The sequence below is a fragment of the Micromonospora sp. CNZ322 genome, from assembly GCF_007827755.1.
In genome coordinates, this window is sequence record NZ_VITD01000014.1 from 56085 (window position 1) to 171427 (window position 115343).

At 71.2% G+C, this 115343-nt stretch carries 97 protein-coding genes (2 of these 97 cut by a window edge); 49 read left to right on the top strand and 48 right to left on the bottom strand.

Annotated features, from left to right (window positions below; genetic code table 11):
* Positions 1 to 206: the 3' portion of a YciI family protein gene (locus FB453_RS26875; RefSeq protein WP_091403763.1), read on the top strand. The gene continues 130 nt to the left of window position 1, outside the view; 206 of the gene's 336 nt are visible here — the last part of the coding sequence; its start codon lies beyond the left edge, outside the window; it ends in the stop codon at positions 204 to 206.
* Between the two features lie 5 nt (positions 207 to 211).
* Positions 212 to 1471: an RNA polymerase sigma factor gene (locus tag FB453_RS26880; RefSeq protein WP_486480483.1), complete on the top strand. Its 1260-nt coding sequence runs from the start codon at positions 212 to 214 to the stop codon at positions 1469 to 1471.
* 11 nt (positions 1472 to 1482) lie between these two features.
* Here the strand turns inward: FB453_RS26880 and FB453_RS26885 are convergent, their stop codons facing one another.
* On the bottom strand, positions 1483 to 1671 hold the full coding sequence (locus FB453_RS26885; RefSeq protein ID WP_145794744.1) for a DUF397 domain-containing protein: 189 nt from the start codon (positions 1669 to 1671) through the stop codon (positions 1483 to 1485).
* Positions 1662 to 2429, bottom strand: a complete 768-nt coding sequence (locus FB453_RS26890; protein WP_145794746.1) for a Scr1 family TA system antitoxin-like transcriptional regulator — start codon at positions 2427 to 2429, stop codon at positions 1662 to 1664. The genes FB453_RS26885 and FB453_RS26890 overlap by 10 nt, the downstream gene beginning before the upstream one ends.
* A 114-nt stretch (positions 2430 to 2543) precedes the next feature.
* Here FB453_RS26890 and FB453_RS35120 point away from each other — a divergent pair, with 114 nt between their 5' ends.
* The gene (locus tag FB453_RS35120) at positions 2544 to 2987 is read left to right on the top strand and encodes a hypothetical protein (RefSeq protein WP_486480484.1); all 444 of its coding nucleotides are present in this window, start codon (positions 2544 to 2546) and stop codon (positions 2985 to 2987) included.
* Positions 2988 to 3056: 69 nt separating this feature from the next.
* Here the strand turns inward: FB453_RS35120 and FB453_RS26900 are convergent, their stop codons facing one another.
* From FB453_RS26900 to FB453_RS26910, 3 genes are all read right to left on the bottom strand, one after another.
* The gene (locus tag FB453_RS26900; protein ID WP_145794748.1) at positions 3057 to 3431 is read right to left on the bottom strand and encodes a type II toxin-antitoxin system VapC family toxin; all 375 of its coding nucleotides are present in this window, start codon (positions 3429 to 3431) and stop codon (positions 3057 to 3059) included.
* Positions 3428 to 3682 carry a type II toxin-antitoxin system prevent-host-death family antitoxin gene (locus FB453_RS26905; protein WP_145794750.1) on the bottom strand — a complete coding sequence of 85 codons (255 nt, stop codon included), beginning with the start codon at positions 3680 to 3682 and terminating at the stop codon, positions 3428 to 3430. The genes FB453_RS26900 and FB453_RS26905 overlap by 4 nt, the downstream gene beginning before the upstream one ends.
* Positions 3683 to 3801: 119 nt before the next feature.
* Positions 3802 to 6654 (bottom strand): aconitate hydratase, encoded by a 2853-nt coding sequence (locus FB453_RS26910; RefSeq protein ID WP_145794752.1) that lies wholly within the window; start codon positions 6652 to 6654, stop codon positions 3802 to 3804.
* A 213-nt stretch (positions 6655 to 6867) separates the two neighbouring features.
* Between FB453_RS26910 and FB453_RS26915 the strand changes: the two genes are divergently transcribed.
* Positions 6868 to 7629, top strand: coding sequence for a DedA family protein (locus tag FB453_RS26915; RefSeq protein WP_486480485.1), 762 nt, complete (start codon positions 6868 to 6870; stop codon positions 7627 to 7629).
* A gap of 70 nt (positions 7630 to 7699) precedes the next feature.
* Here FB453_RS26915 and FB453_RS26920 read toward each other — a convergent pair whose 3' ends face one another.
* Positions 7700 to 8362 (bottom strand): C39 family peptidase, encoded by a 663-nt coding sequence (locus FB453_RS26920; RefSeq protein WP_145794754.1) that lies wholly within the window; start codon positions 8360 to 8362, stop codon positions 7700 to 7702.
* 689 nt (positions 8363 to 9051) lie between these two features.
* On the opposite strand from FB453_RS26920, the gene FB453_RS26925 reads away from it, so the two are divergent.
* Genes FB453_RS26925 through FB453_RS26935 form a run of 3 tightly spaced genes read left to right on the top strand, consistent with a single transcriptional unit; the run spans position 9052 to position 11708 of the window.
* Entirely contained in the window at positions 9052 to 10272 is a 1221-nt protein-coding gene (locus tag FB453_RS26925) for a macrolide family glycosyltransferase (RefSeq protein WP_145794756.1), read from the top strand.
* Positions 10273 to 10275: 3 nt separating this feature from the next.
* Positions 10276 to 10767: a hypothetical protein gene (locus FB453_RS26930; RefSeq protein WP_145794758.1), complete on the top strand. Its 492-nt coding sequence runs from the start codon at positions 10276 to 10278 to the stop codon at positions 10765 to 10767.
* Positions 10764 to 11708, top strand: coding sequence for a hypothetical protein (locus FB453_RS26935; protein WP_145794760.1), 945 nt, complete (start codon positions 10764 to 10766; stop codon positions 11706 to 11708). Before FB453_RS26930 ends, FB453_RS26935 begins: the two co-directional genes overlap by 4 nt.
* 4 nt (positions 11709 to 11712) lie before the next feature.
* On the opposite strand, the gene FB453_RS26940 is transcribed toward FB453_RS26935, so the two are convergent.
* The 3 genes from FB453_RS26940 to FB453_RS26950 form a co-directional block, all read right to left on the bottom strand.
* The gene (locus FB453_RS26940; RefSeq protein ID WP_112582942.1) at positions 11713 to 12828 is read right to left on the bottom strand and encodes an FUSC family protein; all 1116 of its coding nucleotides are present in this window, start codon (positions 12826 to 12828) and stop codon (positions 11713 to 11715) included.
* Positions 12829 to 12969: 141 nt separating this feature from the next.
* Complete coding sequence (locus FB453_RS26945; protein WP_145794762.1) at positions 12970 to 13692, bottom strand: alpha/beta hydrolase family protein; 723 nt, start codon at positions 13690 to 13692, stop codon at positions 12970 to 12972.
* Positions 13693 to 13757: 65 nt separating this feature from the next.
* Positions 13758 to 13946, bottom strand: a complete 189-nt coding sequence (locus FB453_RS26950; protein ID WP_145794764.1) for a hypothetical protein — start codon at positions 13944 to 13946, stop codon at positions 13758 to 13760.
* A gap of 19 nt (positions 13947 to 13965) precedes the next feature.
* Between FB453_RS26950 and FB453_RS34430 the strand changes: the two genes are divergently transcribed.
* The 5 genes from FB453_RS34430 to pulA all read left to right on the top strand — a co-directional run bounded on the left by FB453_RS34430 (position 13966) and on the right by pulA (position 22416).
* Complete coding sequence (locus FB453_RS34430) at positions 13966 to 14781, top strand: C40 family peptidase (protein WP_186718580.1); 816 nt, start codon at positions 13966 to 13968, stop codon at positions 14779 to 14781.
* Positions 14782 to 14818: 37 nt separating this feature from the next.
* The gene (locus FB453_RS26965; RefSeq protein WP_112675108.1) at positions 14819 to 15208 is read left to right on the top strand and encodes a hypothetical protein; all 390 of its coding nucleotides are present in this window, start codon (positions 14819 to 14821) and stop codon (positions 15206 to 15208) included.
* A 97-nt stretch (positions 15209 to 15305) separates the two neighbouring features.
* Positions 15306 to 15980, top strand: a complete 675-nt coding sequence (locus FB453_RS26970; RefSeq protein ID WP_145794766.1) for a hypothetical protein — start codon at positions 15306 to 15308, stop codon at positions 15978 to 15980.
* Positions 15981 to 16122: 142 nt separating this feature from the next.
* A complete protein-coding gene (locus tag FB453_RS26975; protein ID WP_486480486.1) occupies positions 16123 to 16809 on the top strand; it encodes a cellulose binding domain-containing protein in 687 nt (228 codons plus the stop codon).
* A gap of 111 nt (positions 16810 to 16920) precedes the next feature.
* Positions 16921 to 22416 carry a pullulanase-type alpha-1,6-glucosidase gene (pulA, locus tag FB453_RS26980; RefSeq protein ID WP_145794768.1) on the top strand — a complete coding sequence of 1832 codons (5496 nt, stop codon included), beginning with the start codon at positions 16921 to 16923 and terminating at the stop codon, positions 22414 to 22416.
* An 85-nt stretch (positions 22417 to 22501) separates the two neighbouring features.
* On the opposite strand, the gene FB453_RS26985 is transcribed toward pulA, so the two are convergent.
* From FB453_RS26985 to FB453_RS26995, 3 genes are all read right to left on the bottom strand, one after another.
* Entirely contained in the window at positions 22502 to 24172 is a 1671-nt protein-coding gene (locus FB453_RS26985) for a hypothetical protein (RefSeq protein ID WP_186718582.1), read from the bottom strand.
* A gap of 291 nt (positions 24173 to 24463) precedes the next feature.
* Complete coding sequence (locus FB453_RS26990) at positions 24464 to 26266, bottom strand: right-handed parallel beta-helix repeat-containing protein (RefSeq protein WP_486480487.1); 1803 nt, start codon at positions 26264 to 26266, stop codon at positions 24464 to 24466.
* Between the two features lie 497 nt (positions 26267 to 26763).
* A complete protein-coding gene (locus FB453_RS26995; protein WP_145794774.1) occupies positions 26764 to 28245 on the bottom strand; it encodes an aminopeptidase P family protein in 1482 nt (493 codons plus the stop codon).
* A 132-nt stretch (positions 28246 to 28377) separates the two neighbouring features.
* On the opposite strand from FB453_RS26995, the gene asnB reads away from it, so the two are divergent.
* Positions 28378 to 30339, top strand: coding sequence for an asparagine synthase (glutamine-hydrolyzing) (gene asnB, locus FB453_RS27000; RefSeq protein ID WP_091405235.1), 1962 nt, complete (start codon positions 28378 to 28380; stop codon positions 30337 to 30339).
* An 86-nt stretch (positions 30340 to 30425) separates the two neighbouring features.
* On the opposite strand, the gene FB453_RS27005 is transcribed toward asnB, so the two are convergent.
* Positions 30426 to 31487, bottom strand: a complete 1062-nt coding sequence (locus FB453_RS27005) for a lytic polysaccharide monooxygenase (protein WP_145794893.1) — start codon at positions 31485 to 31487, stop codon at positions 30426 to 30428.
* A 311-nt stretch (positions 31488 to 31798) separates the two neighbouring features.
* Here FB453_RS27005 and FB453_RS27010 point away from each other — a divergent pair, with 311 nt between their 5' ends.
* The 3 genes from FB453_RS27010 (at position 31799) to FB453_RS27020 (ending at position 36130) form a co-directional block, all read left to right on the top strand.
* On the top strand, positions 31799 to 33052 hold the full coding sequence (locus FB453_RS27010; RefSeq protein WP_222431420.1) for an XdhC/CoxI family protein: 1254 nt from the start codon (positions 31799 to 31801) through the stop codon (positions 33050 to 33052).
* 114 nt (positions 33053 to 33166) lie between these two features.
* Complete coding sequence (locus FB453_RS27015; RefSeq protein ID WP_145794776.1) at positions 33167 to 34102, top strand: carbohydrate kinase family protein; 936 nt, start codon at positions 33167 to 33169, stop codon at positions 34100 to 34102.
* Positions 34103 to 34303: 201 nt separating this feature from the next.
* On the top strand, positions 34304 to 36130 hold the full coding sequence (locus FB453_RS27020; RefSeq protein WP_145794778.1) for an alpha-galactosidase: 1827 nt from the start codon (positions 34304 to 34306) through the stop codon (positions 36128 to 36130).
* A gap of 14 nt (positions 36131 to 36144) precedes the next feature.
* On the opposite strand, the gene FB453_RS27025 is transcribed toward FB453_RS27020, so the two are convergent.
* Entirely contained in the window at positions 36145 to 36975 is an 831-nt protein-coding gene (locus FB453_RS27025) for an MBL fold metallo-hydrolase (protein ID WP_145794780.1), read from the bottom strand.
* Positions 36972 to 37376 (bottom strand): thioesterase family protein, encoded by a 405-nt coding sequence (locus tag FB453_RS27030; RefSeq protein WP_091403819.1) that lies wholly within the window; start codon positions 37374 to 37376, stop codon positions 36972 to 36974. Before FB453_RS27030 ends, FB453_RS27025 begins: the two co-directional genes overlap by 4 nt.
* 127 nt (positions 37377 to 37503) lie before the next feature.
* Between FB453_RS27030 and FB453_RS27035 the strand changes: the two genes are divergently transcribed.
* Positions 37504 to 38589 (top strand): phosphatase PAP2 family protein, encoded by a 1086-nt coding sequence (locus tag FB453_RS27035; RefSeq protein WP_145794782.1) that lies wholly within the window; start codon positions 37504 to 37506, stop codon positions 38587 to 38589.
* A 28-nt stretch (positions 38590 to 38617) separates the two neighbouring features.
* On the opposite strand, the gene FB453_RS27040 is transcribed toward FB453_RS27035, so the two are convergent.
* The 5 genes from FB453_RS27040 to FB453_RS27060 all read right to left on the bottom strand — a co-directional run bounded on the left by FB453_RS27040 (position 38618) and on the right by FB453_RS27060 (position 42555).
* Positions 38618 to 39595, bottom strand: a complete 978-nt coding sequence (locus tag FB453_RS27040) for a hypothetical protein (RefSeq protein ID WP_145794784.1) — start codon at positions 39593 to 39595, stop codon at positions 38618 to 38620.
* Positions 39592 to 39939 (bottom strand): PadR family transcriptional regulator, encoded by a 348-nt coding sequence (locus tag FB453_RS27045; RefSeq protein WP_145794786.1) that lies wholly within the window; start codon positions 39937 to 39939, stop codon positions 39592 to 39594. The genes FB453_RS27040 and FB453_RS27045 overlap by 4 nt, the downstream gene beginning before the upstream one ends.
* Before the next feature lie 54 nt (positions 39940 to 39993).
* Complete coding sequence (locus FB453_RS27050) at positions 39994 to 41505, bottom strand: PH domain-containing protein (RefSeq protein WP_145794788.1); 1512 nt, start codon at positions 41503 to 41505, stop codon at positions 39994 to 39996.
* 43 nt (positions 41506 to 41548) lie between these two features.
* Positions 41549 to 42082 carry a PH domain-containing protein gene (locus FB453_RS27055; protein ID WP_186718592.1) on the bottom strand — a complete coding sequence of 178 codons (534 nt, stop codon included), beginning with the start codon at positions 42080 to 42082 and terminating at the stop codon, positions 41549 to 41551.
* A gap of 242 nt (positions 42083 to 42324) precedes the next feature.
* Positions 42325 to 42555, bottom strand: a complete 231-nt coding sequence (locus FB453_RS27060) for a hypothetical protein (protein ID WP_145794790.1) — start codon at positions 42553 to 42555, stop codon at positions 42325 to 42327.
* A 241-nt stretch (positions 42556 to 42796) separates the two neighbouring features.
* On the opposite strand from FB453_RS27060, the gene FB453_RS27065 reads away from it, so the two are divergent.
* The 3 genes from FB453_RS27065 to FB453_RS27075 are packed head-to-tail and all read left to right on the top strand — an operon-like array spanning position 42797 to position 45821.
* Positions 42797 to 43894 (top strand): AAA family ATPase, encoded by a 1098-nt coding sequence (locus FB453_RS27065; RefSeq protein WP_112582960.1) that lies wholly within the window; start codon positions 42797 to 42799, stop codon positions 43892 to 43894.
* Positions 43873 to 44874 carry a DUF58 domain-containing protein gene (locus FB453_RS27070; RefSeq protein ID WP_186718594.1) on the top strand — a complete coding sequence of 334 codons (1002 nt, stop codon included), beginning with the start codon at positions 43873 to 43875 and terminating at the stop codon, positions 44872 to 44874. Before FB453_RS27065 ends, FB453_RS27070 begins: the two co-directional genes overlap by 22 nt.
* The gene (locus tag FB453_RS27075) at positions 44871 to 45821 is read left to right on the top strand and encodes a VWA domain-containing protein (protein ID WP_091403838.1); all 951 of its coding nucleotides are present in this window, start codon (positions 44871 to 44873) and stop codon (positions 45819 to 45821) included. Before FB453_RS27070 ends, FB453_RS27075 begins: the two co-directional genes overlap by 4 nt.
* Before the next feature lie 356 nt (positions 45822 to 46177).
* On the opposite strand, the gene FB453_RS27085 is transcribed toward FB453_RS27075, so the two are convergent.
* The 4 genes from FB453_RS27085 to FB453_RS27100 form a co-directional block, all read right to left on the bottom strand.
* Positions 46178 to 47443, bottom strand: a complete 1266-nt coding sequence (locus FB453_RS27085) for an acyltransferase family protein (protein WP_145794794.1) — start codon at positions 47441 to 47443, stop codon at positions 46178 to 46180.
* Positions 47440 to 48345, bottom strand: a complete 906-nt coding sequence (locus FB453_RS27090; protein ID WP_145794796.1) for an alpha/beta hydrolase — start codon at positions 48343 to 48345, stop codon at positions 47440 to 47442. The genes FB453_RS27085 and FB453_RS27090 overlap by 4 nt, the downstream gene beginning before the upstream one ends.
* A gap of 100 nt (positions 48346 to 48445) precedes the next feature.
* Positions 48446 to 49108: a response regulator gene (locus tag FB453_RS27095; protein ID WP_091403852.1), complete on the bottom strand. Its 663-nt coding sequence runs from the start codon at positions 49106 to 49108 to the stop codon at positions 48446 to 48448.
* Positions 49105 to 50334, bottom strand: coding sequence for a histidine kinase (locus tag FB453_RS27100; RefSeq protein WP_145794798.1), 1230 nt, complete (start codon positions 50332 to 50334; stop codon positions 49105 to 49107). The genes FB453_RS27095 and FB453_RS27100 overlap by 4 nt, the downstream gene beginning before the upstream one ends.
* A 155-nt stretch (positions 50335 to 50489) precedes the next feature.
* On the opposite strand from FB453_RS27100, the gene fabG reads away from it, so the two are divergent.
* The 4 genes from fabG to FB453_RS27120 all read left to right on the top strand — a co-directional run bounded on the left by fabG (position 50490) and on the right by FB453_RS27120 (position 53913).
* Positions 50490 to 51194, top strand: a complete 705-nt coding sequence (gene fabG, locus FB453_RS27105) for a 3-oxoacyl-ACP reductase FabG (protein WP_091403857.1) — start codon at positions 50490 to 50492, stop codon at positions 51192 to 51194.
* Between the two features lie 27 nt (positions 51195 to 51221).
* Positions 51222 to 51989 (top strand): enoyl-ACP reductase FabI, encoded by a 768-nt coding sequence (fabI, locus tag FB453_RS27110; RefSeq protein WP_091403861.1) that lies wholly within the window; start codon positions 51222 to 51224, stop codon positions 51987 to 51989.
* A gap of 100 nt (positions 51990 to 52089) precedes the next feature.
* Positions 52090 to 53118: a ferrochelatase gene (locus FB453_RS27115; RefSeq protein WP_145794800.1), complete on the top strand. Its 1029-nt coding sequence runs from the start codon at positions 52090 to 52092 to the stop codon at positions 53116 to 53118.
* A 15-nt stretch (positions 53119 to 53133) separates the two neighbouring features.
* Complete coding sequence (locus FB453_RS27120) at positions 53134 to 53913, top strand: HAD-IIA family hydrolase (RefSeq protein WP_112582967.1); 780 nt, start codon at positions 53134 to 53136, stop codon at positions 53911 to 53913.
* 48 nt (positions 53914 to 53961) lie between these two features.
* Here the strand turns inward: FB453_RS27120 and FB453_RS27125 are convergent, their stop codons facing one another.
* Together FB453_RS27125 and FB453_RS27130 are read right to left on the bottom strand one after the other, a co-directional pair.
* Positions 53962 to 54756, bottom strand: a complete 795-nt coding sequence (locus tag FB453_RS27125; protein WP_112582968.1) for a hypothetical protein — start codon at positions 54754 to 54756, stop codon at positions 53962 to 53964.
* Positions 54757 to 54920: 164 nt separating this feature from the next.
* Positions 54921 to 55496: a TetR/AcrR family transcriptional regulator gene (locus FB453_RS27130; RefSeq protein ID WP_363697203.1), complete on the bottom strand. Its 576-nt coding sequence runs from the start codon at positions 55494 to 55496 to the stop codon at positions 54921 to 54923.
* Positions 55497 to 55801: 305 nt separating this feature from the next.
* On the opposite strand from FB453_RS27130, the gene FB453_RS27135 reads away from it, so the two are divergent.
* On the top strand, positions 55802 to 56614 hold the full coding sequence (locus FB453_RS27135) for a DUF3097 domain-containing protein (protein WP_145794802.1): 813 nt from the start codon (positions 55802 to 55804) through the stop codon (positions 56612 to 56614).
* A gap of 21 nt (positions 56615 to 56635) precedes the next feature.
* Here the strand turns inward: FB453_RS27135 and FB453_RS27140 are convergent, their stop codons facing one another.
* Positions 56636 to 57937 (bottom strand): serine hydrolase domain-containing protein, encoded by a 1302-nt coding sequence (locus tag FB453_RS27140; protein ID WP_145794804.1) that lies wholly within the window; start codon positions 57935 to 57937, stop codon positions 56636 to 56638.
* A gap of 120 nt (positions 57938 to 58057) precedes the next feature.
* Between FB453_RS27140 and FB453_RS27145 the strand changes: the two genes are divergently transcribed.
* From FB453_RS27145 to FB453_RS27160, 4 genes are all read left to right on the top strand, one after another.
* Positions 58058 to 58531 carry an NfeD family protein gene (locus FB453_RS27145; RefSeq protein ID WP_091403880.1) on the top strand — a complete coding sequence of 158 codons (474 nt, stop codon included), beginning with the start codon at positions 58058 to 58060 and terminating at the stop codon, positions 58529 to 58531.
* Positions 58532 to 58536: 5 nt separating this feature from the next.
* A complete protein-coding gene (locus FB453_RS27150) occupies positions 58537 to 59643 on the top strand; it encodes an SPFH domain-containing protein (RefSeq protein WP_112603416.1) in 1107 nt (368 codons plus the stop codon).
* A 152-nt stretch (positions 59644 to 59795) separates the two neighbouring features.
* A complete protein-coding gene (locus FB453_RS27155; protein ID WP_145794806.1) occupies positions 59796 to 60563 on the top strand; it encodes a hypothetical protein in 768 nt (255 codons plus the stop codon).
* 261 nt (positions 60564 to 60824) lie between these two features.
* The gene (locus FB453_RS27160; protein ID WP_486480488.1) at positions 60825 to 63026 is read left to right on the top strand and encodes a transglycosylase domain-containing protein; all 2202 of its coding nucleotides are present in this window, start codon (positions 60825 to 60827) and stop codon (positions 63024 to 63026) included.
* A gap of 38 nt (positions 63027 to 63064) precedes the next feature.
* On the opposite strand, the gene FB453_RS27165 is transcribed toward FB453_RS27160, so the two are convergent.
* Positions 63065 to 64954, bottom strand: a complete 1890-nt coding sequence (locus FB453_RS27165; RefSeq protein WP_486480489.1) for a thiamine pyrophosphate-requiring protein — start codon at positions 64952 to 64954, stop codon at positions 63065 to 63067.
* 50 nt (positions 64955 to 65004) lie between these two features.
* Here FB453_RS27165 and FB453_RS27170 point away from each other — a divergent pair, with 50 nt between their 5' ends.
* From FB453_RS27170 to FB453_RS27180, 3 genes are read left to right on the top strand one after another with little or no spacing between them, the layout of a single operon-like run.
* Positions 65005 to 65853 carry a TrmH family RNA methyltransferase gene (locus FB453_RS27170; RefSeq protein ID WP_486480493.1) on the top strand — a complete coding sequence of 283 codons (849 nt, stop codon included), beginning with the start codon at positions 65005 to 65007 and terminating at the stop codon, positions 65851 to 65853.
* A 47-nt stretch (positions 65854 to 65900) separates the two neighbouring features.
* On the top strand, positions 65901 to 67352 hold the full coding sequence (gene argG / locus FB453_RS27175; RefSeq protein WP_145794814.1) for an argininosuccinate synthase: 1452 nt from the start codon (positions 65901 to 65903) through the stop codon (positions 67350 to 67352).
* Between the two features lie 56 nt (positions 67353 to 67408).
* Positions 67409 to 69280, top strand: a complete 1872-nt coding sequence (locus tag FB453_RS27180; RefSeq protein ID WP_486480490.1) for a PucR family transcriptional regulator — start codon at positions 67409 to 67411, stop codon at positions 69278 to 69280.
* 133 nt (positions 69281 to 69413) lie between these two features.
* On the opposite strand, the gene FB453_RS27185 is transcribed toward FB453_RS27180, so the two are convergent.
* The gene (locus FB453_RS27185) at positions 69414 to 70763 is read right to left on the bottom strand and encodes a MurL-like N-terminal domain-containing (RefSeq protein ID WP_145794818.1); all 1350 of its coding nucleotides are present in this window, start codon (positions 70761 to 70763) and stop codon (positions 69414 to 69416) included.
* Positions 70764 to 70845: 82 nt separating this feature from the next.
* Between FB453_RS27185 and murD the strand changes: the two genes are divergently transcribed.
* Positions 70846 to 72192, top strand: a complete 1347-nt coding sequence (gene murD / locus FB453_RS27190) for a UDP-N-acetylmuramoyl-L-alanine--D-glutamate ligase (RefSeq protein WP_145794820.1) — start codon at positions 70846 to 70848, stop codon at positions 72190 to 72192.
* Positions 72193 to 72240: 48 nt separating this feature from the next.
* Here murD and FB453_RS27195 read toward each other — a convergent pair whose 3' ends face one another.
* On the bottom strand, positions 72241 to 73209 hold the full coding sequence (locus tag FB453_RS27195) for a hypothetical protein (protein WP_145794822.1): 969 nt from the start codon (positions 73207 to 73209) through the stop codon (positions 72241 to 72243).
* An 85-nt stretch (positions 73210 to 73294) separates the two neighbouring features.
* Here FB453_RS27195 and FB453_RS27200 point away from each other — a divergent pair, with 85 nt between their 5' ends.
* The 4 genes from FB453_RS27200 to FB453_RS27215 all read left to right on the top strand — a co-directional run bounded on the left by FB453_RS27200 (position 73295) and on the right by FB453_RS27215 (position 77948).
* Positions 73295 to 74167, top strand: coding sequence for a hypothetical protein (locus FB453_RS27200; protein WP_145794824.1), 873 nt, complete (start codon positions 73295 to 73297; stop codon positions 74165 to 74167).
* A gap of 32 nt (positions 74168 to 74199) precedes the next feature.
* Entirely contained in the window at positions 74200 to 75018 is an 819-nt protein-coding gene (locus tag FB453_RS27205; RefSeq protein ID WP_145794826.1) for a hypothetical protein, read from the top strand.
* Between the two features lie 147 nt (positions 75019 to 75165).
* A complete protein-coding gene (locus FB453_RS27210) occupies positions 75166 to 76464 on the top strand; it encodes an aspartate aminotransferase family protein (RefSeq protein WP_145794828.1) in 1299 nt (432 codons plus the stop codon).
* A complete protein-coding gene (locus FB453_RS27215; RefSeq protein WP_145794830.1) occupies positions 76461 to 77948 on the top strand; it encodes a CoA-acylating methylmalonate-semialdehyde dehydrogenase in 1488 nt (495 codons plus the stop codon). The genes FB453_RS27210 and FB453_RS27215 overlap by 4 nt, the downstream gene beginning before the upstream one ends.
* On the opposite strand, the gene FB453_RS27220 is transcribed toward FB453_RS27215, so the two are convergent.
* The gene (locus tag FB453_RS27220; protein WP_145794832.1) at positions 77920 to 79320 is read right to left on the bottom strand and encodes an acyltransferase family protein; all 1401 of its coding nucleotides are present in this window, start codon (positions 79318 to 79320) and stop codon (positions 77920 to 77922) included. The two genes, FB453_RS27215 and FB453_RS27220, sit on opposite strands and share 29 nt — an antisense overlap.
* A 200-nt stretch (positions 79321 to 79520) precedes the next feature.
* Here FB453_RS27220 and ngcE (FB453_RS27225) point away from each other — a divergent pair, with 200 nt between their 5' ends.
* The 3 genes from ngcE (FB453_RS27225) (at position 79521) to FB453_RS27235 (ending at position 82808) form a co-directional block, all read left to right on the top strand.
* A complete protein-coding gene (gene ngcE, locus FB453_RS27225) occupies positions 79521 to 80936 on the top strand; it encodes an N-acetylglucosamine/diacetylchitobiose ABC transporter substrate-binding protein (RefSeq protein ID WP_145794834.1) in 1416 nt (471 codons plus the stop codon).
* A gap of 61 nt (positions 80937 to 80997) precedes the next feature.
* Positions 80998 to 81906, top strand: coding sequence for a carbohydrate ABC transporter permease (locus FB453_RS27230; protein WP_145794836.1), 909 nt, complete (start codon positions 80998 to 81000; stop codon positions 81904 to 81906).
* The gene (locus FB453_RS27235) at positions 81903 to 82808 is read left to right on the top strand and encodes a carbohydrate ABC transporter permease (protein ID WP_145794838.1); all 906 of its coding nucleotides are present in this window, start codon (positions 81903 to 81905) and stop codon (positions 82806 to 82808) included. The genes FB453_RS27230 and FB453_RS27235 overlap by 4 nt, the downstream gene beginning before the upstream one ends.
* Before the next feature lie 1009 nt (positions 82809 to 83817).
* Here the strand turns inward: FB453_RS27235 and FB453_RS27240 are convergent.
* Positions 83818 to 84804, bottom strand: coding sequence for a BadF/BadG/BcrA/BcrD ATPase family protein (locus tag FB453_RS27240; protein WP_145794840.1), 987 nt, complete (start codon positions 84802 to 84804; stop codon positions 83818 to 83820).
* Positions 84805 to 85010: 206 nt separating this feature from the next.
* On the opposite strand from FB453_RS27240, the gene FB453_RS27245 reads away from it, so the two are divergent.
* From FB453_RS27245 to FB453_RS27265, 5 genes are read left to right on the top strand one after another with little or no spacing between them, the layout of a single operon-like run.
* Positions 85011 to 85964: a MurR/RpiR family transcriptional regulator gene (locus FB453_RS27245; protein ID WP_145794842.1), complete on the top strand. Its 954-nt coding sequence runs from the start codon at positions 85011 to 85013 to the stop codon at positions 85962 to 85964.
* Complete coding sequence (locus tag FB453_RS27250; protein WP_091403970.1) at positions 85961 to 86710, top strand: sugar isomerase domain-containing protein; 750 nt, start codon at positions 85961 to 85963, stop codon at positions 86708 to 86710. The genes FB453_RS27245 and FB453_RS27250 overlap by 4 nt, the downstream gene beginning before the upstream one ends.
* Positions 86711 to 86736: 26 nt before the next feature.
* Positions 86737 to 88173: an N-acetylglucosamine/diacetylchitobiose ABC transporter substrate-binding protein gene (gene ngcE / locus FB453_RS27255; protein WP_112736643.1), complete on the top strand. Its 1437-nt coding sequence runs from the start codon at positions 86737 to 86739 to the stop codon at positions 88171 to 88173.
* A gap of 18 nt (positions 88174 to 88191) precedes the next feature.
* Positions 88192 to 89100, top strand: coding sequence for a carbohydrate ABC transporter permease (locus FB453_RS27260; protein ID WP_091403976.1), 909 nt, complete (start codon positions 88192 to 88194; stop codon positions 89098 to 89100).
* Positions 89100 to 90029, top strand: a complete 930-nt coding sequence (locus FB453_RS27265) for a carbohydrate ABC transporter permease (RefSeq protein WP_112582990.1) — start codon at positions 89100 to 89102, stop codon at positions 90027 to 90029. Before FB453_RS27260 ends, FB453_RS27265 begins: the two co-directional genes overlap by 1 nt.
* Positions 90030 to 90035: 6 nt before the next feature.
* Here the strand turns inward: FB453_RS27265 and FB453_RS27270 are convergent, their stop codons facing one another.
* Both FB453_RS27270 and FB453_RS27275 read right to left on the bottom strand, forming a co-directional pair.
* A complete protein-coding gene (locus FB453_RS27270) occupies positions 90036 to 91727 on the bottom strand; it encodes an ABC transporter ATP-binding protein (protein WP_486480494.1) in 1692 nt (563 codons plus the stop codon).
* A 50-nt stretch (positions 91728 to 91777) separates the two neighbouring features.
* Positions 91778 to 93484, bottom strand: coding sequence for an ABC transporter ATP-binding protein (locus FB453_RS27275; protein WP_486480495.1), 1707 nt, complete (start codon positions 93482 to 93484; stop codon positions 91778 to 91780).
* A gap of 120 nt (positions 93485 to 93604) precedes the next feature.
* Between FB453_RS27275 and FB453_RS27280 the strand changes: the two genes are divergently transcribed.
* The 3 genes from FB453_RS27280 (at position 93605) to FB453_RS27290 (ending at position 96683) form a co-directional block, all read left to right on the top strand.
* Positions 93605 to 95314, top strand: a complete 1710-nt coding sequence (locus tag FB453_RS27280) for a bifunctional 3'-5' exonuclease/DNA polymerase (protein ID WP_145794848.1) — start codon at positions 93605 to 93607, stop codon at positions 95312 to 95314.
* Positions 95315 to 95406: 92 nt separating this feature from the next.
* A complete protein-coding gene (locus tag FB453_RS27285) occupies positions 95407 to 95898 on the top strand; it encodes a hypothetical protein (protein WP_145794850.1) in 492 nt (163 codons plus the stop codon).
* A 191-nt stretch (positions 95899 to 96089) separates the two neighbouring features.
* A complete protein-coding gene (locus tag FB453_RS27290) occupies positions 96090 to 96683 on the top strand; it encodes a nucleotidyltransferase family protein (RefSeq protein WP_112583306.1) in 594 nt (197 codons plus the stop codon).
* Between the two features lie 204 nt (positions 96684 to 96887).
* Here the strand turns inward: FB453_RS27290 and FB453_RS27295 are convergent, their stop codons facing one another.
* Entirely contained in the window at positions 96888 to 97943 is a 1056-nt protein-coding gene (locus FB453_RS27295; protein ID WP_145794852.1) for a LacI family DNA-binding transcriptional regulator, read from the bottom strand.
* A 31-nt stretch (positions 97944 to 97974) separates the two neighbouring features.
* On the opposite strand from FB453_RS27295, the gene FB453_RS27300 reads away from it, so the two are divergent.
* Positions 97975 to 99144, top strand: a complete 1170-nt coding sequence (locus FB453_RS27300; protein ID WP_170158812.1) for an MFS transporter — start codon at positions 97975 to 97977, stop codon at positions 99142 to 99144.
* A 117-nt stretch (positions 99145 to 99261) separates the two neighbouring features.
* On the opposite strand, the gene FB453_RS27305 is transcribed toward FB453_RS27300, so the two are convergent.
* From FB453_RS27305 to FB453_RS27365, 13 genes are all read right to left on the bottom strand, one after another.
* The gene (locus FB453_RS27305) at positions 99262 to 100671 is read right to left on the bottom strand and encodes a GH1 family beta-glucosidase (protein WP_145794854.1); all 1410 of its coding nucleotides are present in this window, start codon (positions 100669 to 100671) and stop codon (positions 99262 to 99264) included.
* Entirely contained in the window at positions 100668 to 102899 is a 2232-nt protein-coding gene (gene yicI, locus FB453_RS27310) for an alpha-xylosidase (protein ID WP_145794856.1), read from the bottom strand. The genes FB453_RS27305 and yicI overlap by 4 nt, the downstream gene beginning before the upstream one ends.
* On the bottom strand, positions 102896 to 103783 hold the full coding sequence (locus tag FB453_RS27315) for a carbohydrate ABC transporter permease (protein ID WP_145794858.1): 888 nt from the start codon (positions 103781 to 103783) through the stop codon (positions 102896 to 102898). Before FB453_RS27315 ends, yicI begins: the two co-directional genes overlap by 4 nt.
* 1 nt (position 103784) lies before the next feature.
* On the bottom strand, positions 103785 to 104753 hold the full coding sequence (locus FB453_RS27320) for a carbohydrate ABC transporter permease (protein WP_145794860.1): 969 nt from the start codon (positions 104751 to 104753) through the stop codon (positions 103785 to 103787).
* A gap of 67 nt (positions 104754 to 104820) precedes the next feature.
* Positions 104821 to 106125, bottom strand: coding sequence for an ABC transporter substrate-binding protein (locus FB453_RS27325; protein ID WP_112583001.1), 1305 nt, complete (start codon positions 106123 to 106125; stop codon positions 104821 to 104823).
* A gap of 76 nt (positions 106126 to 106201) precedes the next feature.
* Positions 106202 to 107233, bottom strand: coding sequence for a LacI family DNA-binding transcriptional regulator (locus FB453_RS27330; protein WP_486480496.1), 1032 nt, complete (start codon positions 107231 to 107233; stop codon positions 106202 to 106204).
* Positions 107234 to 107507: 274 nt separating this feature from the next.
* The gene (locus FB453_RS27335) at positions 107508 to 108416 is read right to left on the bottom strand and encodes an amidohydrolase family protein (RefSeq protein ID WP_145794864.1); all 909 of its coding nucleotides are present in this window, start codon (positions 108414 to 108416) and stop codon (positions 107508 to 107510) included.
* Complete coding sequence (locus FB453_RS27340; RefSeq protein ID WP_091404025.1) at positions 108413 to 109222, bottom strand: metal-dependent hydrolase; 810 nt, start codon at positions 109220 to 109222, stop codon at positions 108413 to 108415. Before FB453_RS27340 ends, FB453_RS27335 begins: the two co-directional genes overlap by 4 nt.
* A 103-nt stretch (positions 109223 to 109325) precedes the next feature.
* Positions 109326 to 110957, bottom strand: a complete 1632-nt coding sequence (locus FB453_RS27345; RefSeq protein WP_486480491.1) for a serine/threonine-protein kinase — start codon at positions 110955 to 110957, stop codon at positions 109326 to 109328.
* A gap of 119 nt (positions 110958 to 111076) precedes the next feature.
* Complete coding sequence (locus tag FB453_RS27350) at positions 111077 to 111409, bottom strand: hypothetical protein (protein WP_145794866.1); 333 nt, start codon at positions 111407 to 111409, stop codon at positions 111077 to 111079.
* Positions 111410 to 111426: 17 nt separating this feature from the next.
* Entirely contained in the window at positions 111427 to 112758 is a 1332-nt protein-coding gene (locus tag FB453_RS27355) for a serine/threonine-protein kinase (RefSeq protein WP_486480492.1), read from the bottom strand.
* A gap of 83 nt (positions 112759 to 112841) precedes the next feature.
* Positions 112842 to 114179, bottom strand: a complete 1338-nt coding sequence (locus tag FB453_RS27360; RefSeq protein ID WP_186718584.1) for a glycosyltransferase family 4 protein — start codon at positions 114177 to 114179, stop codon at positions 112842 to 112844.
* 136 nt (positions 114180 to 114315) lie between these two features.
* Positions 114316 to 115343: the 3' portion of a glycogen debranching enzyme family protein gene (locus FB453_RS27365; RefSeq protein ID WP_145794868.1), read on the bottom strand. The gene runs 916 nt beyond the window's last position; the window shows 1028 of its 1944 coding nt (coding positions 917-1944); its start codon lies off the right edge, out of view; its stop codon occupies positions 114316 to 114318.

The following is a 115343-nucleotide window of genomic DNA, read 5'->3' on the forward strand; positions in this document are numbered from 1 at the left end:
CGCCCAGCGCGGCCACCACCGTCCGTGTTCGCGACGGTGAGCTGCTCGTCTCCGAGGGGCCGTTCGCGGAGACCGCCGAGGTGATCGTGGGCTTCGACCTGCTCGACTGCGCCGACCTGGACGAGGCGATCGAGGTGGCCCGCACCCACCCGATGGCCCGCAACGGGCGACTGGAACTGCGTCCGTTCGCGGACCTGTCCGACTGACGAGGTTGTCCACCTCGCAGCGCCGGCCGGTGCGCACCCCGGCACCGGCCGGCGCGGCGGCGGCGGAGGCCGCCGCGGCCGCCAGCGTCGAGGCGTACCCCCGGATCGTCGCGACCCTGATCCGGGTGACCGGGGACTGGGCGTTGGCCGAGGACTGCGCCCAGGAGTCGTTGACCGTCGCGCTGGAGCGTTGGCCCACCGACGGTGTGCCGGCCAACCCGGGTGGCTGGCTCATGACTGTGGCGCGCAACCGGGCGATCGACGTGTTGCGCCGGGCCACAGTGGAGCGGCGAAAGCTGCACGACCTGGCGTTGCTCACGCCAGACGAGGCGCCGCCCGAGCCCGAGGTGGGGCAGGACGTGGTGGACGACCGGCTGCGTCTCATCTTCACCTGCTGCCATCCGGCGCTCGCGATGGAGGCCCGGGTGGCGTTGACGCTGCGAACGGTCTGCGGCGTGCCGACCGCTGACATCGCGCGCCTGCTGCTGGTCAGCGAGTCGACGATGACCCGCCGGTTGACCCGGGCGCGCACCCGCATCGCCCAGGCGGGCATCCCGTACCGGGTGCCGAGCGGGCCGGCGCTGACCGAGCGGCTGCCCGGCGTCCTCGCCGTGCTGTACCTGCTGTTCACCCGGGGCTACGTCGCCGACGGCGAGCCGGCCTTCGCCGACGAGGCGGTCCGGCTGGCCCGGCTGCTCGACCGGCTGATGCCCGACCAGTCCGAGGTCGCCGCGCTGCTGGCGCTGTGCCTGTTCCAACACTCCCGTCGGGACGCCCGCCGCGACGCCGACGGCAACCTGCTCACCCTGGAGCGGCAGGACCGCGACCGGTGGGACCGCGCCGCCATCACCGAGGGCCTGGCCGCCCTCGATCGGGTACGCCACGACGGGCCGTACGCGTGGCAGGCCCGGATCGCCGCCTGCCACGCCACCGCCGCCTCGGCCGACGAGACCGACTGGCCGACGATCGCGCGGGCCTACGACGCGCTCGCCGACCTCCGCCCGTCACCGGTGATCGCGCTCAACCGTGCGGTCGCGCACGGCTACGCGTACGGGTCGGCCGCCGGGTTGGACCTGCTCGACGCGGCGCGCGCCGACGGCGGGCTGGACGGCTATCCGCTCGCCGTGGCGGTGCAGGCCGATCTGGTGGCCCGGCAGGGCGACCTGAGACGCGCGGCAGGGCTGTTCCGGGAGGCGGCGGCAGCGGTGGGCTCAACCGCCGAGCGCCGTGCGCTGCTCGACCGGGCCGACGAACTCGCCCGGTAGAGCAGTCGGGGTCAGCCGCGCTTGGCCAACGCCAGGAACCGGATCCAGGCCGCCGGGTCGAAGGCGAGCGCCGGACCGGCCGGGTCCTTCGAGTCACGTACGCCGATGACGCCCGCGAGGTTGTCGGCCACCTCGACGCAGTTTCCGCCGTTGTTGCCACTCTTGCTGCTCTTGCGCCACCGAGCGCCGGTCAGGTCCATGATGCCGCCGCTTCCCTGATGAGATTGAGGGACTGTGCCCGCGACAGGGCGCCGTCGCGAATGCGTTCCCACCGTCGATCGAGCGTAGCAACGTCGGCAACCTTGTCGATGAGCTGCGCTTGCGCCTGGCTGTCGACGTGCGCGACCCGCGCCCCGTCCGGCATCTCGGCCACTGTGAACGGCCCACCGAGACCCGGATACATGCCGACGTCGGCGGGCACGACGAACAGCGACACGTTCGGCAGCGCGGCCTGCTCGGCCAGCCGCTCGCACTGCTCCCGCATCATGGCCCGGTCGCCGTCGAGGGTGCGCCGGAGGACTCCCTCGTCGAGGACCGCGACGAGCAGCGGTGGGCGTTCCCGGCGCAGGATGGCCTGCCGGCTCAGCCGCGCCTCGGCGAGGTCGTCGGCCTCGGCCGGCGTCAGCGCCTCGCCGACCAGTGTCGCCAGTGCGTACGCCTTCGTCTGAAAGAGGCCCGGTATCCACGTGAGCTCGAACCACCGCAGCGACAGTGCCTCGCGCTCGATCTCGGCCCACTGTCGGAACCAGGCCGGCGTCCGGCGCTTCAGCGCGTCCGGCCACAGCTCGTCGACGTTCCGGCCGAGCAACTCGGCGACCCGAGCGCGGTGACGCGTCTGCGGAATTCGTCCCGTGCTCGCCCACTTGGCGGCCGTCTTCGGATCGACACCAATCTGAGCAGCGAGACTGTCCGCCGTGTGGCCCCTCTCGGCCATCGCCGCCTGTACGGCTCGATTCATCTCCAGACCCTCCAGAACGTTCCAGACGTCGGAAGGAAATACTTCTACGCGGTGTGATCGCTTGGCAACCCTCGGCAGGGTGCTGTGTAGACAGCATCGAAGAGGGAGCACCGGATGCCCGACGACAGGTCCTGCAACCGCCCACATCGGCCGGGGAATCGACCGGGCCAACCGGCCTCGCCCCGTGCGAACGTCGCCGGCCCGACCGGGCCACGGCACCCGCCGTACCGAGGTCCCGGTCGCGCGGGGAACGACGTACCCAAATCACGCTGGCGGTCCCGGTGCGGCCCGCCGGTCGCGCACACCGCCGACGGCCCGCTGTGGACGTGCGACGCCTGCGGTAGGGACTGGCCCTGCCCGGCGCTGCGAGCGACCCCGACGGACGCGGCCCGTCGCGCGACCCTGATCCCCGAGTTCTCCCGGATCACCCGCCGGGCGATCCGCGACCTGCGCGGCCAGCCCGGCGGACCCGACCCGGTCGCCATCGTCCGCCGTTTCCTCTGGTTTCTGCCGCTCACCGACGAGGAGGCCCGCGCGGTCGCGCTGCGACTGCGCTGAGCGCTCACCCCGACGGGTGCCGGGCCCTGATCGACCGGGTCGACGACCTCATCCGCGAGCGGACGAGAGTCATGCCACCAGGATCGGTACGTCGTACTTCTGGATGCGGTCGTCCCGGGTGACCAGGGTCAGCCCTTCGTGCAGGGCCTGCGCGACCAGCATCCGGTCGAAGGGATCCCGGTGGATCACCGGCAGCCGACCAGCCGCGATGGCGTGATCGTGGCGGATCGGGAGTTCGCGCAGTTCGGCGTCACGGATCCGTTCGGCGAGGTCGGCCGGGCCGGCCAACTTGCCCAGCGACTGTTTGATCGCGACCTCCCACAGCGTGACCGGGCTCAGGTACACGTCGGGTTCGGTGTCGATGCGGTCCTTGATGTCCGTGGCGAGGAGCGGGTCGTCGGTCAGCCACCAGAGCACCACGTGCGTGTCGAGCAAGAGCCTCATCCGGGCAGCCCGAAGTCGCGAGCAATCTCGTCGTTGACCTCGTCGGAATCCCAGTTACCGGTGAGGTCCAGCGCACCGCGCAGAGACCCCCGACCGGTGCGTGTCGTACGACGAAGAGGGATGACCTTGGCGACCGGGTTACCAGCCCGGCTGATCACGATCTCCTCGCCATGCTCGACCCGTTCGATGATGCGTGACAGGTTCGTCTTCGCATCATGGATGTTGAACTGCGCCGCAGCTTCACCGGCCACCGTGGCACCTCCTTAGCTAAGAGGTTAGCCCGTGGCACGGGCCGGTACGAGGAGCGACCCGGGAACGACGCAGGCTCCCTCCCGCCGAGGGCGGGAAGGAGCCTGGCGACGTCGGTACGTCAGTTGGCGATCATGCGGCGCAGCACGTACTGCAGGATGCCGCCGTGCCGGTAGTAGTCCGCCTCACCGGGGGTGTCGATCCGCACCACGGCGTCGAACTCGACGCCGGTGTCGGTGCTGACCAGCACGGTGCGCGGGGTCTCACCGTCGTTCAGGGCGGTCACCCCGGTGATGGTGAACGTCTCGGTGCCGGTCAGGCCGAGCGACTCGGCGGTGACGTCCACCGGGAACTGGAGCGGCAGCACGCCCATCCCGATCAGGTTCGAGCGGTGGATTCGCTCGTACGACTCGGCGATGACCGCCCGGACGCCCAGCAGCATCGTGCCCTTGGCCGCCCAGTCCCGCGACGAGCCCGAGCCGTACTCCTTGCCGGCCAGCACGACCAGCGGGATGCCGGCCTCCTGGTAGGCCACCGAGGCGTCGTAGATCGAGGTCTTCTCGCCGGTGAGGTGGTTGACGGTGAAGCCGCCCTCCACCCCCGGCACCAGCTGGTTGCGCAGCCGGATGTTGGCGAAGGTGCCCCGGATCATCACCTCGTGGTTACCCCGGCGGGAACCGTACGAGTTGAACTCGTGGCGCGGCACGCCGTGCTCGGCCAGGTACGAGCCGGCCGGCGAGTCCGCCTTGATCGCGCCAGCCGGCGAGATGTGGTCGGTGGTTACCGAGTCACCCAGCTTGGCCAGCACCCGGGCCGCGGAGATGTCGACGACCGGGCTCGGCTCCTGCTGCATGCCCTCGAAGTACGGGGGCTTACGCACGTAGGTGGAGTCGTTCTCCCAGGCGAAGGTGTCGCCGGTCGGGGTCGGCAGCGACTGCCACCGCTCGTCGCCGGCGAAGACATCGGCGTACGCGGCGCTGAAACCGGTGGCGCCGATCGCCTGGGCGATGACGTCCTGGATCTCGGCGCTGTTCGGCCAGATCTCGCGCAGGTAGACCGGGTTGCCCTCGGAGTCCTCACCGATCGGCTCGTTGGCCAGGTCGATGTCCATGGTGCCGGCCAGGGCGTAGGCGACCACCAGCGGCGGCGACGCCAGGTAGTTCATCTTGACGTCCGGGTTGATCCGGCCCTCGAAGTTCCGGTTGCCCGAGAGCACCGAGACCACCGACAGGTCGTGCTCGTTGACCGCGGCCGACACCTCCTCGGGCAGCGGGCCCGAGTTGCCGATGCAGGTGGTGCAGCCGTAACCCACCAGGTTGAAGCCGAGCTTGTTCAGGTACGGGGTGAGGGCGGCCCGCTCGTAGTAGTCCATGACGACCTTCGACCCGGGCGCCAGGGTGGTCTTCACCCACGGCTTGCGGGTCAGGCCCTTCTCCACGGCGTTGCGGGCCAGCAGCGCGGCACCGATCATCACCTGCGGGTTGGACGTGTTGGTGCAGGAGGTGATCGCGGCGATCACCACGGCACCGTGGTCCAGCTCGTACTCGACGCCGTCGGCGCCGGTGACACGGACCGGGTTGCTGGCCCGGCCGCCCGCGCCCACCGCAGCGGTCTCCAGGTCACGAGGCTCGTCGGCCGGGTCGCTGAACTCGTTGGCCGGCGGGTCGCTGGCCGGGAAGGACTCGGCGCTGGCCTCGTCGGCCGGGCCGTTGGCGCCACGCGGCAGCTCCTCGCGGGGGACACCCGGCTTGAGGTCGCGCTCACCGACGGAGTCGTCGGCCACGTAGTCGGTCAACGCGGAGCGGAACAGCGTCTTCGCGGCACCCAGCGGCACCCGGTCCTGCGGGCGCTTCGGGCCGGCGAGCGACGGCTCGATGGAGCCGAGGTCCAGCTCCAGGCGCTCGGAGTAGTCCGGCTCGGCGTCCGGGTCGTGCCAGAGGCCCTGCTCCTTGGCGTACGCCTCGACCAGCGCGACCTGCGCCGCGTCGCGGCCGGTCAGCTCCAGGTAGCGGATCGTCTCCGCGTCGATCGGGAAGATCGCCACGGTGGAGCCGTACTCCGGGGACATGTTGCCGATGGTGGCCCGGTTGGCCAGCGGCACGGCGCCCACGCCGGGGCCGTAGAACTCGACGAACTTGCCGACCACACCGTGCTTGCGCAGCATCTCGGTGATGGTCAGCACCAGGTCGGTGGCGGTGGTGCCGGCCGGCATCTCACCGGAGAGCTTGAAGCCCACCACCCGGGGGATCAGCATGCTGACCGGCTGGCCGAGCATCGCGGCCTCGGCCTCGATGCCACCGACGCCCCAGCCCAGCACGCCCAGGCCGTTGACCATGGTGGTGTGCGAGTCGGTGCCGACCACCGTGTCCGGGTACGCCTGACCGCCCCGCTCCATGATGGTGCGGGCCAGGTACTCGATGTTGACCTGGTGCACGATGCCGGTGCCCGGCGGGACGACCTTGAACTCGTTGAACGCGGTCTGACCCCAGCGCAGGAACTGGTAGCGCTCCTTGTTGCGCTCGTACTCCAGCTCGACGTTGCGGGCGAACGCGTCCTCGCGGCCGAACAGGTCGGCGATGACCGAGTGGTCGATGACCAGCTCGGCCGGGGCGAGGGGGTTGACCTTGCTGGCGTCGCCGCCCAGGTCACGTACGGCCTCGCGCATGGTGGCCAGGTCGACCACGCAGGGCACGCCGGTGAAGTCCTGCATCAGGACCCGCGCCGGGGTGAACTGGATCTCCACACTCGGGGCGGCGGTGGAGTCCCACCCGCCGAGCTGGCGGATGTGGTCGGCGGTGATGTTCGCGCCGTCCTCGGTCCGCAGCAGGTTCTCCAGCAGGATCTTCAGGCTGTACGGCAACCGCGCGTGGCCGTCCACCTTGTCGATCTTGAAAATCTCGTAGCTCGCGTCTCCGACGCGTAGCCGGGTCTTCGCACCGAAGGTGTCGAGGCTCGCCACGTCGTACTCCTTCACACCAGCGACCGTGAGTAGTCCTGAGCAGTCTGTCGCACCGGTCGGGGTGCCGCCGAGGTTAGGTGACACTTACCGCCCGATTCCGCTTCTAACAAAACCGTACGTCCGTCTTGCTATCTGCGCAACCTGACGTCACGGGTTGGGTGACCCACGACCGCGCCGCCCTGTCGGCTCGGCGGGGTAGGGTCGGGGCCGATTCGGAAGGGGTGCCGAGTGATCGACGTTCAGCACTGGCTCTCGGCGCTGCCTCCGGGCGTGGTCTACCTGCTCGTCGCCGGAGTGATCGGCGTGGAGAGCATGGGTGTTCCGCTGCCCGGCGAGATCGTCCTGGTCAGCTCCGCCCTGCTCGCCGCCACCGGAGTGGTCGAGCCGGAGTGGGTGGCCAGCGCGGCGGCGTTCGGCGCCATCGTCGGCGACTCCGTCGGGTACGCCGTCGGCCGACGCGGCGGTCGTCCGCTGCTCGCCCGGCTGGGCAGACGGTTCCCCAAGCACCTGGGCCCGGCGCAGCTCGCCCGTGCCGAACAGAGCTTCGCGCGGCACGGCGTCTGGGCCGTCTTCTTCGGTCGGTTCGTGGCACTGCTGCGGATCCTGGCCGGGCCGCTCGCCGGGGCGCTGCACGTGCCGTACCGCCGCTTCCTGGTGGCGAACGCGGCCGGCGGGTTGGTCTGGGCCTTCGGCACGACGTACCTGCTCTACTCCGTTGGTCGGGCGGCCGAACACTGGCTGAAGGACATCTCCTGGGCCGGGTTGGTCCTCGCGGTGCTCGCCGGGCTCGGCAGCACCTGGTGGCTGCGCCGCCGCGCGCACCGCGTCGCGTCGGCCGACGGCGCTACCGACATGACGGCGGCCGAGGTGCCTTCCGGCGGTCAGTCTGTCGGGGCGGCTTCGGGCGGTCACTCTGTTGCGGCGGGCTCTGGCGGTCAGGCGGCTGTGGTGGCCCCCGGCTTTGAGCCGACCCGCGCGGGCGAGCACTGACCTAGGCATGCCGAAGGGCCGGACCCCGTGGTGGGGTCCGGCCCTTCGGTGTGTGCTGGTGGTGTGTGGGTCAGCTGGTGGCGTAGCCGCGGGTGGCGATCCAGTCGGCGAGGTGCTCGACGCTGATCTGGTAGGCGGCCTGGTTGGGGTCGGCGGAGTCGGCGATGGTGACGGTGTTGCCGTTGTCGTGGTAGCCGACGACGCTGATGTAGTGCCCGCCCTCGTAGGAGTGGGTGTTGCCGTCGGTGTCGGTGCTGGTGCCGGCGATGTTGGCGACTACGGCCCGGCCGTCGTCGACGGTGTGGACGATGTCGGCGCGCAGGGTGTCGGTCTGCTTGGTGTCGGCGTCGGGGGTGCTGATTTCCACGGACCGGTAGGCGTCGTTCTTACCGGTTTCCTTGTTCAGCACGGGGGTGATGTCGTTGATGGAGTTGGTGCCGGCCTCGGTGGTGCCCATTTCCTTGGCCATGTCGTCGACGTTGATGTTCTTGCCCTGTACGGACAGGGCGTTACGGGTGGCGGCGGGCCCGCAGTAGTAGAAGTTCGGCTGGGCCTCGTAACGCACACCCAGTTCCCGCTCGCTGTGGCCCTTGCGGTCGGTCTGGGTCTGGGTGGTGGGCTTGCCGGTGGTGGGTGCGGCGAAGGCGGTGGTGACGGGGCCGGCGATGGCGCCGCCGGTGAAGGCGAGGCCGGCGGCGGTCAGGGCGGTCTTACGGATCAGATCGGTACGCATGATGGCGTGCTCCTCTGGCGTCGGGGGTGCCCACCTCAGGGGATGGGTGGTGCGGGGGAAGTTCGAGGGGTTCTGCCCGGTGACCCGCAACGAGGGGGTCGGCGTCGGGACAGGGTGTAACCGTTCGCGGTGGCGGGTCATTCCGCCTACCCGCGGGGGTCGGCCTGTTGTGGTGCTCGGCCGTTCGGGGGATGTAACCGGGGCGGCCTGGCGGGTGTTCCCGGCGGGGCCGGCCCGCCATGACCCGGGCTGTTGCGGTGGTCTGCCAGGTATAACGACCCGGCCCGGCCGCCGATTCCGCCGCCAGGGTGGCCCCGACCACCCGACACCCGACACCAAACCCGATAAACCCCCACCCCGCTGGCCCGGCGAACCCGACACGGCGGTCACGGCGGCGTGATCCACTCGGGTTCCTGAAAGTCGCGGTGTCCGGGCGGCGGGGATGCCCCGACATCATGAAAGCCGAGTGGATCACTTCGGTACGTCCAGCCCGACTGGCCGGACATTCAACGCTAACGGCATGCCAAGGCTGACCAGGCGCCGAAACGACGTGAACCGTCGCTTATGAATCGAGTACCTGGTCTGCGGCGCGCTGCCACCAGGCAACATCTAGGCTCTGACCGAGAAGGGTGGATCATGGACGCTGCAATGTGCCGGGCTCTGGCTCCTTCCCCGCCCGGGGTCGGCCGATGAGCGCAGTGGCATTCCTGAACATCGCCATGCACGGGCACATCAACCCGACACTGCCCGTCGTGGCCGAGCTTGTTCGTCGTGGTCACTCCGTCACCTATCACACGACGCCGGCCTACGCCGAGCAGATCGCGGCCACCGGGGCAGGGGTGTTCCTCTACCCCGGGGACGACCTACCGCTCTCCGGCCCGCCGACGCCCGTCACGGTGATGGAGCAGCTTGCGCGTACCGCCGTACGCGTGCTGCCCGCCGTCCTCACCGATCTGCGGGGCACCCGACCCGATCTGATCGTGCACGACTCCCTCTGCCCGTGGGGGCCGGTGGCCGCCCGCGAACTCGGCGTGCCGCCGGCATCGTCGTTCACCACGTTCGCCTTCAACCGGCACGTGCCCAGCCCGACCCGCGGCTCCTGGGAGTTGCTCGGCGCCGCGGCGGCCCTTCCCCGTCCGACCGTGGGCTATCTGAGGTCCCGCTGGGAGCTGCGCCGCCGGTACGACACCCGCCGGCTGCCCCTGATCGACCTGGCCAACATCCGTCAGCCGCTCAACCTGGTCTACACGTCGCGGGCGTTCCACCCCGAGGCGGACAGTTTCGACCAGTCCTACCAGTTCGTCGGGCCCAGCATCGGTGCCCGCCCCGCAGACTCGTCGTTCCCGGCCGATCGACTGCGGGACCCGGTGGTGTACGCCTCGATGGGCACGGTGTTCGACGCCCCGCAGCTGCTACGCACCTTCGCCGATGCGCTCGCCCCGCTGGGTGGCACCGTGATCATGTCCACCGGACACACCGATCCCGCCGCGCTTGGCCCGCTACCGGACAACGTGCTCGCCTACCGTTCCGTACCGCAGCTGGAGGTGCTGGCCCGCGCGGCGCTGTTCATCACCCACGGCGGGGTGAACAGCGTCAACGAAGCCCTGTACGCCGGCACCCCGATGCTGGTGGTCCCGCAGGGCGCCGACCAACTGCTGGTGGCTTCCCGCATCGTCGAGCTCGACGCCGGCCTGTCGATCCGTACCGAGGACGTCACGGTGGAGGTCGTGCGGGCCCTCGCTCAGCGCCTGCTCGACGAGCCTCGATTCCGCGCCGCCGCGAGCACCCTGCAGGCCGCCCAGCGTCAGGCGGGCGGCTACGTGCGTGCCGCCGACGTACTCGAGCACTTCGTGCAGCAGACCGGCTCGGTCACTCGGCCGGGTGCCGTCGAACTGCCACCACAGGGCTGACCGATGTCTCCCGCCGTCGCCATCCTGCTGCTGGTCGCCGGGCTGTCCGAGGCCGCCGGGCGTCTCCTGCCGGTGGTGGCACGCCTGTCCGGCGTGTCGCACGTGCGGGTGGTCAGCCTGTTGCTGGCGGGCGCGATCGTCGACGGCGCGGTGTTCGCGCTCTGGCCGCTGTCCGCGTGGGCCGTTGCCGGTCTGGTGCTGCCGACCTCGGCGTCCGACGAGGCCGCGCTGGTCTGGACACCCGGCCTGGCTGCGCCGCTGGTGCTTGCCGGCGTCCTCGCGTTCCCGCTTCTCGGGCCACTGCTGCACCTGTTGCTCATGGTCGGGGTGGGGGCCGGCCTCGCCGGTGCACTCGCCACGGTGGCCGGGGTTGGCTGGTGGGAGGCCGCCGGCTGCGTAACGATCGCGGGAATCGGGCTCGGCGTCTCCGTCGAGGCCGTCCGCCGCCTCGTCGTGAAGCTCAACACCAGACGAGCACCGGAGCCTGTCGCGTGATCGGACTGGCGCTCCTGCTGCTGCTCGGCGGGCTGGGACTGGTGCTGATCGCCGAGGCCCTGCTCGCCCGCTACGAGGTGCTGGTCTACGCCGCAGGATGGCGCACACCCACCATCGCCCGCCCCGAGGGCATGTCCTACGCCCGCGGGGCCGATCCGGACCGCCCTCCGGATGCCTACCTGGTCTATCTGGACGGCATCGGGAAACGCCGTTTCCACGACACCCGCGATGGTGGCCGACTGGTCAAGAGCCTGATCAACCGAGCGCCGGAGCTCAGGGTGCTGGGCCAGGTGCAGCCCTACTCCCCGCTGGCCGTGCCGCTCGCCGACCGGCCGGTCTGGACCTGGGTGCGCCGCCACATCGGGCTGCTGCTGTTCCTGCACAACGTTATGCAAATCTTCGTCGCCGCCGACCGCCGCTACCGCCCCCTGTACAACCGTGCCGTCGGTGCACAGATCGCCACCGAGCTCCAGGTCGCCGGTTACCAGCCGGACAGCGGCATACCCGTGGTTTTGCTCAGCTACAGCGGTGGCGCCCAGGTCGCCAGCGGCGCGGTGAACGAACTGTGGTCCCAATTACGCACTCCGCTCTGGCTGATCACTCTCGGTGGGTTCCACAACGGTGCCAACGACATCACCCACGCCCAGCACCTCTACCGGCTCACCAGCGCCGGCGACTGGATCGAGCGAGTCAGCACCTGGATCTTTCCGCAGCGGTGGCGGCTGTTCCGCTGGAGCGGATGGAACCGGGCCGACCGCGAAGGCAAGATCACCGTGCATCGGCTCGACCCCGCCACGCACATTGGTCCCCGCAGCTACATCGCCCCGGAGGCTCGCCTACCCGACGGGCGCAGCCACCTCGACCGGACCACCGACACCGTGCTCGCGCTGATCCGGGATCGGCTCAGCCTGACAGCGGAGTCCGACGGCCCGCTGCCCTGAACGCTCACACGTCGGCATTCAAACCGGCCTGCTGATTCGCCTCCGTCTGGGGGAGCCCGGAGATCTGGAGCAGTTGACTGACGACAACCCGCAGTTGCGCGACGACGACAGCCCCGGAGGACCCGACACCCTCGGCACACGCCTCGTCGATGTCACTGATCACCTGAAGCGCTCGCTCCCGCGCGCGGTCCGGCTCTCGTCCGGCCAGGAAGTCACGATGCAGAAGCCTGAACGCCTGGCCGAAGTGCTCGATCGCCGTGGAGAGACCGGCCGGCAGCGTCTCCCGGGCGTGTAGTGCCGACACCGCCCACTGCACCATCTCGCGGCTGCTGGTGTAGGCGAGTTCCAGGTGTTCGGCCGCCCGCGCGTACCGACGCAGGATGCCCAGCCGTCTCCTCCGCCACGGTGAGAGAATCGCGACTTCGCATGCTGCGGCGACCACATCGCCGGTGTTCCGTCGTTGCGCCTCTGCCGCACGCAGTCGCTGTAATGCATCCTCGGCCTGCCGCGCGTCGCGCTGAGCCAGAGCGTTGGCGATGGCTGTCATCTCCCGGGCGATGGCATCGACTGTCGGCCCAGCGGCGCGGTGCACGATCCGCACCGGATTGAGCGGCAGGATCAGCAAGGCCACCACGATGGCCACCACCACACCGACCAGCGCATTCGCCGTCCGGGGCACGGCCAGGTCCGGCCGGTCCGGAGACACTGTGCCGAGCAGGACCGCGGTGCTTCCCGCCTGCACCATGACGGCGCCGTTGCCGCGAAAGACGGCTGCCGCCGAGATGGCCAGTGCCACGACCACACCGGTCTGTATTGGTCCCGCCCCGATGAACCGTACGATCCCGTTTCCGACCAGCACCCCCAGGAACACCCCGGCGAGAAGTTCCAGAGTGCGACGAGCCCGATTGCCGACGGCCGCCGCGATGGTGCCGACCGCGGCGGCGGGTGCGAACAGCGGCTGCGGATTGTGCAGCACGTCGCTGGCAACAAACCAGGCCAAGCCGGCGGCCAGCCCCGCCTGCACCGCGAGGATGAGGTAGGTGCGAAGCCGTTCATAGGCTTCCCGGCCTTCGCGCAGCGCACTCTCCGCCGGTCGGGCACCCCGACGTCTGCCGCGCACCTCTCACCCCCCACCACCGATCGGCTCTCCCACGATCGTCGTACGGCGGCGAACGTCGGGTGCGAGAGATCCCCAATCTGATGCAGCAGCGACGGAAGCCTCCGCATCCGCACACGAGGGGTATTTGGCCCGAGGGGTGGGTCAGCCGGCGCCGAGTAGTTCCAGGACGGCGTCGCGGGCGGCCAGGACGGCTGCCTCGGATTGCGGGCCGTGGTTGAGGATTTCGAAGGAGTGCTGGCCGTCCGGCACCTCGATCACCTGCATCGGCCAGCCCTGGGCGGTCGCTGCGGGGAGGAACGCGTCGATGCCGGCCAGGACCGGCGGGATGTCCTGGCCGGCGCGGGTCAGCACCAGTGGCACGCCGGTGCCGGAGCTGAGTGCCTCGACCGGCAGGAACCGGGCGTCGACCTCCCAGCCGGGGAACGGGATGAGCAGCGGGTACGTCAGTGCGATCCCGCGTAGCCATGGCGGCGGGACGCGCAGCCAGTCGGCCGCGAAGAGGCCGCCACCGGAGAAGAACCACAGCACCACCCGCTCGGGGTCGACCCGCGGATGGGCGCGGACCTGCTCAACCATGGCGGCGATGTCGTCGGCGGCGGCGGGCAGCGCCGACAGGTCGGACACCTGGTAGCTGACCAGCGCGGTGACCACGCCGCTCGCGGCGAGCAGCGCTCCGTAGCCGCGGTAGAGCAACCAGTCGCGGGGGTCGGGCGCGTCGGGTGGCAGCGGAGCGCCGTGCACCACCACGACGGCGGGCGCGCGGCCGGCGTCGGTGGGCAGGTGCAGGTCGACGTTGCCGTGTCGTTCGACCGGCGCGGTCGGAATGGACAGGACGAAGGGCCGCTGTGCGACGGGCGTCGTCATGGCCTCATCGTATCGATCATCAACCTGCCTGGCTGCCCCAACGATGATCTACAGAGGACGGTGGGTCAGGCCGGGCCGCCGGGTTTCGCGGCGTCGCCAGCCTGGGCGTGCCGTTCCAGCAGCCGCTGCCGGATCTCCTCGGGGGTGTACGCGCGCCGACGCCGTTCGGCCCGCGCGATGACCACACCGGAGGCCGCGACGCCGGCGAGCCCGGCCAGCCCGAGAACCTTCCACCACCGCATTCGTTGCCGCATCGGCCTAGGCTAGACCCTCATGAGCATCAGCCTGGATGAGGCCGTCGAGTTGACCCGCACCGGTGACGTGTGGGTGTTCCGGGGTCGCAGCGTGCCGGACCGGGCGATCCAGTTCACCACCAACAGCCCGGTGAACCACGTCGGGATGGCGGTGGTGCTGGACGACATGCCGCCGCTGATGTGGCACGCGGAGTTGGGCAGGTCATTGCCGGACCTGTGGTCGGGCAGCCACCAACGCGGCGTCCAGCTGCACGACCTGCGGGACGCGGTCTGCGTCTGGGCCAACCGGTACGGCCAACGGGCCTGGCTGCGGCAGCTCGACCCGCCGGCCGACGCGGAGATGGAGCGGGCGGTGCTGCGGACGATCGCGCGGTTGGACGGTACGCCGTTCCCGTCAACCGCCCAGTTGGCGTGGCGCTGGGTGCGGGGTCGGGTGCCGGCGCTGCCGCGCCCCGGCCGGCTTCCCGCGCTGCCGCACCTCGGTCGGCTGTCGGCGCTGTCACGCCTCGGCCAGCCGGCACCTCGACCAACCTCGGCCGACCGCGCCAACCCTGCCGACCGCGCCAACCCTGCCGACCGCGCCAACCCGGCGGACCGCGCCAACCCCTCCGGCTCGGCCAGCCCGGCCCGGTCAGCAGGGGAGCGGGACCGGGCGCTGGAGACGGCGTACTGCGCCGAGGTGGTGGCGGTGACCTATGAGGCAATGGGGTTGCTGCCGGCGGGCCGGCGTCCGAACTGGTATGACCCGGGGCGGTTCTGGAGTGGGGACGATCTGGGTCTGGCCGCTGACGCCCGGTTGGGTTCCGAGATCGAGGTTCAGGTACCGCCGCGCTGAGGTTTGACCTGGGCGGTGACCGGCAATTGCTGTGACCGTGAACGCCTCCACGGATCTTGACACGTTGGCCGACTTCTTCGACCGGTACGGCGTGGCGTTGACCTCCGGCGACCTGCCGGCCATCGCCGGCTGTTACGCCCTGCCGGGGCTGGTGGTGGCCGACACCTACAGCTTCTCGTTCACGTCCGCTGCGGCGGTGGCGCTGTCCTTCGTGGGCGCCGCGCCCGACTACCAGGACCGGGAGTTGGTCGCGGCCCACGCCCGGATCGAGGACGTGCAGCCGGTGTCCGCGCTGTTGACGATGGTGGCGGTGGAGTGGGAGTTCCTGGACAGTCGGGGGCAGGCGGTGCCGGGGGAGCGGTACCGGTACCTGCTGCGTATCTCGGATGACGGACCACTGATCTGCACTGTCGTCCGGACGGGCTGACCGACGGGGGCCAGTCGGCCCGATCCGTACCCGGCCGGTTTCCGGTCCGTGCGGCGCTGGCTACGCTGTCGCGTCGGTGGGGACGAGGGGAGACCTGATGGCAGTGCGGCCGGACGGTGCGGCAGATTCGCGGGCGGCGCGGGTATTGGCGTCGGTGCCATGGATCGTGGTGCTGCTCGGTGTGTGCGCGCTGGTGGTGCTCCTGGTGATCGCGCTGTTGTCGTTCCGGACCAGGGAGCGGGACGCGCCGCCGCAGGCTGCGCCTCCGGCGTTCCTGCCGACCGTGCCGGCCGCCGCGTCGGCCACCGGTGGGCCGACTCCGGCCGCCGTGGAGCGGCGCTCGGTGTCGCCGCGACCGTCACGCAGCAGTCGGACGCCGTCACCGCGGGCCACCGTCACCGGCTCGCCGACTCCGGGGCGGACGAGCGTCCTGATGGCCCCGTCGGCGGACGGCACGGTCAGCGCCCGGTACGAGGTCGGTACGAACGGCTGGGACGGGGACGCGGCGGTGCTCGCGATCGCCAACGAGTCGAGTCGGTCGGTGGAGTGGCAGGTGGAGTTGGTGTTCGACGACGACACCTGGACTCTGCGGGTGAGTGAGGACTCGGGCGTCTCGGTGCGGGGGCGCGGACACGGGGAGTTCGTGTTGCGCGGGACCAGTTCGCTGGATGCGGGTGACTCTCGGACGCTGCGGCTGCGCGTCGGCTGGGGTGACTCGGCGCAGCGACCGGTCAAGTGCACGATCAACGAGGTCGACTGCCGGATCGGCTGAGCCAGCGCCGCACCGCAAGACGGCCGCACCGCAAGACGCTGCACCGCTGCACCGCTGCACCGCTGCACCGCTGCACCGCCAAGGCTTTCCGGGCCGGGCCGCCGATCGCTACGCTGCGCGGACGGTCCGCTGAAGGAGGTACATGTCCGGCATGCGCCGTGTTCCGCGCCCGCCACACGGTCCGATGGCGATCGCCACGTCGCCCTGGATCGTGGTCGGCGCCGGTGTCGTCGTGATGGTGGTCCTGCTCATCGTGGCCCTGGGCGCGTACCGGGGACGTAGCCCCGCGCCGGACGGCGCGCAACCGCCGGCGCTGCCGGTGCCGTCCGCGGTGGTGGCGCCGAGCGTGCCCACCTCGGTGCCGTCTCCGGCGCCGGTGCTGCCGGGGATATCCGGCCGTGCGAGCGGGCTGCCGCCGAGCGCCGCGGCCGGGTCACCATCGGCCGACCCGACGGTCGGTCCGATCGGGAAGCCGACGGCGACGCGGTCGCCGAGCCGGGCCGCGCCGGTGCAGCCGGCGATGACCGGGCGGTACCGGGTGGTGCAGAGTTTCGACGGGGGCTTCATCGGCGAGGTGGCGATGGTCAACACGTCCGCCCGGAGCCGCGGTTGGACGGTGCGGTTGGAGTTCTCCGGTGGACGGCTGGTGACCGCCTGGGTGGAGGGCGTCCCGCAGGGGACGGTCCGCCAGTCCGATGACGGCTTCACGTACGTCAGTGGGGTCGAGGTGTCGCCCGGCGGTTCGGTGTCGTTGCGGTTCCACATGGAGCGGGCGCCCAGCACGCCGAGGGAGTGCACTGTGGACGGGGTCGGCTGCAACGGGCTCTGAGCGGGCGCTTCCGCAAGGATGTTGCTCTGTTGCGACCATGTTTGCAAGGTATTGCAGAATGTTTCGGCAAGGGTTAGCGTGCGGCCAATCAGCGACCAGAGGAAGGCGTCGATGAAACCCCCGCCGATACCGCGCACTGCCCTGCTGGCCCTTGCCTCCCTGCTCACCGTCACGCTCGTCGGCGCTCCGGTCGCCGTGCACCCCACCGCCGCGGCCCCCCGGCCGTCTGACGGCGCCGCACTCGCGATCGGCGGCGCGACCCAGTGGCGTGACGAACCCACCGCCGAGGCGCTGCTGAAGGCCGGCGGCAACTCCGCCCGAGCCGAGCAGTTCTACTTCGTCCTGCCGGACCGGTTCGCCAACGGAGACCCCCGCAACGACCGCGGCGGCCTCACCGGCGATCGGCTGCGGACCGGCCTCGACCCGACCGACAAGGGCTTCTACCACGGCGGCGACCTCAAGGGCGTCATCGACAAGTTGGACTACATCCAGGGGATGGGCACCACCGCCATCTGGCTTGCCCCGATCTTCAAGAACCGGCCGGTGCAGGGTGCCGGCAACGACATCTCGGCCGGCTACCACGGTTACTGGATCACCGACTTCACCCAGGTGGACCCGCACTTCGGCACCACGGAAGAGATGAAGCGGCTGGTCAAGCTCGCCCACCAGCGCGGCCTCAAGATCTACCTTGACGTGATCGTCAACCACACCGCCGACGTGATCAAGTACGCCGAGGACAAGTACGCGTACGTGGACAAGGCGACCTCGCCGTACACCGACGCGCAGGGCCGGGCGTTCGAGGACCGCAACTACGCCGACGGCTCCCGGGCGTTCCCGCCGGTCGACAAGGAGTCCTTCCCGTACACGCCGACGTTCGCCGAGCCGAAGGACGCGAGCGTCAAGGTCCCCGCCTGGCTGAACGACGCCACCATGTACCACAACCGGGGTGACTCCACCTTCGCGGGCGAGAACAGCGAGTACGGCGACTTCTTCGGCCTCGACGACCTGTGGACCGAGCGCCCCGAGGTGGTGCGGGGTCTGACCAAGGCGTACGGGGACTGGATCGGCGCGACCGGCGTCGACGGCTTCCGGCTGGACACCGTGAAGCACGTCAACATGGACTTCTGGCCGCAATTCAGCCAGGGCATCGAGCGGGCCGCCGAGAAGGCTGGCAAGAAGGACTTCTTCATGTTCGGCGAGGTGTACAGCGCCGACCCGGAGATCAGCTCCAGCTACGTCCGCCAGGGTGGCCTGCCGGCCACCCTCGACTTCGCCTTCCAGGAGGCCGCGCGGGGCTTCACCGCCGGCGCCGGCTCCGCGAAGGCGCTCGCCGACGTGTACGCCCGCGACGACCTCTACGCGGCCCGGGACACCGACGCGGGCCGGTTGACCACCTTCCTCGGCAACCACGACATGGGCCGGATCGGATCGTTCATCGCCGGTGGTGGCAGCGACCCGGCCAGCCACCTGCGTCGTGACCAGCTCGCGCACCAGTTGATGTTCCTGACCCGTGGCCAGCCGGTGGTCTACTCCGGCGACGAGCAGGGCTTCACCGGCCCGGGCGGTGACAAGGACGCCCGCCAGGACATGTTCGCGTCGAAGGTTCCCGACTACCTCGACGACGACCTGCTCGGCACCGACCGCACGCACGCCAGCGACCAGTTCGACCCGACCCACCCGCTGTACCGGACCATCGCCGACCTGGGCCGGCTGCGCCAGGCCCACCCGGCGTTGCGCGACGGTGTGCAGGTCACCCGGTACGCGGCCGACGGGCCCGGCGTCTTCGCCGCATCCCGGATCGCCCCGGCCGAGCGCACCGAGTACGTGGTGGCCGTGAACAACGCCGACACCGCGCAGACTGTCACGGTGGACACCTGGTCGGCCGGCGCCACCTTCACCGGCATCTACGGCGGCTCGGGCGACGAACAGGCCAGCGGTGACGGGGAACTGACCCTCACCGTGCCGCCGCTGTCGGCGGCGGTGTACCGGGCCGGCAGCCCCATCGCGCCCGCGGCCGACAAGCCGACCATCACCATCACCAGCCCGGCTCCGGACGCGTCGGTCGCCACCCGGGCGGCGGTCACCGTCCGGGTGACCGGCGACCCGCTGGCCACTGTCACCGTCGCGGCCCGGGTGGCCGGCGGCCGGTGGACGCTGCTGGGCAGCGCCGACCACGCCCCGTACACAGTGCAGCACGACCTGACCGGCCTGGCCGGCGGCACGCCTGTCGAGTACAAGGCGGTGGTCCGCGACGGCCGGGGCCGTACCGCCACCGCCCGGTCCACCGCCGTGGTGGGGACCCCGGCGCAGGGCAGCTCCCGGGAGTGGGCGGTGGTGCACTACCAGCGTCCCGCCGGGGGGTACGACGACTGGGGGCTGTACGCCTGGGGAGACATCGACCCGGCGTACGTCACCGAGTGGCCGAAGGGGCAGCCGTTCGCCGGGGAGGACTCCTACGGCCGGTTCGCCTGGGTGAAACTCAAGCCGGGCGCGACGTCGGTGAACTTCCTGGTTGTCGACAAGGCCGGTACGAAGGACGTCGCCCAGGACCGCAGCATCGACGTCACCCAGACCGGCGAGATCTGGCTCAAGCAGGGCGACCCGGCGATCTACCCGAACCGGCAGGCGGCCACCGGTGAACCGGACCCGCCGGTCGAGGAGGGCACCGCCGTGCTCCACTATCGGCGGGCCGACGGCAACTACGACGGCTGGGGCCTGCACCTGTGGGACGGCGCGGCCAACCCGACCGAGTGGTCCGCCCCGCTGCGGCCGACCTCCGTCGACGCGTTCGGGGCGGTGTTCCGGGTGCCGCTGGCGGCCGGTGCCACCGGCCTGAACTACATCATCCACCAGGGCGACACCAAGGACCTGCCCGACGACCAGCGGATCGACTTCGCCAGCGCCGGCCGGGAGGTGTGGCTGCTCGCCGCCACACCGGGCCGCCTCCTGCCGTCGACGGCCACCACCGCCAGCGGAGACACCGACATCAGCAAGCAGAAGGCGCACTGGATCGACAGGTCCACAGTGGCGTGGCAGACCCCGCCGACCGACGGCAAGACGTACGCGCTGGTCGCCGCGCCCACCGGTGGGGTCAGCGTGGTCGACGGCGAACTGACCGGCACGTACACCACCTTGCCGCTGCGGGCGCAGCGCAACGGGCTCACCGAGGCCCAACGCGACAGGTTCCCGCACCTGTGGTCGTACCGTAGCTTCGCACTGGACCGGGCGGACCTGGCCAAGGTCCCGGCGGCGCTGCGGGGGCAGCTGCTGGTCACCGAGCGCGACGCCGAGGGCGCGCTGCTCGCCGCGACCGGCGTGCAGATCCCCGGCGTGCTCGACGACGTGTATTCCCGGGCGACCGACGTCACCCTCGGGCCCACGTTCGCGGGGCGGACGCCGAGCCTCGCGCTGTGGGCGCCGACCGCCCACAGCGTGCGCCTGCACCTGTTCGACTCGCCCACCGCCGCGGCGAAGACGGTGCCGATGCGCCGCGACGACCGCACCGGCGTCTGGTCGGTGCGCGGCGACCACACCTGGACCGGCAAGTTCTACCGCTACGAGGTGCGGGCGTGGCAGCCGGCGGCACAGCGGATGGTCACCGCGTCGGTGACCGACCCGTACTCGGTGGCCCTCGCCGCGGACTCCACGCACAGCCAGCTCGTCGACCTGAACGACAGGGCGCTGGCCCCGACCGGCTGGCGCACGCTGCGCAAACCGGCACCGGTGCCGGCCGCGAAGGCGCAGATCACCGAGCTGTCCGTGCGGGACTTCTCCATCGCCGACGACACAGTGCCGGCCGAGCGGCGGGGGACCTTCCTCGCGTTCACCGACCCGGGAACCGCCGGCATGACCCACCTGCGGGCGCTCGGCGACGCCGGGGTCACCCACCTGCACCTGCTACCGGCGTTCGACTTCGCGACGATCCCGGAGAAGCGGGCCGACCAGCGCCAGCCGGCCTGCGACCTGGCAGCGCTGCCGCCGGATTCGGCCGAGCAGCAGAAGTGCGTGGCGGCGGTCGCCGAAACCGACGGCTACAACTGGGGGTACGACCCGCTGCACTACACAGTGCCCGAGGGCGGCTACGCCGTCGACCCGGTCGGCGCGGCGCGGACCACCGAGTTCCGGCGGATGGTCGCCGGGGTGAACGACGCCGGGCTGCGCGTGGTCATGGACGTGGTCTACAACCACACGTCCGCGGCCGGCACGGACGCGAAGTCGGTGCTCGACCAGATCGTGCCCGGCTACTACCACCGGCTGCTGGAGGACGGCACGGTGGCCAACTCCACCTGCTGCGCCAACACCGCTCCCGAGCACGCCATGATGGGCAAGCTGGTGGTCGACTCGCTGGTCACCTGGGCCCGGCAGTACAAGGTGGATGGCTTCCGCTTCGACCTGATGGGTCACCACCCGAAGGCGAACGTCCTGGCCGTCCGGGCGGCCCTGGACCGGCTCACCGTCGCCCGCGACGGCGTGGACGGCAAGGCGATCATGCTCTACGGCGAGGGCTGGAACTTCGGCGAGGTCGCCAACGACGCCCGTTTCGTCCAGGCCACCCAGGCCAACATGGCCGGCACCGGCATCGGCACCTTCAACGACCGGCTGCGCGACGCGGTGCGCGGCGGCGGACCGTTCGACGAGAACCCGAGGGTGCAGGGTTTCGCCTCCGGGCTCTACACCGACCCGAACGGCGACGCGGTCAACGGCTCACCGGCCGAGCAGAAGGCCCGGCTGCTGCACGCCCACGACCTGATCAAGGTGGGGCTCACCGGCAACCTGCGCGGCTACCGGTTCACCGACACTGCCGGGCGGCAGGTCACCGGGGCTCAGGTGGACTACAACGGCTCCCCGGCCGGCTACACCGCCGCACCGGGGGAGGCCGTCACCTACGCCGACGCGCACGACAACGAGATCCTGTACGACGCGTTGGCGTACAAACTGCCGCAGGCCACCACGGCGGCGGACCGCTCCCGGATGCAGGTGCTGGCGCTGGGCACTGTGGTGCTGGGACAGGGCACCGGGTTCGTCACCGCCGGCACCGAACGGCTGCGGTCGAAGTCATTGGACCGCAACTCGTACAACTCCGGTGACTGGTTCAACCAGATCCGCTGGGACTGTGAACGGGGCAACGGGTTCGGTGCCGGTCTGCCGCCCGCGCCGGACAACGAGAACAAGTGGTCGTACGCGAAGCCGCTGCTGGCCGACCCGGCGCTGGTGCCGGACTGCGCGGCGATCAACACGACCGACGCCCGGTACGCCGAGTTGCTGCGCATCCGGGCGTCGTCGCCGGTGTTCGGGCTGGCCACCGCCGAGCAGGTGCAGCGGCGGGTGGCGTTCCCGCTCTCCGGCGCGCAGGAGACACCGGGGGTGCTGACCATGACCCTCGACGCCAGTGGGCTGGGCGGGCCGTGGAAGTCGCTGACCGTCGTCTTCAACAGCACCCCGTCGGCGGCCAACGAGACGGTGACCGGACTGCGCGGAGCGGACGTGGCACTGCACCCGGTGCTTGTCGACTCGGCCGACCCGGTGCTGCGTACCGCATCGTTCGACCGGGCGGCCGGCACGTTCACCGTACCGGCGCGCAGCGTGGCGGTCTTCGTCCAGAAGTGACGTGAACCGGCCCCCTTCCGCGTCTCGCGGAAGGGGGCCGGTCCGTTGTGCTGGCGCTATGCCGTCGTCACCCGAGGGTGAGCGATCAGGCGAAGCAGTTGTCGATCGTGCCGCCCGGGATGGCCAGGCAGTTGGTCGGACGGTTCGCGGTGATGGCGGACTTGTCGTCCACGTTCACGTCTCCGAAGAAGCTGAAGACACCGCCCGGCTCGAAGGTGGAGAAGTTGTGGGCGACCTTCGTCTTCGACAGGTTGACCTCGCCGAAGATGTTGAAGATGCCGCCGCCGACCCCGATCGGGCCGATGGCCCGGTTGCCGACGACCTCGCTGTCGCGCAGCGTGGTGACGCTGAGGACGTTGAAGAGCCCGCCGCCGAAGAACCCGGCGGTGTTGTCCTTGATGCTGCTCTTCTCGAACGTGGCCGCGCTGCCGAAGGCGATGGCCACACCGCCACCGACACCGGCGGTGCTGTTCCTCTCGACCGTTGCGTTGTGCAGGTTGAGCTGGCTGTCCGCGGCAGCGAGACCGCCGCCGGCGAGAACCGCGGTGTTCGAGACGAACTTGGTCTCGTACGCCGTGGTGTTGCCCTCGATGTCGAGGTAGCCACCGCCGAAGCCGAGCGTCTCGTTGTCGGTGATCTCGGCCTTCTTGAGCTCGACAGTACCGCCGTCGACGTCGTCGGCGAAGATCCGCGCAGCGCCGTTGGAGATACCGCCACCACCGATGATGGCCGTGTTGTCCTTGATCTTCGACTCCTCGACCTTGAGCAGGCCGGCGTTGAACACACCGCCACCGAAGAAGAAGGCGGTGTTACGGGTGACGGTGCTGTGCCAGATCTTCGTGGTGCCGAAGTTGGCCACACCACCACCGTTGCCGCCCGACTGGTTCAGGACGACCTCGGACTCCAGGATCTCGGCGGTGCCACCCGGCTGCACCAGGATGCCGGCGCCGTCGGTGGCGTCCGGGTACTCCACGAGCGGCGTGACGACACCCGCCTTCGCGGTCGGCGCGGCCTTGGGCGTCACCTTCGGCGTCGCCGTCAGGCCGGCCTTCGGGTTGGCCTGACGGGCGGTGAGCGCCTGGTTCAGCGGGACGCCCGCCTTCACCTGCGCCGCGATCGCCTCGGAGTCCGAGTACGACGCCCAGACGGCCGCCGGCTCGACGCTGTTGTACAGCTCCAGGGTCTGGCCACCCTTGATGGTCAGGCCCTTGATCGTGAGGTGACCACCGGCGCCGACGTTGAGGATGCGGAAGTAGTCCGCTGTGGCTTCCCGAGAGATCGTGGTGTGCTCGCCCTTGAGCGTGATCCGCTCGGTGATCACCGGCAGGCCGTTGCCCTCGTAGTCGTTGCGGGACAGGTTGTAGGTGCAGCCCTTGGCCAGCTCCAGCACACCGCCGTGCTTGTTGTTGGCGAACACGATTGCCTGAATCAGCTTGTCGGTGTCGCAGGGCACCTCCTTCCCGCGCTCGTGGTCCTTGTCCCGGTCCTTGTCCTTGTCCTTGTCCTTGTTCCGGTCCTTGTTCCGGTCCTCGTCCTTGTCCCAGTCGCGCGCCTCGTCACCCCGCTGGTCGCCGTCCTTGCTGACCTGCGCGGTGTTCCAGTTCAAGCCGACCGCTCCGGCGCTGCCCGCGACGCCAACCGCCGCGAGACTGATCACGCCCGTCAAACCGGCCACGCCACTGGCGAGCCAGAGCTTGCGGCGGCTCTTGGCCGTCGCCCGCCCGGAGGCTTCGTTGTTCGTTAGGTAGTTGGACATCGGAGCTCTCTGCCCTCTCCTCGTACCAGACAGGGTCGCCGCCGTCAGACGGGCGTCCCCTGCTACAAATCGGTTGTAGCTCCCAAAACCACCGTATGAGAAGGTTCCTCGCCTCGCGGGCTTATCCGAGAGAAGCCCACATTCGGTTCATGTTGCCCCCAGCGGGGCCCGGACCGACACACCGCCGCCCAAGCCGGCCTGCACGCGCCTGACCTGCCCAAATGGGTACGCCCCTCCGAGCCGGTCACGGCTCGAAGGGGCGCGCCCTCTATGTGGTTCGGCCCCACCCGATCAGGCGAAGCAGTCCAAGACGTTGAAGCAGTTGGTCGGGCGGTTGGCAGTGACGGCGGACTCGTCGTCCAGCGTCACGGTGCCGCCGATGCTGTTGAAGATGCCCCCCGGCTCAAGGGTGGAGAAGTTGTGCGCCACCTTCGTCCGGTGGAGCGTGACCTCGCCGCCCTCGGTGTTGAGGATGCCGCCGCCGCGGCCGAACGGACCGACGGCCCGGTTGCCCGACACTTCGCTGTCGCGCAGCGTGGTGACGCTCTCCTCGTTGAAGAGGCCCGCGCCGGAGAAGCCCGCGGTGTTGTCGTTGATCCTGCTGTTCTCGATCGTCGCAACGCTGTCGTTGGTCACGGCCAGGCCGCCACCCGAGCGAGCGGCGCTGTTCTTGACCACCGTGGCGTCCTTGAGGGTGAGCTGGCTGTCGGCCACCGCGACGCCACCACCGTCGAGCACCGCGGTGTTGTCACTGACCGTCGTCTGGTGCAACGTCGTGGTGCCCTCGACATCCAGGACGCCGCCGCCGAAGCCGAGCGTCTCGTTGTCGGTGACCTCGCTCTTGTGGACCCAGACCGAGCCGCCGTCGACCTCCTCGGTGAAGATCCGCGCCGCGCCGTTGGAGATGCCGCCGCCGCCGATGATGCCGGTGTTGTCCTTGATCTTCGACTCGTCGACCTGGAGTAGGCCGGCGTTGAAGATGCCGCCGCCGAAGAAGAAGGCGGTGTTGTGCGCAACAGTCGTCTTGCTGAGCCTGGTGCTGCCGAAGTTGGCCAACCCGCCGCCGTTGCCGCCGGACTGGTTGTAGAGCACCTCGCTGTCCAGGATCTCCGCGCGACCACCGGGCTGCACCAGCACCCCGGCGCCGTCGGTGAACCCAGGCTGCTCGACCAGCGGCACCACCGCCGGCCCGGCACCCACCGGCTTCGCCGCCGCGGCTACCGGCTTGGCCGTGGCGGCCTTGGTGGCAGTCGGGGCGGCCTTTGTTGCTGCCGCCGCGGGCTTGGCTGGCGCTGCTTTCGCGGCCGGCTTGGCGGCGGCCTTGGCGGACGCTGCCTTGGCGGTGGCCTTCGGGGCCGGCTTGGCGGCGGTTGCTGCCGGCTTCAGTGCTGCCGCTGGCTTGGCGCCGGCCGCGGTCGCGGTCGCCGGCTTCGCGGCGGGCGCCGCCGCGGCCGGTGGCGCGGCCACGGTCGAGCGGACTTGGACCGAGTACGGTGCCCAGACCGTCGCCGGGTCGGCGGTTATCGGGGACTGAAGGGTCTGGCCACCCCTGATGCTCAGGCCCTTGAGAGTGAGGTGCCCGCCAGCGCCGACGTTGAGGATGCGGAAGTAGTCGGCCGTGGCCTCGCGACCGATGGTGGTGTGCTCACCCTTGAGGGTGATGTGCTCAGTGATCACCGGGAGGCCGTTGCCGTCCTGGTTGCGAGTCAGGGTGTAGGTGCAGCCCCTGGCCAGCTCCAGCACGCCGCCGTCCTCGTCGTTGGCGAACGTAATCGCCTGGATCAGCTTGTCGGAGTCGCACGGGACCTGCTTGGTGCGGTCCTTCTCGTCGTGCTTGCCGTCCTTGCCGTCCTTCCGGTCCTTGCCATCCTCGCCGGACCGGTCGTCGAAGCCGCTCCAGTCGTCGCCGCTCCACTCGTCGTCCTGACCGCCGTCGTCCTTGGCGCCGCCCTTGTCCGCGCCGCCGTCGTCGCTGACGGTCTGCCGGTTGGTCGACGGCTGCGCGTCGGACACCTGGTCGGACTTTGGCTTGTCGTTCCGAGCGGCGACGCCGCCGAGGGCCGCCAGGCCGACCACGCCGGTCAGCCCGGCCACGCCGGCGACCCAGAGCGCCCGCCTTCGCCGTGTTGGCGGAGCCGTCGAGGCCCCGCCGTCGGTACTCGTTACGTCGTTGGACATCAGAGCCTTCCGCCCTTTCCTGCTACCAGACGGGATCGCACCGCCCGAGGCGCCACGACCAGCTACAAATGGGTTGTAGCCTCTGATCCTCACCGTATGAGAACCATCTTCGCGATGCGGACTTATCTGAGATAACCACGCATTTGGCCCAGGTCAGGTGAGGGCGGCCAACCGGTCCGGGCCGGTGGAAAGGTCCCGAGCAGCGCAAGACCGAACGGTGCTGGCCCTCGGGGGTGATCCACTCGGGTTCCTTGAAAACGCGGTATCCGAGCGGCCGGGATAACGCGACTTCAAGGAAGCCGAGTGGATCACGAAAGAAACCCCTGGCCGCCAGCCCTCAAGAAGGGGCGGACGGCCAGGGGTGGGCGGGCCAGGGGCGGGCTTGATCCGCCAGCCCCAGGCGGGCAGGCAGGCTAGCTGGGCAGGCGGGGGCCGGCTTCGCGCTGCTCGGCCAGCCAGGTCTCCACCTCGTCGGAGGTGCGGGGCAGCCCGGCCGACAGGTTGACCGCGCCGGTCGCGGTGACCAGCACGTCGTCCTCGATGCGAATGCCCATACCGCGCAGCTCGGCGGGGACCAGTTCGTCCTCCGGCTGGAAGTACAGACCGGGCTCGACGGTGAGCACGTAGCCCTCACCCAGCGCGCCGTCGCGGTAGGTCTCCTTACGGGCGTTGGAGCAGTCGTGCACGTCGATGCCGAGCATGTGGCCGAAGCCGTGCAGCGTCCACCGCCGGTAGACGGTCGACTTCTCGTCCATCGCCTCGTCCACGCTCACCGGCAGCAGACCCAGCTCGGACAGGCCCTCGGCGAGCACCCGCATGCAGGTCAGGTGGACGTCCTTGAACTTCACCCCGGGGCGGATGGCCTCGATGCCGGCCTGCTGCGAGGCGTACACGATGTCGTAGACCTGGCGCTGCAGCGCGGTGAACCGACCGCTCACCGGCAGGACCCGGGTGACGTCGGCGGTGTAGAGGTTGCGGCCCTCGACACCCATGTCCATCAGCAGCAGGTCACCCGGTCGGGTGGCGCCGTGGTTGTGCACCCAGTGCAGGATCGTGGCGTGCTCGCCGGCACCGACGATCGAGCTGTACCCGACGTCGTTGCCGTCGTGGCGGGCCCGCAGCGCGAAGATGCCCTCCAGCAGCCGCTCGGAGACCGCCCGGTCGGCTGGCAGGATCCGGGCGACGTCCTCGAAGCCGCGTACGGTGGCGTCGATCGCGTCCTGGAGTTGGCCGATCTCCCACTCGTCCTTGACCAGCTTCATCTCCGAGATGGCGATGGCCAGCTCCCGGTCCCGGGCCGGCTGACCCTCGGCGCGGGGCCCGTCGTAGGGGCGGACGGCCGCGTCCACCTGGGCGTCGAAACCGCGCAACACCCGGGTACGCCCCGGAGCCAGGTCGGCGAGCGTCGCCTCCAGACCGGTCAGGTCGGCGGTCGGCAGGCCCAGCTCGGTCGACTTCTCGCCGAGAGTGTGCCGCCGGCCCACCCACAGCTCGCCGTTGCGGCTGCGGAAGAACTCGTCGGTCTCCCGGGAGGACCGGGGCCGCATGTACAGCATCGCGTCGTGCCCCGAGCCGTTCGGGCGCAGCACCAGCACGCTGTCGGCGTCGTGGTCGCCGGTCAGGTAGGCGAAGTCGCTGCCCGGCCGGAACGGGTAGTCGGTGTCGTTGGCCCGGACCTTCTCGGTGCCGGTGGGGATCACCAGCGTCTCGCCGGGGAAGGCCGCCGAGAGGGCGGCTCGCCGCTTGGCGTAGTTGGGCGTCTCCGGGCGGGGCGTCACGGGGAGCGCGGTGTCGCTCCAGCCCTGCCGCATGAAGGACAGGAACGCCTCCGGGAAGTCCGGATCGTGCGATTCCGTACCGTCCGTCGGCGTACCGTCGGTCTGTCCCTCGGTCATTGCGCCGCTCCCTCCGCTTCGTTGCTGGTCCCGACGGTACCGCGCGTCCGGTTGGCGGTAACGCCCCCTGGGAGTCGGGTGGATCGACGGACGGCTGCAAGGGCCGACAGCGCGCGTGGAAAGATGGCCACCATGTGCGGACTTCTGGCCTTCTTCAGCGCGAACGGCAACGCCGCCGCGCATCGCGACCACATCGCCGGAGCGTTGGAATGCCTGCACCACCGCGGCCCCGACGAGACAGGGGTCGAGGTGGTCGGCGACGCCTCGGGCCGGTACGCGGACGGCGTGTTCGCCCACAAGCGGCTGGCCATCATCGACGTCGCGTCGAGCCACGAGCCACTGCCCTACGCGAACGGCCGTTACCTGCTGACCTTCAACGGCGAGATCTACAACTACATCGAGCTGCGCGAGGAGTTGATCAGAAACTTCGGTGCCCAGTTCGCCACCGCCGGTGACGGCGAGGTGATCGTGGCGGGCTACCACTTCTGGGGTGAGCAGGTGCTCACCCGACTGCGGGGCATGTTCGCCTTCGTCATCTGGGACCGGCAGGAGCGCCGGGCGTTCGGTGCCCGCGACTACTTCGGCATCAAGCCGATGCACTACCTGGAGACCGCCGACGGCCTCTACCTGGCCTCGGAGAAGAAGGCGCTGCTGCCGTTCGCGCACAGCAACTACCAGGGCGACGCGGGCGTCGACACGGCCAACCTGAGCCACTACCTGACCCTGCAGTACGTCCCCGAGCCCGGCACCCTGCACAAGGGCATCAGCCGGATCGGCTCGGGGGAGTACCTGAACTGGACCCCGGGCGGCCGGATCGACGTACGCCGGTGGTACCGGCCGGTGTTCCGGCCGGCGCCGGTCGACGACGAGCAGAAGCTCTACCACGAGATCCGCGAGACGCTGCGGGAGAGCGTGCGCATGCACATGCGCTCCGACGTGCCGGTCGGCTCGTTCCTGTCCAGTGGCATCGACTCCACAGCTGTGGTGGCGCTGGCGCGGGAGTTCAACCCGAACATCCTCACCTTCACCGTCGGCTACGACGTGCCGGGTTACTCGGAGATCGACGTCGCCCAGGATTCGGCCCGGCACCTCGACGTCACCACGATCCCCACCAAGATCGGTCCGCAGGACATGATCGACGCGCTGCCGAAGATCGTCTGGCACCTGGACGACCCGGTGGCCGACCCGGCGCTGGTGCCGCTCTACTTCGTGGCGAAGAAGGCCGCCGAGCACGTCACTGTGGTGCTCTCCGGTGAGGGCGCGGACGAGTTCTTCGGCGGTTACACGATCTACCGGGAGCCGCTGTCGCTGGGCACCGTCAACGGTCTGCCCGGCGGCGTGCAGAAGGGGCTGCGCGCGGTCTCCAAGGCGATCCCGCAGGGGGTCAAGGGCAAGAGCTTCCTGGAGCGCGGCACCACCCCGATCGAGGAGCGCTACTACGGCAACGCCCGGATGTTCACCGAGGAGGAGAAGCAGCACCTGATGCGCCGCTACGACCCCTCGGTGCGCTACACGGACGTCACCGCCCCGATCTACGCCGAGTGCACCGAGCTCGACGACGTCACCAAGATGCAGTACGTCGACCTCTACACCTGGCTGCGTGGCGACATCCTGGTCAAGGCCGACCGGATCTCGATGTCGCACTCGCTGGAGGTGCGGGTGCCGTTCCTCGACCGGGAGGTCTTCGACGTCGCGGCGAAGATTCCGGTCGACCTGAAGCTGCCGCCGCGCTCCGACGCCACCAAGTACGCGATGCGTCAGGCGTTGCAGGGTGTCGTGCCGCCAGCCATCGTCAACCGCAAGAAGTTGGGCTTCCCGACCCCCACCCGGGTGTGGCTGCGTGGCGAGATGTACGAGTGGGCCCGGCACGTGCTCAGCACCTCGGGTGCGGGTGACCTGCTCGACCTGTCGTACGCGCTGCGGCTGCTCGACGAGCACAAGCGGGAGGAGGCCGACCACTCCCGCAAGGTGTGGACGGTGCTGATCTTCTGCATCTGGCACGCGATCTTCGTGGCCAAGACCCTCGACCCGGGCATCCAGCGCAACCAGTCCGCCCTGCTCACGAAGCCGGTCGTCGGCTCCATGGTCCGCTGACCCCTGCCCCACCCTGTTGATCAAGAGGTTTGCGTCATCCGGAGCGTTTCCGGTGACGCAAACCTCTTGATCATTTCAGGGGGTGGTTAGCGGCGGGCGCAGGTGACTGTGGGGAGTCCGTTGGTTCCTGTGGAGCTGGCCAGGAAGCCGAAGGTTGTGGTGCCTTCCGGTGCGACTGTGCCGTTGTAGGCGACGTTCGTCGCCGTCACCGTCGAGCCGGACGATGTCTGGGTGGCACCCCAGATCTGACTGATCGACTGCCCGTTGGGCCAGGTCCAGCTCGCGGTCCAACCGGCGAACGGCGTGCTGCCGTGGTTCATGATCGTGACCTCGCCCTGGAAGCCGCCCTGCCAGGTGCTGCTCACCTTGTAGACGGCCATGCAGTCACCGCCGGCCGGCGGCGGGGTGGTGGGCGGCGGGGTGGTGGGCGGCGGGTCGGTGGGCGGCGGGGTGGTGGGCGGCGGGTCGGTCGGCGTGCCACCCGGACCCACGCCGGTGACCTGGCCGTTGCCGCCGTCGAAGGTCACGTCGGAGCAGCCGAAGAAGTTCTCCTGCGAGTCCGAGCGGACCCAGCGGGAGTAGATGATGTGCCGGCCACTCTTGCCCGACGGCAGGTTGCCGCTGAAGTAGTAGTGCCCGTCGTTGCTGCCGACCGAGCCGCGCTGCGGCGGGTTGGTCACCGTGAGGAACGGCTCCTCCAGGTCACTCCAGGCCAGGGCCCGGGTCGGGCTCCAGCTGTTCTTCGTCACGTAGAAGTAGAACGTGCCCGGGTGGTGCGCCCAGTTGCTGTACTTGAAGTCCAACCGCGCCCCGGCGGTCAGGTGGGTCAGCGGCCAGTCGGTGCGGGGGAGGTCGTAGCCGCGGAAACCGGTTGCGCCGCCGCTGCACAGTTGCCCGTCCGGGATGAAGCCGGTGGTCCGGCCGCCAGCGTCGGAGCGCAGCACGCTGAACCAGTTGTACAGCGAGTTCGCCCCGCTCTGCGCCACGGCGGCAGAGCACGCGGGGTTGTTCGGCCTGATCTCACCGGTCTGGCTGCGGCCGTCCTGCCAGCACAGGTAGGTGCGGCTGCCCGGCGTCATCGCCGCGCCGTGCGCGGCGGCCGGCTGAGGATTGGACGCCAGGGCGACAGCGCCCAGCGCGAGGGTCATGGCCGCGGTGAGCAAGGCGGCCGTACGGGAACGGTTCACGGGTTCTCCTGACTCGCGAGGGGCGCTGCCTGAGCCGCCCCGCCGCAATCGGGTGGGATGTGGCGTGATCGCCCCGCTGTGGTGAGCGGTCGACGATCACGGCGACGTGCCCCGGCGGAAAACAGCCAGTGGACGTGCGCCGTCGACGGTCCTGTCCTGGACCGGTGCCCTCGCGTCTAACCAACCCGGCAACCGGCGGTGCCGCAGCCCTCGCACCCCCGGTACGCGTCATCCCACCACGCCGCAGGGCCGAGCGCAATAGGCCTTCCTCGATGCATGAGAAGACCCGCCGGCCGCCGCTGGACGCCATATCCTGCGTACGGGGAGCGGGAACGGAGAGGCGGCAGCCGGTGCCGGACGTGTTCGACGAGGTGCACCGCCGGTGCCGCGACGGCGAGCCGATCGCGTTGGCCACCGTGGTGGCCACCTGGCACTCCGCCCCGCAGCCACCCGGTGCCGCCATGGTGGTCGCGACCGACGGCACGGTCATCGGCAGCGTCTCCGGCGGCTGCGTCGAGGCGGATCTCTACGAACGGGCCCGCCGTGTGCTCGACACCGGCCAACCCGAGCTGTGCCGCTACGGGATCAGCAACGACGACGCGTACACAGTGGGCCTGACCTGCGGCGGCACCCTCGACGTGTTCGTGGAGCGCGTCGACGCGAGCGCCCTGCCGGCGCTGGACGCGGTCGCCGTCGCCCGCCGCAGCGGCCACCCGGCGGCGATCGTCACCTGCGTGGCCGCCGACGTCAACGACGGTCCACCCGCAGACGCCGGCAGTTCTCCCGGCACCGGGCCGACCGACCCGGCCCGGCGGCTTGGCCGGCGGCTGGTGCTGACCGGCCAGCGGTCCGTCGGCTCGCTCGGCGACGACCGTCTCGACGACGCCGCCAGCGCCGACGCCCTCGGGCTGCTCGCCGCCGGACGCAGCGACATGCTCCGGTACGGGTACCACGGGCAGCGCCGAGGCGGCGGCATCAGCCTCTTCGTGACCGCGTACGCCACCCCGCCCCGGATGATCGTCTTCGGGGCGATCGACTTCGCCGCCGCGGTGGCCCGGATCGGCGCCTTCCTCGGCTACCGGGTCACCGTCTGCGACGCCCGGCCGGTCTTCGCCACCGTGCGGCGCTTTCCCGAGGCGGACGAGGTCGTGGTGCAGTGGCCGCACCGCTACCTGCGTACCGAGTTGGCGGCCGATCGGCTCGACGAGCGGACGGTGCTGTGCGTGCTCACCCACGACCCCAGGTTCGACGTGCCGTTGCTGGAGCTGGCGCTGCGCCACCCGCTGGCGTACGTCGGCGCGATGGGCTCACGACGCACCCACGACGAGCGACACAAGCTGCTGAGCGAGGCGGGGCTCAGTCCGGCGCAGCTCGCCCGGCTCGCCTCCCCGATCGGGTTGGACCTCGGTGGTCGTACCCCCGAGGAGACCGCAGTGAGTGTGGCCGCGCAGATCGTCGCGGCCCGGTGGGGCGGCACCGGTCGTCCGCTCGCGGTACTCGACGGGCCGATCCACCAGCCGGGGTAGCGCGCACGTCGGTGCGTGGCCTTCCGCGCCCATCGGGCCGTGCGCTGTGCCAGCCTGGTGCCACGGAGATCGGCTCGGCGATCGGCGGCCGGTGGCGACGACGAGAGGATCGGCATGGGATACGCGGTGGTGCTCGGTGAAGCGCTCGTCGACCTGCTCGACAGCGAGCTCGACGGGGAGCGGGTCTATCGGCAGGCCATCGGCGGCGGGCCACTGAACGTCGCCGTCGGGGTGGCCCGACTCGGCGGTGCGGCACAGTTCGTCGGCTCGCTCGGTGACGACGCGCTGGGCGGCCGGATCCGCGCCTTCCTCACCGCGGCCGACGTCGGGGTGGCCGGTGCGATCACGGTCCCCGCGCCGACCACACTCGCGGTGGTCACGTACGCCGGGCCGGAGCCGGACTTCCGTTTCTACGGCGAGCCGGCCTCCTACGCACTGCTCGGCCCCGATGATCTGGACCTGGCGCTGCTGGAGGGCGCCGACGTGCTCTACTGCGGCTCGATCGTGCTGCTCCGCCCCGACACGCTGGCCGCCGCCCGCCGTGCCTGGTCGCTCGCCCCCGGTCTGCGGGTCTTCGACCCGAACGTTCGTCCCCGGCTGCTGAACGGGCCGGCCGCGCTGGAAGGGCTGCGCGAGGTGGTGGCCGAGTTCGCCGCCGGGGCGCACCTGGTCAAGCTGAGCGCCGCCGATGCGGTGCTGCTCTATCCCGGCGAGCCGGTCGAGGGGGTGGCGGCGTACCTGCGTGAGTTGGGGGCGGCCACTGTGGTGGTGACGCTCGGCGCGGCCGGTGCGGTGCTGGCCGCCGCCGACGCCGACCCGGTCCGGGTGCCGGCGCCCAAGGTCAACGCGATCGACGCCACCGGTGCGGGTGACTCTGTGATGGCCGCGCTGATCGCCGACCTGCTCGTCGACGGTGAGCCGGAGGGCCCGTCGGGCTGGGCCGACCGGGTCGCCTTCGCGCTGCGGGTTGCCGGCCTGGTCTGCGAGTCCCCGGGCGGCGCCACCGCCATGCCCACCCGCACCGCCGTACAGAACCGCTTCAACACCTAACCCCCGCGCCCCACCCACCTCACCCCGCGCCGATCTTGCACTTTCGGTCGACGGCTGGTCCGCTTTGCTCCTATTCGACGCCGCAGAAAGTGCAAGATCGCGGCAGGAATGGGGCGGGGGAGCGCGGGTTGACCTCCGACTTTGTGAGCGTTAACATCGACGACACGCGATGGAAGCGTGCGCGTCGTCGGGGAGGCTCTGATGCGGGTGGTTCTGGTACCTCTGGCGTTCCGCCGCGTCGCGGCCCTGCTGGTCATGCTGCTCGTGGCTGCCGGGATGGTCGTCGCTGACCCGCCGGAGCGGGCGGCCGCGTGGGACAACGGGGTGGCCGACACCCCGCCGATGGGGTGGAACAGCTACGACTCGTTCAACTGGAGCGTCACCGAGGCCGACGTCCGGGCCAACGCCGACTACATGGCCACGAACCTGCGGCAGTTCGGCTGGGAGTACGTGGTGATCGACTGGGCCTGGTACTACCCCGGTCGGCACAACAACAGCCCCAACCAGGACGCGAACCTGCAACCCCGGCTCCGGATGGACGCCAACGGACGGCTGCTGCCGGACACCACCCGGTTCCCCTCCGCCGCCGGTGAGAACGGGTTCAAGCCGCTCGCCGACTACGTCCACGCGCAGGGGCTGAAGTTCGGCGTCCATCTGATGCGAGGCATTCCCCGCCAGGCGGTCGCCGACAACGTCCCGATCCTCGGCACCACCTGCCGCGCCAACCAGATCAACAGCACCAACACCGCGGCCTGGCTCAACCTGATGTGGGGCCTGAACATGGCCAACCCCTGCGCGCAGACCTACCTGGACTCGATGTTCCAGCTGCTGGCGTCCTGGGGAGTCGACTACGTGAAGGTGGACGACATAGCCGCCCCGACGTACCGGCAGTCGGAGGTCGAGGGATACCGACTCGCCATCCAGCGCAGCGGTCGCCCGATGGTGCTGAGCCTGTCACCCGGCCCGACCTCGCTGGCCAGCGGCGCACACGTCCAGGCCAACGCCCACATGTGGCGGATCGTCAACGATCTCTGGGACAACTGGTCGTCCGTGGACGCGCTCTTCGACCAACTGCACAACTGGACCCCGTACCGCACCACCGGCGCCTGGCCCGACGCCGACATGATCCCGATCGGTCGGCTCTCCAGGTACGGGCCGGTCGGCTCGCCGCGATACTCCAACCTGACCCCCGACGAGCAGCGCACCCTGATGTCACTCTGGGCGATCAACCGGGCGCCACTGATGTGGGGCGGCAACCTGGTCGAGAACCGCGCCGCGGAGCTGGCGCTGATGACCAACGCCGCGGTCCTGGGAGTCAACCAGAACAGCACGAACAACCGTCAGCTCTACGGCGGCAGCCGGCAGGCGTGGATCGCCGACGTGCCGGGCAGCAACGATCGGTACGTCGCCCTGTTCAACAGGGACGGCAGCGCGGCGCAGGTGTCGGTGAACCTCGCCGACCTCGGGATCGGGTCGGCCGCCGTGACCGACCTGTGGTCCGGCGCGCCCCTCGGCACGGTGACGGGCACCCTCACCCGGTCGCTCCCGGCCCACGGAGCCGGGCTGTACCGGCTGACCCCGGACACCACAGTGCCGGTGCCGACCACGTACACCCTCACCGCGCGACACAGTGGCAAGCTGCTGGACGTCTACAACAACGCGACCACCGACGGCGCCGAGATGGTGCAGTGGGCCGCGAACGGTCAGCCCAACCAGCGGTGGCGCTTCCAGGACGCGGGTGGCGGTTACCAGACGGTGGTCAGCGTGCACAGCGGCAAGTGCCTCGACGTCAACGGCGGCGCGAGCGCCACAGCTGACGGGGTCCGCGTGATCCAGTGGAGCTGCAACGGCGGCACCAACCAGCAGTGGCGCGTCCAGGATCTCGGCTCGGGGCACGTGCAACTCGTCGCCCGGCACAGCGGCAAGTGCCTCGAGGTGCTCAACGCCGCCACCACCGACGGTGCCCGCCTGGCCCAGCGGACGTGTGGCACCGGCACCCACCAGCAGTGGCGGCGTACCCAGGTGTAGCTGCGCCGGGTGGGTCAGGCAGTGCCGGTCAGTTCCAGGTAGCCGCGGTGGGCGGCGACCAGGGCCGGGCGGGCCCCGAAGGGGGCCTCGGCGGCCACCCGCTCCGGCGGGGCGCTGCCGGTGTGCGCGGCCCGGATCAACCAGGCCAGCTTCGCCAGCTCCGCGTGCTGGGCCCGGACGAAGTCGACGTCCACCGGGTCGCCGTGGCCCGGAATCACCACAGTGCGCGCGGTGGTCAGTCGCAGCAGATCCGCGACCGCGTCCGGCCACTGCAACGGGTACGAGTCCTCGAAGGCGGGCGGACCGCTCTGCTCCACCAGGTCCCCGGCCACCAACACGTCGGCGTCCGGCACGTGCACCACCAGGTCGGCCTCGGTGTGCCCCCGCCCCGGGTGGCGCAGCAGCACCCGTCGACCGCCCAGGTCGAGGACCGTCTCGACGTGCACTGTGTGCGTGGGGGCGAGCAGCGGGGTGTCGGCCAGCTCGGCGGCGAGCGCCGGGTGCTCCGTGCGCAACTCCTCGTACGCCTCCCGGCGCAGCCGCTCCGGCTCCTCGCGGAGGGCGGTGGCGGCCAGTTCGTGCGCGTACACCGGGCGGGGTGGGTCGCCGGCCAGGACGGCGTTGCCGAAGCAGTGGTCGTAGTGGTGGTGGGTGTTCACCAGCGTCATCGGACGGTCGGTGACCGCCCGGACGGCCGCGGCCAGCTCGGTGGCCTGGGCGGCCGAGGAGAGCGTGTCCACCAGTAGCGCCTCGTCGTCGCCGACGACCAGTGTGACGTTGACCCGCAGCAGTGGTTCGGCCAGCACGTGCACCCGGTCGGCGACCTCGACGAAACCGGCGTTCACGACGCCCGCCCGGCGCGTTCGACGAAGCGCGCCCGGTCGACCAGGATCCGGTCCACCCGGCCCCGGGCCACCGTCTGGTCGCCGTCGCTGACAGTGACCTCGAACGACAGCCGGCGACCGTCGACGGTCGCCAGCAGCGCCTGCGCGCGGACCGTCCGGCCGACCACTGTCGGGGCCAGGTGCTCCAACTCGACCCGGGTGCCCACTGTCGTCGAACCGGGTGGCATCCCGGTCGCCGTCGCCGCGACGGTGGCCGCCTCGGCCAGCGCCAGCACCCGGGGAGTGCCGAGCACCGGTACGTCCCCGGAACCGACCGCCTGGGCGGTGTCCGCGTCGGTGACGGTCAACTCGACCTGGGCGGTCAGACCCGGCGCGAAGGCCGGCTCGGGCTGCTCCTGCATGGTCGTCAGCCTAGGTGCTCGCTGGACGCGTCGAGCACGCGCCCGACGATCCGGGCGGGGCCACCCGCGACCACCACCGGGTGGTCCCCGTCGGTCTATGCCGTACCCGTCGTTAACCTTGACCCCGATGGCCGTCGTGACTGACCCCCAGCCCCCCGCCCGGACCGACCCGCCCGCGTCCCCGGACGGGGGTCGTCGGCGCGTCGTCGCGATGACCGTCTGGGCGGTCGCCTTCGTCGCCGCGTGGCTGGCCATCGGCCTGCCCACCGACCCGGCGTACGCCTTCGTCTGGATCTGGCTGGCGACCATCGCCTGGAACAGCGAGCGACCGTGGCGCAGCCACCTGCGCTTCGCCCGGGACTGGGTGCCGGTGGTGCTGCTGTTCGTGATCTACAACCTCTCGCGCGGGTTCGCCGACAACGGGGCCACGCCGCACGCGATGGAGCTGATCGTCGCCGACCGGTTCATGTTCGGCTGGGCCACCGGCGGCGAGGTGCCCACAGTCTGGTTGCAGCAGCACCTCTACCACCCGCAGGTGCACTGGTGGGACGTCGCCGCGAGCTGGGTGTACTTCTCCCACTTCGTGGTGGCGCTGGCCGCCGCCGCGGTGCTCTGGCTGCGTGACCGGCACCGCTGGGCCGCGTACATGCGGCGCTGGGGTTTCCTCTGCGCGGCCGGCCTGGTCACCTACTTCATCTACCCGGCCGCCCCGCCCTGGTGGGCGGCGCAGAACGGTCTGCTCACCGAGGTCGCCCGGATCTCGACCCGGGGTTGGAAGGCGTTCGGCATGCACGGCGCCGGAAACGTCCTCAACGCCGGTCAGATCGCCTCCAACCCGGTCGCCGCGATGCCGTCGCTGCACACCGCGTGGGCGTTGTTCGTGGTGCTGTTCTTCCTGACCGCGACCCGTCGTCGCTGGTGGCCGCTGCTGCTCGCGTACCCGCTGGCGATGACCTTCACCCTGGTCTACTCGGGTGAGCACTACGTGATCGACGTGCTGGTCGGCTGGGCGTACGTGGGGCTGACGTTCCTGGTGGTCGGTCTGGCGGAGCGCGGCTGGGCGGCGTGGCGCGTCCGCCACCCGAGCGCCAAGTCGGCACCGGCCACGGAACCCCCACCGACGCCCACCGACCCCCCGCCCGGCGAGCCCGAGCCCCCGTCACCACGGGAACCGGACACCACCACCCACCCCGCGATCCCCGCCGACCGTTAGGTTTCTGTCCCCGACCCGGAGTTGGTGTTCAGCGCAGCACGGGTTCGTCGGGTGGTAGCGACCGCACCTCGGGCCTCAGGCGACGGGTGAGGCGATTGATGCCGGCCATGGTGGCGGCGATCACCGTGATGAGGATCGCCAGTGGCAGCGGCTGACCGTCGAAGTGCCGCATCGCCGTGTTGGAGAGCAGCGGGTCGGGGACGAGCCATCCGGCGATGAAGCCGGTGAGTCCGACACCGATGATGACGGCGGGCCGGTGGCGGCGGACTGCGAAGGCGGCTCCGACAGCGACGGCGGCGGCGGTGAGGATCCCGATGACGGTCGGCACGGCGTCGGGAACGTAGACGCCGTGGCGCCCCCACTCTCCGGTGCCCTTCCAGGCGAGGATCCCGAGCGGGACGAGGGCCCACCAGAACAGGCGCGGCCGGGGCACGGCCCACCGCTCGCGGGCGGCGATCGCGAGCAGGACGAGGGTCAGGGCCGGCGGGGCGGCGGACGCCACGAGTTGCTGGCCGGGGTTGATTCCCAGGCCGGCGCCGCTGACCGCGTCGATGACGAGCCAACCTACGGTGGCCGTCAGGAATATCGCCTGCAGGGTGAGGGCGGTCCGGGTCGCGCCGAACAGCCAGGCGATCAGCGGTGCGAGGGGCAGCAGACCGAGAGCGACAAGCTGCGGCCAGCCGGCGATGACGGCCGACATGTCGGTGGCGAGGACGGCACCGGTGAACAAATCCACTGTGTGACCGGCGGGCTGGGTGCCGGCGGCGACGAGCAGGGCGGTGAGCCCGGTGGTCAGGGCCGTGGTGGTGACGGGCGTGGTGAGTCGCAGCCGGATCGCCAGGGCGATGATGTGCAGTGTCTCGTGTCGGCTGGGGCGCCGGCGGCCGTCGTCGAGGTCGAGCAGCAGCCCGAGCAGTTCCTCGCCGCGGGTGGTGCGGTGCGTGGCCGGCAGCAGGCGCAGCAGCCGCCGATATCGTCGCTCCAGGGGGCTGATGTCCGGGCTCATCCGATGGTCCCGAAGCGCGGGGCGTTGCGGGCGGCACGCTTGTTGAGGCGCTCCTCGGCGAGCCGGACCGCGGTGGCCATCCGCTGGCTCTCGGCGCGGATGGCGTCTGCCCCCGCGTCGGTCAGTTTGTAGAAACGGCGCAGCCGGCCCTTCTCCACCTCGTCGTGGTCGGGGGCGATGAGCCCCTGGGTGACGAGGCGGTCGAGGGCCCCGTAGAGCGTGCCGGCGCGTAACCGGATCCTGCCGTCGGTCATCTCGTCGACCTCTGTCACCACCGCGTAGCCGTGGCGGGGTTGGTCGGCGAGGGCGGAGAGGATCAGGAACGTCTGCTCACTGATATCCATGCACTATATATATCGCACGACGACATATATAGCAATGACATCGACCGTGGTGGGTCAGGGTTGGGTGCGGGCCTGGTGGGCTCTCGTGGTCAGGTCGGCTGCCAGGGCCCATGCCTCTGCCAGGTCGCGGTCCTGGGCGGTGGCGCCGGAGCCGCCCGCGGTGTCCGCGTGGACGGTGGCCAACCCGAGACGGCGCTGGATGGGCCCCTGGACCACTCGCACGCTCTGGATCCGGGCGTACGGCACGATCACCAACTGCCGGGTGAGCCGCCCGGACCGGGTGGCGAACACCCGCTCGAACAGACCCGCGCCGAACGCGGCACGGCCCAGCGGGTGCAGCCAACGGGTCCGGCGCGGCGGCGGGCTCAGCGTGAGCGCGTCGAGGCGTACCCCGGGAAGCACCTCGGCGACGATCATCGTCGCCGTCGGCAGGTCGCCGACCGGCAGCAGCCGGTCGGGCCGGTTGCGGTCGTCGGCCTCCGCGACGGAGTAGCCGGCCACCTCCAGCCGCAGGCGCAGCCAGCCCTTCATCCGCCACAGCAGCGGCCAGGTGGCCCGCACGGTCTGCACCCGCTCCAGCGGCACTGTCTGCGCCCGCGTCTCCAGCAGGCCGTTGTGCACCCGCAGCGTGCCGCCGTCGCGGGCCAGCCGGAAGTTCCAGTCGTCGAGGACCCGGCGGATCGGTTGCAGCAGTACACCCGCCATCGCGGTCAGGGTGCTGGCCACCGCGACGAACGACCACGAACCGGCGGTGAGGAACTGCACCACGACGAAGGCCACACCGAACGGGAGCAGGAACGCCTGCGGGGTGAGCAGTTGGCTGATCAGCAGGTTCTGGTTACGTACCGCATGCAGTGGCCGGCCCGGCACGACCGCCGGTGGCGCCGTCGCACCCGGGGCCACCGGGGCCGCCGCGTCGCCGGGCGCGGGCTGCTGCGCCACCCGCCCGGCCAGCGCCAGCAGACGCTCGCGCAGCACTGCCGCGTCGGCCACCCCGAGGTACGCCAGTGGCGCCTCGGTCTTGCCCCCGCCGACCACTTCCAGACGCAGCTCGGCCAGGCCGGTGAGCTGGGCGAGCAGCGGCCGGACCACCTCCACGGCCTGCAACCGTTCCAACGGGATGGCCCGGGTACGCCGCCAGAGCAGCCCCTCGTACACCCGTAGTTCCCGGCCGACGACGTGGTAGCCGGTGTTGTACCAGCTGATCACCGACAGCACTGTCGCGCCGAACGCCAGCACCGCCACCATGGCGGCGAACCAGCCGAAGCCCACCCGGGACAGCGTCGACCAGGACAGCCCGGCGATCACCACGACCAGGGACTTGGCGCCGTGCAGCACCGGGCTGAGCGGGTGCAGTCGCTGCCGGGGTTCGCCCTCGCCGCCGCCCGGTGGTGCCGGCCACGGCGCGGGCGTCCCGGGCGGCGCCGGCCCATCGGGTGCCGCGCCAGTCGGCACCGGCCCAGGCGGTGCCGCGCCAGCAGGTGCCGAGCCAGCGGGCAGCACCGGCCCCGGTGGCGTCGGACCGGTGGGTGGCACGGTGCTCGGCTCGGCGGGCCTGTCGCTCATCGGAGCGGCCCTCGGCGCGGTCGGCGGCTGCCCGCGCGGGTGCTCACAGCCCCTCCGCCCGGTCCTCGCCGAGCGCGGTGAGTCGATCGCGCAGCCGGGCCGCCTCCGCCGGACGCAGCCCGGGCACCCGGGCGTCGCTCGCAGCCGCCGCGGTGTGCAACTGCACGGTGGCCAGGTCGAAGGCGCGCTCCAACGGCCCGGCGCTCACGTCGACGAACTGCATCCGCGAGTACGGCACGATGGAGAGCCGGCGGACCAGCAGCCCGTGCCGGACCAGCAGGTCGTTCTCCCGCTCGGCGTACCCCCAGGCCCGGACCGCGCGGACGATCGCGACGGCCCGCCACGCGCCGAGCACCAGCACGACGGCCACGGCGAGCCCGAACAACCAGTGACCGCTGAACGCCCAGCCGACCCCTGTCACCGCCAGCCCGATGGCGACCACGATCGCCAGCCGGATCAGCTCCACCCAGATCAGGTCGGTGGAGATCGGCTGCCAGTGGACCGTGTCCGGCCAGGGCTCCAGCGGACCCCGGCCACCCGGCGCAGCCGTCAGCAGCGCGCCGGGCTCGGGCGGCAGGAGGCCCGGGGGTGGCAGGTCGGGCGCCCGCTGGTCGGCGGCGGGTGCCGGCCGGTGACCGGGCGGCAGCGCGCCCGGTGGCAGCGGGGCGGGCGTCGAGACATCCGGCGCGGTGGGCTCCGGGCCGAGCGTGCCGGGTGCCGGGAACGCGCCGGGCGGCGGATCGACGCCGGGTGGTGCGGTGGCCGGGGTGGGCGGCCAGGACGGGGAGGTGGGGCCGGGGGAAGCCGGAGGGTCGCCGCTCACAGGTCGAGCGTAGGCGATCCGGGCACCGGAGTGACGGCACGCAGGAAGCCTCGGGCGTCGAGGAAGTCACCGAGGCTGCCCCGGTGCTGGGCGCAGGCCAACCAGGTCTTGCGCCGATCGGCGTCGTGCAGACGGGGATTGTTCCACTCCAGCACCCAGATGGCGGCGGACCGGCAGCCCCGGGCCGAACAGACCAGGGCTTCGTCGGCGGGGGAGGGGATGCTCATCCCGGCCAGTCTAGGGCGGCGGGACGGAGAAGTTGAGCGCCGGGCGACCACGGGGGGAGCCGCCCGGCGACGGGGTGAATCGTACACGCGGCGAGCCGGTGCGCGCATACCCGCGATGCACGATTCGGCCGCCGGGGACGGCGCGGTCAAAATCGGCTTCTCCCCACCTCGACACTCAGCAAGGCGTGCGAGTCTTGATACCGCACGAGCCGCGACGACCGACAAACGCTGTGGAGGACCGGTGGCCCAGCCGACCATGCCCGACGCCCCGACGCCGAACGGAGCGGCACCTGCCCCGGTGACCACACCCGCGCAGGACGCCAGCCTGCTGGAGAAGGGCCTGTTCGAGATCAAACGCGTGATCGTCGGGCAGGACCGGATGGTGGAGCGGATGTTCGTCGCGCTGCTCGCCCGCGGTCACTGCCTGCTCGAAGGCGTGCCCGGGGTGGCCAAGACCCTCGCGGTGGAGACCCTCGCCAAGGTCGTCGGTGGGTCCTTCGCCCGGGTCCAGTTTACCCCGGATCTGGTGCCCGCCGACATCATGGGCACCCGGATCTACCGGCAGTCGAGCGAGAAGTTCGACGTCGAGTTGGGCCCGGTCTTCGTCAACTTCCTGCTCGCCGACGAGATCAACCGGGCGCCGGCGAAGGTGCAGTCCGCGCTGCTGGAGGTCATGAGCGAGCGGCAGGTGTCCATCGGTGGGGAGAGCCACCGGGTGCCGGACCCGTTCCTGGTGATGGCCACCCAGAACCCGATCGAGCAGGAGGGCGTCTACCCGCTGCCGGAGGCGCAGCGGGACCGGTTCCTCATGAAGATCGTGGTGGGCTACCCGACCGACGCGGAGGAACGGGAGATCGTCTACCGGATGGGCGTGGCCGCGCCCGAGCCGACCGCGGTGTTCGACACCCCGGAGCTGATCGCCCTGCAACGTAAGGCGGACCAGGTCTTCGTCCACAACGCCCTCGTCGACTACGCGGTCCGGTTGGTGCTGGCCACCCGGGCCCCGGCCGAGCACGGGATGCCCGACGTCGCGCAACTGATCCAGTACGGAGCCAGCCCGCGCGCCTCGCTGGGTCTGGTCCGGGCCACCCGCGCCCTGGCGCTGCTGCGCGGGCGTGACTACGCGCTGCCGCAGGACGTGCAGGACATCGCGCCGGACATCCTGCGGCACCGGTTGGTGCTCAGCTATGACGCGCTCGCCGACGACGTGCCCGCCGACCACATCGTGCAGCGGGTGATGTCGACGATCCCGCTCCCGGCGGTCGCTCCCCGGCAGCAGGCCACCCCGCAGTCGATCGCGCCGCCGCCGGGCGCTGGCTGGCCCGGGCAGCGCCCGTGACCTCACCCACCCCTCGTCCGGCACCCCTCGCCGACCGCAGCGAGGCCGTGCTGTCCCGGCTTCAGCTGCTCGTCACCCGCAAGCTCGACGGCCTGCTCCAGGGCGACTACGCCGGCCTGTTGCCCGGACCGGGCAGTGAGGCGGGTGAGTCCCGGGAGTACCGCCCCGGTGACGACGTGCGCCGGATGGACTGGCCGGTCACGGCCCGGACCACCACACCGCACGTGCGGCGTACGGTCGCCGACCGGGAGCTGGAGACCTGGCTCGCGCTGGATCTCTCCGCCAGCCTGGACTTCGGGACCGGGCAGTGGCTCAAACGGGAGGTCGTGGTGGCCGCCGCTGCCGCCATCACCCACCTGACAGTGCGCGGGGGTAACCGGATCGGCGCCGTTGTCGGCACCGGCGGCGGGGTGTCCGCCCCGGCCCGACGGTGGCGGGGCGGACCTTCGCCGGCCGGCCCCGGGGTGCTCACCCGGCTGCCGGCCCGCTCCGGGCGCAAGGAGGCGCAGGGCCTGCTGCGTGCCGTCGCCGGCACCGCCATCCAGCCCGGCCGTGGCGATCTGGGCGCCCTGATCGAGATGCTCAACCGTCCGCCCCGCCGTCGCGGGGTGGCCGTGGTGGTCTCGGACTTCCTCGCGCCGGCCGAGCAGTGGGCGCGACCGATGCGCAAGCTGCGCGTCCGCCACGACGTGCTGGCGATCGAGGTGGTCGACCCGCGTGAGCTGGAGCTACCCGACGTCGGCGTGTTGCCGGTGGTCGACCCGGAGAGCGGCGAGCTGCACGAGGTGCAGACCGCCGACCCACGGCTGCGGCAGCGCTACGCCGAGGCCGCCGCCGCCCAACGGGCCACGATCGCCGCCGCCCTGCGCGGCGCCGGCGCGGCCCACCTGCGTCTGCGTACCGACCGAGACTGGCTGCTGGACATGGTGCGATTCGTTGCCGCGCAGCGGCACGCGCGTACCCGGGGGACGACACGATGATCCGTTTTCTGCAACCGTGGTGGCTGCTGGCTGTGCTGCCGGTCTTCGCCCTCGCCGCGTTCTACGTCTGGCGGCAGCTGCACCGCCGGGCGTACGCGATGCGGTTCACCAATGTGGACCTGCTGCGTACGGTCGCGCCGAAGGGCCTGGGCTGGCGTCGGCACGTCCCGGCGACCGCGTTCCTGCTCTGCCTGCTGGTGCTGGCCACGGCGCTGGCCCGTCCCGCTGTGGACACCAAGGAGCCGCTGGAGCGGGCCACGGTGATGCTCGCCATCGACGTGTCGTTGTCGATGCAGGCCGACGACGTGGCGCCGAACCGGCTGGAGGCGGCCCAGGAGGCGGCCAAGCAGTTCGTCAGTGAGCTGCCGGAGAGCTACAACCTGGGCCTCGTGTCGTTCGCCAAGGCGGCCAACGTGCTGGTGCCGCCGGGCAAGGACCGAGACGCGGTAACCAGCGCCATCGACGGGCTGGTGCTGGCCGAGGCGACAGCGACCGGCGAGGCGGTGTTCACCTGCCTGGAGGCGATCCGGTCGGTGCCGACCGATGGCGCGGCGGGCATTCCGCCGGCCCGGATCGTGCTGCTCTCCGACGGCTTCCGGACTTCCGGTCGGGCGGTGGAGGAGGCGGCGGCGGCCGCGCAGGCCGCCAACGTTCCGGTCTCCACCATCGCCTTCGGCACCGACACCGGGCAGGTCGACATCGGCGGGCAGTTGCAGCGGGTGCCGGTGGACCGGTTGGCCCTCGCCGAGCTGGCCGAGACCACCGAGGGTTACTTCTACGAGGCGGCCTCGGTGAGCGAGCTGAAGCAGGTCTATCAGGACATGGGCAGCTCGATCGGGTTCCGCACCGAGCCGCGTGAGGTGACCCAGTGGTACGCCGGGGTGGCGTTGCTGCTGGCGCTCTGCGCTGGCGCGTTCAGTCTGCTCTGGTCGTCCCGGATGCTGTAGCCGGTGCGCCGGCGGCGGTCAGGGACCGTCGCCGGCACCAGCACGGGGCAGCGGCAGCCGCCGCCGATCCGGAGCGGTCAGTGACCGCCACCGGCGAGCACGAAGACGATGGCCACCCAGACGGCGGCGAGGGTGAAGCCCAGCGGGGCGACGTAGCGGCTCATGGACGGCTCCGGGTGGCGGCTGGACGGTCCGCGTGCGGGGGCGGACCGCAGGGGGTGGGGACGCGCACACGAAGTCGTGACCGGGCGGCTCCCGGCGACCGCCCGGGATCGGGCGGCGCGGCACACTCACCTCGGCAGTTGCCGACGTGGTGGGGAGCGGAGCGGGGTCAGCTCACCAGACTGAGTCGTGGCTCAGCGGGACTGACCATCGGCCCGGCCACGACTGGGAGGATCGCTATCTCGCACAGCGATCACCTCCTGCAAGTCGGGCGGGCCGGAACGTCGATGATCGTACACCTGCGGTGCCGGCGGAACGCACTCGGCCGACCGGCCGGCGGCCCCTCCACCGCCCGGTTGGCGACGCCGCTCGCCACCAGCGCGTACGCCTCGCCGAAACGACCTCGGCTGCCCGACCCGCACCACAGTGACCAGCACCGCGGCGAGCAACGGCAGCCAGCAGCAGCGCGCCAGCACCCACACCGGACCGTCCGGGGCGGTGTGCAGACCGGGCAGGGCCAGCCCGCCGCGGGCGGTGAGCGCTGTCACCGCCACCAGTACCGGCTGGTGCCACAGGTAGATCCGGACGGCGGACCGGTTCACCTCGGTCACCGCTGCGCCCGGCAGCGGCCGGGTCAGCAGCCGGTGCAGTGCCGGCCGGGCGAGCAGCCCCAGCCCGACCTGGGTCACCGCCAGCGCCACGACCAGCAGTGACGGCGGGTTCAGGTTGGACACCCCGGCCCCGGGCACGCCGACCGCGCTCACCGGGTAGCCCAGCGCCAGCAGCGCCGCCAGCGCGACCGCCCCACCGGCCGCCAACGTGCCGCCCGCCCGCCGGCCGTCCAGTCGCCCGTCGGCGTGCGCCACACCCAGCAGGTACGGCACCGACCAGGCCGCCAGCACGGTGACCGGGGGCAGGTCGGTGCCGGACGGCAGCAGTCGGACGGCCAGGTCGACAGCGGCCACCACGGCCACCGCCGGTGCCCCGCACCGCGCCACCCCCCACCGGCGTACGGCGACGCGCAGCGGGCCGGTCACCGCGACCAGGATCACCAGCGGTAGCAGAAACCACAGCGGGCTGACCGCCAGCCGCAGCGCGACGGCGAGCGTGTCGTCCGAGGTGCCGAGGACAGTGGCGGCGAGCAGCACGGCGGCCCCCACACCGAGCAGCGCCACGGTGGGCAGCAGCAGCCGGCGCAACCGACCGGCCAGCCAACCGCCCGCGCCGCCCGGACAGCGGGCCAGCGAGCGGGTCGAGCCGAACCCGGCGGTGAAGAAGAACAACCCGAGCGTCTGCAACACCCAGGTCATCGGGGCCAGGTCGGGCAGGGCGGTCAGCGGACTGGCCTGGTGCAGCCCGCCGTCGCCGGTCAACACCAACCCGGTGACCAGCCAGTGCCCCAGCACCACCCCGCCGATGGCGTACGCCCGCAGCGCGTCGACGGCACGGTCCCGGCTCACCTGGCGTCCCCGATCCGGTCGGCGTCGACGCCGCCCAGCACGACCGCCGCCACCGCGACCAGCGCGGCGCTGCCCGGCGCGAGGTAGCCGTCGTGCCCCGCCACCCCACCCACCGGCAGGGGTCGGGCACCGAACGCCGGATCACCGGGTCGCCGGCCGAAACCCAGGCCGGGCAGGCGCACCGGCGGTACCCGGCGGATCCAGTCGGTCGGCGCCTCGGCCGCCCAGAACCGCCGCCCGCCGGGCAGGTCGTCGGCGCGCTGCACCCCGGCGCCGACGCCGCCGAGGCTGACCACGTCGGTGACCTGGGTAGGGGCCTCCGCCGCCGCCAGCGACACCACCAGCGACCCGTAGCTGTGCCCGACCAGCGTGATCGTCGCCGCCGGACGCCGCCCGGCCAGCTCCCTCAGCAGCGTGGCCAGCCCGGCCGCGCCGCGCCGCGCGCTGACGCCACCGGCGGCGGTCAACACCCCGTCGGGCGGGTCGTAGCCGAGCCAGGCCAGCACCGCGACCCGCGCCGCCGGGTCGGTCGCCCGCAGCTCCCGGTAGAGCTGCCCGGCCTGCACCGCCGGTGCCCGCCGGGCCACCCCGCCCAAACCCCTGTCGAAGTCGGCGAGGGTGCTGCCGACCCCCGGCACCAGCACCGCGATCCGATCCGCGTCGGCGAGGTCGCCGAACACCTCGACCGCGCGGCCGTCACCGCGCTCGTCGAACAGCAGGAACCGGCGTCCGTCGGCCGCCCAGTCCGCGTACGGGGGGCCGGCCGCGCGCATCGCCGCCGCCATCACTGGGTACGCCTCGACGAACCCCGCCGCAGTGGCCGGCTCGGGTCGGGTCGGCAGAACCAGGTTCACGCCGAGCAGCGCGGCCATCGCCACCCGGCTGGCACCTCGTCGTCGCATCACGTTCTCCCTCCGGAATGTCAGTCCGGAGGGAGAGTGCGCCCAGGGGCGGGGCCGGGTCGTCGTCCCGCAGAGCCGTTCCCGGGCTGGCTCCACAGGGCTACTCGCCGGCGGCCACCAGACCCGTCTCGTACGCCAGCACCACGGCCTGGGCCCGGTCGCGCAGACCCAGCTTGGCCAGGATCCGCCCGACGTGCGTCTTCACTGTCTGCTCGGCCACCACCAGGTCACCCGCGATCTCCGCGTTGTTGCGGCCCCGGGCGATCAACCGCAGCACCTCGGTCTCGCGCGGGGTGAGCCCGGCCAGGTCGGTGGGGCGTGGGCGGCGACGGTCCGGACGGGCCGCGAACTCGGCGATCAGCCGACGGGTGACTCCCGGGGCGAGCAGCGCGTCCCCGGCCGCCACCACCCGCACCGCCTGCACCAGATCGGCCGCCGGGGCGTCCTTGAGCAGGAACCCGCTGGCCCCGGCGCGCAGCGCCTCGTACACGTAGTCGTCCAGGTCGAAGGTGGTGAGGATGAGCACCCGGGGTCGCTGCGTCGACCGGTCACCGAGCAGCTTGCGGGTGGCCTCCAGCCCGTCCATGACCGGCATCCGCACGTCCATCAGCACCACGTCCGGGTCGAGGTGGCGGGCGGCGGCCACCGCCTGCGCGCCGTCGGCGGCGTCCCCGACCACCAGCAGATCCGGTTGGGCGGCGAGCAGCGCCCCGAAACCCTGCCGGACCATCGCCTGGTCGTCGGCGATCAGCACCCGGATCATCGGTCCCCGCCCTCCGCGTCGTACGGCAACTCGGCCGCCACCGCGTAACCCCCGTCGGGCAGCGGCCCGGCGGTGAACGTACCGCCCAGCGAGGTGGCCCGTTCCCGCATGCCGGTCAGCCCGTGCCCGGAGCCGCCGTCGGCGGTCGGTCGGACGTCGACCGGGGAGTTCTCGACGCGTATGCCCAGGCCGGACCGGCCGACGCGGACGGTGACCCGCACCGCGGCGCCGGCAGCGTGGCGGGCCGCGTTGGCCAGGCCCTCCTGGATGATGCGGTACGCGGCCAGCCCGACCGGCGCGGGCACGCGGTCGTCGTCCACCGGCTCGGCGTCCAGAGTGACCGGCAGCCCGGCCCGGCGTGCCGCGTCCACCATGGCGTCCAGGTCGGTGAGGTCCGGTTGCGGCGCGGTCTGCGGCCCGCTCGTCTCGCTGCGCAGCACCCCCAACAGCCGCCGCATGTCGGTGAGCGCGTCGCGGGCCGACGCGGCGATGGCGACGAACTCCGCGGCTGCCGGGGCCGGCACGTCCGTCAGCCGGTAGGGGGCGGTCTCCGCCTGCACCGCGATCAGCGACATGTGGTGGGCCACCACGTCGTGCAGTTCCCGGGCGATGCGGGTGCGTTCCTCCAGCACCGCGCGGCGCTCCTGTTCCCGTTCGCTCAGCTCGGCCTGCGCCGCCAGCGCGTGCCGGGACAGCCGGTTGCGGCGGATCAGGTCGCCGACGATCGCCAGCGCGCCGAGCAGCAGCAGGACGGGGACCCGGTTCTCGGGATGGACCAGGGTGAGCACCGGCACCGTGCTGATCGTCACCACCCAGACCAGCACCGGCCGGTCGACCCGTGCGACGACCACCGCCAGCACCGCGATCGACCCGAGCGCCAGCGGCGGGGTCCACGGCCACGCCTGGTCGGCCGGCGCGTTGAACGTGCAGATCAGCAGGGCCAGCACCGTCAGTCGCCAGGCCAGCAGCGGACGCCGGGGCAGCGCCAGCAGTGGCGCCACGGTCATCGCCGCGAACAGGAGCGCGATCGGCGGCGGCAGGCCCCAGTCGCTCTCCACGGTCAACGTGATCAGGAAGAGGCCGAGCGCGGCGAGCAGGCCGACCGGCGCGGCGTAGCGGGCCGGCCCGGGCCAACGGGCCAGCAGCGGCTGTTCGGGCCGGGCGTCCGGGCCGAGCACTGTCTGCCGTAGGGCCCGCAGGGCCACCGCGATCGGATGCCGGTTCACCACCCGGAGGCTACGGGCCGACCCCGCCACGAGGCGTGCCACCAGGGGTTGATCCCGGTGTCGTACCCCAGTGTGACGCGACTCCCGTTAGCGCTTACCTGCCGGTAACGCCTAGGCTCCGACGCGTCCGTGCTGACCATTCGCAAGGGGGAACAGTGGCCCGTACCGTGCTGGTGACCGGGGGCAACCGGGGGATCGGCCTGGCCATCGCGCAGGCCTTCGCCAAGCAGGGCGACCGGGTGGCGGTCACCCACCGCAGCGGCGAGGCACCCGACGGGCTGTTCGGCGTACGCGCCGACGTCACCGACGCTGCCTCGATCGACGCCGCGTTCGCCGCCGTCGAGGCCGAGCTGGGTCCGGTCGAGGTGCTGGTGGCCAACGCCGGCATGACCGCCGACACGCTGCTGCTGCGGATGTCCGAAGAGCAGTTCACCGACGTGGTGGACACCAACCTCACCGGCGCGTTCCGGGTCGCGAAGCGGGCCTCCGGCAAGATGCTCCGCGCCAAGTGGGGTCGCATGATCTTCATCTCCTCGGTGGTCGGCCTCGCCGGCGGCGCCGGGCAGGTCAACTACGCCGCCAGCAAGGCCGGCCTCGTCGGCGTCGCCCGCTCGATCACCCGGGAGCTGGGCAGCCGCAACATCACCGCGAACGTGGTGGCGCCCGGCTTCATCGACACCGACATGACCGCCGGCCTCTCCGGCGACCGCAAGGCGGAGATCCTCAAGTCCATCCCGGCCGGCCGGATGGCCAGCCCGGACGAGGTCGCCGCCGTGGTCACCTGGCTGGCCTCGGACAGCGCCGGGTACGTCTCCGGCGCCGTCATCCCGGTCGACGGCGGCCTCGGCATGGGCCACTAACCCTTTTGACTACGGAGGAAATCAGCGATGTCCGGACTGCTCGCCGGTAAGCGACTGCTCGTCACCGGTGTCATCACCGACGCCTCGATCGCCTTCTCGGTGGCGAAGCTCGCTCAGGAAAATGGCGCGCAGGTCGTGCTCACCGGCTACGGCCGGCTTTCCCTGGTCGAGCGGATCGCCAAGCGGCTGCCCGAGCCGGCGCCGGTCATCGAGGTGGACGTCACCAACACCGAGCACCTGGCCGGCCTCGCCGACCGGGTACGCGAGCACGTCGACGGCCTCGACGGTGTCGTGCACTCGATCGGCTTCGCCCCGCAGAGCTGCCTGGGCGGCGGCTTCCTCGACGCGCCCTGGGAGGACGTGGCGACCGCCCTGCACGTCTCCACCTTCTCGTACAAGTCGCTGGCCATGGCGGCGCTGCCGCTGATGTCGCCCGGCGGCGCGGTGGTCGGCCTGACCTTCGACGCGACGAAGGCGTGGCCGGTCTACGACTGGATGGGCGTGGCCAAGGCCGGCCTGGAGTCCGCGTCCCGCTACCTGGCGCTGCACCTGGGCAAGCAGGGCATCCGCAGCAACCTGGTCGCCGCCGGGCCGCTGCGCACCATCGCCGCGAAGTCGATCCCCGGCTTCGACCAGTTCGAGGACGCCTGGGCCGAGCGTGCCCCGCTGGGTTGGAGCCTCACCGACCAGGAGCCCGCCGCGCGGGCCTGCCTGGCGCTGCTCTCCGACTGGTTCCCGGCCACCACCGGCGAGATCGTCCACGTCGACGGCGGCTACCACGCCATCGGCTCCTGACGCTGCATCTTGACGCTCCCTGGTCACCGTCCGCGTGATCTACGCGTCCGGACCAGGGGGCGTCGCCGGGACGTCCCGGTCGAGGGGCAAGAATGACCCCATGTCGTACGACGCGGTGGTGCTGGTGTCCTTCGGCGGGCCCGAACGGCCCGAGGACGTGATGCCGTTTCTGCAGAACGTGACCCGGGGCCGGGGTGTGCCTCCCGAACGACTGGTCGAGGTCGCCGAGCACTACCAGCACTTCGGCGGGGTGTCCCCGATCAACCAGCAGTGCCGGGACCTGCTCGCCGCCGTCCGCGCCGACTTCGCCGCGCACGGTGTCGACCTGCCCATCTACTGGGGCAACCGCAACTGGGACCCGATGCTCGCCGACACCGTGACCCAGATGCGCGACGACGGGATCACCCGGGCGTTGGCCTTCGTCACCAGCGCGTACGGCGGCTACTCGTCCTGCCGGCAGTACCAGGAGGACATCGCCGCCGCCCGTGCCGCCGTCGGCCCGGACGCCCCGGTGATCGAGAAGCTGCGTCAGTTCTGGGACCACCCCGGCTTCGTCGAGCCGCACGTCGACGCGGTCCGGGCGGCGCTGGGCCAGCTCGACCCGGCGAAGCGGGACACCACCCGGCTGGTCTTCACCGCCCACTCCATCCCCAACTCGATGGCGGCGAACGCCGGCCCGCACGGCGGCCGGTACGAGGCGCAGCTGCACGAGACCGCCCGGCTCGTCGCCGCTGCCGCCGCACCCGACCTGGCGTACGACCTGGTCTGGCAGAGCCGCTCCGGCCCGCCGCAGGTGCCGTGGCTGGAGCCAGACATCAACGACCACCTGGCCGCCCTCGCGCAGGGCGGCACCACCGGTGTGGTGGTCAGCCCGATCGGGTTCGTCTCCGATCACCTGGAGGTCGTGTGGGACCTGGACACCGAAGCGCTGGAGACGGCGAAGCAGCTCGGCCTGGACTTCGTCCGGGCCGGCACGCCGGGCACCGACCCGCGCTTCGTGACCATGGTGCGTGAGCTGGTCACCGAGCGGACCGACCCGGACGGCGCGCAGCTGCGCCGCCGCCTGGGCGAGCTGCCCATGTGGGACAGCTGCCCCACCGTCTGTTGCGTGCCGACCCGTCGCCCCTGACCTCTGAGGATCATCATGCATGACCGTAAGCCCGTGCAGAGTTGGCTGACCGACATGGACGGCGTGCTGGTGCACGAGGGCCAGCCGGTGCCCGGCGCGCCGGAGTTCATCAACCGGATGCGCGCCTCCGGCAAGCCGTTCCTGGTGCTGACCAACAACTCGATCTACACCCCGCGGGACCTGACGGCCCGGCTCAGCCGGATGGGGCTGGACGTGCCGGAGGAGTCGATCTGGTCCTCCGCCCTGGCCACCGGCCAGTTCCTCGCCGACCAGCGGCCGGGTGGCACCGCGTACGTCATCGGTGAGGCCGGGCTGACCACGGCGCTGCACGCCGTCGGCTACGTGCTGACCGACTTCGCCCCCGACTACGTGGTGCTCGGCGAGACCCGCACCTACAGCTTCGAGGCGATCACCAAGGCCGTCCGCCTGATCAACGACGGTGCCCGGTTCATCTGCACCAACCCCGACGTGACCGGCCCGTCCGTGGAGGGCGCGCTACCCGCCGCCGGCTCGGTCGCCGCCATGATCTCCAAGGCGACCGGGGTCGAGCCGTACTTCGTGGGCAAGCCCAACCCGATGATGATGCGCTCGGCGCTCAACACCATCAACGCGCACTCGGAGAGTACCGCGATGATCGGTGACCGGATGGACACCGACATCCTGTGTGGCCTGGAGGCTGGGCTGGAGACCATCCTGGTGCTCACCGGGATCAGCACCCGCACCGAGGCGGAGCGTTACCCGTACCGCCCGTCCCGGATCGTCAACTCGGTAGCGGACCTGCTCGACGAGGTCTGACCTGCCCCGGTCGGCTCCGTGCCGGCGGTGCTCCGTGCGGTTGTCCGATCAGGGGCGCAGGGGAGCGTTGCAGGCGGCCACCAGCGCCTGCCGGCAGGCAGCGGTCAGGGGGCGAAGTGCCGCGTCCCGTTGCTGCGCCTCGTAGTTGTTGATCGCCCCGCCCGGGGCGGAGTGCCCGGCCAGCGCGAGCACGCGGTCGAGCACCGCGGCCCGGGCGAAGAGCCGACGGGCCCGCGGGTCGAAGCCCGGTGGCAGGTCGGTGGCGCCGTCCGGACGGCGGAGCGCGGCCAGCGCACCGGCCAACTCGGGCCGCCACTGGGCCACGTCGAGTCGGGTCAGGGCGGCGGTCGTCTCGGCCAGCGCGGCGGCCAACTCGGCCTCCGCCTCGGCCGCGCCAGGCAACGACAGTGACGCGGCGGCGGCGTTGGCCGGCAGCGGGTAGACCCGCCACAGCACCGTCTCGAAACAGTCTCCGGAGCCGGAGGTGTGCAGCCGCACCTGGGGAATCAACCCGAGCCCGCCGGCGACCACCGCCTCGCCCGTGACCAGCGCCGCACCGGCGAAGTCGCCGGGGCCGGGCAGACCCCTCGGGTCGCCCGGCGCGGGCAGCACCAGGCGGATCTCGTCCGGGGAGAGCTTGGCCAGGGTGGGCAGCGCGGCGCCCAGCGGGACGTCGGTCCAGGTGCCCGGGGCGTCCGCAACGAGGTGTTCCTCGTCGCCGGCGATGGCGTCGGCGACCTCGTCGTAGGGCACCAACCCGGCGCGCCACGCGCGCACCCAGGCAACGAACCGGCTGGACCGGCGCGGCGCGAGTGTGGCCGCGCCCGTTGCGGGGGTGGACATGCCGAAAGGGTACGTGGTCACGACCGGCCCTGTCTCGGCTGCCGCTCCGGTCGCCCGGCCTGCCCCCAACTGCCCCCTTCGCCCGATCCTCGGCCGCTGGCACGGTCAACTCGTCCGCCCGGGCCGGCGGCCCCGTGACCGTGTCCCGCGTACCTCCCCGTGCGCTAACGCACCCGCAAGCCCGCGATGACGAGTCCGACCATGAGGCGCGCGTCGTAGTCAGGGCTGTCGGCACCGATGCAGAGATTGCCGATGCCGTGCATCAGGACGAGGGCGTCTATGCCAGCAATGATCTCGCCCGCTGTGCTGGCGGCGTCGAGCAGTTCGGCGCAGACGGGGACGAGCCGGTCGAGGAAGTAGGCGTGCAGCGTCTGGAAGGCGGAGTCGTCGGACCGCATCGCCTCGGCGAGGCCGTGCTTGGTGACCAGGAAGTCGACGAAGAGGTGGATCCAGCTCGCCAGGGCGGCGTGCGGTGTGGCGCTCTCCGTCAACAGCACCGGGCCCGCCTCGGCGCATGCCTCGACCTGGTGTCGGTACACCGCGACGATCAGATCGGCCCGCGTCGGGAAGTGGCGGTAGATCGTTCCGACACCGACGCCCGCCCTGGCGGCGATGTCGCGTACCGGCGCGTTGACTCCGGAGACGACGAATGCCGCAGCGGCCGCCTCCAGTAGCGCCGTCTCGTTGCGCCGCGAATCAGCCCGCTGCTTCCGCGGGACGCCCGACTCCGTGCCGGTCACCGTTGCCTCCGTCACACCCCTTGGAAAACGGAACCATGTTCCGTATGTTCGCTTTAACGGAACCAAGTTCCGCATATGCAGCATGCCAGAACGGCAAGGCAACACCAAGTCACGGGGGGCGGTCATGCACGGATTGCCAGAGCCCACCGGGCCGGACTGGTTCACCGACGCGTACCACCTGAGCCCGGGCGGCAAGAGCGCCCTGGGCCGACTCGAATCCACCCCATGATCGAGACACTGGTGGGGTGTGGGTGGGGCGGTGTGTCGGGGGGCGGGGTGATGGTGGGGGAGTTAGCGTGATCGACATGGCGGCGCGATACGGCGAGGACGTGTTGGCGGGCGACTGGCGACGGCGCAAGGTCACCCCCGAGGTGGACGCCGAACCGGATCTCGTGGTTGAGGATGCCGACTCCGGGTTCTGCGGAGCGGTGGTGGGCTTCGAGGCCGGCGCGGTGGTGTTGGAGGACCGGCACGGTAAGCGGCGCAACTTTCCGCTGCTGCCGGCGGCGTTCCTGCTCGACGGCCGTCCGGTGACGCTGCGCCGCCCGACCCGCGCGGCGGTGCCGACGGCCCGTCGGCGGACCGCGTCCGGCTCGGTCGCCGTGGACAACGTCCGGGCCCAGGTGGCGAAGGCCAGCCGAATCTGGGTGGAAGGCATCCACGACGCCGCGCTGGTCGAGCGGATCTGGGGCGACGACCTACGGATCGAGGGTGTGGTGGTCGAGCCGTTGGACGGCATCGACGCTCTCGACGCCGAGGTGCGCAACTTCGGCCCCGGCCCGACCCGACGACTCGGCGTGCTCGTCGACCACCTGGTGCCGGGCAGCAAGGAGAGCCGGATAGTCGCCCGGGTGAACTCGCCGCACGTGCTGGTTACCGGGCACCCCTACGTGGACGTGTGGCAGGCGGTGAAGCCGGCCGCGTTGGGCATCGCGGCCTGGCCGGTGGTGCCGCCGGGGCGACCGTGGAAGGAGGGGGTCTGCGCGGCCCTCGGGGTGGCCGAGCCGGCCGACATGTGGCGGCACATCCTGTCCCGGGTGAACAGCTTCGCCGACGTGGAGACCCCTCTGATCAACGCCATGGAACGCCTCATCGACTTCGTCACCGAAGCCCCCTGACCCGCCCGATCCTTCCGGGGGTCAGGGAACCTCGTCGGGGCTGCGCGTGAAGACGAACGTGGCGATGTCGATCGCCGCCGCCCGTCCGTTGTCGTCGCGCAGCACCGACAGGATCTCGCCGTTCTCCGGGCCGGAACGTCCCCGCCAGCGGTCCGTTCCCTCGGCGGTGAACCGGCTCACCCGCTCACCGCGTACGTGGGCCACCAGGTCACCCGCGTCCCAGCTCAGGTCCAGCGAAGTGCCCATCCACCACCAGCGGCCGGTCAGCTCGGCCAACTCGGCATCCGGCGCGGCGGTGGCCGGCCGCCACGGCTGCGGGAACGCCGGCTCGGCGTCCAGCACGGTGGTCAGCAGTTCGCGGCCGAGCCCGGTGATCGGGAAGCCGTACGAGTTGGCGAAACCGACCACTGCGGTACGGGTTGGCCGGTGCACCAGGAGGGCGGCCACGTACCCGGGCATCGAGCCGCCGTGCCCGACGTACACGCGCTCGCCGTCGCGGTAGAGCTCCAGCCCCAGGCCGTGCCCGCCGGTCCAGGAGTCCAGGTCGCTGATCACCACGGGGGCGCACATCTCGGTCAGCGTCTCGGCGGCCAGCACCGCCGGGTCGGGGTCGGCCAGGAACGCGGCCCAGCGGCCCAGGTCCTCGATAGTCGACCAGAGCTGCCCGGCGGGGGCCATGGCGCCGGTGTCGGTGCGGGGTTCCTCGCGCAGCGTGCCGTGCCAGGGGTGGACGACGTAGCCGCGCGCGTACGGCTCGGTGGCCGCGTAGGTGGTGCGACGCAGGCCCAGCGGGGTGAGGATCCGTTCGTCGAGCAGGTCGGCCCAGGGTGACCCGGTGAGCCGTTCGAGCAACCCGCCGAGCAGCCCGTACGCCAGGTTGGAGTAGTGGTAGGCGCGGTGCGGCGGGTAAGCGATCTTGTCGGCGTCGACCTCGGCGAGCAGGGTGGTGAGGTCGACCCCCGCCGCCCGCTCCCACCAGTCGCCCTCCGGTTCGCGTTGGATGCCGCTGGCGTGGCCGAGCAGTTGGCGCACTGTGAGCTCGCCCACACCGGTGCCCGGCAGGTGCTGCTCCAGCCGGTCGTCCAGGGCCAGTCGGCCGGCGTCGCGCAACTGCATGATCAGGGTGGCGGTCATCGTCTTGCTGATCGAGCCCACCCGGTACTGCAGGTCTACATCCGGGCGGGGGTGGTCGCCGGCGACGGCCACATGCGCCAGCGTGCCATCGCGGACCACGCCCAGCACCAGCGACGGGGTGTGACCGTCGGCCTGTGCCTGGGCGACCCGGGTGTCGATCTGTCGGGCGGTCTCGGGGAGCACTGTCAACGGGATCTCCTCGGGTCGGGCCGCCGATCGTGGTGTTTCTGACGGGCCGGAAAGGGTCTCGCAGAGCCTACTGATCTTCACGGGAAGGTCGCGCGTGCATTTGCGTGTCACGATTGGGTGGTGGACGCCGTGGTGTGGATCGTTTTGGGTGTGCTGCTGGCCGTCGCCGAGATTTTCACGACGACGCTATTTCTGATCATGTTCGGGGCCGGTGCGTTCGCCGCCGCCGGTGCGGCCGCCCTGGGCGCGCCGGTCGCCGTGCAGGCGCTGGTCTTCGCGGTGGTGTCGGCGCTGAGCCTGGTGGTGGTCCGACCGGTTATCCGGCGGCACAGCCGCTCCGCGCTGGAGAGTGGCGAGCAGCCGTTCGGCGTGGAGGCGATCGAGGGCTCCACGGCGCTGGTGCTGGAACGGGTGGACGCCGAGCAGGGTCTCGTCAAGATCGACGGTGAGTTGTGGAGCGCCCGGTCGTACGACACGACACAGGTCTACGACCCCGGTCAACGGGTTCGGGTGATAAAGGTCCGGGGCGCTACTGCCCTGGTGTGGCAGGACGATGTTTCTTCCGCCGGCGAGCTGCCGGAATCGAGAGGGTGAACGGAATGACCTTAATCGGGGTGGTGGTGATCGCGGTGGCGTTGATCGCCGTGATAACGCTGGCCAAGGCTGTGCGGATCGTGCCGCAGCAACGTCAGGACGTGGTGGAACGGCTCGGCAAGTACAAGCGCACCCTCAGCCCCGGCCTCAACCTGCTGGTGCCGTTCATCGACGCGGTCCGTACCAAGGTCGACATGCGGGAGCAGGTGGTCAGCTTCCCGCCGCAGCCGGTGATCACCTCGGACAACCTGGTGGTCTCGATCGACACGGTCCTCTACTTCAAGGTGGTCGACTCGGTCCGGGCGACCTACGAGATCTCCAGCTTCCTCCAGGCCATCGAGCAGCTGACCGTCACCACGTTGCGTAACGTGATCGGTTCGCTCGATCTGGAGCGGGCGTTGACCAGCCGGGACGAGATCAACCGGCACCTCTCGGGTGTGCTGGACGAGACCACCGGCCGCTGGGGCATCAAGGTGACCCGGGTCGAGATCAAGGCGATCGAGCCGCCGGCCAGCATCCGCGACTCCATGGAGAAGCAGATGCGCGCCGAGCGGGACCGTCGTGCGGCGATCCTGACCGCCGAGGGGCACAAGCAGTCGGTGATCCTCACCGCCGAGGGTGACAAGCAGTCGGCGGTGCTGCGGGCCGACGGTGACCGGCAGGCCCGGATCCTGCAGGCTGAGGGTCAGGCGAAGGCGATCCGGACGGTCTTCGACGCGATCCACCAGGCCAACCCGAGCCAGAAGGTGCTCGCCTACCAGTACCTGCAGGCTCTGCCGCAGATCGCCCAGGGCAGCGCCAACAAGGTCTGGATCATCCCGGCCGAGTTGACCAAGGCCCTGGAGGGGATGGGTGGCGCGCTCGGTGGGCTGAGCCAGATGGTGGGGGATCTGCCCGCACCGGAGGCCGCGGACCAGGCGAGCCAGGTCGAGCGCGAGGCCGCGGAGGCGGCCCAGGCCGCGGCGGACGCCGCCCAGCAGATCCACGACGAGGTACGCGTCGCCGAGGCGCAGGCCACCGGCGGCAAGGGGTCGAAGGGGTTGCCCGCGCCGGAGCCGGTGTCGCCGACCAGCCTCGTCGAGGACCCGGCCGACCAGCGCGAGCGCGGCTGATCCTGTACGCCGGCCACCCGGTCGGCTAAATACGAGAAAGACTCATGGGGCGCTCCGACGCCTGCCACGATCGGTCCTAGGACGGGTGGTGACCAGGCAATCGGGGCGCCCCGGCGCGTCGGTGCACCGCTCGACGACGAGCGAGGTGATGCATGAAGGATCCGGCGAATCGGATGTGGTCCTCGGCCCCGGTGCCCGGCGCGCACGACCCGGTCGCCCCGCTGGGCTCCCGGCGCGGCGGTGGCGGGTTCGGCGTACTGCCCTTCGTCGGCGAGCCGACCCCGGGCGCCCCCGCCACGAACGCCAGTTGGGCCTGGTCGGTGCGTCGGTTCGCGCGAGCGGCGGTCTGGCTGCTGCCCGCGTACGCCATCCTCTACGGCGCGGTGGCGATGGCCAGCGACGGAGGGGTGGGCAACGACCCCTATCCGGCCGACGGCCGGGCGGTGTACCTGATCGGTTGGGTGGCCGCGGTCTGGCTCGGCCTGCTCGCGTTGCTGGCCCTCACCGGGCTGCTGGCCGCGACCCGCAGCCGCCGGGTGGCCGCCGCCGGCCTGCTGGTCAGCATCGCCGGCACCGTGCTGATGCTGCCGTTCGCCGGGTTCGAGGAGCAGACGCCGGTCTTCGGCGCCACCGCGCGGTCGCTGGTCCTGCTCGGCGCAACGTTCTACAGCGCGGGCTGGTTCCTCACCGGGTGGGCGGTGGCCCGCTCGGGCACCTTCAGCCTCGGCGACGGCGTCATGCTGATCATCGCCGCGCCGCTGCTCGGCCTCGGCGGTGCCCTGATCGGATCGTTGCAGACCTTCGGCGCGATCTTCGTGCTGATCGCCGGCATCGGCATCGGCTACCGCTCCGGCCGCCTGATGCCCCGCGAAACCGCCAGAGACGCCGCCTCCGCCAGCCTGAGCACCCCAAACCCCTAACCCACCCACCCCACCTGACCCACCCCACCCACCCCGCCTTCGGCCCGACCCTCGCCCAGCCCCGGTGATCATGAGGTTGGCGGGCGATTCCGTGATCAAACCTCCCGCTAACCCCATGATCACCGGGGTGTGAGTCGGAGCGGAAGCGGGAGCGGAACTGGGGGGCGGGGGTGGGAGTTGGCTGGTGGGTGGGGGTGAAGTTGCTGACAATTGGCCGGTGGGGGTGGTCGGTTGGCGGCTTTCATGGCAATCCTGGGGAGCATGGCCGCCCCCCGCTCGCCGCTGTCGCGGCTGTTCACCGTGCTGCTCGCCGGCGTGTTGGCCGGGCTTGTCCTGGCAGTCGCCGCGCTGCCGGGCAACCTGCTGCTCGGGCTCACCGCCCGCTCCGCGCTCGGGTCGTACGCCGCGTTGCCGGCCTCGCTGAAGACCCCGGCCACGCCGCAGCGTTCGTACCTCTACGCCAACGACGGCAAGACGCTGATCACCACGTTCTACGACGTGAACCGCACCGACGTCCCCCTGTCGGAGATCGCCCCGGTCATGCGGCAGGCGATCGTGGCGGCCGAGGACCGGCGCTTCTACGACCACGGTGGCGCCGACCTGCGCGGCCTGGCCCGGGCGCTGGTGGCCAACGTCAAGGGTGGCGGCACCGAACAGGGCGGCTCGACGCTGACCATGCAATACGTCCGTAACGTACTCAAGACCGACCCCACCCGCACCGCCGAGGAGCGCGCCGCCGCCACCGATCCCACCGTGGGCCGCAAGATCCAGGAGATCCGGTACGCGAGCGCGCTGGACAAGAGCCTCGGCAAGGACGAGATCCTCGACCGGTACCTGAACATCGCCTACTTCGGCTCCGGCGCGTACGGGATCGCGGCGGCCAGCCAGCGGTACTTCGGCAAGCCTCCGGCGCAGTTGACCCTCGCCGAGTCGGCCCTGCTGGCCGGTCTGGTGCAGTCCCCGGACGCGTACAGCCCGATCAGTGGCGACAAGGACGAGGCGCTGGCCCGCCGGTCGTACGTGCTGGACTCGATGGTCGCCACCAACGCGATCACCGCCGCGCAGGCCGCCCAGGCCAAGGCGGAGCCGCTGGCCCTGCACCCCACCGCCCAGCCCAACGGCTGCACCGCCGTCTCCCAGGGCCACGACGACTGGGGGTTCTTCTGCGACTACCTGCGCCAGTGGTGGCTGACCCAGCCGGCCTTCGGGGCGACCGTCGCCGAGCGCGAGCAGGCACTGCGTTCGGGCGGCTACACAGTGGTCACCTCGCTGGACCCGAAGATCCAGGCCACCGCGCAGCAGCAGGCCACCAAGGTCTACGGGTACGACAACAAGCGCGCCCTGCCGATCGCGGCGGTTCAGCCGGGCACCGGGCGGGTGCTGGCGATGGCGGTCAACCGGCACTACAGCCTCGCCGAAAACCCGGGCGGGCAGGCGAACCACCCGAACACCGTCAACCCGCTGATCTCCGGCGGAGCCAGCGTCGACGGGTACCAGGCGGGTTCCACGTTCAAGCTGTTCACGATGCTCGCCGCGCTGGAGTCGGGCCGTACCCTCTCCACCGGTTTCGACGCGCCCGCCAAGCTGCCCACCCGGTACGCCGCCGAGGGGCCGGGCAGCTGTGACGGCCACTGGTGCCCGGCGAACGCCAACCCGGACTGGATGGACGGGTACCGGATGATGTGGGACGGCTTCGGCCGCTCGGTGAACACCTATTTCGTCTGGCTGGCCGAGCAGGTCGGCCAGGACAAGGTGGTCCAGATGGCGCAGCGGCTCGGCATCACGTTCCGCGCCGACTCGGACGCCAACTTCGCCAAGAACAACGCCGCGAACTGGGGTTCGTTCACCCTCGGCGTGGCGGCCACCACTCCGCTGGACCTGGCCAACGCGTACGCCACGGTGGCCGCCGAGGGCACCTACTGCACACCGGTGCCGGTGGTCTCGGTGACCGGCGCGGACGGCACGAAGGTGCCGGTGGGGCAGCCCTCCTGCAAGCGGGTGCTCGACGCCGACGTCGCCCGTGCCGCGACCGACGCGGCCCGCTGCCCGGTGGGTCAGCAGTCGGCGTTCGGGCAGTGCAACGGTGGCACCGCCACCGGTGTGAACGACATTCTCGACGGCCGACCGGTGGCTGGTAAGACGGGTAGCTCGGAGCAGAACTCCACCGAGACGTTCGTCGGCTTCACCCCGCAGGTCGCGGTGGCCGGTATCGCCGCCAACCCGGACGACCCGGCCGACTCGGTGGGGTCGGCGGTGCAGACCAAGGTGATCGACGCGGTCGCCCGGGTCATCGCCACCGCTGTGAAGGGCCAACCGGAGAAGGCCTTCGTCGCACCGAGCCGTGAGCTGGCCGGCGACGCGCGCCGCCCGGTGGAGCGCCCAACGGTCCCGGAACGCCGGCAGGACCCCACCACCGACGACCCCCGCTCAGCCCTCCAACGCTGGCTGGACCGCCGAGGCTGACCACCCGCCCTCTCGCCCGCACCCGCCCGCGGGGCGGGTCAGCGGTCGTGACGCCGGGGGCGGTAGCTGGCCAGGGTGGCGGGGAGGCCGCGGCGGATGATTCCGGCCCAGTCGGTGTCGCCGCGTAGCACCGCCGCGGCGGTCTTGCGGGCCTGCTCGACTGTGAAGTGCGGTGGCAGCATCAGCTCCGCCGGGTCGACCAGGGCGTTGATCACCACCGGCCGGTCGGCGGTGAGCGCGCGGTCCCAGACGTTGCGCACCTGATCCGGTGAGTCGATCAACTCGCCGTGCAGCCCGAGCACCTCCGCCCACTGGTGGTAGGCGATGTCCGGCAACTGCTGGCTGTCCGGGAACATCGGCGTCCCCTCGGTGGAGCGCTGTTCCCAGCTGACGAACGCCAGATCCCGGTTGTTGAGCACCAGCACCACGAAGCGCGGGTCGGCCCAGCTGCGCCAGTACTTCGCAACGGTGATCAGCTCGTTGACGCCGTTCATCTGCATGGCGCCGTCGCCGATCAAGGCGACCAGCGGCCGGTCCGGGTGGGCGAACTTGGCGCTCAACGCGTACGGCATGGCACCACCCATGGACAGCAGCGTGCCGGAGAGGCTGGCCAGCATGCTGGGGCGTACCTGGATGTGTCGGGCGTACCAGGCGGTGGTGGTGCCGCAGTCGACAGCGAGCAGCACGTCGTCGGGCAGCCGCTCGTTCAGCGTGTGGAAGAGCAACTGCGGGTTGACCGGGTCGGCGGCCTGCTCGGCCAGGTCGTGCTGCACCCGGCGCCACGCCGAGGTGGCCTCGGCGACCTCCGCCCGCCAGGCGGTCGGCCCGGGGCCGGGGCCCAGTTCGTTCAGCAACGCCCGCAGTGTGGGGCGGGCGTCGCCGGTCAGGTTCACCTCGGTCGGGTACCGCAGCCCGAGCTGGGTGCCGTCCAGGTCGATCTGCACCGCGCGGGCCTGCCCGGGCTGCGGGTAGAACTCCGAGTACGGCATGTTGCTGCCCACGATCAGCAGCCGGTCGCAGCCGCTCATCAGCTGCCAGCTCGGTCGGGTGCCGAGCAGCCCGATCGCGCCGGTCACCCACGGTTCGCGGTGGTCGACGGCGGTGAAGCCGAGCAGCGCGGTGGCCACGCCGGCCCCGAGCCGGTCAGCGATCTCGCGGACCTCGTCGCGCGCGCCGAGAGCGCCCTGACCGACCAGCATGGCAACCCGTTGCCCGCCGCGCAGCACCTCGGCCGCCCGGCGCACGTCCGCCTCCGGCGGCACCGTCGGCGTGCTGCTCGGCGCGTTGCTGGTCTGGTAGTAGCCGTGGGCGTGCGGCGGGTTCGGTACGGCCGGCTCGTCCTGCAGGTCCAACGGCAGGATCAGGGCCGTGACGGTACGCCGGGCCAGCGCCGTCCGGCACGCCCGGTCGACCAGGTGGCGTACCTGCGCCGGGTGATCGAGCTGGGCCAGGAACGCCGCTGCCACGTCCTTGTAGAGGGCGAGCAGGTCGACCTCCTGGTAGTAACCGCCGCCCTCGGCGGTGGTCGCGGTGTGACCGACCAGGGCGACCACCGGCTGGTGGTCGAGCTTCGCGTCGTACAGGCCGTTGAGCAGGTGGATGGCGCCCGGCCCGCTGGTGACCAGCGCGCAGCCCAGCGGCCCGCCGCCGTACTTGACGTGCGCGGAGGCGGCGAAGCCGGCGGTCTCCTCGTGGCGGACCTGGACGAACTGGGCCCGCCCGTTGGTGCGTTGCAGCGCGGAGGTGAGACCGTTGATGCCGTCGCCGGGATAGCCGAAGTAGCGGTGTACGCCCCAGCTGAACAGTCGCGACACGATGTGGTCAGCGACGGTCGGACGCCGGGGCAGGGCGCCCGCTTCGCCCGCCGTGGTGTCGTCTGCGCTCACCTGGCTGGTCCTTCCCGTCGCGTCCCGATGTCCGTCGGCCATTCCCCTTCTTCTTCGGACAAAACACCCCGTCGGACGGGCGTCGGGGCGCACTGCTCCGCGTCCGGCAGAATCGTCGGGTGCCCGTCCACGAGATCACCGACCCTGACGACGACCGGATCGCCGACTACCGGGCGCTCACCGACGTCGAGCTGCGCACCCGCTGGGAACCACCGCACGGCCTGTTCATCGCCGAGGGGGAGCTGGTGCTGCGCCGGGCGCTGCGCGCGGGCTATTCGGCCCGGTCGTACCTGGTCGACGCCAAGCGGGTCGACCAGCTCGCCGACCTGGACACCGGCGACGCGCCGGTCTACGCAGCGACCCAGGATGTGCTGCAACGGGCCACCGGCTTCCACGTACACCGGGGGGTGCTGGCGTCGTTCCACCGCCGGCCGCTGCCGACGGCGGCCGAGGTGCTCGCCGCCGCGCGCCGGGTCGTGCTCCTGGAGGACGTGAACAACCACACCAACCTCGGTGCGGTCTTCCGGGGTGCCGCCGCGCTCGGCATCGACGCGGTGCTGCTGTCGCCGTCCTGCGCCGACCCGCTGTACCGGCGCAGTGTGCGGGTCAGCATGGGTGAGGTCTTCGCGATGCCGTACGCGAAGCTCGACCGCTGGCCCGAGGGCCTGGACCAGGTACGGGAGGCCGGCTTCACAGTGCTCGCCATGACGCCCGCGCCGGACGCCGTACCGATCCAGCGGTTGACCCCGGCGCAGCGCGAGCGGGCGGCGCTGCTGCTCGGCGCCGAGGGGCCCGGCCTCACCGCGGCGGCCCAGGCCGCCAGCGACGTGCGGGTGGTCCTTCCGATGCGCCGCGGCGTGGATTCGTTGAACGTGGCCGCTGCGGCGGCGGTGGCGTTCTGGGAGCTGGGCCGCGAGGATCCGCCGTTCGGCGGCGAGTAGACCGCATCGGCTTGCATGGCCATGCGTTCTATTGCATAATTTTCCCCGTGTCCAAGGTTCTCACCTCCCTGCCCACCGGCGAACGTGTCGGCATCGCCTTCTCCGGCGGCCTCGACACCTCGGTCGCGGTCGCGTGGATGCGCGACAAGGGCGCCATTCCCTGCGCCTACACCGCCGACATCGGCCAGTACGACGAGCCCGACATCGCGTCGGTGCCCGGCCGTGCGCTCAGCTACGGCGCCGAGGTCGCCCGCCTGGTCGACTGCCGCGCCGCCCTGGTCGAGGAGGGCCTGGCCGCCTTGACCTGCGGCGCCTTCCACATCCGCACCGGCGGGCGGGCGTACTTCAACACCACCCCACTGGGCCGCGCCGTGACCGGCACCCTGCTGGTGCGCGCGATGGTCGCCGACGACGTCCAGATCTGGGGCGACGGCTCGACCTTCAAGGGCAATGACATCGAGCGGTTCTACCGGTACGGCCTGCTGGCCAACCCGATGCTGCGCATCTACAAGCCGTGGCTCGACACCGCCTTCGTCACCGAGCTGGGTGGGCGTAAGGAGATGTCCGAGTGGCTGCTCGAACGCGGCCTGCCCTACCGGGACAGCACCGAGAAGGCGTACTCGACCGACGCCAACATCTGGGGTGCCACGCACGAGGCGAAGACCCTGGAGCACCTCGACACCGGCATCGAGACGGTCAACCCGATCATGGGCGTCCGCTTCTGGGACCCGTCGGTGGAGATCCCGACCGAGGACGTCACCATCGGCTTCGACCAGGGCCGCCCGGTCACGATCAACGGCAAGGAGTTCGGCAGCGCCGTCGACCTGGTGCTGGAGGCCAACGCCATCGGCGGTCGGCACGGCCTGGGCATGTCGGACCAGATCGAGAACCGGATCATCGAGGCCAAGAGCCGGGGCATCTACGAGGCGCCCGGGATGGCGCTGCTGCACTACGCGTACGAGCGGCTAATCAACGCCATCCACAACGAGGACACCCTGGCGAACTACCACAACGAGGGTCGCCGCCTCGGTCGGCTGATGTACGAGGGCCGCTGGCTGGACCCGCAGGCGCTGATGCTGCGCGAGTCGTTGCAGCGGTGGGTTGGCACGGCGGTCACCGGCGAGGTGACGTTGCGGCTGCGTCGGGGCGAGGACTACTCGATCCTGGACACCACCGGCCCGTCGTTCAGCTACCACCCGGACAAGCTGTCGATGGAGCGTACCGAGGACTCGGCGTTCGGCCCGTCGGACCGGATCGGCCAGCTCACCATGCGCAACCTGGACATCGCCGACTCGCGGTCGAAGCTGGAGCAGTACGCCTCCCTCGGCCTGGTCGGTGGCGGGAACCCGCAGCGGATGATCGGGGCCGAGCAGGCCGCCTCGACCGGGTTGATCGGCGCGATGCCCGAAGGCGGCGCGGAAGCCATCGCCTCCCGGGGCGTCGCCTCGGCGGAGGACGAGGCGCTCGACCGCGCCGCGATGGAGTTCGGCGTCGACTGACCCCTCTCGCCGGTGGCAAGTCGAGTTCCGGCGTCACGGACGGTAGCGTGTCGGCCGTGTTCCCTACCGTCCGTGAGGTCCTCGCCCTGGACCCGGTCCGCCACGGCGCGCCCCGCGTGGTCGCCGGCGACGAGGGGCTGGACCGACCCGTCCGGTGGGTGCACGTCGCCGAGGTGCCGGACATCGCCACCCTGCTCGGAGGTGGCGAACTGGTGCTCACCACCGGCATCGGTCTGCCCGGGGACGACGCCGGGTTGCGCGCGTTCATCGGTGATCTCGCCGACGTCGGAGTCTCCGGACTCGTCGTCGAGCTGGGCCGCCGGTACCTCAGCGGTGTGCCGCGGGTGATGGCCGCCGCCGCCGAGCGGCGTGGGCTGCCCCTGGTGGAGCTGCGCCGGGCCACCCCGTTCGTCCGGATCACCGAGGCGGTGCACGCGCTGATCGTCGACGCGCAGCTCACCGAGCTGCGCGCCACCGAGGAGATCCACCAGCGGTTCAACGACCTGTCCGTCGAGGGCGCCGACGCCACCGAGGTAATCCGACAGGCCGCCGAGCTGTCCGGTTGCCCCGTGGTGCTGGAGAACCTGTCCCGGCAGGTGCTCGGGTACGACCCGGCGGGCGAGAGCGCTGAGCTGCTGCTGGACGGCTGGGAGCAGCACTCCCGGCGGATCCGCCCGGCCGGGCGGACCGCGTACGACCCGGACAGCGGTTGGCTGGTGACCACCGTCGGTGCCCGGGGGCAGGACTGGGGTCGGCTGCTGCTGCGCTGGCCAGCCAGCGGCGACGTGCCCAGCGCCCAGGCCGTCGAATCGAACGCCGGCTCGCCCACCCGGCTCACCATCCTGATCGAGCGGGCCGCGTCCACCCTCGCGCTGGGCCGGCTGATCCGCCGCGACGCCGAGGGCTTGGAGCGACAGATCCATCGCACCCTGCTCACCGCGCTGCTCGACCACTCCCGCCCGGTGGACGAGGTGGGGCTGCGGGCCAAGGCGCTCGGCGTGGTGCTCGACCGGCGGCACCTGGTCGGCGTGATGGTCCGGCACCGCGCCGACGACCCCGCCGGGGAGGTCGGCCCCGAGGCCGGCCAGGCCCGGCTACGTGATCTCTCCGAGGCGGTCGGCCAGGCTCTGCGGGAGGCGAAGCTGACCGCGCTGACCAGCGCCGTCGACGACAACTCGGTGGGCGCGCTGCTGGCCCTGCCGGACCCGGCCGCCGAGGACCGCGCGCTGTCCGCGTTCGCCAGCGCCCTTCGTCGGGTACGCCTCGACGCCGGCACCGGCCGACCGGCACCCGGTGTCGAACCGGCGCGGAATGCCTCCGGCGTCGACGCGTCCCGTCCCGCATCCGACGCTTCCCGTGCGGCGGTCGGCGCCGATCCGGCCCGCCCTGGCTTCGGCGTAGATCCGTCCCGCGCGGTGTTCGGCGTCGAGGCCGCTCGGTCGGGGGTCGGTGTCGACCCGCTCCGGGGTGCTGGTCCGGGTGGCGTGATCGTGGCCGCCGGCTCCGGGGTGGGCACCCTGCGGGAGGCCCGACGGTCGCTGGTCGAGGCGCGGCAGATCGCCGAGGCCGCCCGGCGTGACCGGCGTGACCTGCCGATCTTCCGGCTGCCGCACGTGGGTCTGGCCGGGCTGCTGCACCTGCTGCGCGACGAGCCCCGCCTGCAGACGTTCGTGGAGCGTGAACTCGGCGCGCTGTTGGAGTACGACGCCCGGCACCCCCGGGAACGGCTGCTCGACACCCTGCGCGCCTACCTGGAGCAGGGGCGCAACAAGTCGGCCGGTGCCGCCGCCGCCCACCTGTCCCGGCCGGCCTTCTACGAACGCCTGGCCCGGATCGCTCGCATCCTCGACGTGGACCTGGATTCGGTAGAGGCCAGCCTCTCCCTACACGTAGCCCTGCTGGCCCTGGAAGCAGTCCGCACCCCCTAACCCCCCGCCCCCACCCCACCGCCTGCGGTGATCAAGAGGTTTGCGTCAGAAATCGCGCACGCGATGACGCAAACCTCTTGATCACCGGGGCAAGAGGCCGGTGGGAACGCCGGGGGAGAGGGTGGGGTGGGGTTTAGGTGAGGGAGTTTAGTGCTTTTGCGTAGGTGGGGGGGATGTGGTTGGGGCCGCCGGGGGTGAAGACGTCCGAGTTCGCCACCGCGGACCAGGCCGTCTCCGGGACGGCGTCGACCAGGGCCTGGATCACCGGGGCCTCGCGCCACTGGTCCTGCTCGGCGAGCAGGCCGAGCGCCACCACCGACTCCTCGACCTCGCCCACGCACTCGAACGGCTTGTGCCCGTCCACCCCCAGCAACTCGCGGTAGCCGGGGATCTGCGACTCGTCGGCCAGCAGGTCGCCGCCGAAGATGTGGGTGACCCGCTCCCGCGGCATGAACGGCGCCATGGCCAGGAAGACGAAGCGGCACTTCGGGCAGTCACGGCACCAGCGCTCACTCGCGTTGCGCAGCTTGAACGCCTGGTTGCAGCTGGTCACCACGTCGTCGTACCGGGTGAACTCGGCGAACAGCCGGGCGATGTGCAGCTCGGACAGCGAACGCAGCAGGGAGAAGTACGGGTCGGTCAGGCCGGCGTGCTCGGCCAGCGACGCCCGCAGCAGCCCCTCCGCCTCGACGCCCTTGGACCACTGGTGGTTGATCTCGTGGCCGTTCCAGACCAGGTTCGGGTCGGACGCCGAACGCTCGTTGGACATCACCACCGGGCCCAGCCCGTGCAGGACGGCGGTGGCCACGGCGATCAGGGAGTTGATGGCGGTGACCGGGATGTGCCCGTTCAGCGCGCCGGCCGCGTTCAGGTCGAACAGCACCGGGTCGATGCGCCGCCGGGCGGCCAGCGGGACCAGCCCGGACGCCTCGTTGACGGCGACGATCACGTGGTTCGGGTTGACCGAGAACGGCACCGGGTCCAACTCGGCGCGGCGCAGTGCCTCCAGGCTGACGATCGAGTCCTTACCGCCGCCGACCGCCGAGAGCGGGCGACGGTCCGAGTCGTCGTACACCCGGGGTGACTCCGGCGTGCCGGCCGGCACCTCCGGGCGCAGGTCCAGCACGTGCGGCAGCTGGTTGCGGTACGCGTACTCCGCGAGGCCCCTGGTGTAGACGGCCGTGACGTAGTCGACGGTGGCCGCGCCCAGCGGCGCCGGCAGCACGAGTCGGGGCGGCGCGGCGGCCTTGTAGTAACTGACCCCGGCGACGAGGTGCAGCACCTCCAGCACCCGGTTGAGGGTCGCCACCGTCTCGTCGGAGGGCGGCTCCGCCGGCAGCGGAAGTGTGATCACCTCGGTGAACCGCTGCTCACCGGCCGGGCCGGTCAGAGCGTAGTCGAACAACACCTCGCCGGTGGCGAAGTCGATCGAGTAGGACGGGAAGGTGAAGGCGTCCATCCGCCGGAGCTGCTCGTTGGGCACACGCCATACTAGGCCCTGGTTCGTCCGGCCGTGTCCGGACCGGGCCCGCCCTGCCGCCGCCGTGACCCACGAGGAGAGCCCCGTGCGCCTTTCTGACCTGCGCGGACGTACCGTCGCCGTCTGGGGCACCGGTCGGGAGGGCCGGGCCGCTGTGACTGCCATCGCCGCGCACGGCCCGGCCGAGCTGGTCGCCGTGGACGACAGCGCGAACTTCCTGTCGCTGCCCTGGGACGGCCCGCTGGCCGAGGCGGCGCCGCTGGTCACCGGCGAGGCAGGCTTCGAACGGCTGGCCGCCGCGGACGTGGTGGTCCGCTCCCCGGGCGTGCCGCAGACCCACCCGTGGCTGATCGAGCTGCGCCGGCGCGGGATCCTGGTGACCCAGGGCACCGCGTTGTGGATGGCCGACCACGCCGCGCGCACCGTCGGGGTCACCGGCAGCAAGGGCAAGAGCACCACCTCCAGCCTGATCAGTCACCTGCTCACCGCGACGGGGCGGCCGAACGTCTTCGGCGGCAACATCGGGGTGCCGACCCTGGACCTGCCGGAGGCGGAGCTGTACGTGTTGGAGTTGTCCAGCTACCAGTGCAGCGACCTCACCGACTCGCCCCGGGTGGCGGTGGTCACCGCGCTCTTCCCCGAGCACCTGGACGCGCACGGTGGGGAGCGGGAGTACTACCGGGACAAGCTCAACCTGCTCGCCCACGACCCGCAGACGATCGTGGTCAACGGCGGCGACCCGCGCCTCGCCGCGGAGCTGGGTGAGCTGCCGGCGGTCCGCGCCGGTCGCTCCGACACCACCCACGTCGCCACCGGCGCCGACGGCACGCAGTGGTTCCACTTCGGTGACCAGCCGCTCTTCCCGCGTGCGGTGCTGCCGCTGGTCGGCCGGCACAACGAGGGCAACCTTTGTGTCGCGCTCGCCGTCCTCGACGCGCTCGGCGTGGACGTGGTGGCCGGTAAGGACCACCTCGCCGTCGCGGTCGCCGAGTTCCAGGGGCTGGCCCACCGGCTCACCGAGATCACCGACCCGTCCGGGCTGACGTTCGTCGACGACACCCTGGCCACCAGCCCGTACGCGGCGATGCACGCCATCGACGCGTACGACGGGCGGCCGTTGACGGTGATCGTCGGGGGCAACGACCGGGGTCTGGACTACACGCCGTTGGCCGAGCACCTGGCCGAGCGGGAACTGACCGTGATCGGGATTCCGGACAGCGGCACCCGCATCGTCGAGGTGCTCGCTGGCCTGCCGAAGGTGCGTACCGAACTGGTCGACGACCTGGTGGACGCGGTCCGGCTGTCCCGTGAGGTGACGCCGGCCGGCGGGGTGGTGCTGCTGTCCCCGGCCGCACCCAGCTACGGCCGGTTCCGCAACTTCGAGCACCGTTCCGAGGTCTTCGCCCAGGCCGTCGCCGACACCGCCCGCTGAGCCCGGCTCAGCGGCGGGTCCAGGCCTCCCACGTCAGCGCCTCCCACGTCAGCGCGGGTGAAGCCCGGCGTGCAGGGCGCGCATCGAGCGGATCGCCGACCGGATCTCCTGGAGGTAGCGCCCCGGCGTGAGCGTCTGCTCGGGCAGCACCGCCAGGTCGGTCAGCGTCGGGTCCACCCCGACCGTGTCGATGGCGCACCCGTACGGCACGGCCAGCGTGCGCAGCGCATCGCAGTGCTGGAACGGCACGTAGATCGGCGCGGTGACCATCAGGACCTTGTCGCCCGGCGCGAGCTGGACGTGGGCGGCCCAGAACCGCTGGGTGTCGGCGGTGTGGGCCCGCCGCTGGTCGGGTTCGCTGGACGGCGCGGCCAGCACCCGGATCGGCGGCAGCCCGTCTGGTCGGTAGGTCCGCGACGACCAGGAGTGGTGCGGGTGGCCGGCGTCGACGCCGTCCTGCTCGGCCGGGGCGGCCACCTCGAACACCCGGCGGACGGCCGTGTCCAGCACGTCCACCTCGGTCTCGTCGGCCGGTAGGCCCGCCTCGGCGAGCGTGCGGCGTTCCCAGTCCGACAGTGGCCGGAAGCTGCCCAGGACGGCGACCTCGCCGCTCACCGGTAGGCCGGCGCGGAGCAGGTGCGCGGCGTAGGCGACGCGGCGTACGCAGGCGTGTGCCAGGCCGCCGAGCACCACCAGGTGGGCGTACGCCGACCGGGCCGGCGGCACCGGGTGGATCAGCCCGAGCGCGGCAGCCGCGTTGAGCACCAGTGTCGCGGTGGCGCCGTCGAGGTCGGGCTCCCGGGCGTCGGGTCGTTCCCGGCCGTCCCGGAAGTCCCAGTGGCGGGCGGAGAAGTCGTCGAGGAAGCGGAGCACGTCGGTGAGGTCACCGTCGGGCCAGGTGCCGCCGAAGTGGGCGACGAGGCCGCGGAGCGGGGTGGAGCAGACCCAGGTTCGGATCTCCGCCGTGATCCGCTCGTCGTCCGTTCCGGTCGACGGCGCCGCGTCCGCTCTGTGCACAGCCGGATGCTACCGGCCCGCTGCGGCGGGGCCGGTGGTTGTGGTTGCTGTCTACGCTGGCGGGAGCGGCTGATTGGGGATCTTGATGACCCGTGACGTGGCCCGTCAGCGGTTACGGCAGAGTGGCGGCTCCACCGCGGGTTTCGTCCGGCTGGTGGCGCACACCGATCCGGTGGCGTTGGTCGGCATCACGCTGTCGATCACCCTCAGCATCGTGCTCGACCTCAGCAACGCCGCCTCCGGGGTGGAGTCGCTGTTGGCCGGCCTGATGGGCATCACCATCTCGCTGTTGGTCGACTCACTGGCCCGCGCGGAGCGCCGCTTCCACCTGCGCACCCTGTTGGACGGCCCGCCCTGGCTGGTCCGCACCACCACGGAGTTGGCCGGGGCCATCCGGGAGGCGGCCGAGCAGCACGCGGGCACCCGGGTCGCGGTGGAGGCGCAGCGGCGCTACGAGCAGTTCCGGTTGGAGGCCGAGCAGCTCGCCGACGGTCGGATCATCCGGCGCGGTGACGAGGACGAGGATCTGGTCGGCGCAACCCGCGCCTGCGTACGTCGGCTGGACGGGTTGACCAACGTGATGCCCCGGGTGAGCGGGGAGCTGAGCTGGTGGCGCAGTGAGATCGGCCGGCGCTACTGGGAGGCCAACGTGGAGGCCCTGCAAAGGGGTGTCCAGATCACCAGGGTCTTCGTCTACGCCACGCTGACCGACGACCTGTCCGCGCTGGTGGAGAAGCAGCGCGCGGCCGGGGCGCGGGTGGGTCTGCTGCCTCTCGGGGTGGTGAGTCCGCACCTGCACGTGAACTTGACACTCTGGGACGGGTCGAGCTGTTGGGAGGCCCACATGACCGCGCACGGCGAGATCGGCGAGAATCAGTTCTCGGTCAATCGGACGGACGTCGCTCGGCTCACCCGCGTGTTCGACCTCTGCGCGAACGCCGCGACCTTCCAGGACTGACGGCCCCCCATCGGGGCGGGAACGGGTGAGCCATGACGTGGAGCGCGGTCCTGCTGGTGACGGCCGTGGTGTGGGCGGTCAGCGTGATCCGCTCCGTCCGGCTCCGCGCGCTGGTCTACAGCCTGCCGCTGCCGATGACGCTCGCCCTGGTCACCACCGAGTACCGGGTGGACGGCGCGCAGATGCTCGGCGTGCTCGGGCTCAACCTTTTCTTCGTCACCGTGGCGGTCACCCACCAGCGGTGGCGTTGGCCGATCCTGCTCGCCGACGTCGCGGGGATCGCCGTCTACGTGGCGCTGAGCGCCGGCCTGTTGGCCGTCGACATTCCGTTCGAGATGGCCCTCGCCGGCACGCTCGTGCTCTGGCTGGCGGCCATCCTGTGGCTGCGCCGTCGCGCCCGCCAACGTGGGGCTTCCGTCGAGGAGGCGGCCGCCGTCGCGGAGACCCGCCCGGACGGGCTGCCGGTGTTGCTCAAGCTGGTGGTGATCTTCGTCGGGGCGGTCCTCACCGCGCTGCTCGGCGCCGTGCTGCGCGGCATGGTGGTGACGTTCCCGTACTCGGGGGTGCTGGTCGCCGTCGAGGCCCGCCGGCAGTTGGTCGAGTTCAGTCGGCACTTCGCCCGCAACAGCCTCGGGCTGGTCGGTTTCCTCGCCGCGTACCACTACCTTCAGGACGTCTCGTCGGCCGCGGCGCTGGGCGCCGGCTGGGCGGCCTTCGCGGTGGTAGCCGCCGCCCTGCACCTGCCGTGGCGCCCCGCCAGGTCGCGCACGCGCGAGCGGCGAGCCGCCCGCCGAGGGCACTGGGGTGGCCATACTGCGAATCGAGTGGAGACAGCCCGCAAGGGCTGCTGAAATCGGCGGTCAAGGCCGGTCATGGCCGTGGAAATCGTTGACGTGCTGTCAGGTCGGGACGTCCATGCGCTACAGGCTGACAGTTGTTCGCATCGGCCGGCGGTGGGAGCGTGCGGTATCCACGAACGCCGCTGAAGGGTTGCCACGATGACCGACGACCTGCTGGCCCGGCACCGGGCCGTGCTCCCGTCCTGGATGCCGTTGTACTACGCCGAGCCGCTCGAGTTGGTGTCCGGCTCGGGTCGCCGGGTCACCGACGCGCAGGGTCGCAGCTACCTGGACTTCTTCGGCGGAGTGCTGACCAACATGATCGGGTACGACATCCCGGAGATCCGGGAGGCCGTCGAGCGGCAGCTCGCCACCGGCATCGTGCACACCTCGACGCTCTACCTGATCCGTCAACAGGTGGAGCTGGCCGAGAAGATCGCCCAGCGCTCCGGCATCCCGGACGCCCGGGTGTTCTTCACCAACTCCGGCACCGAGGCGAACGAGGCTGCGTTGCTGGTCGCCACCAACCACCGCCGCTCGCACCAGATCCTGGCCGTGCGCAACAGTTACCACGGCCGGTCGTACGCGGCGATGGGCGTCACCGGCAACCGCAACTGGTCGGCCAGCGGCCTCAACCCGCTCCAGGTGGCCTGGCTGCACTCCGGTGACCGGGTGCGTGGCCTGCTGGCCCGGCTCAGCGTCGACGAGCAGGTCGATGCGGCGGTGGAGGACCTGCGCGAGGTGTTGGCCACCCAGACCGCCGGTGACGTGGCCGCGCTCATCGCCGAGCCGATCCAGGGGGTGGGCGGTTTCGTGCACCCGCCGGACGGGCTCTTCGCCGGCTGGAAGAAGGTCCTCGACGAGCACGGCATCCTGTTCATCGCCGACGAGGTGCAGACCGGCTGGGGGCGTACCGGGGAGCACTTCTGGGGTTACCAGGCGCACGGCGTCACCCCCGACCTGCTCACCTTCGCCAAGGGCATCGGCAACGGGTTCGCCCTGGCCGGTGTGGTCGGTCGGGCCGAGGTGCTGGAGTCGGTGCCGGCCATCAGCTTCTCCACCTTCGGCGGCAACCCGATCTCCACGGCGGCCGGCAACGCGGTGCTCGACTACCTGATCGCGCACGACCTCCAGGCGAACGCGGCCCGCGTCGGCGCGATCCTCGCCGACGGCCTGCGGTCCGCCGTGGGCGGGCTCGACTGCGTCGCCGAGGTACGCGGAAAGGGGCTGATGCTCGGCGTAGAGTTCGTCCGACCGGGCGGCAGTGAGCCGGATCCGGCCTTGACCAACCGGGTCTTCGAGGCCGCCCGGGACGGTGGCCTGCTGACCGGCAAGGGGGGCCTTCACGGCAACGTGCTGCGGATGGGCCCACCGTTGACGCTGACCGAGGAGGAGGCCCGTGAGGGCCTGGCGATCCTCGTCGACGCGGTCCGTTCGGCGGCGGGGGTGGCGGCATGAGCATCGGTCACTTCATCGACGGCAAGCGGGTGGGCGGCACGTCCGAGCGGCGCGGTGACGTGTTCGACCCGGCGACCGGTCGGCGTACCGCCGAGGTCGAGCTGGCCTCGACAGCGGACGTCGACGTGGCGGTGCAGGCCGCCGCCCGCGCGGCGCGGGCCTGGCGGGACGCGTCGCTGGCCCGGCGGTCCGCTGTGCTGTTCGCCTTCCGGGAGTTGGTGCACGCCCGGCGGGACCGGCTCGCCGAGGTGATCACCGCCGAGCACGGCAAGGTGCTCGCCGACGCCGCCGGCGAGGTGCAGCGCGGCCTGGAGGTCATCGAGTACGCGTGTGGCCTGCCGTCGGCGCTGCGCGGCGCGTTCAGCGAGAACGTGTCCACCGAGGTCGACTCGTACACCATCCGGCAGCCGCTCGGGGTGGTCGCGGTGATCTCCCCGTTCAACTTCCCGGTGATGGTGCCGCTGTGGTTCGTGCCGGTGGCGGTGGCCTGTGGTAACGCGGTGGTGCTCAAGCCGAGCGAGAAGGACCCGAGCGCGGCGCTGCTGCTGGCCGAGTGGTTCGCCGAGGCGGGCCTGCCCGACGGGGTGCTCAACGTGGTCAACGGCGACTCCGAGGCGGTCGACGCGTTGCTGGAGCACCCGGAGGTGCGGGCGGTGTCGTTCGTCGGCTCCACCCCGATCGCCCGGTACGTCTACCAGCGCGCAACGGCCGCCGGGAAGCGGGTACAGGCGCTCGGTGGGGCGAAGAACCACATGGTGGTGCTCCCGGACGCCGATCTGGACCTGGCCGCCGACGCGGCGGTCAACGCCGGGTTCGGCTCGGCGGGGGAGCGGTGCATGGCCATCTCGGTGGTGGTGGCGGTGGAGCCGGTGGCGGACGCGCTGGTCGAGCGGATCGCCGCGCGGGTGACCGGTCTGCGCACCGGCGACGGCCGGCGGGGCTGCGACATGGGCCCGTTGGTCACCGCCGCGCACGCGGCGAAGGTGCGCTCCTACGTGGACGCTGGTGTGGACTCTGGCGCGGTGGCGGTGGTGGACGGGCGGGACGTGACGCCGGACGGCGACCCGGACGGTTTCTGGCTCGGTCCGACGCTGTTCGACCGGGTGACCCCGGGCATGTCGATCTACACCGATGAGATCTTCGGGCCGGTGCTGAGCGTGGTCCGGGTCGGCTCGTACGACGAGGCGGTGGACCTGGTCAACGCCAGCCCGTACGGCAACGGAACGGCGATCTTCACCAACGACGGCGGGGCGGCCCGGCGCTACCAGCACGAGGTGGAGGTGGGCATGGTCGGGATCAACGTGCCCATCCCGGTGCCGATGGCGTACCACTCGTTTGGTGGCTGGAAGTCGTCCCTCTTCGGTGACCTGCACGCCCACGGCGAGGACGGGGTGCGCTTCTTCACCCGGGGCAAGGTCGTCACCAGCCGCTGGTTGGATCCGCGCCACGGCGGGGTCAATCTCGGGTTCCCCACCCAGACCTGAGCAGTCGCAGCACGCCCGCCCCGGCCAGGTACGCCACCAGCGCCGGGACGGGCGTGCCGAGCGGCTCCGGGGCCTGCTGCGGTGCGGTGCTGTTGACCAGCAGCGCGGCCACCACGGCGGCGTAGCCGGCCACCGCCAACGCCGACCGGGCCGGGGTGCCCCGGCCGGTCCGCCGCCCGGTGCGGTGCCGGCCGCTGCGCGCCTCCACCGGGCCGAAGATGGCGACCAGCACCACCAGGACGACGCTGAGCAGCAGCAACCAGGGCACCCGCCAGGCCCACCAGGCGGCCGTGTCGACCGCCGGGGTGGGCAGCGTCCCGACCGCGTCGAGCAACCCGATCAGCAGGATCGCGGCGGTCAGGTGCCAGAGGAAGACGGTCAGCACCACCAGGTTGACACCGATCACCAGCTGCCACGGCCGGCTGCGGCGCAGCAGCCGCTCCGCCGGGGCGCGCAGCAGCAGGATCAGACCGAGCTGACCGGCGGCGACGGCCAGCAACGCGAGGCTGGGCGGCGCGGCGTTGTCGAGCCGCTCGTCGGGCACCTTGAGCATGGCCACCGGCCAGGGGCCGAGCACTGTGAGCAGCAGCACCGCGCCCAGCCCGCCCGCCAGAAAGACCAGGCCGGCCCGGCGGGAGGTGGGCAGCCGCCGTCGGCGTACCCCCGGACGGTCGGGAGTCGACGGCCCGGCAGCGTCGGTCTCGGCAGGTGGCGGCGTGGCGCGGGCGTCGTGCCAGGCGAAGCCGAGCTGGTGGACGGCCAGCCAACCGAACAGGTAGTTGCCGTAGCTCAGCTCCTCCGGTCCGCTCAGCCGGCCGAGGTCGCCGAGGCCGACCACTGCGACGAGCGCCAGCGGCACGGCCAGGCCGAGGCGGCGGTGCAGCGCGTACATCGGTGGGGTGAGCACGACCGCCGCCAGGTAGGCGACCAGGAACCAGAGCGGAATGGTGGCGAACCAGAAGACCTCGCGGATCTGGATCGGGTCGGCCCCGAGCAGCCAGGCGACCGCCGCCGCGGCGGTGAGCACCAGCAGCAGCGTGCTGGTGGGGCGGACCAGGCGGGCGCTGCGGTCGATCAGCCAGCCGGCGGCGTTGCCGCCGCGAGCCCGCAGCCGGGTCAGCGAGGCCGCGTTGGCGTACCCCCCGACCAGGAAGAAGACCGGCATCACCTGGGCCAGCCAGGTCAGCGGGTACGCCCAGCGCAGCTCGCCGAGCGCGGAGCGCCCGGTGGCCTGCCCGCCGGGGTCGCGGCCGATCACCGTGACGCTCCAGTGTCCGAGAACGACCATGGTGATGGCGAGCGCGCGGAGCAGGTCGACGTACCGCTCCCGGCCGGCCGGGGTGCGCTCGGCGAGCTCGCGCAGGCGGCGCATCGCCCCAGGCTATGCGACCCGGGGCTGGCCGGTGGTGATAACGGTTCGGCTGCCGGGGGTTGAAGTCCAGGCGTCGCTGCCGTAGAAATTCTTCAGCGACGTAATGGCTAATGAAGACAAGCAACACATCCCCTGCGCCTCGTGCGACGGACGCCACCCCCATCACCCGGCGTTCGCCCGACCCGACCCGAGGAGACACCATGAACAGGCGTGACATCCTGCGGCGCAGCGCCGCCGCCAGCCTGCTGGCCACCCCCGCCGCCGGCCTGCTGGCCGGCTGCGCCACCGGCGGCGGCGACGACAACGACGACAACGCCGCCTACAAGGGCACCAAGAGCGAGCAGAACCCGCTCGGCGTCAAGGAAGACGCCCCGCTCGAGGTGGTCATCTTCGGCGGCGGGTTCGGCGAGGAGTACGCCAAGGCCCACGAGGCCATGTACACCGAGAAGTACCCGAAGGCGAAGATCAAGCACTCCGCCACCCAGGAGATCAGCAAGACCCTCCAGCCTCGCTTCGTCGACGGCACCCCGCCGGACGTCGTCAACAACTCCGGGACCGGCCAGATCGACTTCAACGGCCTGGTGAGCCAGAACGCCCTCGCGGACCTCGGTGAGCTGCTCGACGCCCCGAGCCTCGACGTCCCCGGCAAGACGGTCAGGGACACTTTGCTGCCCGGCGCGGTCGAGATCGGCTCTTACGACGGCACGTTCCTGGTGATGAACTACACCTACACCGCGTACGGCATCTGGTACTCCAACAAGCTGTTCACCGAACGCACCTGGGAGTACGCCAAGACCTGGGACGAGCACATCGCGCTCTGCAAGCAGATCAAGGCCGCCGGCATCGCCCCCTGGACGTACGCCGGCATCCACCCGCGCTACATGAGCTGGCCGCTGATCTCCACCGCGATCAAGCTCGGCGGCCCGTCGGTGGCCACTGCGCTCGACAACCTGGAGCCGAACGCCTGGAAGTCCGACTCGATGAAGGCCGCGGCCGAAGCCTGGTACCAGATCGTCAAGGACAAGTACATCCTGGAAGGTTCGCCCGGCCTCGACCACAAGCAGGCGCAGACCGCCTGGTGCCAGGGCAAGGCCGCGTTCATCTCCTGCGGCTCCTGGCTGGAGAGCGAGCAGAAGGCCGTCACCCCGGCCGGATTCAACATGACCATCGCGCCGACCCCCAGCCTGGGCAGCGGTGACAAGCTGCCGTTCGAGGCGATCCGGGGTACCGCCGGCGAGCCGTTCATGATCCCGGCCAAGGCCCGCAACGTCGCCGGCGGCCTGGAGTACTTCCGGACCATGCTCTCCAAGAAGGGCGCGCAGGACTTCACCCGGAAGGTTGCCAGCCTCACCGTGGTGGCCGGGGCCAGCGATGGCATCGAACTACCGCACGGGCTGAACACAGTGGTCAAGGCACTGGAGGCGTCCGGCGCCAACGGCTTCAACTGGGTCTACAACAACTACTACCGGAAGCTGGAGAAGCCCCTCGTCGACGCCGCGTGCGGCGAGTTCTTCAGCGGTCGGATCGGTCCTGCGGACTTCCTCGACCAGTGCCAGAAGGGCGCGGACTCGATCGCCCAGGACAGCTCGATCAAAAAGTACAGGCGAGCGGTCTGACAGCCCGGCCGGTGGGGGTGGACCCGCCCTCACCGGCCGTACCCCGGGAGAGGTCCTCATCGTGAAACATGGCAAGTGGCCGCTGATCGTCACTTTCCTGGTGCCGCCGGTGCTGCTGTACGTCGTCTTCGTCGTGTCGCCATACCTGCAGGCTTTCCAGATCTCCACCACCGACTGGCTCGGCTACTCGGCCGACGCCAATCCGATCGGGCTGGCGAACTTCAAGTCCCTGTGGCGCGACGACTATGTCTGGAACGCGCTGCAGAACAACGCTGTCCTGCTGGCCGTGGTGCCGGTGCTGACCATCGCGCTAGGGCTCTTCTTCGCCACCATGCTCGCCATGGGCGGGCGCAAGGGCCGCGCCGGGGTGACCGGGGTACGCGGCGGCGCGCTCTACCGCACCGTGTACTTCTTCCCGCAGGTGCTTTCAGTGGTGATCATCGCGCTGCTGTGGAAGGAGGTCTACCACCCGAATCAGGGGCTACTCACCGCCGCGCTGCATGCCCTCGGCCTGCCCGCGCCGACCTGGCTCGGCGACCCGGCGACCGCCTTCTGGTGTGTGCTGGCGGTGATGGTGTGGAGCAACGTCGGCTTCTACGTGGTGCTGTTCGGCGCGGCGATGTCGGCCGTGCCAAAGGAGATCTACGAGGCGGTGCTGCTCGACGGCGCGTCCCGGTTCACCACGTTACGACGGGTCACCCTGCCGCTGCTCTGGGACACCGTCCAGGTGGCCTGGGTCTACCTGGCCATCTTCGCCCTGGACGGGTTCGTCCTCGTGCAGCTGATGACCAACGGTGGGCCGAACTTCTCCACCGACGTGATCGGCGTGCGGATGTACGACACCGCCTTCGGCAGCGAGACCAAGTTCGGCTACGCCTCCGCCATCGGCGTGGTGATGTTCTTCCTGACCCTATCGGTGGCGGTGCTGTCGCTGCGGGTCGGCCGGCGCGATCGGATCGAGTACTCGTGACCACACTGGACAAGCCCGTTCCCGCCGCCGCCGCGCCGACGCCGGCCCCCGGCGGGGACCGTTCCCTCCGCCGGGAACTTGGCGTGGCCAATGTCTTCTCGCACGGCTTCCTGCTGCTCTGGGCCCTGCTCACCGTGCTGCCGCTGCTGTGGATGTTCATCAGCTCGTTCAAGACCAACGGCGAGATCCTGGCCGATCCGTGGGGGCTGCCTGGGGCGCTGCACTGGGACAACTGGGCGCGGGCCTGGACCGGCGCGCACATCGGCCGGTACTTCCTCAACAGCCTGGTGGTGGTGGCCGGCTCGGTCAGCCTCACCATGCTGATGGGCGCCACCGCCGCGTACGTCTTCGCCCGGTACGAGTTCCTCGGCCGCCAGTTTGTCTACTACCTGTTCGTGGGCGGGCTGATGTTCCCTGTGTTCCTCGCCCTGGTGCCGCTCTTCTTCGTGGTCCGTAACGCCGGCCTCTTCGGCACCTGGCTCGGGCTGATCCTCGTGTACGCGGCCTACTCGCTGCCGTTCACTGTGTTCTTCCTGACCGCGTTCTTCCGGACCCTGCCGACGTCGGTGGCGGAGGCCGCGATGGTCGACGGCTGCGGTCACTTCCGCCTGTTCTTCCGGGTGATGCTGCCGATGGCGCGCCCGGGGCTGATCAGCGTGGCGATCTTCAACTTCCTCAGCCACTGGAACCAGTTCCTGTTACCGCAGGTGTTGATGCAGGGCGACGAGTCCAAGTGGGTGCTCGCCCAGGGGCTCTTCGCCCTGTCAGTCAGCCAGGGCTACGCAGGCGACTACGCCCGGCTCTTCGCCGGGCTGAGCATCGCGGTGCTACCGGTGCTCGCGGTCTACGTGGGCTTCCAGCGCCAGGTGCAGGCGGGACTCACCGCGGGCCAGCTCAAGTAACGCTCGGGGAATGCTGCGGTCTCTTTCTCGGTGACCGATACAGGAATGGGCGACGAGTTACTGTTTCAGAGAATGTCGAGGAGCTATCCCTGTACCGTTTTCCGGGGTTCCGATCGTCGATCATGCATGTTAGGCTCAATCCACTGTCGGATCGGCACCACGGGAGGCATGAGTTGAACCGCAGAATCTCGATGGCTGGCATTACCGTAGGACTCACACTGGCTACCGCTCTAGTGTTCGCGAGTCCATCTCAGGCGGCGGAGTCCGCAGCATCCCGCTCCGCTGAACGGGTTCAGGTAGCTGCCGCCGGTACCTGCTCGACCTGGCTTTACAGTACCTACAGTGAGGCGCACTGCTTGAACTCGAAGCGGTTCCGAGCTCGGGTCGAGTGCGACGCCGGAACTGGCCGCAATTACTATTCGAACGGCGCCTGGAAGACGTCGGGCATCTCGACGGCGCATTGTGCTTCTGGTGACTGGGCAGTGCGTGCTCTCGTCGAAGTTGAGTAAAGTAAGCCCCTGGAAACTAGCCGCCTGAAGGCAGTTGTCTCCTATTGACTCCCGTCGGCGCTGCGTTGGGCGCTCTCTTGGATCTGTCACCAACAGCTCGCACTTTTGGGCGCGTTCGTGCGGGGTCAAAATTCCACGTTAATGCTCACATCGGCCTGGTCGTCGAGTGGCCCGCCGGCCGCAGCGCCTGTCGCTGCGGCCGGAGCCGGGTGGCAGGTCGTCGACTGAGGCAGCCCGGAGGGGGCGCCGAGCGCGATGTGTGCACGGCAAGGTCGAAGCTGAGTGGTCGGACAGGCGTCCAGGTCGATCATCTGCTACACCCGCCGGTCGAGCTGTAGCAGGTATGGACCGTTTCAGATCTCATTCGCGCTACACGACGCGCCGGTCCTGCCAGGCTGTGATCGCGCTCAATCCTGGAAGCAATCTCCTCGTCGCGGCGAGGGCACCACTCCTGGATCGAGCGCGATCATCAGCGTGCGGGGACGGTTCGGCGCGGGCGGTCAGGGGGTGGGGAAGAGGCGGGCGTGGAGGGCTGTCGGGTCGGTGACCTCGGGCAGGCCGCGGGCGGCGAGCCAGGCTGCGGCGGCGGCACCGTCGCCGGCGGTACGCAGTGGCGCGTCCGGCCAGTGTCGCGTGATCTCGGCCCGGACGGCGGCGGCGAGCGGGGTGTCCGCGGTGAGCAGGCCGCCGCCGAGCACGATCGGTGTCACCGCCCAGGCGGGGCGGATGCGGCTCACGCTCTCGGTGAGGTGCCCGGCGGCTTCGGTGATCAGCGCGGTGGCGACCGGGTCGCCGTGGGTGGCGGCGTCGACGACCAGCGGCGCGAGCCGGGCCAGCTCGATCGGGGGTCGACGGGTCACCGTCTGGATGGTGGTGTCGACGGTGTCCCGGGGTCGGGCGGCGATGTCGGCGCTGCCCAGTATTTCGGTGAGCACGGTCGTGGTCAGTGCACCAAGCGCACGGCCGGCGTCGAGGTCGGCTAGCAGCCGGCGCACGGCTTCCCGACCGAGCCAGAAGCCCGAGCCGGCGTCGCCGAGGAGCCAGCCGTGGCCGTCGGCGATCCGGTCGAGCCGCAGCTCGTGGACCTGGGCGGTGATCGCCCCGGTGCCGGCGATGAGGATGGTTCCGTCCGGGGCGGCGGTGCCGGAGGCGTACGCGACCAGGGCGTCGCCGTGCACCTCGTACGGGCAGCGCAGGCCGGCGTCGTGCCAGGCCTGGTCGAAGGCGGCCCGCCCGGCCGGGTCGGCGAGCAGCCGGCCGGCTCCGGCGAGCCCGATGGTGCCGGCGGCCGCCCGCGTCGGGTCGACGTCGGCGAGCGCCTCGCGGAGCGCGGTCAGCAGTTCGGCGGCGGCGCGCTCGGCGCCGTGACTGGTGGGGTTGCCACCGCCGGCGCGGCCGGTGCCGACGCGTTGCCCGGTGAGGGTGAGGACGGTCGCCCGGGTGGACGTACCGCCGATATCGAGACCCACCACGACGCTGTCGGACATCGGCACGAGTCTCCTTGCGCGGAACGGCGATCTGGCTTGTTCATGCTGGTCGGCGGGGTCGTGCGGGGCAAGTTGTGGCAGGCGTGGAGGCCTGTGCGCCAGGTAACAGTTTGAAAACTTCGCCCACAGTCTTGACACAGAGGGTCGGTTAGTAAGAACTTTTACCACTAACAGTTAACAGTCTTTTCGGAAAGCTGAGGCGTCTCATGGTTGATCACGAGGTGGACACCGCCGCGGGGACCGCGGTGGTCGACGCCAACGTGATCGAGCGACGGAGTTCCGCCTCCGACGGGGTGCTGGCCCGCGTCCGCAACGGGCTCGGCGAGTTGACCGGAGCCCTGCGCCGGGTTGCCGAGCACGTGCTCAGTGACCCCGAGGCCGCCGCCCGCGCGACAATCGTCGAGCTGGCCGAGCGCAGTGGCACCTCGCCAGCGACCATCACCCGCTTCTGCCGGGCGATGGGCTTCGAGGGGTACGCCGACCTGCGACTGGGCATCGCCTCCGAGACCGGCCGGGCCCGCTCGGCCGGGTGGACCGTCGACATCGGACGGGAGATCCAGCCGAGCGACCCGCTCGCCCGGGTGCTCGACCAGATCATGGCCGCGGACACCCGGGCCATGCACGACACCGCCACCCTGCTCGACCTCACCGAGGTGGAGCGGGCCGCGGTGGCGATCGCCGGCGCCAGCAGGGTGAACATCTTCGGTGCCAGCGGCAGCGCCCTGGTCGGTGAGGAGATGCAGTTCAGCCTGCACCGCATCGGTGTGGCGGCGTGGGCGTGGAACGACGTGCACGAGGGGCTGGCCAGCGCCGCGTTGCTGCGATCGGGAGACGTGGCGCTCGGCATCTCGCACACCGGGCAGACCCGGGAGACGATCGAGATGCTCGCCGAGGCGGGCAGCCGGGGCGCCACCACGCTCGCGCTCACCGGCTTCCCCCGCTCCCCGTTGGCCGAGCTGGCCGACATCGTGCTGCTCACGGCCAGCCAGGCCACCACCTTCCGGCCGGACGCGCTCTCCGCCCGGCACCCCCAACTGGTGGTGCTCGACCTGCTCTACATCGCCGTCGCCCAACGCACGCACGACCGCGCGCACGCGGCCTTCCGGCGGACAGCGCAGGCCGTCGACGGGCACAAGGCAGCGAAAGGGGTCCCGTCATGATCAGCGCCCAGGGGTATGCGGACGCCGTCCGCCCGGTGCTCGACCGGCTGCTCGACTCGGAGGCCGACGGGATCACCCGGGCCGCCGACCTGATCGCCGACAGCCTGCGCGACGGCGGCGTGCTCCAGGCGTTCGGCGCCGGGCACTCGGAGGCGTTCGCCGCCGAGTTGGTCGCCCGGGCCGGCGGGTTGGTCCCCACCAACCGGCTCTCGGTACGGGACCTGGTGATGCACGGTGACGCCCCGCGTGACGTGCTCGCCGACCCCAAGCTGGAACGTGATCCCTCTATCGCCCACCAGATCTACGCGCTCGCGGCACCCCAGCCGCGCGACGTGTTCGTGGTGGCGTCCCAATCCGGCATCAACGGCTCGGTGGTCGAGCTGGCGGCGCTGGTCACCGAGCGCGGTCACCCGTTGATCGCGGTCACCTCGGTCGAGCACACCGCGCGGGTCGCCCCACGGCACCCGTCCGGGCACCGGCTCGCCGACCTCGCCGACGTCGTGCTGGACAATGGCGCGCCGTACGGCGATGCACTGCTGCCGCTCGAGGGCGGCGGCGCGGTCTGTGCGGTCTCCTCGGTCACCACGGCGCTGCTGGCGCAGTTGCTGACCGCGGAGGTCGTACGACGGTTCCACCAGGCCGGGGAGGTACCCCCTATCTACCTCTCCGCCAACGTCCCCGGCGGGGACGAGCACAACCTCGCCCTCGAGTCGCGGTACGCCGGACGTCTCCGGCGTACCGCATGACCCGAATTCCACAAGGAGACACGACGATGTCGATTACCCCCGAACACCCGGCCGCACTCGACCGTCGCACGGTGCTGCGTCGCGCCGCCGCCGTGGGCATGCTCGCCACTCCGGCCATCGGCCTGCTCGGCGCCTGCGCCACCAGCGGCAGCGACGGTGACAACGAGCAGGTCGCCGGCGGCACCAAGAGCGAGAAGAACCCGCTGGGCGTCAAGGAGGACGCCGCGATCGAGGTGGTCATCTTCAACGGTGGCTACGGCGAGAAGTACGCCACCGACGTGCACGAGCCGCTGTACAAGACGGCGTTCCCCAAGGCCGAGGTCAAGCACCAGGCCACCCAGGCTGTCTCCACCGTGCTCCAGCCGCGGTTCGCCTCCGGTAACCCGCCGGAGTTCGTGAACAACTCGGGCGAGAAGCTGATGGACTTCGGCGCGCTCGTCGCGGACGGTCAGCTCCAGGACCTCACCGAGCTGTGGGACGCGCCATCGGTCGACGACCCGGCCAAGAAGGTCCGCGACACGGTGGTCCCCGGCACCATCGAGGCGGGTTCGTTCAACGGCAAGCCGTACGTCCTGTACTACGTCTCGACGGTCTTCGGTATCTGGTACTCCGCGAAGCTGTTCAAGGACAACGGCTGGGCGCCGGCGAAGACCTGGGAAGAGTTCATCACTCTGCTCACGAACATCAAGGCCAAGGGCATCACCCCGTACGGCTACGCCGGTGCGAACGCCGCCTACTACCAGTGGAACGTGATCCTCACCCAGGCCGCCAAGATCGGCGGCACGGACGTACTGAAGAACATCGACAACCTGGAGGACGGCGCCTGGAAGCAGGACGCCGTGAAGCAGGCGGCCGCCGCGTGGGCCGAGGTCGGGGCGAAGTTCAGCGACAAGAGCTTCGAGGGCCTCAAGCACACCGACGTGCAGCTGCGGCAGAACCAGTACAAGGTGGCCCTGTACCCCAGCGGTGACTGGCTGGAGGGCGAGCAGAAGAAGGACACCCCGGCCGGCTTCGACTACCAGCTCATGCCGGTGCCGAGCCTGACAGCCTCGGACAAGCTGCCGGCCACCGCGCTGCGCGCCACCGCCGGTGAGGGCTACTTCGTCTCGGCGAAGAGCAAGAACCCCAAGGGCGGGCTGGAGTACATGCGTCAGATGCTGTCGAAGGCAGGCGCGAAGGGCTTCACCGAGGTGGTCAAGGCCCCGACCGTGGTCACCGCCGGTTCGGAGGGCTTCGCCTTCCCGCCCGGTGTGGCCAGCTCGCAGGCGGCGCTCAAGGCGGCCGGTCAGGACGTGTTCAACCTGTACTTCGACGGTTGGTACAAGGAGCTCGACACGGAGGCGCGTACCGCCACCAACGAGCTGATGTTCGGCCGGATCAACGCGGACGCCTTCGTGGAGCGGATCCAGAAGCGCGCCGACGCCATCAAGAAGGACAGCTCCGTCACCAAGTTCAAGCGCTGATCGATCGGAGCTAGGGTCATGCGGCACGGCAAGTATCCATTCGTGATCGGGTTCCTGTTCGCCCCGGTCGCGCTGTACGTGACATTCGTGATCTGGCCATACGCGCAGGCGTTCCAGATCTCGATGACCAACTGGCGGGGGCTGTCGGCCCCGCAGTGGGTGGGCTTCGACAACTACCGGAGGTTGCTCGACGACGGGGCCTTCTGGAAGGCGGTCCAGCACCACGGCGTACTGCTGCTTGCCCTGCCGCTGATCACCATTGCCATCGCCCTGTTCTTCGCCTTCCTACTCAACGTGGGCGGCAAGAGCAGCGGTGGTCAACGCCAGGGGGTCTGGGGGGCGAAGTTCTACCGGGTGGTGTTCTTCTTCCCCCAGGTCCTGGCGGTGGCCATCATCGCGGTGTTGTTCCAGATGGTGTACCGGCCGAACGAGTCCGGCCTGATCAACGGCGTGTTGATGAAGTTCGGCATCGAGCCGATCCTCTTCCTCGTCAAGCCGAACCTGGCCCTCTGGTCGATCATCGCGGTGCTGGTCTGGCAGGCGGTCGGCTTCTACGTGGTGCTCTTCTCGGCCGGGATGGCCTCCATCCCCGGTGAGATCTACGAGGCCGCCGAGATGGACGGGGCGACGAAGGTGACCCTGTTCTTCCGGGTCACCCTGCCGCTGCTGTGGGACACCCTCCAGGTGGCCTGGGTGTACCTCGGGATCGCGGCGTTCGACGCGTTCGCCATCGTGGCGGTGCTCTCGGTGGACGGTGGCGGCCCGGACGGCGCCACCACGGTGCTCGCCATGGAGATCTACCGCAACGCGTTCGTCTACTCGAAGTACGGCTACGCCTCGGCGATGGGCGTGGCGCTGTTCTTCCTCACCCTCACGTTCGCGGCGCTGACGCTGCGGCTCACCAAGCGGGAAAGCGTGGAGTACTGATGAATCCGCAGTCGACGCTGCCGCCGACGCCGGCGGCGCTGCCGCCGAAGAGCGGTGACCCGTCCGCCCCCGCCGGGTCGGGGCACAAGGGCCCCCGCTCGGAGGTAAAGCTCTTCGCCGGCCTGGGGCACGTCGCGCTCGCCGTGTGGGCGGTGATCGTGATCGTGCCGATCCTCTGGACCTTCCTCGCCGCGTTCAAGAACACCAGCGAGATCTTCAGCAGCCCGTGGACGCTGCCGGCCGAGCTGCGCTGGGAGAACTTCGGGCGGGCCTGGACCAAGGCGCACGTCGGGCGGTACTTCCTCAACAGCGTGATCGTGGTGTCGTGCAGCACGTTCCTCACCATGCTGCTCGGCTCGATGGCCGCGTACGTGCTGGCCCGCTACAAGTTCTGGGGCAACCGTGCGGTCTACTTCCTCTTCGTCTCGGGGCTGGCCTTCCCGGTCTTCCTGGCACTGGTGCCGCTCTTCTTCGTGGTGAAGAACCTTGGTCTGCTGGACACCCACACCGGCGTGGTGCTGGTCTACAGCGCGTACTCCTTGCCGTTCACGGTGTTCTTCCTGGCCGCGTTCTTCAAGACGTTGCCGTCGTCGGTGGCCGAGGCGGGGATGATCGACGGCTGCGGGCACACTCGACTGTTCTTCCAGGTCATGATGCCGATGGCGAAGCCGGGCCTGATCAGCGTGACGATCTTCAACATCATCGGCCAGTGGGCGCAGTACCAGCTCCCGTTGGTGCTGCTGTCCAACGCCAAGGACAAATGGGTGCTCACCCAGGGCATCGCCGACATCTCCGTCAACGCCGGCTACGAGGCGGACTGGTCCGGGCTGTTCGCCGCGCTGACCATCGCCATCCTCCCGATGATCATCGTGTACGCGGTGTTCCAGCGTCAGATCCAGGCCGGCCTCACCTCCGGTGCGGTGAAGTAGGGCGTCTCACCGCTCGTCGGCACGGGTGTGCCAGGAGCGCCACAGGGCTGCGTACGCCCCGCCGGCCGCGACCAGCTCGTCGTGGCTGCCGATCTCGGTGATCCGTCCGTCGGCGAGCACGGCGACCCGGTCGGCGTCGTGCGCGGTGTTGAGCCGGTGCGCGATCGCGATGACGGTCCGCCCGACCAGCACGGCGGCCAGCGCGCGTTCGGTCCGGCGGGCGGTGGACGGGTCGAGCGCGGCGGTCGCCTCGTCCAGGATCAGCGTGTGCGGGTCGGCGAGCACCAACCGGGCCAGCGCGAGCTGTTGGGCCTCGGCCGCACCGAGTTGACGGGCCCCGTCGCCGAGCTGGGTGTCCAGGTCGTCGGGCAGCTCGGCAAACCACTCGGCGCCCACGGTGAGCAGCGCGGCGCGCATCTGTTCGTCGGAGGCGTCGGGCGCGGCGAAGGAGAGGTTGTCGCGTACCGAGCCGATGAAGACGTGGTGCTCCTGGGTGACCAGGGCGATCCGGCGGCGTCGCTCGGCCGGGTTGAGGTCGGTGACCGGGCAGCCGCCGATGCTGACGACGCCGTGCCGTGGCGCGTCGATCCCGGCCAGCAGCCGGGCCAGGGTGGACTTGCCGGCGCCGGACGGGCCGACGACGGCCAGCCGCTCACCGGGCTGCACCTCCAGGTCGATGCCGTGCAGCACGTCCGGCCCGTCGGAGTAGGAGAAACGGGCGCCACGGACGACGAGTCGCTCGCCCCGTGACGAGGCGGTCGTGCCGGGTGGTTCGGGCGGGACCATGCCGACGCCGAGCAGCCGCGCGTACGACGCGAAGCCGCGTTGCGCCTGCTCGGTCCACTGCAACAGTCGGTCCATCGGGTCGATCGCCTGTTGCAGGTAGAGCGCGGCGGCGACCACCGCACCGAGCGACACCATGTCCCGGGAGAACAGGTAGCCCCCGACGAGCAGGACCATGGCGACAGGAAGCGGGTAGCTGGCCTCGACGACCGAGAAGAACACGGTACGCAGTGCGAGGGTCGCCCGACGGGCCCGCCACACCATCGTGATGCGGGTGGTGCCGTGCTTGATCCGGTCGTCGGCCAGCCGCAGCGCCTCCACAGTGCGCGCGCCCTCGGCGGTGGTGGTCAGCGTCTCGGTCAGCTCGGCCGCCGCCGCGCCCTCGGTGAGGTACGCGGAGCTGGCTCGGCGCAGGTACCAGCGGGTCACCGCGACGATCGACGGGAGCCCGGCGAGCGCGGCCAACCCGAGCAGCGGGTGCAGCAGGAAGACCGCCCCGAACAGCAACGTCAACTGCACCGTGGCGATGACGATGGTGGGCACCACGTCCCGGACGGTGGTGCCGACCGTCGACACGTCGACCGAGCTGCGGGTGGCCAGGTCCCCGGAGCCGGCACGCTCGACGACCGAGACGGGCAGCCCGAGGGTCCGGGAGACGAACTCCTCGCGTAGCTCGGCGACGGCCCGTTCGCCGAAGCGGTGGCCGGCGTACTGGGCGTAGCGGGAGAGCAGGGCGCTGACCAGGACGCAGCCGGCGATGGCCAGTGCCAACCGGTCCACAGTGGCCACGCCTGCGCCCGCGGTGACCCGGTCGACGATGGTGCCCAGCAGCCACGGAGGGGCGAGCCCGACGACCGCGGCGGCGCTGTGCAGCGCCAGCACGACCCCGACGGCGCGCCGGTGCCGGCTGATCATGTCCCGCAGGGCCCGGCGTACGGTGCGGCGGTCGGCGACCGGCAGCCGGCTCACCGGTACGCCTCCTCGCTGCCGCGGGCCACCAGGTGTCGGTAGGCCGGGTCGTTGTCGAGCAGGTCGGCGTGGCTGCCGGTGGCGGTGATCCGGCCGGCGCTCAGAAGCGCGACCAGGTCGGCCCGGCCAAGCAGCAGCGGCGACGTGGCGATCACCACTGTGGTCCGCCCGGCCCGCGCGGCCCGCAGCCGCTCGGCGATCCGCGCCTCGGTGTGCGCGTCCACCGCCGACGTCGGGTCGACGAGGATCAGCACCTCCGGTTCGCTGCTCAGCGCCCGGGCCAGGCGGAGCCGTTGGCGTTGACCGCCGGAGAGCGTCCGGGCTCGGGCGTCGATCGGGGTGTCCAGCCCGGCGGGCAGGGCGTCGACGACGTCCTGCGCCGAGGCGGTCCGCAGGGCCGCCCCGATCCGTTCGTCATCGTCGTCGGCCCCGGCGCGCAGGATGTCGCGCAGCGTGCCGGCGAAGAGGTACGAGTCGTGGTCGGCGACGAGGATCCGCGCGCGGACCTTGTCCAGGGCGACCTCGCGCAGCGGCACGCCGCCCCAGGTGACGTCGCTGGCGACGTAGCGGCCGAGCCGATCGGCCAACGCCACGGCCGCCGCCGGGTCGTCCGCCGCCACCCCGGTCAGTTGGCCGGCGCGCACGGTCAGGCCGGTCACCGGGTCGTGCAGGTCGGCCGGGCCGGCCGGCGCGGTCAGGTTGCCCGGCCGGCGTGCCTCGGGCACGTCGCCCGGCCACCGGCGGCCCGGGCCACCGACGTCGTCCGGTGTCACGTTGAGCAGGTCGGCGATCCGTCGGGCGGCGACCCGACCGCGGATGAGCTGGTAACTGCCCTCCAGCAGAAACCAGACGGGCACGATCAGGGTTGCCACGTAGCCGTAGACGGCGACCAACTCGCCGATCGTGACGTCACCGGTCACCGCCATCCGGGCGGTCAGCCACACCACCGCCGCCAGGAACAACCCGGGGATGGCGACCGTCGCCGCGTCGATCCAGCTGTTGACCGCGCCGACCCGGTAGCCCTCGGCGCGTAGCTCCTGGGACCGGGCCGCGTACCGCCGGGAGAACAGGTCCCGGCCGCCCACCCCGGCGAGCACCCGCAGCCCGGCCACGATGTCACCGGATCGGGCGGTGAGCGCGCCCTGTTGCCGTCGGTAGACCGATTCGACCTGCTCCAGGCGGCGCAGCAGCGGCCCCACGATCAGGCCGACGACCGGCACCCCCACCAGCACGCAGAGCGCGAGCATCGGGGAGATCGACCAGAGCACCACGGCGATCACCCCGTACGCGACGACCGCGCCGACGCCCGGCCCGGTCAGCGTCAGCACCTGCGCCGTCCAGTCGATGTCGGAGCCGCCGATGGTGGACACCTCGCCCGCCCCGACCCGGCGGGGCAGCACCGCGCCGATGCGGGACAGGTGGCGCAGCAGAACCTCCGCCGAGCGGGCTTTGGCGTCCTCCCGGATGAAGGTCATCGTGCGGTGCCGCATGATGCCCAGGTAGGACAGGGCCACGCCCGCGACGACGATCGCCGCGACCCAGAGCGCCAGGGCCCGGGTGTCGCGTTCGCGCAGCCCGTCGTCGACGGCGCGGGCGATCAGGTAGGGCCGGGCCGAGAGCCCGATCATCCAGGCCGTGCCGATCAGGCTGCCGCGCAGCACCCGCCAGGGTTGGCAGCGGACCAGCCACCACAGGTAGCGCATCGGACCGCGAGCGTCGGGAGTGCCAGGATCGGGATGCGGGATCTGCGGAGGCACCCGGCCACGCTACCGACCGGCCCCGACACCCCACCGACCCGATCATGGTGAGGTGCGCCTCCGTTTCTGTCGGACGGGAGAGGCAGAATCACGTTCGTGCTGGTGGCGGTGGTGTCCGACGAGCGGGGTGGGGGAGTGCTGTGCGCGCTGGACGCCACCGGCCGGCCGACCGGCCCGCCCGAGGTCGTCACCGATCTGGTCGCTGCGGTCGCCGCCCGCGAGGCAGCCGAGCACCCGCGCTGGGTCTGGTCGACCGCCACGGCGGTCTACCCGCCGCTGCTGCGCGCCGGCGTCCGGGTCGATCGGTGTCACGACGTGGAGTTGACCGAGGCGTTGCTGCTCGGGCACGCCGGCCGCTGGGGCGAGCCCCGCTCGCTGGCCGCCGCCTGGGCCCGGCTGACTGGCGCGGCGGTCCCGCCCGACCCGCCGCCGCGCGCCGCCGCACCGCCCGGGCACGGGCAGGGCGCGCTCTTCGACACAGTGCCCGGTCCGCCGGGCCCGGGCATCGAGGCACTGACCCAGGTGTACGCCGACCAGCTCACCCGTGTCGCCGCGACCGAGCACCCCGGTCGGTTCCGGTTGCTGGTGGCCGCCGAGTCGGCCGGCGCGCTGATCGCGGCGGAGATGGGCGCCGCCGGGCTGCCCTGGCGCGCCGACGTGCACAACGAGATCCTGCACGAGCTGCTCGGCGAGGCGTCCCCGGTCGGTGGTCCGCCACGCCGACTCGCCGAGTTGGCCGCCCGGATCGCCGACGCGCTCGGCGTACGCGGCCTGCACACCGATTCCCCGGCGGAGCTGCTGAAGGCGTTCGCCCGGGTCGGGGTGGAGCTGCCCAACACCCGGGCCTGGGTGCTGCGCGGGGTGGACCATCCGGCGGTGCCGCTGGTGCTGGAATACAAGGAGCTCTACCGGATCTGGACGGCGCACGGCTGGGCCTGGCTCGATCAGTGGGTGCGGGGCGGCCGGTTCCAAGCGGAGTACGTGCCGGCTGGTGTCGTCTCCGGCCGGTGGGCCACCCGGGGTGGTGGCGCGTTGCAGATCCCCAAGGTGATCCGGCGGGCGGTGGTGGCCGATCCGGGCTGGCGGTTGGTGGTCGCCGACGCCGGCCAGTTGGAGCCTCGGGTGCTGGCCGCGGTCTCCGGCGACGCGCGGTTGGCGACGGCGGGGGCTGCCGGCGACCTCTACGCGGCCCTGGCCCGGGACTCGTTCGGCGGTGACCGGGCCAAGGCCAAGGTGGCCCTGCTCGGCGCGATGTACGGGCAGACCGGCGGGGCCGCGGTGCCCGCGTTGGCGGTGCTGAAGCGCAGCTACCCGACGGCGTTCGGGTACGTCGAGGCGGCGGCGCGTACCGGTGAGAACGGCGGGCTGGTGCGGTCGTGGCTGGGGCGGACGTGTCCGCCCGGCTCGGCCGGGTTCGGTGATCTCGACGACGAGCCCTCCGATCCGGAGGCGGCGGGTGACCCGCACAGTCCGCGGGCGCGTGCCGCCCGGTCCCGGGGGCGCTTCACCCGCAACTTCGTCATCCAGGCCACGGCGGCGGAGTGGGCCTCCACCTTGCTGGCCACGCTGCGGACGGAGTTGTCCGGCACCGACGCCGAGCTGGTCTTCTTCCAGCACGACGAGGTGGTCGTGCACGCGCCGGCCGATCAGGCGGAGGCGGTCGCCGAGGCTGTCAACCGTTGCGGCGAGCGCGCGTCCGCGCTGCTCTTCGGTGCGACGCCGGTCCGGTTCCCACTGGACCTGTCCATCGTCGACTGTTACGCCGACGCGGCCTGACCTGCGGGCCGTACTCGGGCAGGGGCACACCTCGGGGCGGCGCCCCGGTTAGTCTTCTCCGGGTCGTCGGCGTCGGGATGGGAGGCTGCGCCATGGTCGTCGGAGTCGTCCGTCATCTGGTGGGGATGGCCGCCGCCTGCCTGGTCCTGGTCTGCGAGTCGGTCGTGGGCTACCTCGGTCTGCTGGCGTACGCGCTGGCCACCGGCTCCGGGGTGGGTGGTCCGCTGGCCGGGCCGATATTCGTGTTGATCGCCGCGGTGCTCGGCGTGGTCCTGATTCCGCTGCTCTTCCTGCCGGCTGTGGCGGTCGCGGAGGCCGTCGGTCGGCATCGGGGGACCGGCCCGGTGGTGGCGCTGTCCGGGCTCGTCGCGGTCGTCCTGGCCGCCGGGTACGCCGTGGCCGGGGCGATTGCCAGCGGGGTGTCCGCCGGCTACGTGCCTCTGGTCGCCGGAGTCGCCGTGCTGCTCATCGTTGCTCCGGTGGTCCTGTATGCGCTGACCGCGCGCGGGCTCGGCTGGGTGGCGCGATGGTTGCCTCGGCGTTGGGGCGGCACCGCGGTCGCGTTGTCCGCAGAGGCGGGTTGATCGCCGCACTCTTCTCGGTGATCTTCCGGTGCTCGTGCCGGGAGATGCCGGGCGTGTAACGGTTGTGCTATTTCTCCTTTTCGCCCCGCCACCCCCGGCTGGCCGTCCTCGTTGCAGTGTCCGTAGGAGGGGACGGATCGGTCACGGTCCGTCCCGTGCTGGAGGGGGCGCAGCTGAACCGGATCGCAGGAATGATCATCGCCGCAGGCGGGGGACGACGGATCGGTGGTCCCGAGGCGCTGCTGCACCAGGGTGACAAGCCCCTGGTGAATCAGATGATCGACACGATGACCGAGGCGGGCTGCGAGCAGATCGTGGTCGTTCTGGGCGCTGCCGCCGAGCAGGTCCAGGAAGCCGCCGACCTGGGCAAGGCGACCGTTGTGATCAACAAGGCGTGGGGCACCGGAGTCGGCTCGTCCATCCGGGCCGGCCTGGCCGCCATGGACGACGAGGGGATCGAGGCGGTGGTGGTGGTCCCGGTCGACATGCCGGGCCTGACCGCCACGGCGGTCAGCCGGGTGACCGCGCTGCCGTACCCGGATGTGCTGGTCTGCGCCACCTACGACGGGTTGCGCGGCTACCCGATGCTGTTCGGCCGCCGGCACTGGCCCGGCATCGCCACGCTGGCCAGCGCCGACGTGGGTGCCCGGCCGTACCTGTTGGCGCACAAGGACCAGATCGTCGACATAGCCTGCGACTCGGTGGCCGACGGCAGCCGGATCGACACCCCGGAGCTGATGGAGCTCTACGGGCTCACGGTCCCGCCGCAGCGCGTCGGCGTCTAGACGAGTAAGTCCTGGCCTGGCGGGGGCTGTGGGCGCCGCCCGGCGGTCGGCGGTGACCGTCGGTCGCCTCCGTCGGGGCGGACGCGGTAGTGAGCGGTATACCTCAGAGGTATGAATATGACTCTGAGGTATACCGCTCACCAGCACATCGACATGCCGGGCCAGAGCCGGCACCACCGGATTCCAGGAGGCGCGCTGCCGGTGTCAGCGGCGGGTGGTGGCGCGAGCGACGATGTGCCACTGATGCTGCGGCGAAGCATGAGTGGGGTGCCCGAGCGCTAGGCGTGCACAGTGGGCCCCCTGGTCGCGCAGGGACTGGGCCAGGGTGGTCAGTCCGGCGTCCGCAGCCGCGTCCGAATCGTCCCAGCCGGTCAGGGTCAGGTCGTCAGGTAGGCGCAGGCCGGCTCGTGCGGCGGCGCGCAGGGCCCCGAGGGCCAGCTCGTCACTCATCGCGGCGATGGCGTCCGGTGGCTCGGCGCCCTGTAGCAGCTCACTAGCGAAGGTCTCCCCTTCGGTGCTGTGGTTGACCGGGCAGCTGGCCAGCCTCAATTGCGTGGCGAGGTGTCCGGCCTGCGTCCAGGCGTCGAGGAAGCCCTCCCATCGGTGGCGGGTGACCGGGTACTTCATGTCGATCACGTCGCCGCCGGTGAGTAGGTGGCGGGAGCGCCTCCGGTCCAGCGGGAAGCCGAGCACGAGCGGGCGGCGGGCTTCGGCGAACGCGGTCTGGCCGATCGCGGCTGCGGCGGCTCGGTCATCGATGCCGATCACCGGCATTCCCCGCCCGTGCGGGCCGGCGTGCACCACCGCGGGCAGGCCGGTGTCGGCGACGGCGTCCAGGACCGGATCATCGTCGCTGGTGGTCCAGACGACGAAGCCGTCCACGGCTGCCTGCGCGACGCGCTCGGCGTCGGTGGGTGCGCCATTGATCGGGACCAGGGTGAGTCCGACGCCTTCGGCGGCGCACACGTCGGAGACCCCCGCGAGGAAGCGCGCCGCCTGCGGATCTTCGAAGGCGTAGCTCAACCGCTCGCCGAGCACGACGCCGAGCGTGCCGACCCGCCCACGGCGCAACCCGCGGGCGCCCGGGTGCGGCCCGGGGTAGCCCAGCTTCTGCGCCGCCGCGCGCACTTTCGCCGCGGCCTCGGCGGAAACCCTTCCAGGCTGGGAGTAGGTGTAGGAAACCGTCATCGGCGAGACGCCGGCAGCGCTCGCCACCTGCCGCAGCGTCGGCCGCTTGGGGTTGTCCGCAGGACGGTTCATGGCACACACTCTATCTGTGTATCGATACACAATGCGGCAGCAGACCGAGACCGAGACGTTCGTACGGGATTCGCCGACAGTGCTTTCGTACGCCGCTCTGGGTTGCTGGACGTTCTGGCTGTACGCCTTCGGGCCGGCGCTGACCCTCCTGCGCGAAGAGTGGGGATTCTCCTACGCCCTGCTCGGCGTCTATGAACTGTTCCTGGCGGCGGGCGCGGCCCTCGCCGCAGTTGGGTTCGTGTGGGCGGCTCGCCGTCTGGCGAGGGGTGTGCTGTTGTGGTGCTCGGCCCTCGCCACTGTCATCGGCGCGGGTCTGTTCACCCTCGGCGATGGCGTACCGGCCACCCTGCTCGGAGCCGTGGTGCTCGGTCTGGCCGGGACCACGATGCTCACAGTGGTTCAGGCGGTTCTGTCCGACCGACACGGTGATCGGCGGGACCGGGCGTTGACCGAGGCCAACGTCGGCGCTGGCGCCTCCGCGGTGTTCGCTCCGCTGATCCTCGGCGTGCTGGCGGCCAGCGCGGTGGGCTGGCGCGCCACGTTCGCGTTGCCCGCCGCCGTCCTCCTGGTGCTGTACCTGCGCTACCGCCGCCAACCGCTACCGGCGGTGCCGCAGCCCGCCACCGCGACGGGAGCCGGGGGCTTACCGCTGGCCTGCTGGCTGTTCGCCGTGCTGACCGCGGTCAGTTCGGCGATCGAGTTCTGTCTGGTGTACTTCGGCCCTCAGATGCTCATCCACGCCGGCATGTCCGCCGCCGCCGCCAGCACCGCGCTGAGCAGCAATTACCTCGGCATCCTGATCGGGCGGCTGCTCGGCGCGCGGCTCACCCGCCGCCCCGGCCGCGGCGTCGCGCTGTTGTACGCCTCATTGGCGGTCACCGGCCCCAGTTTCGTCCTGTTCTGGCTGACCGACCAACCGGTTCTCGCCGTCCTCGGGCTGTTCCTGTGCGGGGTGGGCATCGCGAACCTCTATCCGCTCTCGCTCGCGCTCACCCTCGGCGCGGCCGGCGGACACGAGGACCGGGCCAACGCCCGCTCGCAACTGATCCTCGGCGTGGTCGCCGGCGTCGCCCCGTTCCTGCTCGGCAGCCTGGCGGACCGGTACGGGCTGGTCACCGCCTTCGCCCTGGAGCCGGTCCTGATCGGCGTCTGTTTTCTGATGCTGTGGGGTGGGCTTCGTGCCCGCGGCGCCAACGCCTGAGCCGGAGCCCGACCCCGGTGGCAGGCCGGGCGGCGAGGTTGCGGTCGGGGCGCCGAAACGGCGTCGCCGCCACCAGCCCTCGACGGGCGGGTGACGGCGACGCCGTGTGGGTCGGTGTCAGTCCTGTGCCTGGTCCAACTGACCCGTGGCGGCGAGGCGCTGGTACCAGTGGGCGCTGTCCTTCCAGGTGCGTACCTGGGTGTCGTAGTCGACCCGGATGATGCCGAAGCGACGGTCGTAGCCGTAGCCCCACTCGAAGTTGTCCAGCAACGACCAGACGAAGTAGCCGCGCACATCCGCTCCCTGCGCGCGGGCGTCGGCCATCGCGCCGATGTGCCGACGCAGGTAGTCGATCCGCCGCTCGTCGTGGATCCGGCCGTCGGCCGACACCACATCGTCGAACGCCGCGCCGTTCTCGGTGATCATCATGGGCTGGCTGGGGTATTCACGCTGGAGGCGCAGCAGCAGCTCGGTCAGCGCCGGCGGGTCGATGTTCCAACCCATCGCCGTGTACGGGCCGGGCTGCGGCAGGAAGTCGACGTTCTCCGCGGCGACCCACGGCGTCGAGGTCGAGGCGCCGTGCCCGTCGGCGTCGGATCGGGCCGACACCCCGTCCCACGCCCGGACCAGGGTGCTGGAGTAGTAGTTGACCCCGAGCACGTCCAGGGGCACCGCGATCAGCTTCTCGTCGCCCTCGCGGACGAACGACCAGTCGGTGACCGAGGCGGTGTCGGCCAGCAGGTCGGCCGGGTACTCCCCGTCCAGCATCGGGCCGAGGAACGCCCGGTTCGCCAGCGCGTCGATCCGCCGGACCGCGTCCTGATCGGCGGGCGAGTCGGACGCGCCCCGGATGACGTGCAGGTTCAGCGTCACCGACAGCTCGGCGGACGGGGCCAGCTCCCGGACCACCCGACCGGCCAGGCCGTGCGCGAGGTTGAGGTGGTGCACCGCGGCCAGCGCCGCCGCCGGCTCGGTCCGACCCGGCGCGTGCACCCCGGAGGCGTAGCCCAGGTACGCGGAGCACCACGGCTCGTTGAGCGTCGTCCAGGTGTGCACCCGGTCGCCCAGCGCACCGACGATGCCCGCCGCGTACTCCTGGAAGCGCAACGCGGTCTCCCGCGCCGCCCACCCGCCGGCGTCCTCCAACTCCTGCGGCAGGTCCCAGTGGTACATGGTGGCCACCGGGCGGACGCCCCGCTCCAACAGCCCGTCCACCAGCCGCGAATAGAAGTCGATGCCGGCCTGGTTGAACCGGCCCGAGCCGCCCGGCTGCACCCGGGGCCAGGAGATGGAGAACCGGTACGCGCCGAGCCCCAGCTCGGCGATGTGCCCGAGGTCGTCGGCCCACCGGTGGTAATGGTCGGCGGCCACGTCGCCGGTGTCACCGTTGAGGGTCCGACCCGGTGTGTGGCTGTAGGTGTCCCAGATGGACGGTCCGCGCCCGTCCTCGGTCGCCGCGCCCTCGATCTGGTACGCGGCGGTAGCCGAGCCCCAGACGAAGCTCTCCGGGAAGTGGTGTTGCGTCATCGTTCCGTCCCCTGGATCTCGCAGATGTAGCCCGTCGAGGTGCCGGCGACCAGTTCGGCGCTGGCCGTCCCACCCTCGTAGCGCACGTCGAACTCGGCACCCGGGCCGTTGCCGGGTGACGGTACCCGTACCCGGGTCCGCTGCCCCTCGGTCGGTGCGTACACCCGCAGTCGCACATCGTCGGCCCACTCGTAGTCCGGTCGGTCGGTCCGCGAGCCGAACGGGATGACAGCGCCCGGTCGGGCCAGCACCGGCAGGCTGTCGAAGTCGTGCTTCTCGGTCAGCCAGGCCGGGCCGGTGATCTGCGCGCCGGTGAGCAGGTGCGTCCAGGTGCCGGCGGGTACGTAGTACGTGACGTCGCCGTCGGCGCTGAGCACCGGGGCGACCAGCACGTCCGGGCCGAGCATGTACTGCCGGTCCAGGTGTGCCGTCGCCGGGTCGTCCGGGAACTCCAGGAACATCGGCCGCATCACCGGCGTCCCGTCGCGGTGCGCCTCCTGGGCGGCGGCCGCCAGGTACGGCATCAGGCTGAGCTTGAGGTGGGTGAAGTGCCGCAGCACGTCCACGGCCTCCTCGTCGTACGCCCACGGCACCCGGTACGAGCCGGAACCGTGCAGCCGGGAGTGCGAGGAGAGCAGCCCGAAGGCGACCCACCGCTTGAACACCGCCGGGTCGGGGGTGCCCTCGAAACCGCCGATGTCGTGGCTCCAGTAGCCGAAGCCGGACGACGCCAGGGACAACCCGCCGCGCAACGACTCGGCCATCGCGACGAACGTCGACTCGCAGTCGCCGCCCCAGTGCACCGGGAACTGCTGCCCGCCGGTGGTGGCCGAGCGGGCGAACACCACCGCCTCGCCCTCGCCGCGCTCGGTCTCCAGCAGCTCGAAGACCGCCTTGTTGTAGAGGTACGAGTAGTAGTTGTGCATCCGCTGCGGGTCCGAGCCGTCGTGCCACACCACGTCGGTCGGGATGCGCTCACCGAAATCGGTCTTGAAGCAGTCGACGCCCATGTCCAGCAGCGCCTTGAGCTTGCCCGTGAACCAGCGGACCGCGTCCGGGTTGGTGAAGTCGACAAGCGCCATGCCGGCCTGCCACTTGTCCCACTGCCAGACCGAACCGTCCGGGTTGCGCACCAGGTAACCGGCCTCGCGGCCCTCCTCGAACAGGTACGAGCGCTGTGCGATGTACGGGTTGATCCAGACGCACACCTTCAGGTCGCGCTCGTGCAGCCGGCGCAGCATCCCCTCCGGGTCGGGGAAGGTCGCCGGGTCCCAGACGAAGTCGACCCAGTGGAACTGACGCATCCAGAAGCAGTCGAAGTGAAACACCGACAGCGGCAGCCCGCGCTCGGCCATCCCGTCGACGAACTCGGTCACCGTCTTCTCGTCGTACGAGGTGGTGAACGAGGTGGACAACCAGAGGCCGTACGACCACGCGGGGATCCGGGCCGGACGGCCGGTGAGGGCGGTGTACCGGCGCAGCACGTCCTTCGGGTTGGGCCCGTCGATGACGTAGTAGGTGAGCGACTGGCCCTCGACGCTGAACTGGGTCTGGGTGACGACCTCGGAGCCGACCTCGAACGACACGTGCTCCGGGTGGTCCACGAAGACCCCGTAGCCGACGCTGCTCAGGTAAAACGGCACGTTCTTGTACGCCTGCTCGCTGGCGGTGCCTCCGTCGGCGTTCCAGATGTCGACGGTCTGCCCGTTCTTGACGAACGGGCCGAAGCGCTCGCCCAACCCGTACACCGTCTCGCCGACACCGAGGGCGAGCCGTTCGTGTACGTGGCGGCGGCCCTCGGCGTCGGTGACGACGCCGATGCTGCGTGCGGTGGACGCGGTGACCAGCCGGTCGCCGTGCAGGAAGTCGACCCGCCACCCGTCGATGAGCGCTACCCGCGCGGTCAGCTCGCCGGTGGTCAGCGTCGCGCTGAGCCCGGTGACGTCGACGGTGACCGGGTGCGTCTCGTCGGTGCTCAGCCCGAAGTGCGGCTCGCGGGGCAGCCCTCCGGTGTGGTGAGCGATGGTCACCCCGATGACGCCGGGGGCGGGGGAGAAGAACCGGACGGTGACCAGGGGGCGGTTGAGGGTGTCGCCGCGGCCGGTGATCTGACCGGTCGGTGCGAAGACGGTGAATCCGCGCTCGTCCGGCTCGACCGACTCGACGGTGCCGGGCCGCAGGACGCTGACGCCGGGGCGCAGCTGCCAGTACCCGTCGGTGAACTTCACTTCTCGGCTCCTGCCGTGATGCCGCGCGCCAGAGTGCGCTGGAAGATGAGGAAGAAGAGGATGGCCGGCACCAGGCTGATCAGCGCGCCGGCGTTGGTGGTCGGAGCGTCCATCAGCCGGTCGCCCTGCAACGACGCGAGCGCGACCGGAATGGTCTGCGTCTGGTTGTCGATCAGCATGACCAGCGGGATGAGGAACTCGTTCCACGTCCAGATGAAGAAGAAGATGAGCAGCACCGCGAGGGTGGGCCGCAGGTTGGGGAAGACCACCCGCCACAGCACCGTCCACTTGCCGGCGCCGTCCAGCGCGGCGGCCTCCAGCAGCGAGCGCGGGAACGTGCCCATCACGGAGGCGAGCAGGTACGTGCCGAACGCGCTCTGGATCACCGTGAAGATGATGATCACCGAGAGCTGGGTGTTGTAGAGGCCGACCTGCTTCGCCACGTAGTACAGCGGGTAGATCAGCGCCTCCTGCGGCAGCATGTTGGCCAGCAGGAAGAGGCCGACGATCCACAGCCGGCCCCGGACCCGGCCGATGCCCAGCGCGTACGCGTTGAGCAGTGACACGGCGACGCCGAGCACGGACACCGAGCCGGCGATGACCGCCGAGTTCCAGAACTTCAGCGGGAAGTTCACCTCGGTCCAGTACGTGCGCAGACCCTTCGTGTAGAACTCCGTCGGCCAGCTCAGCGGGCCGCCCGAGGAATAGTCGCCGGGCGACTTGAACGCGTTGAGCAGCATGAACGCGAACGGCACCAGCATGACGAGCGCGCCGAGGGTGACCAGGGCGAGCACCACCCAGCGGCTGACGCCGCGGTGGTGTCGATCGCGTACGGGCCGGGCCGGCGTCACCGGCACCGTGCTCGGTGTGAGCGAGACGGCCATGTCAGAACCCCCGGTCCCGGCGCTCGCTGCGGGCCTGCATCCAGATGAAGATCCCGGCCACCACCACGATGATCAGTGTCAGCACCATGGAGATCGCGGAGCCGTAGCCGACCTGCAGCTTCTTGAAGAACGTGTAGTAGGCGAAGTACGAGGGCACGTTCGTGGCGTTGTCCGGGCCGCCCCGGGTCAGGGCGAAGATCGGCCCGAACACCTTCAACGCGGCGATGGTGCAGGTCAGCGCCACCACGAAGGTCTCCGGCCTGATCTGCGGAAGGGTGATCGCGCGGAACCGGTGCAGCCAGTTCGCGCCGTCGACCTCGGCCGCCTCGTACAGCTCGGGGTCGACCCGCTGCAACGCCGCCATGAAGACGACCACCGGGTAGCCGATCTGCACCCAGATCATCACGGCCATCACGGCCGGCAGGGCGGTGCCCGGGTCGCCGAGCCAGTCGTGGCGTAACGCCCCGAGACCGACCGCGTCGAGGAGGCTGTTGAACGCGCCGTCGGGGCGCAGGATCCAACCCCAGACGATGCCGGCCACCACGACGGGCAGCACCTGCGGGAGGTAGAACGCGGCCCGCAGCGCGGCGGCCGTGCGGGGCTTGAACCGGCGGCCGATGACGTCGAAGAGCACCGCGGCGAGCAGCAGCCCGAGCACTGTGGGCACCACCACCATCGCGACGAGCATCCAGACGGTGTTGCGGAACGACGCCCAGAACACGTCGTCCTGCAGCAACTGCTGGTAGTTGTCCAGGCCGACCCACCGGGGGTCACCGATGCCGGACCACTTGGTCAGCGACAGGTAGAGGGTGCCGACCAGCGGCGCGCCGATGACCAGGAGAAAGAGCACCGCTCCGGGGAGCAGGTAGAGCCAGTACGCCGCGTTGCGGCCGCGGCGTCTGCGGCTGGGCGCGGGCGGGGCGGGGGTCGCGGCCGGCGGTGTGGCGGCGACCGTCTCGGAGACAGCCATGGAAGATCCTTCCCGGCGGGGCTGGCGGGCGCGCCGGTCGTGCCGGTCGCGCCCGCCGCTCGCCGTGTCACTTGCCGGTGATCTCCTTGACGCCATCGGCGTACGGCTTGGCGATCGTGTCGAGAACCTGGTCGGGCGACTTCGAGCCGTTGATCAGACCCTGGAAGCCGGAGACCAGCACGTCGTAGTAGCCGGGGACCGGCCAGTCCGGGTAGAAGGCGAGCCCGTCGGACTTGCTGACCGTGTTGAAGTCCTCGATCAGCTTGCGGTCCTTCGGGTCGCTGATCTTCGACGCGTCAGCGGCGACCGGAACACCACCGTTGTTGCCGATCAGGTCCTGGATCTCCGGACGCAGGGTGATGTCGATGAAGTCGTACGCCAGGCTCTTGGCCTTGCTGTTCTCCGGGACCACCCAGAGGTTGCCGGACGAGCCGGCCTGCAGGGTGTTGCCGGGGAAGAGGAAGGTGTCCCAGTTGGCCTTCATCTCGGTCTTGAACCGGCCGTACCACCAGCTACCCGAGACGATCATCGGAACCTTGCCGCCGATGAAGGCGGTGCCCATGTCCTCGGCCTTGAGGCTGGCCGAGTTTTTCGCGACATAGCCCTTCTGCACCCACTGGGCGAAGGTGTCCGCGCCGTACTTGAGCGGGTCGGCCTTGAAGTCGACAGGGTTCTTGTAGAGCTGGTAGTTGTCGACGAACTGTCGGTCGCCCTTGGAGAGGGCGAGCTGGTAGAACAGCTGCCCGGCCGGGTATTCAGCGCCGGCCATGCCCAGCGGGGTGATGCCCTTGCCGACGAAGGTGTCCATCGCGGCGGTCATCTCGGCCATCGTGGTCGGGACCTTGACGCCGTTGCTCTGGAACAGGTCCTTGTTGTAGTAGACGGTGACGTACTCGCCGTAGTTCGGCACACCGAACCACTTGCCGGAGCCCATCACGCCCTTGTCGCTGTACCGGGCGGTGGTCTGCAGGCTGGGGCTGAGCTTGCCGGCCCAGCCGCGCTTGTCGGCCTCGCTGCTCAGGTCGGCCAGCAGGCCCTGGGAGGAGAGCAACCCAGCGGTCGCGTTGCCCTTGTTGTACTCCATGATGTCCGGGCCCTCGGACGAGTTGATGATCATGCCCGCGTTCTGCTGGATCTGCTCGAACGCCTTGCGCTCGAAGCGCACCTCGACGCCCGGGTGCTCGGACTTGAAGAGCTCGATCGCCCGGTTCCAGCCGACCCCCATGGCGCTGTTCTCGCTCTCGTAGTGCCAGAGCTTGAGAACCTTGGCGTCGCTGCTGTCCCCGTTGTCACCACCGCCGCAGGCGGCCACGGTGGTCGTCGCTGTCGCCGCCAGGGCGATCGCGGCGACGAGCCGGCGGAATCGCTGCATTAGCATCCTCCTCGTTGAGTATCTAGCCGGTACTTCACGGGGCCCGTCGTCGCGTTGCAGCGCGGCGGCGGGCCATTTACCGATCGGCCCCCAGTGGGTGGCGGCTTCGGGGCTGTGCGGTCGACCCCCGGATCTCCAACGTGCACGGCAGCAGTTGCTGGTGACGAAGGTCAGCGGGGCCATCCAGGTGGCGCGTCAGCGCCTCGATCGCGATCCGGCCGAGCGCCGAACCGGGTGACGTCATCGCGGTCAGCGCCGGGGTGGCCAGTTCGGCGACCTGCGGCGAGGTGACCATCGAGACGACGGAGACGTCGTCGGGAACGGACAACCCGCGGCCGGTCAACTCGCCGAGGATGCCGAAGATCGCCGTCTCGTTCATGGCCAACACCGCGGTCAGCTCCGGGGCCTGTGCGAACGCGGCGGCCAGGGCAGCCCGCCCGCCGGCGGCGCTGTCCTCGGCCGCGATCATCACCGGCTCCAGGCCGTGCCCGGTCATGGCGGCGGTGAAGGCGTCACGGGTACGCAGCGCGGGCCCGTAACCGCTGGCCAGCGTGGCGGCCGAGTGGTTGACGTAGACGATCCGCCGATGCCCGAGGCCGACCAGGTGCGCGACGGCCTCCCGGACGGTCTGGTCGAAGTCGATGTCGACGTAGGAGAGCGTGCTGGTGTCGCCGGTGCGGCCGATCAGCACCAGCGGCACCCCCGCCTCCTGGAGCACTGTGACCCGCTCGTCGGCCAGCTGGACCTCCATCAGCACGACCCCGTCGAGCATCCGCTGACTGGCCAGCCGACGCAGGTCGTCGAGGTCGCCCCCGCCCACCGGCGAGAGCACCAGGTGGTAGCCGGCGACGCTCGCCGCGGCGGCGGCACCGGTGACGAAGGCGGTCTCGGTGGCGCCGAGGCCGCGTTCGTCCATCGGCATCAGCAGGCCCAGGATCCGGCTGCGACGACTGGCCAGCCCACGTGCCATCGCGTTGGGCTGGTACTCGAGCTGTGCCATCGCGGCGAGCACCTTGTTGCGGGTGGCCTGCGAGATCGGCCGGGTGCCGGTGAGGACGTACGAGACGGTGCTGACCGAGACCTGCGCGAGGCGGGCGACGTCGTGCATGGTGGCCACCGCGCACCTCCTCCGGCCTGGGGTGGGACCGCTCCCGAACTTCGTCGAAGCGTTTCGACGAAGCGGTTCGACAGGACGCTAGGCCACCTGTTACGGCGACGTCAATAGCCGATGTCGAAAAGAATTCAGCGGGGTGCGCGGCACCCCGGCGCGCGCCCGCGTAGCGAGCAGACCGCGCCGATCTTGCGGTTCCTGTTGCCGATATGGATTGATATGCACCTTGTGTCGGGACAGAAAGTGCAAGATCGCGGAGCTGGGCGGGGGGTCAGGGAAGGTTGAAGAGGGTGGCGGCGCTGTTCCAGCAGACCGCGCGTAGCCAGTCGTCGCCCAGGTCCAGTTGGGCCAGCCCGGTCACCTGGTCGGCGTACGGGTACGGGATGTTCGGGAAGTCGCTGCCCAGCAGCACCTTGCCGGCCAGCCCCAGCTCGCGCAACCGGGGCAACTCCTCGGCGGGGAAGGGGACGAACTGGTCGAAGAAGGGCGTGAAGGCCATTGTGGTGTCCAGCCGGACCCGCTCGTACGTCTCGGCGAGGTCCAGGAAGGCCCGGTAGTCCGGAGCGCCCAGGTGCGCCACCACGGCGGTCAGCCGAGGGTGGCGGGCGAGCAGGGCGGCGAACGGGTCCGGGCCGGTGTTGGCGGTCCCCACCGGTGCGTGGCCGGCGTGCACCACCACCGGCACACCCGCGTCGGACAGCATTCCCCACACCGGGTCCAGGGCCGGATCGGTCGGCGCGAAGCCGCCGACCTGCAGGTGCAACTTGAACACTCGGGCACCTTCGGCGAGAGCCGCCTCGACGTACCCGGGGGCCTCCGGCTCGGGGTAGAACGTGGCCGAGGCCAGGCACCCGGGGGTGTCGCGGGCGAAGTCCAGCGTCCAGCGGTTGAGTTCCGCCGCCATGCCCGGTCGGTGCGCGTACGCCAGGGCGCTGAACGCCCGCACCCCGAGCCGGCGCAGGTGCGCGACCCGGTCGGCGTCGCTCCACCGGTAGCGGATCGGCCATTCGGTGCCGACCAGCGGCCCGGCGGCGTCGAAGTAGGCCCACACCCGACGCAGCAGGCGCGGCGGCAGGAAGTGCACGTGCACGTCGGCGAGGCCGGGCAGCCCCAGGGCGCGGCAGAGCTCCGGTACGCGTTCGTCCTCGGCCGGCGGGATCGCCGGCGCCGGATCGGTCATATGTCGATGTCGAAACGGCTCAGCACCGAGGGCGCGATCAGGCCGACGGTGGCGAGCGCGGAGACGACGGTCAGCGCGATGCGCATCCCCACCACTTCGGCCTTGCTGCCGACGCGCAGGGCGATGCTGTTCGGCAGGCCGATCATCATCCACATGCGCCGCTTGATCGGGATCGGCCAGAGGATCGGCACGCCCGCTCTGGTGATCATGTCGCCGAGGATGTGCACGAAGCAGCCCACGCCCAGCGCAGTGCCGATCAGCGGATAGCCGCGTCCGCCCGGCAGGTTGGCGAAGGTGAACCAGGCCGCCCCGGCCGACGCGAGAGTGATGATCACCCATCCGGCCCGCTCGGCCCACTCGTCGAACAGCCCGCGCAGCGCCAGGCCGAACATGAAGAACAGGATGGTGATGACCGCCCACTTGCCGTACGCGGCGCAGAGCGCGGTGGTGCCCCAACCGACCAGCAGGGTGAACGGCAGCGTGTGGGTCAGCGTCCGGTGCCCGTTGTTGCGGCGTGGGTCCCTGCTGAGCTTGGTGGCGTAGTAGACCCCGAGAGAGATCTTCTCCATCACCTCGGCGGCGAAGAGCGAGAAGACTCCGAAGGTACGGGCCACGGTGGCCCCACCCTGGTTCTTGGTCACCTTGCCCGACATGTCGAGGTCGGGAAAGAGCGCGCCACCGGCGCACACCGCGGTGCCCACCGCCAACGCGAGCGGCGACTGGTGGTAGTCGGCGAACTGCTCCAGTGCCCAGGAGCCAGCCAGCCACACCGCCGCGCCGGACAGCGCGTGTTGCGGTCCCATCATCTCGGCTCACCCTCCCCAGGGATCTTGAGCGCCCAAAACTACGCCACTGTAGTAAGCGTCGGCGCCGCAGGGGCATCACCCGGAAGGTCCACATCGGACCGTGTCAAAGGGTGGGGGTGAAGCTCTGCCGGATCATCGGCAAGTATGCCGCGTTGACCTGCCAGTCGAACTCTTCTGTCAACCACGAGACGGTGTAGGAACGGTCGGCCGAGGTGTTGGCCAACAGCCGAAAGCTGTGTACCGGAACGCCGACGGCGTTCTGCCAGCCGCACTCCCACACCGCGCCACCCTCGAAGATGTCCATCGCGGAGATGTCCACCCTGCGATAGCCCGGCAGCGCCGCAGTCGCGGTCAGCCGAGCCTCCTCGGCCTTCCAGTACGCCACCGGATCCGCGCGGGCCGGCCCCGCCTCCACGCTGAGCACCCGGGACCCGCCGGATTTCCGGAAACAGGTCACCGAGCCCTCGGTCCAGCGCGCCCACCCCACCGGCGCGGCGATCCGGAACCCGGTCGGGTCGTCGTACCAGGTCCAGCCCTCGCGCAGCCCGTACTTCACGTCGGGTGGCGGTGACACCGCCCCCACCGGGGTCGCCGACGGTGGCGGGGCCGACGTGCAGGCGAACGCCGCCGGCCGGGAGGTCGGCGCGCCACCACCCGAGCCGGACGGTGGGGTCCGATCATCGTGCCGGTTGACCAGCGCCAGCGTGACGCCACCCGCGACGAGCAGAGCGGTGGCCGCACCACCCAGGGCGATCAGGCGTCGACGCCGGCCGGGTGGGCGCCGCGGGCGCGGGCTCGGGGCCGGCGTGGCCGGCTCGTCCGGCGGGGCCACCGGTTCGACCGGGTGCGGCGCTATGGCCCGCCCGGCGCTGAGGACCGCCGCGACCGCCGAGGAGCGGACCGACCCGGCGGGCTCGTCGTGGCTCGCCGCGGCGCTGCGCAACAGCGGCTCGGCCTCGGCGGCGGTCAAGCGCCGCCAGGGGTCGCGCTGCAACAGGCCGATGAGGGCGGGACGCAACGGGCCGGCCCGACGCATCGGATCCGGTGGTTCGGTGGCCAGTGCGCTGAGCGTCGCCATCGCGCTCGACCGTGCGTACGGTGACTGCCCCTCGACCGTCGCGTAGAGCGTCGCGCCCAGCGACCACATGTCGGTGCGGGCGTCGGACACCCCTTCGCGGGCCCGCTCGGGGGCGACGAACTGCGGCGAGCCGAGCACCGTGCCGGGCCCGGTCATCACACCGTCACCGCCGTCGAAGGTGGCCAGCCCGAAGTCGGTGAGCACCACCCGCCCGTCGTCGGCCACCAGCACGTTGTGCGGCTTCACGTCACGGTGCAGCACCCCGGCGGTGTGCGCGGCGCGCAACGCGGCGAGCACCGCCAGCCCGATCCGGGCGGTGCGCTGCGGGCTCAGCGGCCCCTCGGCGCTGATGATCTGCTGCACCGATCGCGACGGCACGTACTCCATCACGATCCAGGGGCTCTCCCGGTCGTGGACCACGTCGTAGAGGCGGACCACGTTGGGATGGTTGAGCCGGGCGGCGGTGCGCGCCTCACGCAGGGTTCGGAGCCGCAACTCCTCGCGCTCGGTCTCGGCCAGCCAGGACGGCGGCACGACCTCCTTCACCGCCACGTCGCGATGCAACATCTCGTCGCGAGCAAGCCACACCCGGCCCATGCCGCCGGTGCCGACCAGGTCGAGCAGCCGGTACCGACCCGCGATCAGCAACTGATGCACGGTCGCTCCCCCTCGGTCACCCCGGGATCCACGATAGCCACCAATGCCGGCTTTCTCATCCACTGAGCGGCCTCGATCCACGACGGACGGTGGTCCGGATCATGGCCATACGGTGCAGGTCAGCGGGGTGGTCGGAAACTCTTTCGCACCCGTTCCCAGTCGGCTGCGGCCCCGGCCCAGTCCTCGTCCCGGGTGATCCAACCCAGCGTCCAGCGGTCGGCACCGAGGACCTCCTGCCGGGCGTGCAGCCACGGGCCGTGCGGCGTCTGCCAACGGAGTTCCCACTCGGCTCCGCCGTCGCCCTCGGCGAGCCGGATCTCGTCGTACCCCGGCAGGGCGCCTGCCCCGGCCGCCGTCTCGCGGGCGGTCTGTAGAAGCTCCAGGGGGCCGACCGTGCCGCCTTCGGCGACGCTGAAGGCCCGGCCGGTCGCCGGGTCCTGGAAGCACGCCACCGTGCCGTCGCGGGAGGTCAGCCACTTCGCCGGTACGGAGACCCGGAAGCCGGCGGTGTCGGCGTGCCAGACCCAGCCTGGCGGCGGCCGGAATTCCTCGCCCGGGTTCGGCGTACCGCCTGCACGGGCGATCCGACGACGTCCGGGCGGACACAGGCGAACGGGGGCGGGGGGACGTTCCGCCCCCTCGGTGGCGGGCCGGGGCCGAACGGCCCGCCGTTGGGCGGACGGTTCGGCGACGGGGTGGACCAGCCGGTGGGGTCGCGGGGCTTGTCGTCGGCGACGGTCAGCGCGGTGGCGACGCCGGCCACGACGGCGACCAGCAGCGCGACGGCGACCACCGCGACGCGACGCGCGGTACGCCCGGCGGCGGCCGGATCCGGCGTGGCGGAGGAGCCACCGGCCGCGGTCGGGGCGGCCGGGTCGGGCAGCGGAACGGTGGGCTCCTGGTCGTCGGGGTCGTCCGCCGTGGCGGGGTGGCCAACGAGCCCTGGCACCGGCCCGTCGACCGACTGTCGGTCGGTCGCCGACGGCGGGTCGGCGCGGCCGGTCGCGGCCGTCCTGAGCAACCGGCGGGCCGTCTCGTGGTCGAGGCGCTCGCGCGGGTCGCGGCGCAGCAACCCGTCAAGTACCGGCGCGAGCGCCCCGGCGTGCGGGGCAGGGTCCGGCGGGCCGGCGGCCAGCGCGCTCAGGGTGGCCATCGCGGTGCTGCGGGCGTACGGGGACTGCCCCTCCACGGCGGCGTGCAGGGTAGCCCCGAGCGACCACAGATCGGCGGCCACCGTGGACACCCCCTCGGCGGCCCGCTCCGGAGCCACGTACTGCGGGGAGCCGAAGACCATGCCGGGGCGGGTCATCGCGCCGTCGCCACCGTCGAAGGTGGCCAGCCCGAAGTCGGTGAGCATCACCCGCCCGTCGTGCGCCACGAGCACGTTCTGCGGTTTGATGTCGCGGTGCAGCACCCCGGCGGTGTGCGCGGCCTGCAGCGCGTCGAGCACGGCCAGCCCGATCCGGGCCGCGCGGGCCGGCTCCAGCGGCCCTTCGGCGTCCACGACGTCCTGAAGTGTGCGGGACGGGACGTACTCCATGACGATCCATGGGCTGCCGTCGACCGCGACGACGTCGTAGAGCCGGACCACGGCGGGGTGGTTGAGTCGGGCCGCGGCGCGCGCCTCCCGCATGGTGCGTGAGCGCACCTCGGCCCGTTCAGCATCGGCCAACCAACTCGGTGGAACGATCTCCTTGACCGCCACCTCGCGGTGCAGCATCTCGTCGCGGGCGCGCCACACCCGACCCATGCCCCCGCGACCGACCAGGTCGAGCAGCTGGTACCGACCGGCGATCAGCACCTGTGCACGCTCCTCCTCAGCCGCTGTCCGGGCTACACCCTAACCAGCGGATCGGAAGTCACCTATCGGTCGTCCGACTCGGCTCAGCAGGCGGCGTGGTCGACGGCGGCGGCGAGCAGGTTCCCTTCCGGGATGGCGATCCGGCTCCGCCCGCCGCTCAGTCGGGCGGCCGCGCGTCGGGCCTGCACGGGGCCGTGCTCGCGACGAGCGGTGGCGTAGCTGGCGGCGGTGCGGGCCGCGATGGTGGCCCAGCCGTACCGCTCGCCGACCATCGTGCGGGCCCGGCGGGCCAGCCGCCGAGCGAAGACCTCGTCGCCGAGCAGTTGGCCGACCGCGCCGGCGAGCGCGTCCGGGTCGCTGTGCGGGAACGTCACCCCGGTCACGCCGGGTTCGACGATCTCGGCGAGGCCGCCGGTACGGGCCACGGCCAGCGGCGCTCCGGCGGCCGCCGCCTCCAGCGCCACCATGCCGAACGGCTCGTAGAGGCTGGGCACCACTGTCGCGTCGGTGGCGCCGAGCATCGCCGGTAGTTGGGTGGAGTCGAGGAACCCGGTGAACCTGACGGTCGAGCTGAGGGCCAGTCGCCGGGCTTCCGCCTCCAACTCGGTGCGGTACGGGCCGTCGCCAGCGATCACCACGCGCAGCCCCGGGTGTCGTTCGCGGAGCCGGGGTACGGCGTGCACCAGGTGCTGGACGCCCTTCTCGTAGACCAGCCGCCCGGCGTACCCGACCAACGGGCCGTCCCCGGCGAACCGTGCCCGGGCCGACGCGACCGCTCGGGGGCGGGCCCGCCAGGCCCGGTCGTCGACCCCGTTGGGCACCACGTCGACCTGGGCGGCCGGTACGTCGAACAGCGCGGTCACCTGGTCGCGCATGTACCCGGAGCAGGTGATCACCCGGATGGAGGAGCCGCTGACCCAGTGCTCCACGCCGTGGATGGTGCGGTTCATCTCCTCCGGCAGCCAGCCCTGGTGCCGACCGGCCTCGGTGGCGTGCATGGTGGTGACCAGGGGGAGGTCCAGGTGCTCGGCGAGGGTGACAGCCGTGTGGGCGACGAGCCAGTCGTGGGCGTGGATGACGTCGTAGGAGCCGGCCTGGGTGGCGCGCAGGGCGGTGCGGGTGAGGGTGTGGTTGAAGGCCATGGTCCAGGCCAGCAGCGAGCCGGTGGCGAGGGGGAAGGCCACCGGGTCCTCGGGGGCGCGCAGGATGCGTACGCCGTCGGCGTACTCCTCCAGGGGCGCGCCCTCTGAGTGGCGGGTGACGACGGTGACCTCGTGGCCGGCGGCGGCGAGGGCGACGGAGAGGGCGTGCACGTGTCGACCGAGACCGCCGACGAGCACCGGCGGGTACTCCCAGGAGAGCATCAGCACCCGCAGCTGTCGGGCGGGGTTGATGTCGATCACGTGGGCATCGAGTGACATGCGGCCCCCTTTGAGTTGTCCCCGGGCGCGCGCCGACCGACACCGAATCGATGTCGCCGTCGCGTCTGGATCGAGGCCAATCCTGCCGGGATCGCGATAACCAGCGGCGACACCACCGTTGCGGTCGTGTAAAGCGCTACTGGCTCTTTCGCCGCACCCGCAGCAGCTCGGCCACCGACCATGCCTGGAACGGGCACCCGGTAGCGGTGTGCGGCGCGAGGCCATCGGCCGTCTCGCTCACCGAGCCTAACCCATATTCCATCAAATGGGCCTCAATGCCAACGAATACGTCATCGACGGACATCTTCCCCCGACGCGCGGCATCCACGTATGGGCCGAGCAACCACGGCCAGACCGTGCCCTGGTGGTAGCCCCCGTCCCGGTCGGCCGGGCCGCCCCGGTGCCGGCCCACGAACTCCGCGGAATCCGGGGCCAGACTGCGTGGCCCGAGCGGGGTGAGCAGCCCGCCCGCGATCCGCCGCAGCGTCGCCTCGTCCGGCTCCATCGGCGCGTACGGCAGCGACCAGGCCAGCAGCTGGTTGGGGCGCAACGCGTCGTCGTCGTGCAGGGCGGCGCCACCCAGCGGGTACGCCGGCGCGGGCGCGTCCAGCACGTCGTGCAGCCACCCGGTCGGAGCCGGGAACCGCTCCCGGAACGAGGCGGTGGCCTGCCGGTGGCGTCGCCACAGCTCGTCGGCGTCCTGCCCGGCCAGCTCGGTCAGCTCCGCGAGCCCGGCCAGCCCGTTGATCCACAACGCGTTGACCTCGACCGGTTTGCCGGTCCGCGGGGTGACCGGCACCCCGTACACCCGGGCGTCCATCCAGGTCAGCGCGGTGCCGGCGGCGCCCTGGGTGAGCAGCCCGTCGGCCGGGTCGACCCGGATCCCGTACCGGGTGCCGGCGGTGTGGGCGTCGATCACCGCGCGCAACGCGGGCAGCAGTTCGTCGCCGAGGTCGGTGTCGCCGGTGACGGTGACGTGCCGGCTCACCGCGTGCAGGAACCACAGCGTGCCGTCGACGGTGTTGTACTCCACCCGGCCGGTGTCGGCCGTGTTGGCGAGCATCCCCTCCGACAGCGTCGCCGCGTACGCCCGCAGCAGCTCGCGACCCTCGTCGGCGCGACCCGTGCAGAGGAACAACCCCTCGTACGAGATCATCGTGTCGC

Bases quoted from the DNA above. Each gene is read 5' to 3' on its own strand.
- fabI (WP_091403861.1), top strand. From the start codon at position 51,222: ATGTCCGGACTGCTCGCCGGTAAGCGACTGCTCGTCACCGGTGTCATC.
- FB453_RS27325 (WP_112583001.1), bottom strand. From the start codon at position 106,125: ATGCAGCGATTCCGCCGGCTCGTCGCCGCGATCGCCCTGGCGGCGACA.
- FB453_RS27270 (WP_486480494.1), bottom strand. From the start codon at position 91,727: ATGATCAGCCGGCACCGGCGCGCCGTCGGGGTCGTGCTGGCGCTGCAC.
- FB453_RS27095 (WP_091403852.1), bottom strand. From the start codon at position 49,108: ATGATCCGGGTGCTGATCGCCGACGACCAGGCGATGGTCCGGCAGGGT.
- FB453_RS34430 (WP_186718580.1), top strand. From the start codon at position 13,966: ATGAGCATCAGCCTGGATGAGGCCGTCGAGTTGACCCGCACCGGTGAC.
- FB453_RS27135 (WP_145794802.1), top strand. From the start codon at position 55,802: ATGGCGGCGCGATACGGCGAGGACGTGTTGGCGGGCGACTGGCGACGG.
- FB453_RS26900 (WP_145794748.1), bottom strand. From the start codon at position 3,431: ATGAGGCTCTTGCTCGACACGCACGTGGTGCTCTGGTGGCTGACCGAC.
- FB453_RS27155 (WP_145794806.1), top strand. From the start codon at position 59,796: ATGAAGGATCCGGCGAATCGGATGTGGTCCTCGGCCCCGGTGCCCGGC.
- FB453_RS27295 (WP_145794852.1), bottom strand. From the start codon at position 97,943: ATGAACCGTCCTGCGGACAACCCCAAGCGGCCGACGCTGCGGCAGGTG.
- FB453_RS26950 (WP_145794764.1), bottom strand. From the start codon at position 13,946: ATGCGGCAACGAATGCGGTGGTGGAAGGTTCTCGGGCTGGCCGGGCTC.
- FB453_RS26885 (WP_145794744.1), bottom strand. From the start codon at position 1,671: ATGGACCTGACCGGCGCTCGGTGGCGCAAGAGCAGCAAGAGTGGCAAC.
- FB453_RS27335 (WP_145794864.1), bottom strand. From the start codon at position 108,416: ATGACCGATCCGGCGCCGGCGATCCCGCCGGCCGAGGACGAACGCGTA.
- FB453_RS27215 (WP_145794830.1), top strand. From the start codon at position 76,461: ATGAGCATCGGTCACTTCATCGACGGCAAGCGGGTGGGCGGCACGTCC.
- FB453_RS27300 (WP_170158812.1), top strand. From the start codon at position 97,975: ATGCGGCAGCAGACCGAGACCGAGACGTTCGTACGGGATTCGCCGACA.
- FB453_RS26920 (WP_145794754.1), bottom strand. From the start codon at position 8,362: ATGCGTACCGATCTGATCCGTAAGACCGCCCTGACCGCCGCCGGCCTC.
- FB453_RS27115 (WP_145794800.1), top strand. From the start codon at position 52,090: ATGTCGTACGACGCGGTGGTGCTGGTGTCCTTCGGCGGGCCCGAACGG.
- FB453_RS27275 (WP_486480495.1), bottom strand. From the start codon at position 93,484: ATGCGCTACCTGTGGTGGCTGGTCCGCTGCCAACCCTGGCGGGTGCTG.
- FB453_RS27305 (WP_145794854.1), bottom strand. From the start codon at position 100,671: ATGACGCAACACCACTTCCCGGAGAGCTTCGTCTGGGGCTCGGCTACC.
- FB453_RS26975 (WP_486480486.1), top strand. From the start codon at position 16,123: ATGTCCGGCATGCGCCGTGTTCCGCGCCCGCCACACGGTCCGATGGCG.
- FB453_RS27035 (WP_145794782.1), top strand. From the start codon at position 37,504: ATGGCCGTCGTGACTGACCCCCAGCCCCCCGCCCGGACCGACCCGCCC.
- FB453_RS27160 (WP_486480488.1), top strand. From the start codon at position 60,825: ATGGCCGCCCCCCGCTCGCCGCTGTCGCGGCTGTTCACCGTGCTGCTC.
- FB453_RS27075 (WP_091403838.1), top strand. From the start codon at position 44,871: ATGATCCGTTTTCTGCAACCGTGGTGGCTGCTGGCTGTGCTGCCGGTC.
- FB453_RS27205 (WP_145794826.1), top strand. From the start codon at position 74,200: ATGACGTGGAGCGCGGTCCTGCTGGTGACGGCCGTGGTGTGGGCGGTC.
- FB453_RS27265 (WP_112582990.1), top strand. From the start codon at position 89,100: ATGAATCCGCAGTCGACGCTGCCGCCGACGCCGGCGGCGCTGCCGCCG.
- FB453_RS27005 (WP_145794893.1), bottom strand. From the start codon at position 31,487: ATGACCCTCGCGCTGGGCGCTGTCGCCCTGGCGTCCAATCCTCAGCCG.
- FB453_RS26985 (WP_186718582.1), bottom strand. From the start codon at position 24,172: ATGTCCAACTACCTAACGAACAACGAAGCCTCCGGGCGGGCGACGGCC.
- FB453_RS27150 (WP_112603416.1), top strand. From the start codon at position 58,537: ATGACCTTAATCGGGGTGGTGGTGATCGCGGTGGCGTTGATCGCCGTG.
- FB453_RS27285 (WP_145794850.1), top strand. From the start codon at position 95,407: ATGGTCGTCGGAGTCGTCCGTCATCTGGTGGGGATGGCCGCCGCCTGC.
- pulA (WP_145794768.1), top strand. From the start codon at position 16,921: ATGAAACCCCCGCCGATACCGCGCACTGCCCTGCTGGCCCTTGCCTCC.
- FB453_RS27125 (WP_112582968.1), bottom strand. From the start codon at position 54,756: ATGTCCACCCCCGCAACGGGCGCGGCCACACTCGCGCCGCGCCGGTCC.
- ngcE (WP_112736643.1), top strand. From the start codon at position 86,737: ATGTCGATTACCCCCGAACACCCGGCCGCACTCGACCGTCGCACGGTG.
- FB453_RS27360 (WP_186718584.1), bottom strand. From the start codon at position 114,179: ATGTCACTCGATGCCCACGTGATCGACATCAACCCCGCCCGACAGCTG.
- FB453_RS26925 (WP_145794756.1), top strand. From the start codon at position 9,052: ATGAGCGCAGTGGCATTCCTGAACATCGCCATGCACGGGCACATCAAC.
- FB453_RS27290 (WP_112583306.1), top strand. From the start codon at position 96,090: ATGATCATCGCCGCAGGCGGGGGACGACGGATCGGTGGTCCCGAGGCG.
- FB453_RS27200 (WP_145794824.1), top strand. From the start codon at position 73,295: ATGACCCGTGACGTGGCCCGTCAGCGGTTACGGCAGAGTGGCGGCTCC.
- FB453_RS27045 (WP_145794786.1), bottom strand. From the start codon at position 39,939: ATGGATATCAGTGAGCAGACGTTCCTGATCCTCTCCGCCCTCGCCGAC.
- FB453_RS27010 (WP_222431420.1), top strand. From the start codon at position 31,799: ATGCATGAGAAGACCCGCCGGCCGCCGCTGGACGCCATATCCTGCGTA.
- FB453_RS26945 (WP_145794762.1), bottom strand. From the start codon at position 13,692: ATGACGACGCCCGTCGCACAGCGGCCCTTCGTCCTGTCCATTCCGACC.
- FB453_RS27210 (WP_145794828.1), top strand. From the start codon at position 75,166: ATGACCGACGACCTGCTGGCCCGGCACCGGGCCGTGCTCCCGTCCTGG.
- FB453_RS35120 (WP_486480484.1), top strand. From the start codon at position 2,544: ATGCCCGACGACAGGTCCTGCAACCGCCCACATCGGCCGGGGAATCGA.
- FB453_RS27220 (WP_145794832.1), bottom strand. From the start codon at position 79,320: ATGCGCCGCCTGCGCGAGCTCGCCGAGCGCACCCCGGCCGGCCGGGAG.
- FB453_RS27030 (WP_091403819.1), bottom strand. From the start codon at position 37,376: ATGCAGGAGCAGCCCGAGCCGGCCTTCGCGCCGGGTCTGACCGCCCAG.
- FB453_RS27250 (WP_091403970.1), top strand. From the start codon at position 85,961: ATGATCAGCGCCCAGGGGTATGCGGACGCCGTCCGCCCGGTGCTCGAC.
- FB453_RS26930 (WP_145794758.1), top strand. From the start codon at position 10,276: ATGTCTCCCGCCGTCGCCATCCTGCTGCTGGTCGCCGGGCTGTCCGAG.
- FB453_RS27340 (WP_091404025.1), bottom strand. From the start codon at position 109,222: ATGATGGGACCGCAACACGCGCTGTCCGGCGCGGCGGTGTGGCTGGCT.
- FB453_RS27245 (WP_145794842.1), top strand. From the start codon at position 85,011: ATGGTTGATCACGAGGTGGACACCGCCGCGGGGACCGCGGTGGTCGAC.
- FB453_RS26970 (WP_145794766.1), top strand. From the start codon at position 15,306: ATGGCAGTGCGGCCGGACGGTGCGGCAGATTCGCGGGCGGCGCGGGTA.
- FB453_RS27330 (WP_486480496.1), bottom strand. From the start codon at position 107,233: ATGCACGACGTCGCCCGCCTCGCGCAGGTCTCGGTCAGCACCGTCTCG.
- FB453_RS26890 (WP_145794746.1), bottom strand. From the start codon at position 2,429: ATGAATCGAGCCGTACAGGCGGCGATGGCCGAGAGGGGCCACACGGCG.
- FB453_RS27050 (WP_145794788.1), bottom strand. From the start codon at position 41,505: ATGAGCGACAGGCCCGCCGAGCCGAGCACCGTGCCACCCACCGGTCCG.
- FB453_RS27320 (WP_145794860.1), bottom strand. From the start codon at position 104,753: ATGGCTGTCTCCGAGACGGTCGCCGCCACACCGCCGGCCGCGACCCCC.
- FB453_RS26995 (WP_145794774.1), bottom strand. From the start codon at position 28,245: ATGACCGAGGGACAGACCGACGGTACGCCGACGGACGGTACGGAATCG.
- FB453_RS27090 (WP_145794796.1), bottom strand. From the start codon at position 48,345: ATGCGACGACGAGGTGCCAGCCGGGTGGCGATGGCCGCGCTGCTCGGC.
- FB453_RS27020 (WP_145794778.1), top strand. From the start codon at position 34,304: ATGCGGGTGGTTCTGGTACCTCTGGCGTTCCGCCGCGTCGCGGCCCTG.
- FB453_RS27015 (WP_145794776.1), top strand. From the start codon at position 33,167: ATGGGATACGCGGTGGTGCTCGGTGAAGCGCTCGTCGACCTGCTCGAC.
- FB453_RS27260 (WP_091403976.1), top strand. From the start codon at position 88,192: ATGCGGCACGGCAAGTATCCATTCGTGATCGGGTTCCTGTTCGCCCCG.
- FB453_RS27240 (WP_145794840.1), bottom strand. From the start codon at position 84,804: ATGTCCGACAGCGTCGTGGTGGGTCTCGATATCGGCGGTACGTCCACC.
- FB453_RS27165 (WP_486480489.1), bottom strand. From the start codon at position 64,954: ATGGCCGACGGACATCGGGACGCGACGGGAAGGACCAGCCAGGTGAGC.
- FB453_RS27060 (WP_145794790.1), bottom strand. From the start codon at position 42,555: ATGAGCATCCCCTCCCCCGCCGACGAAGCCCTGGTCTGTTCGGCCCGG.
- FB453_RS27040 (WP_145794784.1), bottom strand. From the start codon at position 39,595: ATGAGCCCGGACATCAGCCCCCTGGAGCGACGATATCGGCGGCTGCTG.
- asnB (WP_091405235.1), top strand. From the start codon at position 28,378: ATGTGCGGACTTCTGGCCTTCTTCAGCGCGAACGGCAACGCCGCCGCG.
- FB453_RS27315 (WP_145794858.1), bottom strand. From the start codon at position 103,783: ATGGCCGTCTCGCTCACACCGAGCACGGTGCCGGTGACGCCGGCCCGG.
- FB453_RS27120 (WP_112582967.1), top strand. From the start codon at position 53,134: ATGCATGACCGTAAGCCCGTGCAGAGTTGGCTGACCGACATGGACGGC.
- ngcE (WP_145794834.1), top strand. From the start codon at position 79,521: ATGAACAGGCGTGACATCCTGCGGCGCAGCGCCGCCGCCAGCCTGCTG.